Origin of the sequence: Octadecabacter sp. B2R22, assembly GCF_018861045.1 — a bacterium.
In the GTDB taxonomy this organism is placed as follows: Bacteria; Pseudomonadota; Alphaproteobacteria; order Rhodobacterales; family Rhodobacteraceae; genus Octadecabacter.
Genome location: NZ_JAHKQJ010000010.1, coordinates 566,115 through 679,081 on the forward strand (window position 1 = coordinate 566,115; position 112,967 = coordinate 679,081).

The 112,967-nt window shown below is 56.4% G+C and carries 115 protein-coding genes (2 of these 115 cut by a window edge); 65 read left to right on the plus strand and 50 right to left on the minus strand.

Translation table 11 applies throughout. The annotated features are described in order from the left end of the window. Positions 1-2,577, minus strand: the 5' portion of a protein-coding gene (carB, locus tag KO486_RS15665) for a carbamoyl-phosphate synthase large subunit (protein WP_216038206.1). Its footprint begins 849 nt before the window's first position; the window shows 2,577 of its 3,426 coding nt (coding positions 1-2,577); it begins with the start codon at positions 2,575-2,577; its stop codon lies off the left edge, out of view. A 247-nt stretch (positions 2,578-2,824) separates the two neighbouring features. On the opposite strand from carB, the gene KO486_RS15670 reads away from it, so the two are divergent. From KO486_RS15670 to KO486_RS15685, 4 genes are all read left to right on the plus strand, one after another. Then, positions 2,825-3,805: a phosphatase PAP2 family protein gene (locus KO486_RS15670; RefSeq protein ID WP_216038207.1), complete on the plus strand. Its 981-nt coding sequence runs from the start codon at positions 2,825-2,827 to the stop codon at positions 3,803-3,805. A gap of 88 nt (positions 3,806-3,893) precedes the next feature. Further along, positions 3,894-5,747, plus strand: coding sequence for an aspartate--tRNA ligase (gene aspS / locus KO486_RS15675; protein ID WP_216038208.1), 1,854 nt, complete (start codon positions 3,894-3,896; stop codon positions 5,745-5,747). A 124-nt stretch (positions 5,748-5,871) separates the two neighbouring features. After that, positions 5,872-7,251, plus strand: a complete 1,380-nt coding sequence (locus KO486_RS15680) for a DUF1800 domain-containing protein (RefSeq protein ID WP_216038209.1) — start codon at positions 5,872-5,874, stop codon at positions 7,249-7,251. A 3-nt stretch (positions 7,252-7,254) separates the two neighbouring features. Beyond that, positions 7,255-8,472, plus strand: a complete 1,218-nt coding sequence (locus KO486_RS15685; protein WP_216038210.1) for a DUF1501 domain-containing protein — start codon at positions 7,255-7,257, stop codon at positions 8,470-8,472. A gap of 38 nt (positions 8,473-8,510) precedes the next feature. Here KO486_RS15685 and KO486_RS16565 read toward each other — a convergent pair whose 3' ends face one another. Next, positions 8,511-8,633, minus strand: coding sequence for a hypothetical protein (locus tag KO486_RS16565; protein WP_289847974.1), 123 nt, complete (start codon positions 8,631-8,633; stop codon positions 8,511-8,513). A gap of 110 nt (positions 8,634-8,743) precedes the next feature. Between KO486_RS16565 and KO486_RS15690 the strand changes: the two genes are divergently transcribed. Beyond that, positions 8,744-9,466: a GNAT family protein gene (locus tag KO486_RS15690; protein WP_216038211.1), complete on the plus strand. Its 723-nt coding sequence runs from the start codon at positions 8,744-8,746 to the stop codon at positions 9,464-9,466. A 1-nt stretch (position 9,467) separates the two neighbouring features. On the opposite strand, the gene KO486_RS15695 is transcribed toward KO486_RS15690, so the two are convergent. After that, entirely contained in the window at positions 9,468-10,184 is a 717-nt protein-coding gene (locus KO486_RS15695) for a response regulator (RefSeq protein WP_216038212.1), read from the minus strand. 159 nt (positions 10,185-10,343) lie between these two features. On the opposite strand from KO486_RS15695, the gene mce reads away from it, so the two are divergent. Then, positions 10,344-10,748 (plus strand): methylmalonyl-CoA epimerase, encoded by a 405-nt coding sequence (gene mce / locus KO486_RS15700; RefSeq protein WP_216038213.1) that lies wholly within the window; start codon positions 10,344-10,346, stop codon positions 10,746-10,748. After that, complete coding sequence (locus KO486_RS15705; protein ID WP_216038214.1) at positions 10,748-11,038, plus strand: DUF1467 family protein; 291 nt, start codon at positions 10,748-10,750, stop codon at positions 11,036-11,038. The genes mce and KO486_RS15705 overlap by 1 nt, the downstream gene beginning before the upstream one ends. Here KO486_RS15705 and KO486_RS15710 read toward each other — a convergent pair. Then, positions 11,022-11,732 (minus strand): EI24 domain-containing protein, encoded by a 711-nt coding sequence (locus KO486_RS15710; protein ID WP_216038215.1) that lies wholly within the window; start codon positions 11,730-11,732, stop codon positions 11,022-11,024. The genes KO486_RS15705 and KO486_RS15710 overlap by 17 nt on opposite strands. Continuing rightward, the gene (locus KO486_RS15715) at positions 11,729-12,307 is read right to left on the minus strand and encodes a nitroreductase (protein WP_216038216.1); all 579 of its coding nucleotides are present in this window, start codon (positions 12,305-12,307) and stop codon (positions 11,729-11,731) included. Before KO486_RS15715 ends, KO486_RS15710 begins: the two co-directional genes overlap by 4 nt. A 306-nt stretch (positions 12,308-12,613) precedes the next feature. On the opposite strand from KO486_RS15715, the gene KO486_RS15720 reads away from it, so the two are divergent. After that, the gene (locus KO486_RS15720; RefSeq protein WP_216038217.1) at positions 12,614-13,372 is read left to right on the plus strand and encodes a hypothetical protein; all 759 of its coding nucleotides are present in this window, start codon (positions 12,614-12,616) and stop codon (positions 13,370-13,372) included. Here KO486_RS15720 and KO486_RS15725 read toward each other — a convergent pair. Then, positions 13,369-14,469 (minus strand): class II histone deacetylase, encoded by a 1,101-nt coding sequence (locus KO486_RS15725; RefSeq protein ID WP_216038218.1) that lies wholly within the window; start codon positions 14,467-14,469, stop codon positions 13,369-13,371. The two genes, KO486_RS15720 and KO486_RS15725, sit on opposite strands and share 4 nt — an antisense overlap. Then, positions 14,466-14,711 carry a hypothetical protein gene (locus KO486_RS15730; RefSeq protein WP_216038219.1) on the minus strand — a complete coding sequence of 82 codons (246 nt, stop codon included), beginning with the start codon at positions 14,709-14,711 and terminating at the stop codon, positions 14,466-14,468. Before KO486_RS15730 ends, KO486_RS15725 begins: the two co-directional genes overlap by 4 nt. A gap of 162 nt (positions 14,712-14,873) precedes the next feature. Here KO486_RS15730 and KO486_RS15735 point away from each other — a divergent pair, with 162 nt between their 5' ends. Then, complete coding sequence (locus tag KO486_RS15735) at positions 14,874-15,623, plus strand: M48 family metallopeptidase (protein WP_216038220.1); 750 nt, start codon at positions 14,874-14,876, stop codon at positions 15,621-15,623. Here the strand turns inward: KO486_RS15735 and KO486_RS15740 are convergent. Beyond that, complete coding sequence (locus KO486_RS15740) at positions 15,620-15,910, minus strand: hypothetical protein (RefSeq protein WP_216038221.1); 291 nt, start codon at positions 15,908-15,910, stop codon at positions 15,620-15,622. The genes KO486_RS15735 and KO486_RS15740 overlap by 4 nt on opposite strands. A 180-nt stretch (positions 15,911-16,090) precedes the next feature. Further along, on the minus strand, positions 16,091-16,741 hold the full coding sequence (locus KO486_RS15745) for a hemolysin III family protein (RefSeq protein WP_216038222.1): 651 nt from the start codon (positions 16,739-16,741) through the stop codon (positions 16,091-16,093). 124 nt (positions 16,742-16,865) lie between these two features. Here KO486_RS15745 and KO486_RS15750 point away from each other — a divergent pair, with 124 nt between their 5' ends. From KO486_RS15750 to KO486_RS15760, 3 genes are all read left to right on the plus strand, one after another. After that, the gene (locus KO486_RS15750; RefSeq protein WP_216038377.1) at positions 16,866-17,216 is read left to right on the plus strand and encodes a YigZ family protein; all 351 of its coding nucleotides are present in this window, start codon (positions 16,866-16,868) and stop codon (positions 17,214-17,216) included. Further along, positions 17,217-17,573 carry a diacylglycerol kinase gene (locus KO486_RS15755; RefSeq protein ID WP_216038223.1) on the plus strand — a complete coding sequence of 119 codons (357 nt, stop codon included), beginning with the start codon at positions 17,217-17,219 and terminating at the stop codon, positions 17,571-17,573. An 81-nt stretch (positions 17,574-17,654) separates the two neighbouring features. After that, complete coding sequence (locus tag KO486_RS15760) at positions 17,655-17,864, plus strand: hypothetical protein (protein WP_216038224.1); 210 nt, start codon at positions 17,655-17,657, stop codon at positions 17,862-17,864. 271 nt (positions 17,865-18,135) lie between these two features. Here the strand turns inward: KO486_RS15760 and KO486_RS15765 are convergent, their stop codons facing one another. Together KO486_RS15765 and rimO are read right to left on the minus strand one after the other, a co-directional pair. Beyond that, entirely contained in the window at positions 18,136-18,756 is a 621-nt protein-coding gene (locus KO486_RS15765; RefSeq protein ID WP_216038225.1) for a hypothetical protein, read from the minus strand. Between the two features lie 69 nt (positions 18,757-18,825). Next, positions 18,826-20,205, minus strand: a complete 1,380-nt coding sequence (gene rimO / locus KO486_RS15770; RefSeq protein ID WP_216038226.1) for a 30S ribosomal protein S12 methylthiotransferase RimO — start codon at positions 20,203-20,205, stop codon at positions 18,826-18,828. 171 nt (positions 20,206-20,376) lie between these two features. Here rimO and KO486_RS15775 point away from each other — a divergent pair, with 171 nt between their 5' ends. Genes KO486_RS15775 through KO486_RS15785 form a run of 3 tightly spaced genes read left to right on the plus strand, consistent with a single transcriptional unit; the run spans position 20,377 to position 22,779 of the window. After that, a complete protein-coding gene (locus KO486_RS15775; RefSeq protein WP_216038227.1) occupies positions 20,377-21,078 on the plus strand; it encodes an acylneuraminate cytidylyltransferase family protein in 702 nt (233 codons plus the stop codon). Continuing rightward, positions 21,065-21,853, plus strand: a complete 789-nt coding sequence (locus KO486_RS15780; protein WP_216038228.1) for an SDR family oxidoreductase — start codon at positions 21,065-21,067, stop codon at positions 21,851-21,853. Before KO486_RS15775 ends, KO486_RS15780 begins: the two co-directional genes overlap by 14 nt. Further along, the gene (locus KO486_RS15785; protein WP_216038229.1) at positions 21,847-22,779 is read left to right on the plus strand and encodes a hypothetical protein; all 933 of its coding nucleotides are present in this window, start codon (positions 21,847-21,849) and stop codon (positions 22,777-22,779) included. Before KO486_RS15780 ends, KO486_RS15785 begins: the two co-directional genes overlap by 7 nt. Here KO486_RS15785 and KO486_RS15790 read toward each other — a convergent pair. Both KO486_RS15790 and neuC read right to left on the minus strand, forming a co-directional pair. After that, a complete protein-coding gene (locus KO486_RS15790; RefSeq protein ID WP_216038230.1) occupies positions 22,776-24,044 on the minus strand; it encodes a glycosyltransferase N-terminal domain-containing protein in 1,269 nt (422 codons plus the stop codon). The two genes, KO486_RS15785 and KO486_RS15790, sit on opposite strands and share 4 nt — an antisense overlap. After that, positions 24,034-25,152: a UDP-N-acetylglucosamine 2-epimerase gene (neuC, locus tag KO486_RS15795; protein ID WP_216038231.1), complete on the minus strand. Its 1,119-nt coding sequence runs from the start codon at positions 25,150-25,152 to the stop codon at positions 24,034-24,036. Before neuC ends, KO486_RS15790 begins: the two co-directional genes overlap by 11 nt. A 139-nt stretch (positions 25,153-25,291) precedes the next feature. On the opposite strand from neuC, the gene KO486_RS15800 reads away from it, so the two are divergent. Beyond that, the gene (locus tag KO486_RS15800) at positions 25,292-25,699 is read left to right on the plus strand and encodes an adenylyltransferase/cytidyltransferase family protein (protein WP_216038232.1); all 408 of its coding nucleotides are present in this window, start codon (positions 25,292-25,294) and stop codon (positions 25,697-25,699) included. 88 nt (positions 25,700-25,787) lie between these two features. Then, positions 25,788-26,684 carry a CDP-glycerol glycerophosphotransferase family protein gene (locus KO486_RS15805; protein ID WP_216038233.1) on the plus strand — a complete coding sequence of 299 codons (897 nt, stop codon included), beginning with the start codon at positions 25,788-25,790 and terminating at the stop codon, positions 26,682-26,684. On the opposite strand, the gene KO486_RS15810 is transcribed toward KO486_RS15805, so the two are convergent. Continuing rightward, positions 26,681-27,712, minus strand: a complete 1,032-nt coding sequence (locus KO486_RS15810) for an N-acetylneuraminate synthase family protein (protein ID WP_216038234.1) — start codon at positions 27,710-27,712, stop codon at positions 26,681-26,683. The two genes, KO486_RS15805 and KO486_RS15810, sit on opposite strands and share 4 nt — an antisense overlap. 269 nt (positions 27,713-27,981) lie before the next feature. Here KO486_RS15810 and gcvA point away from each other — a divergent pair, with 269 nt between their 5' ends. From gcvA to KO486_RS15825, 3 genes are all read left to right on the plus strand, one after another. After that, a complete protein-coding gene (gcvA, locus tag KO486_RS15815) occupies positions 27,982-28,893 on the plus strand; it encodes a transcriptional regulator GcvA (protein ID WP_216038235.1) in 912 nt (303 codons plus the stop codon). Between the two features lie 102 nt (positions 28,894-28,995). Then, positions 28,996-30,546 carry a trimethylamine methyltransferase family protein gene (locus KO486_RS15820; protein ID WP_216038236.1) on the plus strand — a complete coding sequence of 517 codons (1,551 nt, stop codon included), beginning with the start codon at positions 28,996-28,998 and terminating at the stop codon, positions 30,544-30,546. A gap of 23 nt (positions 30,547-30,569) precedes the next feature. After that, the gene (locus tag KO486_RS15825) at positions 30,570-32,981 is read left to right on the plus strand and encodes an FAD-dependent oxidoreductase (protein ID WP_216038237.1); all 2,412 of its coding nucleotides are present in this window, start codon (positions 30,570-30,572) and stop codon (positions 32,979-32,981) included. A 149-nt stretch (positions 32,982-33,130) separates the two neighbouring features. Here the strand turns inward: KO486_RS15825 and KO486_RS15830 are convergent, their stop codons facing one another. Continuing rightward, on the minus strand, positions 33,131-34,000 hold the full coding sequence (locus KO486_RS15830; protein WP_216038238.1) for a lauroyl acyltransferase: 870 nt from the start codon (positions 33,998-34,000) through the stop codon (positions 33,131-33,133). Between the two features lie 132 nt (positions 34,001-34,132). Here KO486_RS15830 and KO486_RS15835 point away from each other — a divergent pair, with 132 nt between their 5' ends. Then, positions 34,133-35,044, plus strand: coding sequence for a pirin family protein (locus KO486_RS15835; protein WP_216038239.1), 912 nt, complete (start codon positions 34,133-34,135; stop codon positions 35,042-35,044). Here KO486_RS15835 and KO486_RS15840 read toward each other — a convergent pair. Both KO486_RS15840 and KO486_RS15845 read right to left on the minus strand, forming a co-directional pair. After that, complete coding sequence (locus tag KO486_RS15840; RefSeq protein WP_216038240.1) at positions 35,041-36,336, minus strand: glycosyltransferase N-terminal domain-containing protein; 1,296 nt, start codon at positions 36,334-36,336, stop codon at positions 35,041-35,043. The two genes, KO486_RS15835 and KO486_RS15840, sit on opposite strands and share 4 nt — an antisense overlap. A 37-nt stretch (positions 36,337-36,373) precedes the next feature. Then, the gene (locus KO486_RS15845; RefSeq protein ID WP_216038241.1) at positions 36,374-36,976 is read right to left on the minus strand and encodes a GcrA family cell cycle regulator; all 603 of its coding nucleotides are present in this window, start codon (positions 36,974-36,976) and stop codon (positions 36,374-36,376) included. Between the two features lie 130 nt (positions 36,977-37,106). Here KO486_RS15845 and KO486_RS15850 point away from each other — a divergent pair, with 130 nt between their 5' ends. Further along, complete coding sequence (locus tag KO486_RS15850) at positions 37,107-37,913, plus strand: ABC transporter permease (protein WP_252734841.1); 807 nt, start codon at positions 37,107-37,109, stop codon at positions 37,911-37,913. Between the two features lie 2 nt (positions 37,914-37,915). Here the strand turns inward: KO486_RS15850 and KO486_RS15855 are convergent, their stop codons facing one another. Further along, positions 37,916-38,347 (minus strand): hypothetical protein, encoded by a 432-nt coding sequence (locus tag KO486_RS15855; protein WP_216038242.1) that lies wholly within the window; start codon positions 38,345-38,347, stop codon positions 37,916-37,918. Then, entirely contained in the window at positions 38,344-39,258 is a 915-nt protein-coding gene (locus KO486_RS15860) for a DMT family transporter (RefSeq protein ID WP_216038243.1), read from the minus strand. The genes KO486_RS15855 and KO486_RS15860 overlap by 4 nt, the downstream gene beginning before the upstream one ends. An 80-nt stretch (positions 39,259-39,338) precedes the next feature. Between KO486_RS15860 and KO486_RS15865 the strand changes: the two genes are divergently transcribed. The 4 genes from KO486_RS15865 to gndA all read left to right on the plus strand — a co-directional run bounded on the left by KO486_RS15865 (position 39,339) and on the right by gndA (position 43,732). Further along, positions 39,339-39,845: a ClbS/DfsB family four-helix bundle protein gene (locus KO486_RS15865; protein WP_216038244.1), complete on the plus strand. Its 507-nt coding sequence runs from the start codon at positions 39,339-39,341 to the stop codon at positions 39,843-39,845. A gap of 211 nt (positions 39,846-40,056) precedes the next feature. Then, positions 40,057-41,238 carry an aspartate aminotransferase family protein gene (locus KO486_RS15870; RefSeq protein WP_216038245.1) on the plus strand — a complete coding sequence of 394 codons (1,182 nt, stop codon included), beginning with the start codon at positions 40,057-40,059 and terminating at the stop codon, positions 41,236-41,238. Positions 41,239-41,346: 108 nt separating this feature from the next. After that, a complete protein-coding gene (gene argF, locus KO486_RS15875; RefSeq protein ID WP_216038246.1) occupies positions 41,347-42,252 on the plus strand; it encodes an ornithine carbamoyltransferase in 906 nt (301 codons plus the stop codon). Positions 42,253-42,322: 70 nt separating this feature from the next. Then, positions 42,323-43,732 (plus strand): NADP-dependent phosphogluconate dehydrogenase, encoded by a 1,410-nt coding sequence (gene gndA / locus KO486_RS15880; RefSeq protein ID WP_216038247.1) that lies wholly within the window; start codon positions 42,323-42,325, stop codon positions 43,730-43,732. Positions 43,733-43,858: 126 nt separating this feature from the next. Here the strand turns inward: gndA and hrpB are convergent, their stop codons facing one another. Next, complete coding sequence (hrpB, locus tag KO486_RS15885) at positions 43,859-46,273, minus strand: ATP-dependent helicase HrpB (protein WP_216038248.1); 2,415 nt, start codon at positions 46,271-46,273, stop codon at positions 43,859-43,861. 80 nt (positions 46,274-46,353) lie between these two features. Here hrpB and meaB point away from each other — a divergent pair, with 80 nt between their 5' ends. The 6 genes from meaB (at position 46,354) to KO486_RS15915 (ending at position 49,725) form a co-directional block, all read left to right on the plus strand. Then, the gene (gene meaB, locus KO486_RS15890; protein ID WP_216038249.1) at positions 46,354-47,349 is read left to right on the plus strand and encodes a methylmalonyl Co-A mutase-associated GTPase MeaB; all 996 of its coding nucleotides are present in this window, start codon (positions 46,354-46,356) and stop codon (positions 47,347-47,349) included. 168 nt (positions 47,350-47,517) lie between these two features. Then, positions 47,518-47,805, plus strand: coding sequence for a 50S ribosomal protein L28 (rpmB, locus tag KO486_RS15895; RefSeq protein WP_216038250.1), 288 nt, complete (start codon positions 47,518-47,520; stop codon positions 47,803-47,805). A gap of 119 nt (positions 47,806-47,924) precedes the next feature. Beyond that, on the plus strand, positions 47,925-48,245 hold the full coding sequence (locus KO486_RS15900) for a hypothetical protein (protein ID WP_216038251.1): 321 nt from the start codon (positions 47,925-47,927) through the stop codon (positions 48,243-48,245). Between the two features lie 55 nt (positions 48,246-48,300). Then, the gene (locus KO486_RS15905) at positions 48,301-48,651 is read left to right on the plus strand and encodes a hypothetical protein (protein ID WP_216038252.1); all 351 of its coding nucleotides are present in this window, start codon (positions 48,301-48,303) and stop codon (positions 48,649-48,651) included. Positions 48,652-48,702: 51 nt separating this feature from the next. Then, entirely contained in the window at positions 48,703-49,206 is a 504-nt protein-coding gene (locus KO486_RS15910; RefSeq protein ID WP_216038253.1) for a copper chaperone PCu(A)C, read from the plus strand. Between the two features lie 81 nt (positions 49,207-49,287). After that, positions 49,288-49,725 carry a low molecular weight protein-tyrosine-phosphatase gene (locus tag KO486_RS15915; protein WP_216038254.1) on the plus strand — a complete coding sequence of 146 codons (438 nt, stop codon included), beginning with the start codon at positions 49,288-49,290 and terminating at the stop codon, positions 49,723-49,725. Here the strand turns inward: KO486_RS15915 and KO486_RS15920 are convergent. Then, positions 49,722-50,048 (minus strand): arginine transporter, encoded by a 327-nt coding sequence (locus tag KO486_RS15920; protein WP_216038255.1) that lies wholly within the window; start codon positions 50,046-50,048, stop codon positions 49,722-49,724. The two genes, KO486_RS15915 and KO486_RS15920, sit on opposite strands and share 4 nt — an antisense overlap. A gap of 219 nt (positions 50,049-50,267) precedes the next feature. Here KO486_RS15920 and KO486_RS15925 point away from each other — a divergent pair, with 219 nt between their 5' ends. Then, on the plus strand, positions 50,268-50,633 hold the full coding sequence (locus tag KO486_RS15925; RefSeq protein WP_216038256.1) for a hypothetical protein: 366 nt from the start codon (positions 50,268-50,270) through the stop codon (positions 50,631-50,633). Positions 50,634-50,791: 158 nt separating this feature from the next. Then, entirely contained in the window at positions 50,792-52,588 is a 1,797-nt protein-coding gene (lepA, locus tag KO486_RS15930) for a translation elongation factor 4 (RefSeq protein WP_216038257.1), read from the plus strand. 136 nt (positions 52,589-52,724) lie between these two features. Here lepA and KO486_RS15935 read toward each other — a convergent pair whose 3' ends face one another. Next, positions 52,725-53,765: a YaaC family protein gene (locus tag KO486_RS15935; RefSeq protein WP_216038258.1), complete on the minus strand. Its 1,041-nt coding sequence runs from the start codon at positions 53,763-53,765 to the stop codon at positions 52,725-52,727. A gap of 293 nt (positions 53,766-54,058) precedes the next feature. On the opposite strand from KO486_RS15935, the gene KO486_RS15940 reads away from it, so the two are divergent. The 3 genes from KO486_RS15940 to KO486_RS15950 all read left to right on the plus strand — a co-directional run bounded on the left by KO486_RS15940 (position 54,059) and on the right by KO486_RS15950 (position 54,818). Continuing rightward, complete coding sequence (locus KO486_RS15940; protein WP_216038259.1) at positions 54,059-54,373, plus strand: TraR/DksA family transcriptional regulator; 315 nt, start codon at positions 54,059-54,061, stop codon at positions 54,371-54,373. An 83-nt stretch (positions 54,374-54,456) separates the two neighbouring features. Continuing rightward, entirely contained in the window at positions 54,457-54,642 is a 186-nt protein-coding gene (locus KO486_RS15945) for a CTP synthetase (protein WP_216038260.1), read from the plus strand. Next, complete coding sequence (locus KO486_RS15950; RefSeq protein ID WP_216038261.1) at positions 54,639-54,818, plus strand: CTP synthetase; 180 nt, start codon at positions 54,639-54,641, stop codon at positions 54,816-54,818. The genes KO486_RS15945 and KO486_RS15950 overlap by 4 nt, the downstream gene beginning before the upstream one ends. A gap of 158 nt (positions 54,819-54,976) precedes the next feature. Here KO486_RS15950 and KO486_RS15955 read toward each other — a convergent pair whose 3' ends face one another. Then, on the minus strand, positions 54,977-55,705 hold the full coding sequence (locus KO486_RS15955; protein WP_216038262.1) for an alpha/beta fold hydrolase: 729 nt from the start codon (positions 55,703-55,705) through the stop codon (positions 54,977-54,979). A gap of 65 nt (positions 55,706-55,770) precedes the next feature. Here KO486_RS15955 and KO486_RS15960 point away from each other — a divergent pair, with 65 nt between their 5' ends. Continuing rightward, complete coding sequence (locus tag KO486_RS15960) at positions 55,771-56,142, plus strand: hypothetical protein (protein WP_216038263.1); 372 nt, start codon at positions 55,771-55,773, stop codon at positions 56,140-56,142. On the opposite strand, the gene KO486_RS15965 is transcribed toward KO486_RS15960, so the two are convergent. Beyond that, positions 56,108-56,956 (minus strand): DUF817 domain-containing protein, encoded by an 849-nt coding sequence (locus KO486_RS15965; protein WP_216038264.1) that lies wholly within the window; start codon positions 56,954-56,956, stop codon positions 56,108-56,110. The genes KO486_RS15960 and KO486_RS15965 overlap by 35 nt on opposite strands. Before the next feature lie 114 nt (positions 56,957-57,070). Then, entirely contained in the window at positions 57,071-58,366 is a 1,296-nt protein-coding gene (gene glyA / locus KO486_RS15970; RefSeq protein WP_216038265.1) for a serine hydroxymethyltransferase, read from the minus strand. Positions 58,367-58,539: 173 nt separating this feature from the next. Between glyA and KO486_RS15975 the strand changes: the two genes are divergently transcribed. Beyond that, positions 58,540-59,307, plus strand: coding sequence for an NAD kinase (locus tag KO486_RS15975; RefSeq protein WP_216038266.1), 768 nt, complete (start codon positions 58,540-58,542; stop codon positions 59,305-59,307). Here KO486_RS15975 and KO486_RS15980 read toward each other — a convergent pair. The 3 genes from KO486_RS15980 to KO486_RS15990 form a co-directional block, all read right to left on the minus strand. Beyond that, positions 59,304-59,981: a hypothetical protein gene (locus KO486_RS15980; protein WP_216038267.1), complete on the minus strand. Its 678-nt coding sequence runs from the start codon at positions 59,979-59,981 to the stop codon at positions 59,304-59,306. The genes KO486_RS15975 and KO486_RS15980 overlap by 4 nt on opposite strands. Further along, positions 59,971-61,860 (minus strand): propionate-CoA ligase PrpE, encoded by a 1,890-nt coding sequence (prpE, locus tag KO486_RS15985; protein WP_216038268.1) that lies wholly within the window; start codon positions 61,858-61,860, stop codon positions 59,971-59,973. The genes KO486_RS15980 and prpE overlap by 11 nt, the downstream gene beginning before the upstream one ends. 213 nt (positions 61,861-62,073) lie before the next feature. Further along, positions 62,074-62,469, minus strand: a complete 396-nt coding sequence (locus KO486_RS15990) for a hypothetical protein (RefSeq protein ID WP_216038269.1) — start codon at positions 62,467-62,469, stop codon at positions 62,074-62,076. Positions 62,470-62,626: 157 nt separating this feature from the next. Here KO486_RS15990 and KO486_RS15995 point away from each other — a divergent pair, with 157 nt between their 5' ends. After that, entirely contained in the window at positions 62,627-62,980 is a 354-nt protein-coding gene (locus KO486_RS15995) for a hypothetical protein (protein WP_216038270.1), read from the plus strand. 3 nt (positions 62,981-62,983) lie between these two features. Here KO486_RS15995 and KO486_RS16000 read toward each other — a convergent pair whose 3' ends face one another. Next, positions 62,984-65,278 carry an NADP-dependent malic enzyme gene (locus KO486_RS16000; protein WP_216038271.1) on the minus strand — a complete coding sequence of 765 codons (2,295 nt, stop codon included), beginning with the start codon at positions 65,276-65,278 and terminating at the stop codon, positions 62,984-62,986. A gap of 141 nt (positions 65,279-65,419) precedes the next feature. On the opposite strand from KO486_RS16000, the gene KO486_RS16005 reads away from it, so the two are divergent. The 7 genes from KO486_RS16005 (at position 65,420) to KO486_RS16035 (ending at position 72,782) form a co-directional block, all read left to right on the plus strand. Continuing rightward, a complete protein-coding gene (locus KO486_RS16005; RefSeq protein ID WP_216038272.1) occupies positions 65,420-66,508 on the plus strand; it encodes a cupin domain-containing protein in 1,089 nt (362 codons plus the stop codon). A 2-nt stretch (positions 66,509-66,510) separates the two neighbouring features. Further along, entirely contained in the window at positions 66,511-66,948 is a 438-nt protein-coding gene (locus tag KO486_RS16010) for a cytidine deaminase (protein WP_354667500.1), read from the plus strand. 1 nt (position 66,949) lies between these two features. After that, positions 66,950-68,254, plus strand: a complete 1,305-nt coding sequence (locus KO486_RS16015) for a thymidine phosphorylase (RefSeq protein WP_216038274.1) — start codon at positions 66,950-66,952, stop codon at positions 68,252-68,254. Then, positions 68,251-69,453 (plus strand): phosphopentomutase, encoded by a 1,203-nt coding sequence (locus tag KO486_RS16020; protein ID WP_216038275.1) that lies wholly within the window; start codon positions 68,251-68,253, stop codon positions 69,451-69,453. The genes KO486_RS16015 and KO486_RS16020 overlap by 4 nt, the downstream gene beginning before the upstream one ends. Further along, positions 69,450-70,436 carry an adenosine deaminase gene (locus KO486_RS16025; RefSeq protein ID WP_216038276.1) on the plus strand — a complete coding sequence of 329 codons (987 nt, stop codon included), beginning with the start codon at positions 69,450-69,452 and terminating at the stop codon, positions 70,434-70,436. Before KO486_RS16020 ends, KO486_RS16025 begins: the two co-directional genes overlap by 4 nt. Next, positions 70,433-71,071 (plus strand): uracil phosphoribosyltransferase, encoded by a 639-nt coding sequence (gene upp, locus KO486_RS16030; RefSeq protein ID WP_216038277.1) that lies wholly within the window; start codon positions 70,433-70,435, stop codon positions 71,069-71,071. Before KO486_RS16025 ends, upp begins: the two co-directional genes overlap by 4 nt. 67 nt (positions 71,072-71,138) lie before the next feature. Further along, positions 71,139-72,782, plus strand: a complete 1,644-nt coding sequence (locus tag KO486_RS16035) for an SPOR domain-containing protein (RefSeq protein ID WP_252734843.1) — start codon at positions 71,139-71,141, stop codon at positions 72,780-72,782. A 64-nt stretch (positions 72,783-72,846) separates the two neighbouring features. On the opposite strand, the gene KO486_RS16040 is transcribed toward KO486_RS16035, so the two are convergent. After that, positions 72,847-73,866: a hypothetical protein gene (locus KO486_RS16040; RefSeq protein WP_216038278.1), complete on the minus strand. Its 1,020-nt coding sequence runs from the start codon at positions 73,864-73,866 to the stop codon at positions 72,847-72,849. A gap of 189 nt (positions 73,867-74,055) precedes the next feature. Between KO486_RS16040 and KO486_RS16045 the strand changes: the two genes are divergently transcribed. Continuing rightward, positions 74,056-75,870, plus strand: a complete 1,815-nt coding sequence (locus KO486_RS16045; protein ID WP_216038279.1) for a BCCT family transporter — start codon at positions 74,056-74,058, stop codon at positions 75,868-75,870. Between the two features lie 103 nt (positions 75,871-75,973). After that, entirely contained in the window at positions 75,974-76,750 is a 777-nt protein-coding gene (locus KO486_RS16050; RefSeq protein ID WP_216038280.1) for a 2OG-Fe(II) oxygenase, read from the plus strand. Between the two features lie 5 nt (positions 76,751-76,755). Here the strand turns inward: KO486_RS16050 and KO486_RS16055 are convergent, their stop codons facing one another. Next, the gene (locus KO486_RS16055) at positions 76,756-78,375 is read right to left on the minus strand and encodes an AMP-binding protein (RefSeq protein WP_216038281.1); all 1,620 of its coding nucleotides are present in this window, start codon (positions 78,373-78,375) and stop codon (positions 76,756-76,758) included. Between the two features lie 140 nt (positions 78,376-78,515). Between KO486_RS16055 and KO486_RS16060 the strand changes: the two genes are divergently transcribed. The 4 genes from KO486_RS16060 (at position 78,516) to KO486_RS16075 (ending at position 83,099) form a co-directional block, all read left to right on the plus strand. Then, positions 78,516-79,415 (plus strand): DMT family transporter, encoded by a 900-nt coding sequence (locus KO486_RS16060; RefSeq protein WP_216038282.1) that lies wholly within the window; start codon positions 78,516-78,518, stop codon positions 79,413-79,415. Further along, positions 79,412-80,077, plus strand: a complete 666-nt coding sequence (locus tag KO486_RS16065; RefSeq protein WP_216038283.1) for a sulfotransferase family 2 domain-containing protein — start codon at positions 79,412-79,414, stop codon at positions 80,075-80,077. Before KO486_RS16060 ends, KO486_RS16065 begins: the two co-directional genes overlap by 4 nt. Before the next feature lie 188 nt (positions 80,078-80,265). Then, complete coding sequence (locus KO486_RS16070) at positions 80,266-80,919, plus strand: Hint domain-containing protein (RefSeq protein WP_216038284.1); 654 nt, start codon at positions 80,266-80,268, stop codon at positions 80,917-80,919. A 254-nt stretch (positions 80,920-81,173) separates the two neighbouring features. Then, positions 81,174-83,099 carry a PhoX family phosphatase gene (locus tag KO486_RS16075; RefSeq protein ID WP_216038285.1) on the plus strand — a complete coding sequence of 642 codons (1,926 nt, stop codon included), beginning with the start codon at positions 81,174-81,176 and terminating at the stop codon, positions 83,097-83,099. A 68-nt stretch (positions 83,100-83,167) separates the two neighbouring features. Here the strand turns inward: KO486_RS16075 and KO486_RS16080 are convergent, their stop codons facing one another. From KO486_RS16080 to KO486_RS16120, 9 genes are all read right to left on the minus strand, one after another. Beyond that, entirely contained in the window at positions 83,168-85,369 is a 2,202-nt protein-coding gene (locus KO486_RS16080; RefSeq protein WP_216038286.1) for a 3-hydroxyacyl-CoA dehydrogenase NAD-binding domain-containing protein, read from the minus strand. Next, a complete protein-coding gene (locus KO486_RS16085) occupies positions 85,366-85,818 on the minus strand; it encodes a hypothetical protein (protein ID WP_216038287.1) in 453 nt (150 codons plus the stop codon). The genes KO486_RS16080 and KO486_RS16085 overlap by 4 nt, the downstream gene beginning before the upstream one ends. A 5-nt stretch (positions 85,819-85,823) precedes the next feature. Next, positions 85,824-87,035, minus strand: a complete 1,212-nt coding sequence (locus tag KO486_RS16090; protein ID WP_216038288.1) for an acetyl-CoA C-acetyltransferase — start codon at positions 87,033-87,035, stop codon at positions 85,824-85,826. Positions 87,036-87,044: 9 nt separating this feature from the next. Beyond that, complete coding sequence (locus KO486_RS16095) at positions 87,045-87,677, minus strand: glutathione S-transferase family protein (protein WP_216038289.1); 633 nt, start codon at positions 87,675-87,677, stop codon at positions 87,045-87,047. Between the two features lie 35 nt (positions 87,678-87,712). Next, positions 87,713-88,222 (minus strand): hypothetical protein, encoded by a 510-nt coding sequence (locus KO486_RS16100; protein WP_216038290.1) that lies wholly within the window; start codon positions 88,220-88,222, stop codon positions 87,713-87,715. Continuing rightward, positions 88,219-88,431 (minus strand): hypothetical protein, encoded by a 213-nt coding sequence (locus KO486_RS16105; protein WP_216038291.1) that lies wholly within the window; start codon positions 88,429-88,431, stop codon positions 88,219-88,221. Before KO486_RS16105 ends, KO486_RS16100 begins: the two co-directional genes overlap by 4 nt. 55 nt (positions 88,432-88,486) lie before the next feature. Continuing rightward, positions 88,487-90,265: an acyl-CoA dehydrogenase C-terminal domain-containing protein gene (locus KO486_RS16110; protein ID WP_216038292.1), complete on the minus strand. Its 1,779-nt coding sequence runs from the start codon at positions 90,263-90,265 to the stop codon at positions 88,487-88,489. Between the two features lie 40 nt (positions 90,266-90,305). After that, complete coding sequence (locus tag KO486_RS16115) at positions 90,306-90,707, minus strand: MerR family DNA-binding transcriptional regulator (RefSeq protein ID WP_216038293.1); 402 nt, start codon at positions 90,705-90,707, stop codon at positions 90,306-90,308. A gap of 466 nt (positions 90,708-91,173) precedes the next feature. Continuing rightward, the gene (locus KO486_RS16120) at positions 91,174-91,542 is read right to left on the minus strand and encodes a MerR family DNA-binding transcriptional regulator (protein WP_216038294.1); all 369 of its coding nucleotides are present in this window, start codon (positions 91,540-91,542) and stop codon (positions 91,174-91,176) included. A 136-nt stretch (positions 91,543-91,678) separates the two neighbouring features. On the opposite strand from KO486_RS16120, the gene KO486_RS16125 reads away from it, so the two are divergent. From KO486_RS16125 to KO486_RS16135, 3 genes are read left to right on the plus strand one after another with little or no spacing between them, the layout of a single operon-like run. Further along, a complete protein-coding gene (locus tag KO486_RS16125) occupies positions 91,679-92,116 on the plus strand; it encodes a PaaI family thioesterase (RefSeq protein ID WP_216038295.1) in 438 nt (145 codons plus the stop codon). Next, on the plus strand, positions 92,116-92,598 hold the full coding sequence (locus KO486_RS16130; RefSeq protein WP_216038296.1) for a PaaI family thioesterase: 483 nt from the start codon (positions 92,116-92,118) through the stop codon (positions 92,596-92,598). The genes KO486_RS16125 and KO486_RS16130 overlap by 1 nt, the downstream gene beginning before the upstream one ends. Then, positions 92,591-93,913, plus strand: a complete 1,323-nt coding sequence (locus KO486_RS16135) for an MATE family efflux transporter (RefSeq protein ID WP_216038297.1) — start codon at positions 92,591-92,593, stop codon at positions 93,911-93,913. Before KO486_RS16130 ends, KO486_RS16135 begins: the two co-directional genes overlap by 8 nt. On the opposite strand, the gene arsC is transcribed toward KO486_RS16135, so the two are convergent. Genes arsC through KO486_RS16150 form a run of 3 tightly spaced genes read right to left on the minus strand, consistent with a single transcriptional unit; the run spans position 93,910 to position 95,620 of the window. Next, positions 93,910-94,245, minus strand: a complete 336-nt coding sequence (gene arsC, locus KO486_RS16140; protein ID WP_216038298.1) for an arsenate reductase (glutaredoxin) — start codon at positions 94,243-94,245, stop codon at positions 93,910-93,912. The two genes, KO486_RS16135 and arsC, sit on opposite strands and share 4 nt — an antisense overlap. Next, a complete protein-coding gene (locus KO486_RS16145; protein WP_216038299.1) occupies positions 94,242-95,288 on the minus strand; it encodes a quinone-dependent dihydroorotate dehydrogenase in 1,047 nt (348 codons plus the stop codon). Before KO486_RS16145 ends, arsC begins: the two co-directional genes overlap by 4 nt. Then, the gene (locus KO486_RS16150) at positions 95,285-95,620 is read right to left on the minus strand and encodes a DUF952 domain-containing protein (RefSeq protein ID WP_216038300.1); all 336 of its coding nucleotides are present in this window, start codon (positions 95,618-95,620) and stop codon (positions 95,285-95,287) included. Before KO486_RS16150 ends, KO486_RS16145 begins: the two co-directional genes overlap by 4 nt. 147 nt (positions 95,621-95,767) lie before the next feature. Between KO486_RS16150 and KO486_RS16155 the strand changes: the two genes are divergently transcribed. The 4 genes from KO486_RS16155 (at position 95,768) to KO486_RS16170 (ending at position 99,335) form a co-directional block, all read left to right on the plus strand. Then, the gene (locus KO486_RS16155; protein ID WP_216038301.1) at positions 95,768-97,339 is read left to right on the plus strand and encodes a 5'-nucleotidase C-terminal domain-containing protein; all 1,572 of its coding nucleotides are present in this window, start codon (positions 95,768-95,770) and stop codon (positions 97,337-97,339) included. Positions 97,340-97,493: 154 nt separating this feature from the next. Continuing rightward, a complete protein-coding gene (locus tag KO486_RS16160; protein WP_216038302.1) occupies positions 97,494-98,348 on the plus strand; it encodes a TPM domain-containing protein in 855 nt (284 codons plus the stop codon). 1 nt (position 98,349) lies between these two features. Continuing rightward, positions 98,350-98,658: a DUF1992 domain-containing protein gene (locus KO486_RS16165; RefSeq protein ID WP_216038303.1), complete on the plus strand. Its 309-nt coding sequence runs from the start codon at positions 98,350-98,352 to the stop codon at positions 98,656-98,658. 20 nt (positions 98,659-98,678) lie between these two features. Then, complete coding sequence (locus KO486_RS16170; protein WP_216038304.1) at positions 98,679-99,335, plus strand: SOS response-associated peptidase; 657 nt, start codon at positions 98,679-98,681, stop codon at positions 99,333-99,335. Here the strand turns inward: KO486_RS16170 and KO486_RS16175 are convergent. Continuing rightward, the gene (locus KO486_RS16175; RefSeq protein WP_216038305.1) at positions 99,332-101,128 is read right to left on the minus strand and encodes an IlvD/Edd family dehydratase; all 1,797 of its coding nucleotides are present in this window, start codon (positions 101,126-101,128) and stop codon (positions 99,332-99,334) included. The genes KO486_RS16170 and KO486_RS16175 overlap by 4 nt on opposite strands. Positions 101,129-101,295: 167 nt before the next feature. Between KO486_RS16175 and KO486_RS16180 the strand changes: the two genes are divergently transcribed. The 3 genes from KO486_RS16180 to KO486_RS16190 all read left to right on the plus strand — a co-directional run bounded on the left by KO486_RS16180 (position 101,296) and on the right by KO486_RS16190 (position 104,164). Beyond that, positions 101,296-102,057 (plus strand): SDR family oxidoreductase, encoded by a 762-nt coding sequence (locus KO486_RS16180; RefSeq protein WP_216038306.1) that lies wholly within the window; start codon positions 101,296-101,298, stop codon positions 102,055-102,057. 238 nt (positions 102,058-102,295) lie between these two features. Continuing rightward, on the plus strand, positions 102,296-103,183 hold the full coding sequence (locus KO486_RS16185) for an NAD(P)-dependent oxidoreductase (RefSeq protein ID WP_216038307.1): 888 nt from the start codon (positions 102,296-102,298) through the stop codon (positions 103,181-103,183). 51 nt (positions 103,184-103,234) lie between these two features. Then, positions 103,235-104,164, plus strand: coding sequence for an MYG1 family protein (locus KO486_RS16190; protein ID WP_216038308.1), 930 nt, complete (start codon positions 103,235-103,237; stop codon positions 104,162-104,164). Positions 104,165-104,190: 26 nt separating this feature from the next. Here KO486_RS16190 and KO486_RS16195 read toward each other — a convergent pair whose 3' ends face one another. The 6 genes from KO486_RS16195 to KO486_RS16220 form a co-directional block, all read right to left on the minus strand. Further along, positions 104,191-105,117, minus strand: coding sequence for an ABC transporter permease (locus tag KO486_RS16195; protein ID WP_216038309.1), 927 nt, complete (start codon positions 105,115-105,117; stop codon positions 104,191-104,193). Further along, complete coding sequence (locus tag KO486_RS16200) at positions 105,110-106,132, minus strand: ABC transporter permease (protein WP_216038310.1); 1,023 nt, start codon at positions 106,130-106,132, stop codon at positions 105,110-105,112. Before KO486_RS16200 ends, KO486_RS16195 begins: the two co-directional genes overlap by 8 nt. A gap of 34 nt (positions 106,133-106,166) precedes the next feature. Next, complete coding sequence (locus tag KO486_RS16205; protein ID WP_216038311.1) at positions 106,167-106,640, minus strand: hypothetical protein; 474 nt, start codon at positions 106,638-106,640, stop codon at positions 106,167-106,169. Positions 106,641-106,706: 66 nt separating this feature from the next. Beyond that, a complete protein-coding gene (locus tag KO486_RS16210) occupies positions 106,707-108,428 on the minus strand; it encodes a peptide ABC transporter substrate-binding protein (protein WP_216038312.1) in 1,722 nt (573 codons plus the stop codon). Between the two features lie 10 nt (positions 108,429-108,438). Then, positions 108,439-109,515 (minus strand): dipeptide ABC transporter ATP-binding protein, encoded by a 1,077-nt coding sequence (locus tag KO486_RS16215; protein ID WP_216038313.1) that lies wholly within the window; start codon positions 109,513-109,515, stop codon positions 108,439-108,441. Next, positions 109,508-110,512: an ABC transporter ATP-binding protein gene (locus KO486_RS16220; RefSeq protein WP_216038314.1), complete on the minus strand. Its 1,005-nt coding sequence runs from the start codon at positions 110,510-110,512 to the stop codon at positions 109,508-109,510. The genes KO486_RS16215 and KO486_RS16220 overlap by 8 nt, the downstream gene beginning before the upstream one ends. A 225-nt stretch (positions 110,513-110,737) precedes the next feature. Between KO486_RS16220 and argE the strand changes: the two genes are divergently transcribed. Both argE and KO486_RS16230 read left to right on the plus strand, forming a co-directional pair. Further along, positions 110,738-111,901: an acetylornithine deacetylase gene (gene argE / locus KO486_RS16225; RefSeq protein WP_216038315.1), complete on the plus strand. Its 1,164-nt coding sequence runs from the start codon at positions 110,738-110,740 to the stop codon at positions 111,899-111,901. An 87-nt stretch (positions 111,902-111,988) separates the two neighbouring features. Next, positions 111,989-112,967 carry the 5' portion of a M20 aminoacylase family protein gene (locus KO486_RS16230; protein WP_216038316.1) on the plus strand. The gene runs 185 nt beyond the window's last position, so only the first 979 of its 1,164 coding nucleotides appear in the window; its start codon is at positions 111,989-111,991; its stop codon lies beyond the right edge, outside the window.

The window sequence follows — 112,967 nt, forward strand, 5'->3', positions numbered from 1 at the left end:
GATCTCTGTGATGATTTCGGCAGACAGAGTGTGGGGGGGCAGGCAGCAGGCGCTGTCGCCAGAGTGAACGCCGGCTTCTTCGATGTGTTGCATGATGCCCGCAACATGGGTGTCTGTGCCATCGGACAGGCAGTCAACGTCGACTTCTACAGCGCCAGAGAGGTAGCTGTCGAGCAGCACAGGGCTGTCACCGGAAACAACCACGGCCGTAGAGATGTAGCGTTCAAGCTGGCCCATATCGCGCACGATTTCCATGGCGCGACCGCCCAGAACGTAGGACGGGCGGATGACCAGTGGGAAGCCGATGCTTTCAGCGATTTCAAGGGCTTGCGCATCAGTCGATGCGATGCCGTTCTTTGGCTGAAGCAGGTTCAGATCATTGACCAATGCTTGGAACCGTTCACGGTCTTCGGCCCAGTCAATGCTGTCGGGTGATGTGCCAAGGATCGGGATGCCTTCGTTTTCGAGGGCTTGTGCGATCTTCAATGGTGTTTGGCCGCCGAACTGAACGATGACGCCGTGCAGCGTGCCGTTTTCCTGTTCAACGCGCAGGATTTCCATGACGGATTCGAACGTCAGCGGTTCAAAGTACAAGCGATCCGATGTGTCGTAGTCGGTGGACACGGTTTCAGGGTTGCAGTTGACCATGATGGTCTCGTAGCCTTGATCTGTCAGCGCATAACAGGCGTGACAGCAGCAGTAATCGAATTCGATCCCTTGGCCGATCCGGTTTGGACCGCCGCCCAAGATGACGACCTTTTTGCGATCAGACGGGCGGGCTTCGCATTCTACTTCGCCCATCATCGGGGCTTCGTAGGTGGAATACATGTACGGGGTTTGGGCCTCAAATTCGGCGGCACATGTGTCGATGCGTTTGAAGGAGGCTTTGACGCCAAGGTTGTGGCGGGCACGGCGCACGTTGTCTTCGTCACGGCCACTGAGGATGGCAAGGCGGGCATCCGAGAAGCCGAGCATTTTGAGCGCGCGCAGATCGGCTTCGTTTTTCGGAAGGCCGTTCTTCTTAACGTCGTTCTCGGCGTCGATGATTTCGCGGAACCGGTCAAGGAACCAGGGGTCAAACGCGGTCACGGCGCGGATGTCTTCGTTGCTGAGACCATGGCGCATGGCCTGTGCAATCACGCGAACGCGGTCCGGTGTTTGCTTCGCAAGGGCCTTGGTGATGGCGGCTTTGTCTGGTGCGCCTTCGATTTCAATCTCGTCAAACCCTGTCAGATCGTTTTCCATCGACGCCAGTGCTTTTTGCATGGATTCGTGGAACGTCCGGCCAATTGCCATGACTTCGCCAACGGATTTCATCGCCGTTGTGAGGTAAGGTTCGGAGCCTGGGAATTTCTCGAATGCGAAACGCGGGATTTTGGTGACGACATAGTCGATGGAAGGTTCGAACGACGCTGGCGTGACGCCGGTGATGTCGTTGTCCAGTTCATCAAGCGTGAAACCCACGGCAAGTTTCGCTGCGATCTTTGCAATCGGGAAACCTGTGGCTTTGGATGCCAATGCGGAAGACCGCGACACGCGCGGGTTCATTTCAATTACAACCATGCGGCCGTCTGCGGGATTCACGGCCCACTGAACGTTGGAGCCACCTGTTTCAACGCCGATTTCACGCAGGACGTTGATCGAATGCGTCCGCATCAATTGGTATTCTTTGTCCGTCAACGTCAGGGCGGGGGCCACGGTGATAGAATCACCTGTGTGCACGCCCATTGGGTCTACGTTTTCGATGGAACAAACGATGATGGCGTTGTCAGCGGTGTCGCGCACGACTTCCATCTCGTATTCTTTCCAACCCAACAAGGACTGATCGACAAGGATTTGCGCGACTGGGGAGGCTTCCATCCCTGTGCGGCAGAAGTGTTCGTATTCTTCGCGGTTGTACGCCACGCCGCCGCCTGTACCGCCCATTGTAAAGGCTGGGCGGATGATTGCCGGCAGGCCGATTTCTTCGAGGGCGTCTAGCGCGATGGCGATGCCCGCTGGAATGTCGAACTTGTCGGTCACGCGTGGTGCGGTTTTGTCTTTGGTCGGGGCGGTAACAATCGTCGCCTTCGGGTTTTCGATCCCAAGGCGATCCATGGCTTCGCGAAAGAGCTGGCGATCTTCAGCCATTTCAATGGCTTCGCGCTTTGCGCCGATCATTTCAACGCCAGCAACTTCGAGGATGGATTTGTCAGCAGCATCTGCCCCGAACTCTTCCAGAACCGCGTCGAGCTCTGCGCCCTCGAACAATTGGGAGATCGTCATCTCGTCAGCAGCAAGTGCTGTGTTCAAACCTGTTTGGCCACCCATAGTTGGCAGCAAGGCGTCGGGGCGTTCTTTCAGGATGATTTTTGCGACGACGGATGGTGTGATCGGCTCGATGTAGGTCGCGTCGGCCATGTTCGGGTCAGTCATGATCGTCGCTGGGTTCGAGTTAACCAGAACGACGCGGTAGCCTTCTTCGCGCAACGCTTTACAGGCTTGAGCACCAGAATAATCGAACTCGCAGGCTTGGCCGATAACAATAGGGCCCGCTCCAATAATCATGATCGATTGGATGTCGGTTCTTTTTGGCATGACGGCCCCCTATGTTCAAATCTTCGCGGGTTATAGGGCGAGTCCAGACAGGTGCAAGGGGGCAAGCGGCTGTTTTGCAGTTTAGTTAGGAAACCGCGGCGATCGGGCGGGGTTTGGAGCGAGGGAAGAGCCATGTCCGCGAATTGGCCCGTTGCTTTCTAAATTGCGCCATATTCTTCTGGGATAGTGTCGCAAAGTTCTCGAAGAAAACGAGGCGAATGCAGTACAAGAAATCGAAGGCCGGCCCATGAAGACCTATGCCATATTATCAGTTGTGTACTTTTGTGTCGCCGTTGCAGTGGTTTTACTGACGCGCGACAATGGCCTTCTGGCGCTATATTCCGCGTGGCAAAAGGCGTCCAACATCGTTGAAGCCTTCTGGGTCGCCGTTGGATTTTTGATTTGCGGCGGGATTGTCCTGCGGGTGGTGTCAAAAACGGATACCCATTGGACATTCGTAAAGACCGTTTTAGTGGCCTTTGGCGGGACGATATTCTTACAAGCGGGCTTTACGCTGATGAAAACGTCCTTGCCGTTTATCGCCCCGTTTTACGCAGATGTGGCACTGGCTGAATGGGACAAGGCGCTTCATGGCGGCGTTGACCCCTATGTCATCGTGCACGCCCTAGCCGAGCAGCTGCCAATGGATCTATTGATTCCGTTCTATCTGCACGTTTGGGTTTGGCCTGCGATTTGTCTGCCGATCCTTATCGCAGCGTTTGATCGCGACAAGGACCGCGTTGCGCGCACATTGATCCTTTACGGGGCGGCTTGGGTGTTGATTGGCAATGTGATGGCTTTGGCGGGGATGTCTGCAGGGCCGGTGTTCTATGACCGGATCTATGAAACAGACCGCTTTGCCGAACTCACGGCGGCCATCGCGCAAACACCCCAGATCCGCGACTATTTTGGCCCTATTCAGGATTTCTTGTGGTCGGCCTACACGACGCAGGACCAATCCATCGGCTTTGGCATTTCGGCTTTTCCAAGCGTGCATTTGTCCATGGCGATGGTCACGGCGGTTTACCTTTGGGATCGTTCGCGTCTGTTGGGGCTCATCGGTGTGGGCTTTGTGGCCGTGATCCTGTTTCTGTCGGTCTATTCGGGGTATCACTACGCGTTGGACGGCTATGTCTCTATTGCGGTGATCGGCGGACTTTGGGTGTTTCTGCGTCGCCGCGCCGCTGCGCCTCGCCAAATAATGGACCAAGCTGCACAACTTGCGTGACAGATACGCTAAATGGGGGCTGTTGGACTTGACTTTGATCGCGTGGCGCGGTTGATCAGCCCGAACCGTATTTAGCAGGAATTGACCCATGCACGCCTATCGCAGCCACACTTGCGCCGATCTCACCAAAGCAAATGTAGGCGATACTGTTCGCCTGTCCGGTTGGGTGCATCGCGTTCGCGATCACGGCGGCGTTTTGTTTATTGACCTGCGCGACCATTATGGCGTGACGCAGGTCATCGCCGACACAGACAGCCCAGTATTCGCTGAACTGGAAAAAGTGCGTTCTGAATGGTGTATCCGCATTGATGGTAACGTTCTGGCCCGCGACGAAAGTCTGGTGAACCCGAACTTGCCGACAGGCGAGATCGAAGTGTTCGTACGTGACATCGAAGTGCTGGGCGCGTCTGAGGAACTACCTTTGATGGTGTTTGGCGATCAGGAATACCCTGAAGAGACGCGCCTGAAGTATCGCTACCTCGATTTGCGTCGCGAAAAGATGCAAGACAACATGAAGCTGCGTTCAGACGTTGTGGCGTCCATGCGCAAACGCATGTGGGATGGTGGTTTCCGCGAATTCCAGACTCCAATCATCACGGCCTCCAGCCCTGAAGGCGCGCGTGACTTCCTTGTGCCGTCACGTTTGCACCCTGGTAAGTTCTACGCGCTTCCACAGGCGCCGCAGCAGTTCAAGCAGCTGATTATGGTGTCTGGTTACGACAAGTATTTCCAGATTGCGCCGTGCTTCCGCGACGAAGACCCGCGCGCTGACCGCTCACCAACTGACTTCTACCAGCTCGACCTTGAGATGTCCTTTGTTGAGCAGCAGGACGTGTTCGACACGATCCAGCCAGTGATCACGGGCATCTTTGAAGAATTCGGCAAAGGCCGCAAAGTTGACCAGACGTGGGAACAGATCTCTTACCGCGACGCCGCTCTTTGGTACGGTTCTGACAAGCCCGACTTGCGCAACCCGATCAAGATGCAGGTTGTGTCTGAGCACTTCAAAGGCTCCGGTTTTGCGATCTTCGCCAAACTGCTTGAAAATGAAGGCACCGAAGTGCGCGCTATTCCAGCGCCGACAGGCGGCAGCCGTAAGTTCTGTGACCGTATGAATGCCTTCGCACAAAAAGAAGGTTTGCCCGGCATGGGCTACATCTTCTGGCGCAAGGAAAGCGCCGACAGCATCGCGCAGGCGCGCGGCATCACCGTCAAAGAAGTGAACGCACTGATCAAATCCGGTGAGATCACTCTGGGCGAAGAAGCCGCAGGTCCACTGGCAAAGAACATCGGACCAGAGCGCACAGAAGCGATCCGCCAACAGCTGGGCCTGAACGTCGGCGATGCTGCGTTCTTCCTTGGCGGCAAGCCGAAAGCGTTTGAAACCGTTGCTGGCAAGGCGCGTCAGGTTATCGGCGATGAGTTGGGCCTGACTGACACGAACCGTTTTGCGTTTGCTTGGATCGTTGATTTCCCAATCTACGAACGCGACGAAGAAACCGGTAAGATCGACTTTGAACACAACCCGTTCTCTATGCCACAAGGCGGGATGGCGGCGCTTGAAGGCAATCCAGAGGACGTTCTGGGCTACCAATATGACCTGGCGTGTAACGGCTATGAGCTGGTGTCCGGCGCGATCCGGAACCACCGCCCAGAAATCATGTTCAAGGCATTCGAAATTGCGGGTTACGGCAAAGACGAAGTCGAAAAACGTTTTGGCGGTATGGTTAACGCGTTCCAATATGGTGCCCCGCCACACGGTGGTTGTGCCGCCGGTGTGGACCGTATCGTGATGTTGCTGGCAGATGCCGACAACCTGCGCGATGTGATCATGTTCCCAATGAACCAACGTGCCGAAGATTTGATGATGGACGCGCCAAGCGATCCGACAAACGAACAATTGCGCGAATTGGGTCTTCGGGTTTTACCACCAGAAGCATAAGATTTTACGAAATTATAAGAGATGGGCGGGGCAATTCCCCGCCCATTTTCTTTTGAAACGCCTGTTTTGGCTTGTTTGTCTCTCGATATGGCCCACATAAGGTCTATGAAACCGGAGCAATCACGTGTCATTTGATCCAACCCTTGCTGCAATCCGTTTCGGTGTAGGCTTGTCGCCAAACATCGCGCCGCCTTCGTCTGTTGACGCAATGATGGACCGATTGCGCGGGCCTGATCAGATTGGGTCCCGGATCGAAATCCCGACCAGTTCAGCTGTTTACCCCTCTGCAAATGACCACCGTCTTGCTTCTATTGCTCTGAACGAGGTGCGCGGGACAGACGGTGAGGCCGCCGCCGAAGAGCATCGTTTGACGATGCGCGCAGCAGGGCGCGAGGCCGTCGGGACATATTTGCGGGCTGAGCTGGCACGCGCGGCACATACCACTGACGGGTTTCGTGAACGGCTTGCTCGGTTTTGGGGCGATCATTTCACAGTTCGAGCGTCCAACGCGATCAGCCGTAATTTGATCTCGCCCTATGTCGAGACAGTGATCCGTCCCCATCTGGCGGGCAATTTTGCGAACATGCTTGTGGCTGCCGTGAGCAGCCCGATGATGATCCTGTATCTGGACCAACACCGATCAATGGGCCCGAACAGCCGTGCGGCGCAATCGAACGGACTTGGGTTGAACGAAAACCTCGCGCGGGAAATTCTGGAGCTACATACCCTCGGTGTGGGCGGGCGCTATTCACAAAACGATGTGCGAGAGTTTGCCGAGCTTTTGACTGGATTGACCGCATCCGCCCGCCGAGGTGCCTACTATCGCTCACAAATGGCAGAGCCCGGCAGCGAAACGGTTTTGGGTATCACTTACGGTGGCCGCGAAGAATCCATGGCTCATGTCGTCGAAGCCCTGCGGGATTTGGCGGTGCATCCAGACACCGCGCGTCACTTGGCCCGCAAGTTGGCGGTGCATTTCATTGCACCAGAACCAGACGTCACCATGATCGACGAGATGGCTGCCGCCTATCTGGCAGCGGACGGCGGGTTGACGGCTTTGTATGACGTGATGTTGCGTTCGGACGCGGCGTGGGGTCCACAGTTGGAAAAAGTCAAAAAACCGTTCGATTTTATCAGCTCTGCCGTTCGCGCATTGGGGGTCCCCTTGGAGGTGATTCAAGGCGCAACGTTGCAGCAAACCCGCCGATTGATCCAACGTCCTTTGTCGGTCATGGGGCAGGACTGGCAGAGCCCTGTCGGCCCTGACGGCTGGCCCGAAGAAGAAGACAACTGGATCACGCCGCAAGGGATGGCTGGGCGGATCACTTGGTCAATGCAAGCGCCCCGAGACATGTTGCAGGACTTACCTGACCCGCGCGCGTTCGTGTTTGATGCCTTGGGGCCAACGCCGCCTGACGAGGTGGTTTTCGCTGCCGGAGCTGCCGAAACCGTATCCGATGGCGTCGGCATCGTTCTCGCCTCTGCCGCGTTTCAAAGGAGATAGAGGATGGATCGCAGAAATTTCCTGATTGGTGGAACGGCGTTGGGCTGTTCGGCTGCGGCCTCTCCGTTTGTGACACCCGTTGCCATGGCGGCAGCGCCTTGGGATACCCGTTTGGTCGTGGTGATCTTGCGCGGGGCAATGGATGGTTTGGATGTCATCCAACCCTACGGTGATCCTGCGTTGGCCGGATTGCGGCCTAGCCTCCTCACCGGTGAAGCTGGAGATGCAATTGATTTAGATGGGTTTTACGCGCTTAATCCGCTTTTCTCGTCGTTGATGCCATTGTGGCGGGCTGGGCAGTTTGGCGCGGCACATGCAGTGTCTACACCATATCGCGACAAGCGCAGTCACTTTGATGGACAAGACATTTTAGAGGCCGGTATCCCTGATCTGGACAACGGTGGTCTGCGCGATGGTTGGTTAAATCGGATGCTGCAGGTGGTTCCGGGGCTCGAGGCCGAGGTCGCCTTTGCGATTGGCCGCGAACAGATGTTGGTATTGTCAGGTCAGGCGCCTGCGTCGCGTTGGTCGCCCGATGCACGTTTGCAGATTTCTCCGAATGCCCGTGCATTGTTGAATGTGGTGCATCACGATGATCCGCTGTTCCGTGAGGCCTCAGAGGACGCAATTGAGATCGCAGAGCAGATTTCACTGCAAGGCGAGCTTGCGGAAGAAACCGAAATGATGATGGCGAACAGCCCGATGATGGAGGCTGTGCAAGGGTCTGGCGAACACATAGAAATCGCTGAATTTGCGGCGTCACGCCTTCGCGGTGACACCCGTATTGCGTCGTTTTCGATCAATGGTTGGGACACCCATGCGCGGCAACGGAACACCATGCGTCGCGGTGCGGCGGCTTTGACGGATACGATTCTGACATTACAGGCGGGCTTGGGGCCGGTCTGGGACAAGACTGCGGTGCTGTGTCTGACAGAATTCGGGCGTACGGCACATGAGAACGGCAGTTCGGGCACGGACCATGGCACGGGCGGCGCAATGTTGTTTGCGGGCGGCGCGTTGCGTGGCGGACAGGTCTTGGGACAATGGCCGGGCTTGGGAGAGGGTGATTTATACGCAGGGCGCGATCTGTTGCCGACACGAGATGTGCGGGCCTACGCGGCTTGGGTCATGCATGATTTGATGGGGTTGCAGCGTGATGTGCTGGAACAAGCGGTCTTCCCGGGGCTGGAGCTCGGATCGAACCCCGGTCTGGTGCTGTAAAGCGACGTGCTGGGCGTGTTTTTAAGACTGGGGTGAGGTTAGGAGCCAACGGTCGCAATGATCGCGGCGCCAAATAGAACCAGCCCAGCCGTTAGAACCATCCAATCAAGGGTGGCGTTGCCGTCTTCTTCGGTCCAGAATTTCTTAACGAAACGTTCCATGATGTTTTTCCTCTTGCCGCGGGGCTAACCCGTGCCAATGGTATGGCCAGCAATTGGGGCAACTTTTTGCCGGACCTGTGTTCGGTTTGGGTGGATTTGGGGGAATGTTGATGAATAACGAAGCGCGGCCCGTGGGTCCTGTGGTTGATTTTGTTGAGGCGAAACAGGTTGGCGATGTCGTGTTGCATGGGCGTAGTTTGCGATTGGAACCGATAGAACCTGCGCGGCATGGCCCTGCCATTTGGGCCCATATGGTTGGCCATGACCACATTTGGGACTACCTCTATGAAGAGCCGCCCATAGACGAAGCGGGCCTTGTTTCAATCCTTGAGACCGCAAAGGCCAAACCTGATTGGCAAGGCTACGCGATTTGCCTGCCGGATTTGGGCCCTGTCGGATATGCGTTTTACCTCAACATTGTCCCGGGGGTTGGGAGCATTGAGGTCGGCAACATTAACTTCGCACCTGTTTTACAAAGGACGGTCGCTGCAACCGAGGCAATGTTCTTGATGATGCAGGCCGCCTTTGAGGCTGGCTATCGGCGTTATGAGTGGAAATGCAATGCGTTGAATATGCCGTCTCGGCGGGCTGCACAGCGGTTTGGGTTCTCATGGGAAGGCATTTTTCGCCAACATCTGATTGTGAAAGGCCGCAATCGCGACACCGCATGGCTTGCGATCACGGATAGGGATTGGCCGGACCTGCGGGCTGCGTTCGAAGCATGGCTTGCGCCGGAAAATTTTGATATCGCAGGCGCACAACGTCAGGCGTTGCGCGATCTTACGGACCCTTTATTGGTTAACCGCGACCCCGCTCAAGATCCGTCGGTGTAAATTAGATCGACGCCGTGTTGGAAATACGTTCCTGAACCATTCCAGCTATGCGGGCCACTTGGCTGTGGACGGCGTCGCCTTTGGATTGGAGCGATGCGAGCACATGTGTTTCCCGCTCAAGGTGATCGTCATCGATACTACGTGCTAGCCCGCCCAAAAACTGGGTGAGATAGCGCAGGGTGCGTTGATCGCTTGTGTCCTCAAGGGCGATGGCTGCGGCTGACAGGTCGTCACGCAGCGCAACGACGTCTGGCACAATGATTTCATCCGTCACGGGTCGGATGCCTTTGGGCTGCCGATCGCTCGGCAGGTGTTTGAGGATCGCGGCCTGAAATTCAGCCAGGCTGGCCAGAGGCTTGGCCAAGAACCCGTCTGCGCCCGCTTTGATGGCCTTCGTTTCACCGTCAGGGTCGCCCGACGTGCCTAGAACAACGTCAACGCGCGGGCGAACGCTGGTGAGGTCACGGATCAGGTCAACACCGGATCCATCCGGCAACCCGATGTCAACAATCACGGCTGACGGACGATAAACCGCAAGGTGTTTTTTGGCATGAAACAGGCTGTCAGCCCGTCTAATGCGGGCACCGGAGCGCAGGCACAACAGGCGCATAGCCTCAGACGCGAAACGGCTGTCTTCTACGACAAGCACTGTCAGGCCCAGCAAGGGCCGCGCCGAGGTTGGTGGGCGGGTTTGCATAAAGTCGTCTAGGCTATCCATCGTTGTCCCCTTCGTTAATGTGTTGCGACTCAGTAAACGGCTTCGTCGTGAATCTTTGGTTAACAAAAAAGGTTTCTTCGCCATGCCGCGACAAAGGGGGGCATTGCACCGCCTGCAGGCCTGCTTGATAAGACGCACAACGAATTGGAAGGGTAGACAATGATCGGTCGATTGAATCACGTAGCGATTGCGGTTCCGGATTTGGACGCAGCATGTGCGCAGTATCGCGGTGCTTTGGGCGCCAAGGTAGGGGAACCACAAGATGAACCGGACCACGGTGTCACGGTTGTCTTTATCGAGTTGCCAAACACCAAGATCGAGTTCCTGTATCCTTTGGGTGACAACAGCCCGATTAACGGGTTTCTCGAGAAGAACCCATCCGGCGGCATCCATCACATTTGCTATGAAGTCGATGACATCCTTGCCGCACGCGACAAACTACAAGCTGAAGGTGCACGGGTTCTTGGTACGGGAGATCCAAAAATCGGCGCACATGGCAAACCTGTCCTGTTTCTGCACCCGAAAGATTTCAACGGCTGCTTGATCGAACTGGAAGAAGTCTGATGGGCATTACATCCGCTATCGTCTTGTTTGCGGTCGTCTGGTTCATGACGTTCTTCATCGTGCTGCCGCTTCGGATGACCACGCAAGAAGAAGCGGGTGAAGTCGTTCCGGGCACTCATAAATCCGCTCCTGCGGATGCTCAGGTTGGACGCAAAGCGCGGATCACGACTTATTTCGCAATTCCGATTTGGGCGGCAATCACGGTCATAATATTGTCAGGCTGGATTTCCGTGCGTGATCTGGATTGGTTTGGCCGGATGGATCCAATCGAGGCTACCGCGTCCCAATAGCCCCGTTTCGCGCAGAAATGCGATGATACAAGTGGGTGAACGTCGCGGCACCCAGGATCGGGACAAACAAGTTCAGGAGCGGGATCGTAAGCGGGACCGCCATCAACAGTCCGGCCATCCATATTTCAGCAGTATTCTTACGATACATCGCACGCGCCCCTGCGCGACCTTCTCGGCGCATGGCCGCGATGGTAAAATATTCGCGACCCAGCAGATATCCGTTCAAAGCAAAGAAGATTGGGACTGCTAGAAACGGCACCATCGCGTAGGCGAAAAACGCCAAAAGGTTCGCCCCGACCAACACGCCAAAGAACATAATGGTGTCGCGAACGGCATCCACGAAGGGCACTTTGGGCGCGGGCATCAAAAGTGGGTAGTGTTTTGCCTCAACCGCGTCGGCCACATCCTCGAGGAAAAACGAAGTGATTGCTGATGCGACGGGGATCATTAGGAAGACTGACATCAAAAGGATCAATGCAAGTCCACCCCAGCCCGCTAGATTGCCGATCCAAGTGATTTCCCCAACAAAGGGAAGGACAAAGGGGCCATCCGCGAACGTCTCAATAAGCCAGAGCCAGCCTGCGTAGATGCCGACCAGTAACGCGACCGTCAGACCAAGGCCGAGGAACAACACGCGCTTAAATGCGCTGTCGTTTATTTGCGCGAGCGCTTTGAAAAAGTCGTTAAGGATCACGCGCTAATCCAAGTGGTTTTGGCCGTAAGATCGGGGCGGGGGCGCTCTGGTGGAGCGTTGGTTTCGGTGCCGATATGAATCAAGCCTGCGACACGTTCATGAGGAGCGAGCCCCAAGCCTTCGCGGCAAAAGGTTGCATCATGTGAGGCCCATCCCGATAGCCAGTTTGCCCCCCAGCCAGACGCCAACGCTGCGTTAAGCAAAGACAGGCAGACGGCACCGGCTGAATAGGTTTGTTCGATCTCAGGTACTTTGTCAGAGATCACGGGGCATTCGACCACACCAATCGCGAGGTCCGCATTTGCGTATTGCGCGACGGCTTTGACCAGCTTGTCATCGGGGATGTCTAGGGCGGCGGCACGGTCTGGGATCATTGCCGCGAGCCGGGCAAGCGCAGGTTTTTCCAATACGATAAACCGCCAAGGTTCCAATTTTCCGTGGTCGGGCGTGCGGGCTGCGGCGGTCAGGATGTCACCCAGTTCATCCCGGCTCGGAACCGGCGTCGTCAATGTCTTGGCGGGGCGGGACCGACGGGTCAGCAGAAAGTCTAGGGCGGCTTGATTGCGGGTAGTCATAACGGTGTCCTTTTGTTGTGAAAGACATAAGGGTTCGCGGGGGCGGGTTCCAGTAGAGACCACGCAATGGTTGTTGGGTGAAGCGATGCGTCGGGGTGGCATGGGGCAGTGTTACTTGCAAAGCGCACCACAATCCTAGGGTGTTTGATCGGTGCTGTGGCGCCTTGAACGTTGGATTGCTTTGACCCATTTTGCCGAAGAATTTGAATGTTTTTCTATTCAGGAACAATAAATTAGATGGACCAAGCGCCGATATTCTTGGGGGATGTGATAACTTCACCCAACGCCACCTCCCAACGGCCCCGATTGGCCAGAGAACCGCGTGGTACTGCGCCGCTTTCTTATCGATTGGCGAATGTCATTGTTTTGACTGCGCTGACCGCTGGGCCGATTGTTTGGCTGACACATGATCCGGCGCGGTTCGCCGGCGTCGGGTTAATGTTTGTGTTTCTCTTGTTGATCTGGATGGTTGGTGCGTTGCTATGGTCATGGCGAATTGCTGTGCCCGACGTAGGGCCAAAACCACATAAAATCACGCCGCACTTCTTGCTGAAGAATGACAAACAAGGTTTCATGGAGAGGTTGCGGCTGGACACCAAGACGGCAGTGTTTGATGGCAGCAATATCTTTCACTTTGGTCTCGATAATGACGTATCGGTTTTACCATTGCGTATGGTTGCAAGACAATTGCGATTTGAAGGCTACAGAATTGTATGCTTTTTTGACAATAACATCTTTTATAGATTAGAAGAGAACGGGCTGTTTGCGCAGGGACACGTGCATTCCTTGCATGTGATCATGGACCTGTTTGGACTGGACCGCGATGAAATCTATATTGTCCCCAGTGGCGTACAAGCAGACGGGTATGTACTGAGTTGTCTAAAGCATTTGCCGACCTCGTTTGCTGTGACCAATGATCTGTTTCGCGATTACGCAAGACGCTATCCGAGTGTCATGAAAGGTGATTTGTGGCGCAAGGGCGTTTATATTCAGGGCAACGAGGTGAAGTTGCGCCAGTTCAAGTTTGAAAAGCCAGTGCAGCTGACAGGTGTCGCGGTGCCCTAAAGCGCCGCGACTATGTCATCCAGCACCCCATCGACGAACCGATCAAAGGCAGCGTTGGGTTGGCGCAGCGGGAAGACTTCGGCGAATGGATCGGGCGCGGTGATTGAGCTGCCAGACATTTCTTGGATAACATGGTGACCGCAGAAGGGGACGTAGACCTCCGAATACCCGCCTTCGTGTGCCATCATCAGGCGGCCTTCGCATAACTCCCGTGCGAGCGCCTTCACCTGCTGCGTCATCATTCGGAACGTTTCGGCGGTGGCCAGCATGCGGCCCAAAGGGTCGTTCGCGGCGGCATCATACCCACAGGCAATGACGATCACGTCTGGCCTAAAAGCTTGGATCTGCGGGATCACGATGCGCTCCATCGTGGCAAGGTAGCCGGTGTGCCCAACGCCCGGTGGCAGCGGGATGTTGAGGTTAAACCCAGTGCCCTTACCTGTGCCACGGTCGCTAAGATCGCCTGTGTCCATTGGGTAATTTCGTTCTTGGTGGATCGAAATCGTGAGCACATCAGGGTCGTCATAGAAAATCGCTTCTGTGCCGTTGCCGTGGTGAACGTCCCAGTCCAGCACAACGACCCGTTCCGCCAGCCCTTTTGCGCGGGCGGTCTGAATCGCGATCGCAAGATTAGCTAACAGGCAAAAACCGTTGGGAAAGTCGGGCAAGCAGTGATGACCGGGTGGGCGAGACAGGGCGTATGCGTTCGTAAGGTCTCCTTTCAACACCGCCTCGAGCGCGGCGATGCTGAGGCCTGCCGACAGAGCCGCCAATTCATAGCCACCGGGTCCAAACGGGGTGCGCCGCCCCAGTTCCCCGCCGCCCGCGTCGGATGTTTCTTTGAACGCGTTTAGATAAGACTGCGGGTGCACGCGCAACAGGTCCTCGGTACTGGCCTCATCGGCGCTGCGCAGGTCCAACTCGGACGACAACCCCGTAATGTCCATCAGGTTCTTAAGGCGGCGTTTGCTTTCGGGGCTTTCTGGCAGGCCGCCGCTTGCCATAGGTTGCACTAATCCACCCACGGGCAGAGTGCCTGCATAATTGCCACCGCCATGCCAGAAGGTGCGTTCATCCCAAAAGAAACCAGTTCTCATGTCGGATCCTTTTCCGGCCGTAGCCGATAGGATCCCTCGGGCAGGTCCAAGGCCATGGACAGGTCGCGCAGCTGGGACATCGACAATTGAACCGTGACCGGCATGTCCGTGCGGGGATCTATCTGGGTGACGGTCACGCAGTCCTCAAACCCCGAGATTACCACGTCCTCGCCCAGAGGGGCGCGGCCTTCGTCGATCAGTGTCACCACCGTTGCGTCGAATTCATGTTCGATTGTAAACATTTGACCCCCTTGGTTGAGTTTATCCTGCCTGCCGCGCCTCGGGGTCGTCAAGGGAGTGCTGAATAGCGAAATAGCGCCCACAATCGCGTGAGCGGGCTGGCCCGTGGGCCGTTCCCTGATAGATTGGGCGAAAGATCACGCTGGTGATGCAAGGAATACTCGATGCAAGATTTCAAATTTCGCGTTCTGACGGGGCTGACCTTAGTTGTGTTGGGGCTTGCGGGGTGTGACGCACCGACTTTGCTGCCGAGTGACAAAGTCGCGACGCCATCGCAAGCTTCAGCCCCTGTGGCAGGCCCGACAGTGCAGTTATCAAGGGAACAAAGGGCAATGGCGCGGTCCTTCGTACAGGTCGTTAACCAGCTCGAACCTGTCGCTGAACGGGAATGCCGTCGTCAGACATTCAACTTGAACTGCGATTTCCTAATTGTAGTCGATGATCGCCCGAACCAGCCGGCTAATGCGTTTCAAACCGTCGACGACAATGGCCGCCCGATCATTGCCTTCACACTCGCATTGATCGCCGAGGCGCAAAACGAAGATGAAATTGCCTTTGTCATGGCCCATGAGGCCGCGCATCACATCGAAAACCACCTTGCACAACAGCAGCGCAATGCATCGCTGGTCGCCGTTGTTTTCGGGGAATGGGCCGGAGAAGCGGGCGGTGGTGTTGAGACCGTGCAGACAGCGCAAGAGATTGGCGCAGCCATTGGTGCGCGCAGCTATTCCAAGAACTTCGAGCTGGAGGCAGATCGCCTTGGCACGATTATCGCCGCGCAAGCGGGCTATGACCCCGTGCGCGGCGCGGAGTTCTTCTTCCGGATCCCCGATCCCGGCGATGTGTTCCTAGGGACCCATCCGCCCAATGCAGAGCGTGTTCAAATGGTGCTTCAGACCGCCGCGAGCCTTTAGGCCAACTGGCCGTCTAACCCTTTGGCGAACCGATGCCGTCTGATGATCGCTGTGATCGACATGACGATCCAGAAGGCTTGTATTAGGGCGGAGGCCAAGTTGAAGGAATAGGTGAGCCCGATGAGAACGAAGGTGGCTGCGAACATGTTGATGACAAAGTAAATTTTTGAACTTGATGTCACACGGTGAAACGTCAAAAGCGCATAGTTCATGACGTAAAGGGCGAAGCCGAGAACGCCGACAATATCGAACATTACGGGCGGGATTGAGAGATTAACTGGGGGCATTAAAGTGATCCTGAAATGAAGTGACGGCCGGTTTGATTAGGCGGAAATTGCCTATCGGGCCGTCGGTTCTGAAAATAGTCGAGTGGTATGATCGTTTGAATATGATCACCCTAAGCGACTGCGATTAAACCGTCAGGTCAGAGTTTCCATACTTAGGGGCGTGCGGGCCATTTAGGCGGATCAGGCGCTGGTGACGCCCAAGGCAATAGCCGCAAAGAAACAGATCGACGCCGCCAGCACGAACCCGTGCCACACCGCATTCTGGAATCGCCATTCTTCAAAGCTGAACAGTACGGCACCAATAGAATAAACCAGTCCGCCAACCACGATCAGCACGAGGGTTATTGTTGGAACAACGGCAATCAGCGAGGTCAGGAGGGCGATGCTCATCCAACCGAGCCCAAGGTAAAGCCCTGCGCCAAACCGTCCGGGGCGCGACCAAAAGAACAGTTTAGCAACCGCGCCCAGCGTCGCTAAGCCCCAGACGATCGCTAGCACACCGTAAGCAAAAGCTGACCCGATCATCACGACCAAAGGCGTGTAAGTGCCCGCAATCTTGAAGTAAATCGCGGCGTGATCGATACGCCGCAAGGCATGTCGCGGGGCTTCCCATGGGGTAAAGTGATAGCACGCAGATGCAATGAACGACGCGATAAGCGCCGCACCGTAGATCGACAAACTGGCGATGGTGCCGCCATTCGTTTGGCCTGCGGCCCAAATGACCAACGCAACCGTACCAGCAATCGCGAGACAAACGCCTGCAATGTGCATCACGGCATCTGCAATCCGCTCGCCTTTGGTGAAGGTGGGGTAGGGGTCCTCGTTGCTCATGAAACGAGGATAGAACAGAAACGTTTCAGAAAAATGATGCCGTTACGTCAGTATCACCAACGGGGCGGGGCCCAAGGGCGTGGATGCAATTGTCTTTACCCTCGCTCTGCGCCACGGTGCCCCCATGCAAGTGCTTGAGGGGATTTTCACCGACCGCGGGTCGAAGTATGCGGTGTCGGGTGGACCCTGTGCGTCACCCGCAGAGGCTAAGGCGTTCATCAAGGCGCTGTGTCGCCGCAAGAAATTCGCCAAGGCCACGCACAATACGTGGGCGGTGGTGTTGCCTGATGGTACCCCGTTGAAAAACGACGACGGAGAGGCGGGGGCCGGCATGGTGATCCTGCGGATGCTCGAACGCGAGGGCCGTGTGGGAGAGATCATCGTGGTCACGCGGTGGTTTGGCGGCGTGCATTTGGGCGGAGACCGGTTTCGCCGTGTGCAAGATGCGGTACGGTTTTATTTAGAGGAGAGTTGAATGGGTTTTTTCGAGCGTTTGAAATTGCGTTGCATTTGGTCATGGGCTGGCGTGCGCGACACGTGGGTGTCAGAGCGTTCTTTTCGGCAATGGGTCTGGGCGAACATGGTGTCGGGCGGTTTGGCTTTGTGGCTGGTGGAGGGCGCAGAACTCGCGTTGATCTTGGTATTGGGCGTGCTCGTGCTGGCCGCCGAACTGATGAACACCGCGATTGAAAGAACCGTGGATTTGGTGAGCTTGGAAAAGAGCGAGCTGGCACGTTTGGCCAAGGACGCGAGCAGCGGCGGCGTTGCGGTAACGGCGGGGGCCGTGGGCGTAGCTTGGGTCGTGGCATTGGCGGGATTGATCAGCGGGTGATTGGGTAGGCGGGCCTTACCTTTTGGATACGCTGACGTAGGGTCGGGCTGGCTGTGACGCGTCTTTGGGTGTTTTCCCCTGATGAGAATACCGAAAACCTGTGATGTAACCCTTGTGAAACATGTACCCCACATAGATGGCACTGCGCCAAAAACTGACGCAGACCGCGTCAGCACGGATGATGTGCCAACGCAGGTGTCCAGCGACAGCGTGACAGGCAAGCTCGCTAAATACCTCGACCTTTTGGATACCGAAATGGCCGAGCACTGGGCGCAGAACTCTGCGGTTTAAGCGGATTTGGGTTCGTCGCAATTACTTTGATTTGAAGCGGAGCATTTGGACCACGGGGGTGTAGGCCGTCTTGCAAACGTTCCAGTGGACCGATTGAGGCCGGAACGCGCGCAAGCGCAGGGGGTGCGACGCGCTCTCCCGTCAAACCAAAGGTTTGCCTTCAGCATAGTGGGGAGGGTTTGCGGCGTCTTGGAATTGATCCAGTGGATCAATTCAGGTGAAAACGGGCGAAGCCCCGAACGGGCGCTGCCCAATCAGAGATTGGGCAGGGTTATAGATTAGCAGTTAGAGCGTCTAAGACAAAGTCCGAAAGCTCTCGTCTGCTCGTAACTACTTTATCATTTATCTTTGATGGGTAGCCTTGGTTTTTCCAACCTACGGACCCACCATCTTTCTCAAACATCATTTGACTATGGAAATTGGAATCCTTGTAATCATTGCAGCCCGCGGGTTCATGTTTCGCGAGTGGAATTCTAAAACTGCTTAGTTCTTGCTTCACTCGTAAGACATTGCATCGAGGACACTTCTTTGACTTGGGTTGACAGAATTGCGTTCCTGTCGTCCCTTCTAAGCAAGTGGATTTTTCAACTGTTGTGCGAAAGAGCTCATAAGTTGAGAATAGCCATTGCTTGGAAAGACTAATCTGCAGCCAGAGCGCTCCGCCTTTGCGAATATCTCCTTGATCACTGATAAAACCGGACTGTTCGTCTTCGATACACCGAAGAATGACATCCAAATGAGCATCAAGGCGAAAACTGCTGGGCCGTTCCCGATCTCGTCGAAGTTCAGTTAACTGAGTGTCTAGTTCCATCCATCGTTCGAAAACTTGCTGTTGTTGAACACGCGCTACGGATGTAAGGCTTTCTAGCGCATCTGTGAAGTAGTAGCTCATTTAGAAATCGAACTCCGTTCAAAGTGGTGCAGCGTTACCTTCGCTGAGTTGCCCAATAGGTTAGACGCTCTATTTCGCAACCGTCCCCCACAGATCATACTCTCCAGCCTCATCAACCTCGACACGCACGATCTCGCCGACGGTCAACCCGTCCGTTCCTTCATCAATAAACAAATTTCCGTCGATTTCCGGCGCATCCGCCTTCGTGCGGCAGGTCGCAATTCCGTCCTCATCAATGTCGTCGATGATGACGTCCATCACCTGACCGACCTTCGCAGCGAGTTTGGCTTCGGAAATTGCCTGTGCCTTTTCCATGAAGCGGTCCCAGCGGTCTTGTTTGACCTCGGCTGGCACATGGTCGGGCAAAGCGTTTGAGCGCGCGCCGTCGACGTTTTCGTATTGAAAGCAGCCGACGCGGTCGAGTTGGGCTTCGTCCATCCAGTCGAGCAGGGTTTGGAACTCGTCCTCGGTCTCACCCGGGTAGCCGACGATAAAGGTTGATCGCAGGGTGATGTCAGGGCAACCCGCCCGCCATTCGTTGATGCGGTCCAGCGTGCGTTCGGCATGCGCTGGGCGGGCCATGCGGCGCAGAGTTTCGGGGTGGGCGTGTTGGAACGGGATATCCAGATAGGGCAGGATCAGACTGTCTGCCATCAGCGGGATTAGTTCGCGCACGTTGGGGTAGGGGTAGACGTAGTGCAGGCGCACCCATGCGCCAAGGCTGCCCAGATCGCGGGCCAATGTGGTGATCGGCTGTTCGGTCAACCCGCGCCGCTGGTCTGACGGCCAATCGGTGCCATAGGCAGAGGTGTCCTGTGAGATCACCAGCAGTTCTTTTACGCCGTTTTCCACCAGCTTTTCGGCTTCGCGCAGCACGGCTTTGGCGGGGCGTGACGTCAGGCGGCCGCGCATGTCGGGGATGATGCAGAACTTGCATTTGTGGTTACAGCCCTCGGAAATCTTCAGGTAGCTGTAGTGGCGCGGCGTAAGCGACACACCGCTGGCAGGCAGCAGGTCGATAAACGGATCAGGGCTGGGCGGCACATTGGCGTGCACGGCATCCAGCACCTGTTCGTATTGGTGCGGCCCCGTCACGGCGAGGATTTTCGGGTGATGTTCGCGGATATAGTCAGGCTCGGCCCCCAAACAGCCAGTGACAATAACCTTGCCGTTTTCTTGCAACGCCTCACCGATTGCATCAAGGCTTTCGGCCTTGGCTGAATCGAGGAACCCACACGTGTTCACGATCACTGCTTCCGCACCCGTGTAATCGGGGCTGATCGCATAGCCCTCGGCGCGCAGGCGGGTCAGAATGCGTTCGCTGTCCACCAAGGCCTTTGGACACCCAAGCGAGACCATGCCGATGGTCGGCTGGCCGCTGCGTTTGGGTTCTTGGATTTTGACCTTAGGGGCCAAGTCGGGGCGGAGATTAGGTGGGTTCTGAGACATGAGGGGCGTGTAACGGGATTCTGCGGCGGCGGGAAGTGGGGCCGCGCGCTGAACCACAATGAGGTTTAACGTGGAATTGGCTTTCGGGATTGGCTAGACGCAGGCTATAATCGCTTAAGCGGTGAAAATAATTAACAACACGGACGCGCTGGCGTTAAGAGGTGGGCATAAGTGATCATTGGGCATATCGGGGCACGTAAGGGCAGCAAGGGCGTGCCGAACAAGAATTTTCGCGACATGTGCGGCAAGCCGTTGATTGACTGGTCGCTGGATCAGCTTCTTGAGAGCAGCCGGATTGATGCGGTGGTCGTGAGCACTGACAGCCAAGATATTTACGATCATGCGGTCGCCAAGGGTGCGCTTGCGATTGGGCTGCGGCCTGCGCATTTGGCCACGGATGACGCGCCCAAGTGGGGTGTGTGGCAGCATGCGTTAGAGGCCGCCGAGGCTTTGGCGGGTAAGGCCACAGCTTTTGTTGATTTGGATTGCACATCGCCGCTGCGTTTGATGGAAGATATCGACGGCGCGGTTGATTTGTTTCAAGCGGAAACTCCGGACATGGTGATGTCGTGCTGTCATGCCAACAAGAATCCGTATTTCAACATGGTCGAGCTGAACGATGAGGGTTCTTTGCGGGTATCCAAGCCGCTGCCTGGTGGGGTCTGGGCACGCCAGAACGCGCCTGTCGTCTATGAACACGCGGCGTCCACTTATGTGCTGGCGCCGGAGTATCTGCGCAAAGCGTCGACCATCTATGAGGGTCATGTGATCCCGTTTGTGATGCCTGCTGATCGCTGCATGGATGTGGATGACCCGTTGGATTGGAAGATTGTAGAATTTTTGATGAAGGATCGCTTGAATGAAACAGCTTGAAGGACGGACCGTTTTTATCACTGGATCGGGCGGCGTGTTGGGCAGCACCTATGTGCGGCGCATGTTGGATCAAGGCGCTAAGGTGGTCGCGACCGATTTACCGGGACATCGTTTTGACGGGTTGAAAGACGCGCATGGTGATAATCCTGACTTTGCGATCTATCCGCTGAACGTGTCCGAGGAAGACGAGATCGTTGAGATTTTCAAGACCGTGCACGCGGATGGTTGGGAACCCGATGTGGTGCTCAACAACGCCGCCATCACAGGTGAGATGTTGATGGGCGCGGGCGGAACGTTTCCCGATTTCGCAGACACGACCCTTGAAGACTGGGAAAAGACCATGAAGACCAACCTGACGGGCGCCTTTTTGGTGGCACGTCAAATGGATCGTGACATCGTTGGGAAACGCAAGGCGACGTTGATTAATGTGGCGTCTATGTATGCTTTGAACGGGGCGCACCATCCGATTTATGATGGCATGCCGTTCAAGAATTTCAGCGCCTATGGTGTGACCAAAGCGGGTATTCACGGGCTGACAGTTTGGCTTGCGGGGTATTGGGCAAAGCGGGATGCGACGGTGAATACCATTGCACCGGGGGCTGTGTTTAACGGCCATTCTGATGAGTTTCAGAAGCGTGTGGGAGAGCTGATCATGGCGGGCCGCATGTGTGAGCCAGATGAAATTGCGGATGCGATGTTGTTCCTTGCGTCTAAGCAATCAGGTTACATGACGGGCCAGATGATCAACGTCGACGGGGGCTTTAGCGCGTGGTGATCCTTGTCATCGGGGCGGGGTCTATCGGGCGCCGCCATGTGGCGAATTTACAAGCGCTGGGCGAGGACGCAGAGCTGATCGCGTGGCGCGAGTACGACCGCGCAACCTTGGAAAAGCGCAACGACGTTAAAGGTTTGGTCATCGCGACGGCGACGCAGGTGCGGTTAGAACTGGTGCAATTGTGTGCAGCAAAGAACTGGCCGTTCTACGTTGAAAAACCGCTACATTGGACTACCGAAGGGGTCGCTGAAATTTACGACGCCGCTGGGGATTTGGCGCGACGATCTATGTTGGGGTTCATGGCACGCTATCATCCGGTGGTGCAGGCGTTGGCCGAGCAAGACCTTTCGGATGTCTACGGGTTTTCGTTTGAGATTGGTCATGATGTGCGCCAGTGGCGGCAAAACTGGTCCTTCCCCGAAAGTTACGCCGCCAAGGCGGATGGCGGAGGAGTCTTGCTGGACCTGTGTCATGAACTTGACCTTGCTAAGGCGTTGTTCCCTGATCTTGCAGTGCAATCGGTGGCAAGCGTTGGGCATGCGGATTTTGCGGGCGTCGATTTTGCCAGCCGTATCGCGTTGACGGACAGGGCTGGGCGCATGGGGACCGTGGCGATGGATTATTTGTCCCCCGTCAGTTTGCGCCGCTCTGATCTGGCGGGAACACGCGCCGCACGTAGCCTTGATATGTTGGCGGCGGTCATCACGACGGACAGTGGTGATGGGCCGAAGGCGCAGACCTTTGCATATGATCGAAACGACATGTTCCAAGCGATTACGCGCGATTGGCTGGCGCTGATCGAGGACGAAAACGCGGCATTGTCCCCGCTTGCACCGCGCCTCAGCGATATACGTGGATCGAGCGATCTGATTGCACAGGCTTGGGGTGAACGGGTGTTCACGGGCTCCGCTGAGATGACGTTTTAGACGGTTAGCAAGCCCAACAAGGTCGTGGTGATGTGAGACAGCCCTTGGGTCGCCTCTTTGCGGACCTGACTGGCACGGTCTGCTTGATCGGCCAGATCACTACGTTGCAGAGCTATGGCAAGGTCAGACGCGGACTTAATATACGTGCTGCCCTCAGCGAGGATTAGACGTTCATAGTCCGCCGCAAAGTTAGCGACTTTTGTGCCATGCAAGACCGCGCAGTCCAGCGCAACGGCCTCCCAAGGGTTGTGGCCTTGGGTGGCATCGAAAGACCCGCCGATCAACGCGGCAAAACTCGCGCGGAACCAGATGCCCAATTCACCAAAGCTATCGGCGATGAATACGTCTGTGCCAAGGTCGGGCATGTGTTGTGAGCTGCGCGAGACATGCGTCAGCCCGAGGGCGTCACATTCCGTTGCAATCGCGTCCGTATCCGCCAAGTTGCGCGGGGCGATAATCAACAAGGGAGGCTTGGCGTTTTCTTTACGCAAAGCTTTCTGTGCTGCCAAAGCCACCGTCACGTCTGCTGGGTGGGCGGATGCAGCCACCCAAGTTGGTCGATCGGGCAGGGCGGCCCGCACCGCTGGATCGTCAGCCAAAGCAGCAGCTGCCACCTTGAGGGAGCCTGTCACCTCAACAAGTGTGTCATCGCCCATGAGTGCCGTTATATGCGCGGCCGTTCCAGCGTCCTGTGCGTGGCGGGCATCGAGCAGGCGGAACAGGTCGCCGTAGGCTCCGCCAAACCGCGTCTTCGCTTTGGCGCTGGCCCTGGTGATGCGGGCGGCGACATAGGCTTGGGGAATACCGCGGCGTGCACAGGTGACAGCCATGCGGGGCCAGATTTCCTGATCCGACCATATAGCGAGATCGGGTTTCCAATGATCCAAGAAGGCGTTCACGGGGGTCGGCAGGTCGAGCGGTAAATACTGATGACATGTGTTCGCGGGCAGGTTTTTGGCAAAGACTTCGCCAGAAGACCGCGCTGACGACGTGACAAGGAAATGCAGATCAGGCCAGGCTGCGGTCAGTTTGTCGATCAACCCACGTAGGGCCATGACCTCACCAACGCCGACACCGTGCATCCAGACCAGCGGCCCGTCTGGGCGCGGCAACGTCGCCTCTCCGAGCTTTTCGCCCCAGCGTTTTGGATCTTCTTTGCCTTTTGCCAACCGCCGTTTCAACAGCGGGCGCGCCAAGGGCGCGAGGCCCCAACCCATCGCGAGAACCAGCCGAAGCATCGGCCCGATGCGCGGCTTAGTGGTCATGGAACCGTTTCTGCAAATTGCCCTGCCAGAGCGCGTCATCACTGACGATATCGGCAAAGCGCTTTGCTGCGTCGCCCTGCCCAAATGCATTATGACGTTCGTAGCGTTTGCCCCATTCTTCAGTCAGGAACGCCGAAATTGCAGCCCCATCAGAGGCCGCAACAGAGCGCAAGGACGGTGCTTGTGCGCGGTTGGTTTGGCGCGTGCCGACGTCAAGCGACGGTGTGCCAAGGAACGGAGCCTCGCGAACACCCGCGCTGGAATTGCCGATCATGCAGGCTGCGTTTTTCATCAGTTCGGAAAAGTGCGCGAACCGCATGGACGGCAGGATACGGAATTGGTCTTTGGGCAACCGGTCGAGAACCGTGAAGATGTCAGCCGAGCCGGGATCATTGTTGGGTGCGATCACGACGAACGGCTTGCCTGATGTTTCAAGTTCTGCAAACAAATCCTGTGCTTGCTGACCCATTGTGTCGGCCTCGGATGTCACTGGGTGGAACACGACGATCCCATAATCACCTTGTGGTAGATCATAATGCGCGCGGACGTCAGCAATGGTCACGCCAGATGGGCCGGAATGGAAATCCAGCTCAGGTGAGCCGATCACAAAGATTTCGTCGGCGGGCTCGCCCATGGCCATGACCCGTTTTTTGGCGTCAACGGAGCTGACAAAATGGTGGCTGGCGAGTTTGGAGTTACAGTGGCGGAAAATCTCATCGATGGTGCCGCTGACTTCGCCGCCCTCAATGTGGGCGCTGCGAATGTAGTTCGTTGCGGCCACGAGGGCACAAGCCAATGCTTCGATGCGGTCGCCATGAACCACCACAAGGTCGGGCTTCATTTCGGCGACAAATTCCGAGAACCCCATGACCGTTTTGGCCAATATGCGATCCTGTGGATCGCCTTCTTCTTGATTGACGAATTCATGCACGCCGACGCCCTCGGTTCGCGCGACCTCAACCTTGGTGAGGCCATAGCGTTCCATCATATGCATGCCGGTGACCCAGAAATGCACGTTGTGTCCTGCGTCACGGGCGGCAATTGCCAGCGGTTCCATTTTGCCGAAATCTGCACGGGTGCCGGTTACGAAAAGGAGGGTTCTGGTCATCAAAGTGCCTGCATTTTTCATGAGTCTAACTGCAACCCGTCTACGCCACAATGAATACCTTGGCGGTTTATAGCGTTGCAATTTATGCGCGTATTGCTTAGCACGCCGCAAGCAAAGCGTAACTAGGATGGTACAAAAAATGACCGGCAGTAACAGGATTGTAGTCACGTTTGGGACATTCGACGTCTTTCACATCGGGCACCTCAACATCCTGAAACGCGCGCGACTTCACGGCGATACTTTGATTGTCGGGGTTTCATCAGATCGTTTGAACATCGAGAAAAAAGACCGCGCGCCCGTTTACCCAGAGACAGAACGGATGGAAATTGTCCGACAGATCAAGGCCGTCAGTGATGTATTCCTTGAGGACTCGCTGGAACTTAAAGGCGAGTATCTGCGGCAGTTCAATGCGGATGCTTTGGTGATGGGGGATGATTGGGAAGGCAAATTCGATCATTTCAAAGAAATTTGCGATGTGATCTATCTTCCGCGGACCGAAGGCATCTCAACCACGCAAACGATTACCAAAATCAAGAAGTATGACTAGTACGCCAAACGTTGCTTTCTATGTCCGCAACCGATTTCAGGTTAGCCACCTACGGCCCCTATTTCGAGTGACATCAGGGGCGACTTGGTTGCTGAAAAAAGCCAAAGATGCTGACGCCTTCGGGGTTGATGGCAGTGAACGCATTTCATCTGCGCCCGTGTTTATGCGGCGTAAGATGGAACAGTACGACATCATCGTATCACATGCGAAACCACCCGGTAAAACGCCCCTGCGACACGCTAAGTTTGTGATGGTTCAGTACGGCTACGCGAAAGAACCTTACAACTTTGGCGACTGGCGAAAACAAGCACAGGCAATCTTGGCTTACGGCGATTATGCGGTTGATAGGTTCAAGGCCCACGCTCCTTCATTCGCGATCGGGAACCCTCGTCTAGACGACTGGAATAGCGACGGCTTTGTTGATGCGGCTCGTGTTGAGGTCGGGCCGTTGCCGACGGACAAACCCGTGTTGCTTTATGCACCTACATGGGGTGATCTCAGCAGCCTTCCGCAGTGGTCTGAACAGGTTGCGGAGCTGTCTCAGTCGTTCACGGTTCTACTTAAGGCGCACCACAATTCGGTCCGTGACGGCCAGCTTCAGCGTCTCAGTGTCTCACATGGTGTGATTGACGTAAGTCATATTGATTTGATGCGTGTCTTAGCGGTTTCGGACGTCGTGATGTCGGACTATTCTGGCGCAATATTTGACGGAATAATGTGCGATAGACCGGTGGTTTTGTTGGACGTCACCGGGATCGACGCCAAATTCGGAAACAAGCTTGATGGATCCAGCCTTGAGATGGCAAGGCGTGATGAGTTGGGAACACGCGTGTGCACTCCAGACGAGTTAAGGCCCGCAATCGCAAAGGCGCTGCGCGATGGATCAAGCATTACTCCCGAGCTAAAGGCCTCTTTGTTTTCCTCTAACTCGGGTAGTGTTGGCCAGGCATATCTGGACGCGCTTGAGAAGATCGCCGCGCTTTAGCTGGAAAAATCATCCCACGTCAGTTGCTGGTTTTTCGTGACCGCAACCTTCAACGTCTTGCCGACAACCTTATCGAAATCATAGCCTGCAATTGCACCTGACCCCGGGCGGCGGGCCCAAATGTCGGCTTCGGTGATGGTGTGGCCTGCTGGCAGGTCGGCGTCCGCAACAACGGAGGCACGCGCGAACCGGTAGACGTCTTCTTCGGCAGCGGTGCGTTGTTTGGGGTTGTGCAATGCTGTGTGAATTTCGGCAGAGCGGTCGATCAGGTGGCGCAATTCGGAGGGGTCCATGGAGCAAATGATATCCGGCCCTTTGCGGTAGCGCGTGTCGGTGTAATGACGTTCCAGAATGCACGCGCCAAGCGCCACAGAGGCCAGCGCCATTTCCGGCCCGATGCTGTGGTCTGAAAAGCCGACAACGGCGTTCGGGAAGGCGTCTTTCAGGTCGGTTACGCCTTGCAACGATACGATTTCAGGCGGCGACGGATAGAGGTTGGTGCATTCCAACAACGCATACTCCACGCCCGCGTCTTCAAGGATTTGCACTGACGCGCGAACCGTTTCGATCGTCTGCATGCCCGTGGACATGATCACCGGTTTGCCCTTGGCTGCGATGTGGCGGATCAGAGGCAGGTTGTCTGCCTCACCGGACCCGATTTTGTAGGCGGGCACGTCCAACGTTTCGAGGAAGTCACAGGCCGCACGGCTGAATGGTGTCGAGATGAAAATCATCCCCAGCTCTTCGACATAGGTCTTCAGTTGCGCTTCGTCTTCTAGGCTCAGGGCGCATTGTGCCATCACATCCCAAATTGACACATCCGCGTTTGGCGGGAAGATTTGCTTGGCCTCGTCGGTCATTTCATCTTCGACGATATGCGTCTGATGTTTAACCATTTCACAACCGGAAAGCGCGGCCAGCCGTGCCATTTCTTTGGCGACATTCAAATCCCCGCCATGGTTGATGCCAATTTCGGCAATCACAAGCGGCGGATGTTCAGGGCCGATTTCACGGTTGGCGATTTTCATAGGAAGCCTCCAGTTAGTTGCCGTCCTTTTGCCACGCACCGAATGGAAACGCTAGATGTCGGTTCTGCGGACATCGCCTAACTTCTCCGTATGTGCTCGCGTGGCGGAACGAGGATGACGTGCGCGGACTGGGCTCACAGGGATCGCGGGGCGCAGAAGCAAACACTTCGGGCTGTAGCTGATTGTCAAAACCGGACCGAAAATTCTATGGTCATGCATCTATCAGTCGCCGATCTGATTCCGCTACCTCTGCCGAGAAGGACCTATAATTGAGAAAGTACGCGTTGCCAGCGCTGTCGCAGCTGCACACCTTTGAAGCCGTGTCTCGGCGGATGAGTTTCACGGCGGCAGCCGATGAACTGTGCCTGACCCAAAGCGCGGTCAGTCGGCAGGTCAAGTCATTGGAACGTGATCTGGGGAGGCCGCTTTTCGTGCGCAAACACCGCGCAATCGAACATACCCCTGATGGGCTGCGCCTGTTCGAAGCTGTCACGCGGGGATTGGACGAGATTGCACATTGCGTGAGGGATCTGCGCGCCACGACCCAGATGCCCCAGATCACCGTGGCCGCATCGGTTGCGTTTTCATACTATTGGTTGATGCCGCGGCTCGAACACTTTGCAGAACGCCACCCTGAAATAGACTTGCGCGTTTTGGCATCGGATCAAAAAGTTGATCTAAGCAAACAGGATGCAGATGTTGCCGTGCTTTATGGACGAGGCGGCTGGGACGGCGTCGATGCCCGCCGCTTGTTTGGCGAAAAGGTCTATCCTGTGTGTAGTCCCGCGTATTTGCAGGCGCATCAAGAGCTACAACGCCCAAGTGATTTGCTTGATCAGACACTGCTACATCTTGAGGGGGGCGGCACGATTTGGGGCGCCGTCGATTGGCAGGCGTGGCTTGTGCAGCAAGGTGTCACGGGACAACCCGTCCGGCGTGGCATCCGCCTGAACAGCTATCCGATGGTGTTGCAAGGGGCCGAAGCGGGGCGCGGTGTTGCCCTCGGTTGGAGCTATATTACAGATGAAATGTTGGCCAGCGGGCAACTGGTTTGCCCTTTTGACAGCCCGATTGAAACGCAAAACAGCTATTACATCGGAGCATTGAGCGAGAAGGCACTCACCCCAAGCGTTTCCGAGTTCATCCAATGGATTATAGAAGAATGTGAGGCTTTGGGTTGATCTTCGCATGACTTGAGGGAATGCAAGGCATTCGAAAAGATCGTTTGATGTAGGGGGCGTTTGCGGAATTACTGATATGTAGAAAACGCCGCGAGGTCCTTTATGTCAGCTCCGTCCCGCACGCCAAACCGCCGTGGCCGCAACAAGCAGATCGCCACGCCAATCCTGCCGCCGATTGGCCCGGGCATGACGGGTGGCCATTACCAGCCACTAACCCCCGTGGAAATCGAACGCATTCACGAGCTGGTGCTGCAATTGCTGGCAGATCTCGGGTTGTCGCAAGTCACGCCCAGCCTGCAAGCCCGTGCGGTTGACGCGGGATGCGAGGTTGACGGCGATGGCCGCCTGCGGTTCCCACGCGCCTTGGTTGAAGACGTAATCGCGAAAACGCGGCGTAAATTCACCCTGCACGGCATCGACCCTGCTCATGACATCGAAATTGGTGGGCAGCGCGTTCACACCGGCACTGGTGGGGCGGCCCCCACTATTCTGGACTTCCACAGCGGCAAATACCGCGAGAGTACGGTCGCTGATCTTTTCGATATCGCCCGCTTGGTGGACAAAATGGACAATATCCATTGGTATCACCGCTCGGTTGTGGCGCGGGATACGAAGACGATCCTCGATCTGGATATCAACACCACCTATGCCTGCCTGTCCGGCACAACGAAATCCATCGCCGTCAGCTATACTGACAGCGCCAGCGTCAAGGCGGTTATGCCGATGCTGGATGCGGTCGCGGGCGGCGAAGGAAAGTTCCGCGAGCGCCCGTTTTGTACCGCCGTTTGCTGCCATGTCGTCCCGCCAATGCGGTTTGCCACTGAAAGCTGTGAAGCCCTAGAAGCGGCGGTGGAAGCCGGAATGCCGATCCTGCTGGTGGCCGCGGGCCAAGCTGGGGCCACTGCCCCAGCGGCGTTGGCTGGAGCTGTGGCGCAGGCCTGTGCCGAGGTGCTGGCGGGGCTTATCCTGTGTAACATCATAGACCCCAACTGCCGGGGCATCTTTGCCACCTGGCCTTTTGTCAGCGATCTGCGCACTGGGGCAATGTCGGGGGGATCAGGCGAACAGGCACTGCTTTCGGCAGCCTGCGCCCAGATGGCCGCGTTTTATGATCTGCCCAATTCCGTGCCCGCCGGCATGACAGACAGCAAACTGCCCGATATGCAGGCGGGGGGCGAAAAGGGATATACCGTGTCACTTGCGGCCCATGCGGGCGCGTCGATGATCCATGAAAGCGCGGGCATGCATGGCAGCCTGATGGGCACCAGCTTTGAAAGCTATGTGCTGGACAATGATCTGTTGGGGGCCATCCTGCGCACGGTCAAAGGGGTCGATGTAAGCGAAGACTCGGTGAATTTCGATGTGATCCGCGATGTAGTGATGGGAGAAGGCCATTATCTGGGCCACCCGCAAACATTTGCCCGCATGAAGACCGATTACCTTTATCCAAACATCGCCGACCGCCGCAGCGTCAGCGAATGGGAAGATGCAGGTGGGCGCGATGCCCGTGACGTGGCCCGTGATCAAGTGAGTCAAATCCTGACAGAGCACTACCCGAGCCATATTCCCGAAGCGGTCGACTTGCAGCTGCGCGATAATTTCAACATCATTTTGCCCAGAGCCCGGATGTTTGCCGGAAACGGCGACTGGTAAACGTAGAGAAAAGGAAACCCATTATGCAATCTCATGCAAAAGTCGTGATCGTCGGTGGCGGTATGATGGGGGTGGGCCTTGCCTATCACTTGGCCGAAGAGGGCTGGAAAGACGTCGTGTTGATCGAAAAGGGCGAGCTGACCAGTGGTTCGACGTGGCACGCGGCAGGCCAATGCCCGAGTTTCATCAGCAACTACAACATGGCCAAGATTCACCACTACTCCAACATGCTGTATCCGAAACTAGAAGAAATCACTGGCCAGCCCGCAGGATGGCACGGCTGTGGCGGAATACGGTTGGCAACGACGCAGGAAGAGGTCGATTGGTTCAACCATGTCGCTGGTTTCTCGGCCAATGTCGGCTTTCACATGGAAGTCATCGGGCCCGATCGTATCAAAGAGCTGAACCCTTGGATTGAAACGGACGGCATTCTGGCAGGCGCCTACACCAATATGGACGGCCACGTGGACCCCTCAAGCGCCTGTAATGCCATGGCCGCTGGCGCGCGCCAGTTCGGGGCCACAATCATTCGCAAAACCCGCGTGACGGATATCAATGTGCTGGCCTCTGGCGAGTTCGAAGTCGTGACCGATGCGGGTACCATCACCTGCGAACATGTGGTCAACGCTGCTGGCTGCTATGCGCGTGAGGTCGGCAAATGGGTGGGTGTCGAAACCCCCATCACCAATATGGAACACCAATATCTTGTGACCGAACCTTTGGAAGAATTCAAAGGTCTGGATGCAGAATTGCCCGTGATGCGTGATCCGGCCACGGCGGGGTATTACCGCCAAGAACAAAACGCAGGGCTTGTCGGCATTTATGAGCATTACGGCAGCCGCGAGGCGTGGGCCGGACGCGGTGGTTTCCCCGAATGGGACAGCGAGAATGAGCTGTTTGATGGAGATATTGATCGCATCGCTCCGTGGCTGGAAAAGGCACTGGAACGCATGCCGATCTTTGCGAACGCGGGCATCAAGCGCATCATCAACGGCGCGATACCTCATACGCCCGACGGCAATCCGCTGGTTGGCCCCGCGCCCGGGTTGCGCAATTTTTGGCAATGTTGCGGGGCCGCCATTGGCATCGCGCAGGGCGCGGGCACAGGTAAATACCTGGCGCAATGGATGATCCACGGGGATGCCGAAATAAACATGCACAGCGTCGATCCGCGTCGTTTCGGGGCCTATGCGGACCCAGACTATACCCGCGCCAAAAGCTTTGATGATTATGAAAACATGTTCGAAACGCCGTTGCCAGGGCGTGAAATCCACGCTGGTCGCCCCAACCGCGTGACGCCGCTCTATGAGCCGCTGAAAGCCAAAGGCGCGATCTATACCGAAGTGTATGGCTGGGAGCGGCCCAAATATTTCGCCCCCGACGAATTCGAAGAAAAGCTCCAATACCGCCGCAACAACGTGTTCGAAATCGTGGCCGAAGAGTGCCGCGCCGTGCGCGAGCGCGTTGGCATCATGGACCTGTCGAGCTTTGCCAAGTTTGACGTGTCTGGCCCAGGGGCCGAGGCGCTGCTGGACCGCCTGACCGCCAACAAGCTGCCCAAGAAGACAGGCGGCATCAACCTGACACATGTTTTGTCAGACGGTGGGCGGATCGAGGGCGAGTGGACCATCACCCGTTTGGGCGATGATCGGTTCTACGTTTTGTCCGGTGCAGGCACTGAACGGATGGCGCAGGATCAGTTGTGCATGGCGGCTGGTGATGGTGTGGCGATTGCCAATGTCACCGACGATTACGGCATGTTGGTCGTTGCAGGCCCGAAAGCCCGGGACGTACTGGCCCCGCTGACCGATGCCGATCTGACCAACGCAGGGTTTCGCTGGCTTTCGGGTCAAGAAATCACCATCGCGGGTGTCCCCGTGCGCGCTTTGCGGGTGAACTACGTGGGTGAACTTGGCTGGGAATTGCACGCGCCGATGGGCGACCTCGCGCCCCTCTACGATGCGATCTGGGCGTCTGGGCAAAACCACGGCATCGCTGATTTTGGTGTTCAGGCCGTGAACAGCTTGCGGATGGAAAAGGCCTATCGTGGCTACGCTGCCGAACTAACCAACGAAATTACCTTGATCGAAGCCGATTGCGAGCGTTTCTATGCCCCTGATAAAGGTGACTTTAACGGCCGCGCCGCAACCGAAAACGTGCGTCAGCAAGGCATCGTCACCAAGCTGGTTTACGGCGAAGTCGCCGCAACCGACTGTGACATCTACGGCGGCGAAGCTGTCATGCAAGGGGACAAGGTCGTCGGCGTCTGCACTTCAGGTGGGTACGGCCATGCGACGGGCAAAAGCCTCGCCTTTGCCTATGTGGACCCGGGCGCCAGTGACGGGCTGGAGGTGGTCATCTTGGGGGAACGCCGCGCGCTGACGTTACTGGATGCTCCGGCTTGGGATTCCGGCAACGCACGGCAAAAGGCATAGCAGAGGGGAGCACTTTGGTTGGGGGACGTGGGCGTTCATCCGGGCTGACGATTTCATCATCCAAAATCGATGTTTCTGCGACCCTTTATCGAGAGATCGAAGTACTGCCAAACCTGTCAGAAAACTGGCTGCTTCCAATCGCGCAGAGCCTAACCCCAGCGGCGATGTATCCAAAACCATTGTTCAGGGTTGGCCTTGATGCGAGCTTCAAGGCGGGCTGTAATTTCGGCCATCATTTGGGCAGGATCCGTCAGAGCAATAGGCGCTTGGACGGTAACCTCAAAGGACAGCCCGTCGGGTTGTCTGATGCCGAAATAGGGGATGACCAGCGCATTTATTTTTAGCGCAATGTCAGCGACCGATGTGGCTGTGTGGGCCGGTTGGCCCATGAATGGAATTTGCGGATGGCGCGTTGCGCGGACGTCAAACAGAAGTGTGCCCATGCCGCCCTGTTTGAGCATTTTTACAAAGCCGATCGTGCCCTTACGCCCCTGCGGGAACACCGCGCCAGACATCTCAAGCATGTTTTTTTCGTAGTGGGCGTTGAAATAGGGGTTGGCGATTGGGCGATACAGACCGCCGATCGTGTATCCGCGTTGCACCAAAGCCTGACGGGGCGCTTCGTGGTTTCCGAAATGCCCTGTGACGAACAAAACGGGGCGGCCTTCTTCTTTGGCCTGCGCCAAGGCCGCAAGCCCTTCACCGCTGACTTTGGCGGTTTCAATCTGCTTGGCAAAACCCGCGCCGGAATAGTTTTCGATCATCGTGCGGCCGAAGTTGTTGCACACGGCTTTGGCCATGGTGCGGCGTTCGGCTTCTGGCATGTCAGGCCAGATGAACGCCAGCTGGTCTTCGGCCCGTTTGCGATAGCCCGCTAGCGGTGCCACGACTTTTTCGATGACGGCACCGAACCAGCGCACGCGGGTGGCGTAGGGCAGGGCAAGGGCGGACCTGATGATGCCACGCAAGGCGCGATCAACGATCCAATCAGTTTTTGTGGCGGTTTCAAACGTGCGCATAGGGGCGGTTTAGGCGGGCAAGAGCGCCCCTGCAAGTGCTGTGCGTTTCTGCACATAAAGGGTGATGTGGCGAAGATTGCCTGCATGCCTGCATCGCCCTAGGATGAAGGCACCTATTCACAGGAGCCCGCTATGTCGATCCGACCTGTTCTAGAAACCCGCAGCGCGCAAGCCACTATGGAAGGCGCGGGCGTGCACTTGCATCGCGCATTCGGGTTCCAAGACCCGACCGAACTTGATCCGTTTTTGTTATTCGACGACTTTCGCAACGATGATCCTGCGCATTTCGAAAAGGGGTTTCCATGGCATCCGCATCGCGGCATCGAAACCATTACTTATGTGCTGAACGGGACCGTTGAACATGGCGATAGCCTTGGCAATCGTGGCACGCTTGGTGCTGGGGATGTGCAATGGATGACCGCCGGATCAGGCATCATGCACCAAGAGATGCCCGCCGGAAACGCACAAGGACAGATGCACGGGTTCCAACTGTGGGGGAATTTGCCCGCCGCTCAAAAGATGACGGACCCGCGCTATCAAGACGTCGAAGCCAAGGAGATTCCCGAAATCACGGATGACGACGGTACAGTTGTGCGCGTCATCACGGGCGAATTCTGGGGCAAACGTGGCCCGGTGGATGGGATCGCCGCCGATCCGCAGTACCTTGATGTATCGATGCCTGCTGGCGTGAAAAAGACCTTCAAGATCGACACCTATCGCCGTGCCTTTGCCTATGTGTTTGACGGTCAGGCCGCCTTTGCCGATGCCAGCGCCCCGACAGGTGTGTTGCTTGAAAAGGAGGTCATGGGCGAAGAGGTCAACATTCGCGACATGTCAGGCGATCGCACCTTGATCCGCTTTGGCACAGGTGACGAGGTCACGGTGCAGGCAGGTGAGCTGGGCGTGCGGTTCTTGCTGATCTCAGGTGCCCCGATTGAGGAACCTGTCGCGTGGCACGGCCCCATCGTGATGAACACGAAAGAAGAACTGCAAACCGCGATCCGCGATCTTCGCAATGGTACGTTTATCAAACCGGCCCACTAAGGGCGTTCGATCTCCGCCTTAATCGCAGCACAGGTGCGCGCACTTGCGCCGGAATGTGCCGCAATGAACGCATCAATGTCTGTCACGGTCGTCCACGTCGGGCCGGACAGGAGTTCGACCATCTGAGCGCCAGTTTCAACCGATTTCGCGACGCCAGCAGCCTCGGCCTCAACGAAGGGGTATTCGATTGTATAGGTGGTCGGGCCTGTGACCACGGGCTTTGCCAAGGCCAAGGGTTCAATAATGTTATGTGCGCCGTGGCTGTTAAAGCCGCCACCGACGATCACACGATCCGCGAGGGCGAGGTAGAAATACATCTCGCCCAAACTGTCCCCAAGAAGCACCTGCACGCCGTCGATCCAGTCGTGACCCGGGATCGCCATGTCGAGTGTTTCGCTAAACATCTCAGAGCGACGCGCAGGGGGCAGGTCTGCCGAGATGAGCATCTTTGCCACATCATCAAACCGTTCCGGTGCGCGAGGTACATAGATGAACAGGGTGCGCGGATCATGGGCCAGCACGTCTTTGATCGCTTGGATGTAAATATCGTCCTCGCCCTCGACCGCGCTGGCGATGGTCACAACAGGACGGCCTTTTAACAGGGGCTTCGTTGCTGCGGCAGCCGCCAGAAGGGCGGGGGCGATAGGTTGGTCAAAGCGTAGCTCACCAGTGATATGGATGTTTGGCACGCCAATACTGGCAAACCGATCCGCCTGTAATTGCGATTTCACGAAGGCGCCTGCAAACCCTGTCATGATCTTTTGGCGCAATCGCAGCCCGCCTGAATCGCGGGTCAGCGATTTGCTGGGGTATTGCGCGTTGCACATATAAAACGGCACGCCATATTTCTTGGCGGCAAACACCATGGCGGGCCAGATTTCGATCTCCATGCTTAGCCCGATCTTGGGGCGGCACGCGCGAAAGAACCGGCTGAACGTCCAGAACATATCCAAAGGCACCCAAACGCTTGCGACGCGGCCGTCTGCGATTTCAGTGCCGAAGGCGCGATGTGCTTCTTTGCGTCCTGCGGGGGTGAAATGGGTGAAGACAATCGTCTCGCCTGCGGCCAACAGATCGCGCGCCATTGGCACGGCGGATCGTGTTTCTCCAAGGCTAACGGCGTGGATCCAGATCGGGTTTTGGGGCAGGGGGGCGTAGCTGCCAAAGCGTTCGTGAAGATGCGCTTTGTAGACAGGGTCGCGGCGGCCACGGTGCCAAAGGTAAACCAGCACCAATGGCGTCAGCAGAACCCAGGCCAAACGATAAAGGGCTAGAAACGCGTTTAAGATCATGCGTTTCCAGCCCTTTTTCTAAGTCGTTAAAGCCGGATTACCGGCGGCGATCGCGGCGCGATGACATTGGCTGGAACGCCACGCCAACGTGTGCTTCGCAATATGGTTTACCTGGTTTGACTTCCAAACCACAGAACCAGAACTGGTCTGTCGCAGGGTCGCCGACAGGCCACTTGCAGGTTTTTTCAGTCAGCTCCATCAAGCTGATTTTCTTGGCGGTTTTCTCAACTTCGTTGACCTTGGCCAAAGCCTCTGGGCTGATCTCATTGGCCGATGGCTGCGGTGGCAACGGTTGGCCAGCCGGAATGATCTGGCGGCGTGCGTGCGGTACCTTTGGCTGTGGTGGAGGGGATGCAGATTCAGTGCGCGGTTCTTGCACTTCCTCTTCGACCTTTTTGGCCACGGCCTTTTTGGGCGGCGCCTTGGGCTTTGCGGGTGCCTTAGGCTTCGCGTTTGCCTTTGGTGCAGCAGCTTTGCTACCGCCACCAGAGCCCGCACGATTGCTGAGCCCCAAGCGGTGCACTTTGCCGATAACGGCGTTGCGGGTGACGCCGCCAAGCTCTTTGGCGATCTGGCTGGCGGATTGACCTTCGCCCCACATCTTCTTCAACACTTCGACGCGTTCGTCGGTCCAAGACATATTTGTTCCACTTATCTGGCTAAGGGTCAGACCCCATTTGAGGTATGGGGTTGAGAATTCATTCAATCCCCTATTCTAAGCACCCACGCGGCGGATACAACCACTGCACCGATAAAAAGGAATCACTGCGATGCACGGCAACAAGACAGATATGGGCGTTCGCCGTTTTGGCGCGGTGAATTGGCTGGGAACGTATACGCTGATCCGCCGCGAAATCCTGCGGTTTATGAATGTCTGGAGCCAGACCATCATGGGGCCGTTGGTGAACGCTGGCCTGTTTTTGTTGATCTTCACGATTGCGATTGGCCCGAACCGTGGTGATGTGATGGGGGTGCCGTTCATGCAGTTCCTTGCGCCGGGTATTCTGACGATGACCGTGATCCAGAACGCTTTTGCCAATACATCAAGTTCTTTGGCGTCTGCCAAGGTCGGTGGCAATATTGTCGATACGCTGATGCCGCCACTTTCTGCGCTTGAGTTATTGATCGGGTATATTGGCGGGGCTGTTGCGCGTGGGATGATTGTTGCGGTGGTTATTGCCATCGGGGCCGTCTGGTTGATCGGTATGCCCATTCACCATCCCGTTTGGGCGGTGACGTTCGTGTTGCTTGGGTCTGTCTTTATGGGAGGTCTGGGGATGATCGCGGGTGTGTTCGCCAATAAGTTCGACCAACTTTCGGCGATGACGAACTTTATCATCACACCGCTCGCGTTCTTGTCGGGCACGTTTTATTCGATCGAAGCCCTGCCGCCCGTCTTGCAAACCCTGTCCCACTGGAACCCGTTCTTTTACATCATCGACGGCGTGCGCTTTGGCACACTCGGCGTCAGTGACAGCAGCCCTTGGTTGGGCTTGGGTGTCGTTTCCCTCTGTGCGGCAGGTGTGCTTGGCTTGGTCTGGTACTGGCTGCGCATCGGCTATCGCCTTAAGGCGTAATGTCAGGAAAAGAGGGCGCTTCTGACGTCTATACCGAGGGACCTAAACTCTTTTCGCAGAGTATGAGCGGCGGGCAAATTGGGTCCGCGTGCCTTAACCGTTTCGCCGTTTTTAAGGTGCGCCTTTAAAGTAATCCCGCCGCCCCCTATGCCGGCCACCTTGACGTATTTGATGTCCTCAAGTGCAAATTCTTTGATTTCACCTTCAACGCCAATGGTTACCACGTCATCGCTGATCGCCATCCCGTAAATGGGGTTTCGGATCAATGGCCACAGGTGCTGCGCGATAAAACCAACCAGCACGACAAGGATCAACCAATGAAAGTTGGATTGGGTGTCGAAAACAATCCAGCCCGCTAAACGTAACGTGAAGATCAGTCCGCTCACATTGCGCTTCGATCGTCCCTTAGTTTGATATTCAAACTTCTTACTCATACCCGCCCTCCAGTACTCACCGGCACTCTTCGCAATCGGCTTCGGTTCACCGCTTCGCGCCACGCCAGCAGCGCCGCGCCCGACACGATGATAGCGGCCCCCAATACGCTAATCCAGTCGGGAACGGCGCTAAATATTGCCCAGTCATAGAGGGCGGCAAATATCAGTGTCAGATAGCTGAATGGTGTCACAAAGGATGCGTCCGCCCGTGCCATCGCGTTTACAAAACAAGTTTGTGCGGCCGCCATCATCAAACCCAAGGCCGCCAGTGCGCCCCATTGTGCCAGTGTGGGCTGGGCCCAGGCCGCGACCGTTGCTATGGAAATAAGGATACAGCCGATCAGGTTGTTGATCAGCAGGATTTGCATCGGCGGTTCCCGATTGGCGAGCTTTTTGATGAGAATAAGTTCTAATCCCAGCATCACGGCAGCGCCAAGCGCGAGCAGCGCCGTGATTTGAAATGTCTCGGGACTTGGTCTTAATAAGATCACCGCGCCGACGAACGCGAGCCCAGCGGCCAACCATCGCCACGGCCCGACCTTTTCGCCCAAAAACGGGATCGCAAAGATCATCCCAAAGACGGGGTTCAAGAAGCTGATCGCCGTTGCGTCTGCCAAGGGAATGAAAGCCACCGCAGAAAACATCAACGTCACGCCGATTGCACCACAAAATGTACGCGCACCGTGCAGTTTGAAATTCGGGTTTGATATTTTTGGTCGCATGAAGGCCGAGACAACAAGCAGCCCTAGAAAGGCAAAGATGAACCGCCCTTGCGTGACCTGAAGCGGATGTAGCTTTGGTCCCAGCGTGTCCGTGCCCAAAGCCTTGGCAGCCAAAGTCGTGCCAGCAATGAACAAAGTCGCGGTGACCATCAGAAAAACGGCGGTTAGGGGGGCTTCTCTGTGGGACATACCTCGCAATGCCACGGCTCTTGTCTTGGATCAAGGCGCGAGACTTGTGGGCGTGATAACGGAAGCCGAAGGAGTTCCAAATGCCCGCAGCAACAAACAAAGCCGAGCTCATCGATGTGACCGAAAAGGACTATGCCAAGCTGTGCGTCGTCATGGGCAAGGTTACGCCCGATCAGGCGATGCGAAAACGCGAGGATGACACCTCTATTAAGGACGTCATCGGCCATCGCGCCCATTGGATTGCGTTGTTTCTGAGGTGGTATCAGGAGGGGCAAGCGGGCGTCGACGTTCATATTCCGGCCAAAGGATATAAGTGGAACCAAATCAAAGCCTACAATGCGGCACTGCGTGACGTCCAAAGCGGCATCACTTGGACACAAGCTTGCGATCAACTTGGGGCAAACCACCTCAAACTTGTTTACTTCATAAATTCCCTTCCCAGTGGCGAACTTTATGGAGCCCCAATGAAGGGCGGAAACAATGCTTGGACAACAGGTCGCTGGGCCGAGGCCGCAGGGCCGTCACACTATCGTTCCGCAGCCAAATGGATTCGCGCATGCTTACGCGCTGATGGCTTAACCAATTAGGCCGGCATCTGCTCTTGCCAAGCCTGCACCTTTTCTCCTAGAACGCTCCCATGAAAATGAATTTGACACAGATAGAAAACCGACGCCGACGCTGATCTATTGATCCGCTTCGCGACCTCTGTTGTCTAAATTCCTTCTATATTCCTCACATCGTTGACTTTTGGCCCGCGCTCACGCACCTAAGGGCCTTCATTTTTAAAAGGGTGATCCCATGATCAATTCTGTCCTTGCGACCTATAACCGCGCCCCTCTGACCTTTGTCAGTGGTGAAGGCTCTTGGCTGGTCGAGGCAGATGGCCGACGCTTCTTGGATTTTGGCGCGGGTATCGCTGTGAATTCGCTGGGCCATGCGAACCCTGAACTGGTCGCGGCTTTGACGGAACAGGCGGGTAAGCTTTGGCATACATCCAACTTGTATCACATCGAACCCCAGCAAAAGCTGGCGGATATGCTGGTTGAACATACGTTTGCGGATACGGTTTTCTTTACCAACTCTGGGACGGAAGCCTGCGAATTGGCCGTGAAAATGGCGCGGAAATTTCACTTTGACAAAGGCGCGCCAGAACGCACCGACATCATCACCTTTGACGGCTCGTTTCATGGCCGCTCGGCGGCGGGGATTGCGGCCGCTGGGTCCGAAAAGATGACCAAAGGGTTTGGACCCCTATTGCCGGGTTTCATTCACCTGCCGTTCGGCGATCACGACGCCCTGACTGAGGCTGCAAAATCGCCCACTGTTGGTGCGATTTTGGTTGAACCGATCTTGGGCGAGGGTGGCATCATCCCGTTGCCGGATGCTTGCCTCAAGGGGTTGCGCGATCTGTGCGATGAACACGGGATCCTGATGATCTTGGACGAGGTCCAGTGTGGCGTTGGTCGCACTGGTAAACTCTTCGCCCATGAATGGGCAGGAGTGACGCCAGATATCATGATGGTTGCCAAGGGTATTGGCGGCGGCTTTCCTCTTGGTGCGGTTCTTGCGACTGAGGACGCAAGCTCAGGCATGACTGCTGGCACGCATGGGTCCACCTATGGTGGTAACCCGTTGGCCTGTGCCGTTGGATGTAAAGTGGTGGAGATCGTGTCCGACCCCGCCTTCCTTGCTGAGGTAAACCGCAAGGCCGGTTTGCTGCGCCAAAAACTTGAAGGGCTGGTTGCAGGTCATCCGACAGTGTTTGAACAGGTGCGTGGCGCGGGCCTTATGCTTGGGATTAAGTGCAATGCGACTAACATGGACGTGGTTACCGCTGCTTATGGCCAAGAATTGCTTACTGTGCCTGCCGCAGACAATGCGATCCGCCTTTTGCCCCCGCTCAACCTAACAGACGCTGAAATCGACACCGCCATCGAGCGGCTCGAAAAGGCCGCCACAGAGGTTGCATCGATACTCTGACAGCGATTTTTTAACCCTATTTTGCCCCTGCCTTTGTTTCACAAATACCTCGGGGGAGTCCGCAGGACGGGGGCAGCGCCCCCTCCGCACCTATCAAAAGCGAAACTTATGACCCACTTTCTCGATATTCACAAAACAGACGCCGACGACTTGCGCGGCATCATCGACAACGCCGCCGCGATGAAATCCGCCCGGGAAGGCCTGCCCAAAGGCACGCCAGACGCTGACCAGCCGCTCGCGGGCCATATGGTTGCGCTGATCTTTGAAAAGCCGTCCACGCGGACGCGTATTTCTTTTGACGTCGGTGTGCGCCAAATGGGTGGCGAAACCATGGTTCTGTCCGGTTCTGACATGCAGTTGGGCCACGGTGAGACCATTGCCGACACGGCACGTGTCTTGTCGCGCTACGTTGACCTCATCATGATCCGCACATTCGAAGAGCAAACCCTGCTGGAAATGGCGGAATATGCGTCTGTGCCTGTGATTAATGGTCTGACAGACCGCACGCACCCCTGCCAGATCATGGCTGACATCATGACGTTCGAAGAACACAACGGACCGATCAAAGGTAAGAAAGTCGTCTGGTCTGGTGATGGCAACAACGTCTTCGCCAGCTTTGCCCACGCGGCCAAACAGTTCGATTTTGATCTCGTGTTCACGGGCCCTGAAACGCTGCAGCCGGAAGCCGCGCTGGACGGTCTCTACACAACCGTGCGTGACCCGAACGAAGCGGTGCATGGTGCCGACCTTGTGGTCACAGACACTTGGGTTTCCATGCATGATCCGCAATCAGCCCGCGAACGCCGCCACAACCAGCTGCGCGGCTATCAGGTGAATGCAGACTTGATGAGCCATGCCAAATCGGATGCACTGTTCATGCATTGCTTGCCTGCCCACCGCGACGACGAAGCTACGTCCGAAGTGATGGATGGCCCCAACTCTGTGATCTGGGACGAGGCTGAGAACCGTCTGCACGCGCAAAAGGCAGTCATGCGTTTCTGTCTTAATAAATAGTCTTCGAGGTTATATGGCGGCCTTGACCCGTTCGTTCTAGCAAGTAGTCATCCCCGGGGAAGGATCCGTCATGTCAGACACCGCAACGCTTGGCCTTTTTGGCCTTGGGACAATGGGCAGCGCGCTGTCGCTGAACATCCTTGAGAAGGGCTTTACGCTGCACGTCTCAAATCGAGAGATCGAGATGACGCAGGACTTTGAGGCCGAGGCTGCCGCCGAAAACCTAAGCGGGACCTTGATCGCGAGTGATACCCTTGTTGAGATGGTCGCGGCGATGCCTGCACCCCGCGCCATTATCATGATGATCCCAGCGGGTGCGCCCGTGGATGATACAATCACAACCCTGACGCCGCTTTTGGCGCAGGGGGATACGATCATAGATGCCGGCAATTCCGATTACCGCGAAACCCGACGCCGTACTCTGGCGGCCGAAAAGGCGGGCCTGACCTATATCGGCATGGGCGTTTCTGGCGGCGAGAACGGTGCGCGCCATGGGCCATCCATGATGGTTGGCGGAACGCCCGCCGCATGGGGTGCTATCCGGCCAGTGATTGAGGCGATTGCCGCCAAGTTTCAAGGCGAGCCTTGCGCCGATCACCTTGGGCCAGACGGGGCGGGGCATTTCGTCAAGACAGTGCACAACGGGATCGAATACGCAGATATGCAGCTCATCGCTGAGGTCTATGGTCTGATGCGGTATGGGTGCGGTCAGTCACCCAATGAGATTGGTCAGGTCTTTGATCGTTGGAATGAGGGCCGCCTGAAAAGCTATCTGGTCGAGATTTCGGGCAAAGTGCTGCAAGCGAAGGATGCTGAAACGGGTGAGCCCGCTGTGGATGTCATTCTCGATTCCGCCGGCCAAAAAGGAACAGGCCGCTGGACGGCGATTGAAGCGATCCAATTGGGCCGGTCTGCTAATGTTATCGAAGCCGCGGTCGCAGCGCGCGCTTGGTCAACACAGGTGCAAAAACGCAGTGTGGGGGCGGGGCTTTTTGAAGCTCAGAATGACGGGTTTGGAGTTGCCGAAGAAGATTTGGAAGCTGCGCTCTTGTGTGGCCGGATCATGTCTTACGCGCAGGGGTTTTCTATTCTGGATGCGGCCAGTCAGGAGTTCGAGTGGTCTGTCGATCACGCGAGGGTTGCTGAAGTTTGGCGGGCAGGATGTATCATTCGCTCTGCCTTGCTCGACGACATCGCAGCCGCGTTCCGTAGTGATCTGCCCGAAGGTGAATTGATCTTTGCGCCCGCGTTTGTGGAGATACTGAAGGACGCCGTGCCAAGCCTGCGGCGGATCGTGGCGGCTGCGCTTATGGCGGGCCACGCAGTGCCTGCGCTAACGTCTGCACTGACGTTCTTTGACACAATGCGCACCAAGCGCGGGACAACGGATTTGGTTCAGGCGCAACGTGATTTCTTTGGGCGCCACGGGTTTGAACGCCTGGATGGGCGTGTCGGCCAACATGGGCCTTGGTGGGATTGAAGTAGGTCGGATGATCTGACGATCAGCGCTTGCAGCGGGCGGCGGGCGCCCCTGAGGGGCGCAAAGGGGCGCTGCCCCGTCCTTCGGACTCCCCGAGGTATTTTTGAAACAAAGGCAAAGACTGCGCTATTTGCGTGGTTTCGATCGCGGCTTTGCGCGCAGTGTCGGGTCTTCTTGAGTGGGGTCTTCTGGCCACGGGTGGCGCGGGTAGCGACCACGCATGTCTTTGCGAACGTCTGAGTAACTTGAGGCCCAGAAACCTGGTACGTCCATCGTAGTTTGAATAGGTTTTTGCCCCGGGGACAGGAAGGTCACGCGCAATGGGCGGCCTGCGACCACGGGATGACGTGTGGTGCCAAACATTTCTTGCAAACGCAGTGTGATTTCGGGGGCTTCACCGCTGTAATCAATCGGAGTCTGACGTCCTAAAGGGGTGGTGAATTGTGCCGGGGCTTGGGCGTCAACGGATTGTATCTGGTCCCACGTCAGGATCGCGCGCAGAGCAGGCAGGGCGTCAAAGGCTTTCCATTGCGCAGTTGTTTGTACTTTGGTCAGGTGCGGGAGAAGCCAGTCTTCGAGAGTGTCCAGTAGGGCTTTGTCGTTTAGGTTAGGCAGGTCCGGTTGCACGGCGCGTACGAGTGCGACGCGCGCGCGGAATCTCTCGGTCGCGGCGTTGAATTTCAGGCCGACTTCGCGGATGCCGGTTAGCATCGCCGTGGCTATGGCCTCATCAGGGGCCTCGGTCCAGCGCTCGTCGGACAGGATAACCGAGCCGATGCGGTCTTGGGTTCGGGCTAGAATACGGCCATCGCGTTTGGACCAATGGCAGGTGTTTACGGCTTCAATCCGGTCGGCTGCCACGCGGCGCACGTCGCTTTCCGAGATCGGAAGGGCCGCGCGAATTTTGGCCTCGCGTGGGTTTCCGTCTGTGTCTGTTACCACCAGATAGGGCTGCCCTGCCAAGGGATCAGCGGCGTCCATTACGGCCCCTTTGCCGCCGGATAGAACGAACCTTGGGGCTTCGCCCTTGCGGCGCTGGGCGATGCGGTCAGGGTAGGCAAGGGCAGCGTAAACCTCGGGTGGTTCAGAGGGCAGTTGTGGCACTGATTTGGCAAGGCGCTTTGCCTCTTGGCGAACCCGCGCGAGAGCGCCTGGATGTAGCGTGTAGGGGGTGCGTTCGCCGTTTAGCGTTTTAATCCGCCATGTTAAATCAGCGGGAGCGCCTTTCAGGATGTCCCGTTCTGACAGCAATGCGGCGAGGGGGGCGGCGGATTTGCCACCCGTCACCACCATATGGCCCAAGCGCGGATGCACGGGTAGTTTTGCCAAGGCGCGGCCGTGTTTTGTGATGCGCTCGTCTTTGAGCGCGCCTAATTCGTTCAGCAACTGTTGTGCCTCTCGAAGTGTGCCTTCGGGCGGGGGCGTCAGGAAGGGGAGGCTTTCACTGCCCCACACGGCCAGTTCAAGCGCGAGCCCCGTGAGGTCGGCCGCCTCGATTTCAGCAGGCGCAAACCCCATCAGCGCGCCATCTTCGCCTTTGGACCAAAGTTTATAGGCGACGCCTTCGGCGACACGACCTGCGCGGCCTGCGCGTTGGGTCGCTTCGGCGCGGGTGACGCGTTCTGTTACCAATCTGGACATACCCGAACCTGCATCAAACCTTGCCCGCCGTGCGCGGCCCCCGTCGACAACGACACGGATGTCTTCGATCGTTAGCGACGTCTCCGCGATCGAAGTGGACAAGACCACTTTGCGGCTAGACGACACAGGCGCAATTGCCGCGCGCTGATCTTTGAACGGCAGTGCCCCGAACAGGGGGCGTACGGTGCAATCCGCTGGCAGCCGGCCATCTAGCAAACCCTGTACACGGCGAATTTCGCCTTCTCCGGGGAGGAAGACCAACACACCGCCGCTCGTTTCGCCGACTGCCTCAGTGACCAAATCCGCCACGGCGGTTTCATACCGCACGTCTTTGCGCAGCGGTCTGTCCAACCATTTTACGTCTACGGGAAACGCCCGACCTTGAGACGTGACGACGTCGGCGTTGATCAGTTCCGCTACCGGGCCAGCATCTAGTGTGGCAGACATGACAATCAACGCCAGATCAGGGCGTAGGGCCTCGCGGATTTCAAGGGTGAGGGCCAAGCCAAGATCGGCGTTCAGTGATCTTTCGTGAAATTCGTCAAAGATCACCGCCCCGATGCCCGTCAGCTCGGGGTCGCTTTGGATCATGCGGGTTAGGATGCCTTCGGTGACAACCTCAATCTTGGTGCCTGCGACGCTATCGCCGCGCATCCGGTAACCGACGGTCTGACCTATCGGTTCGCCCAATTGTTGGGCCAGCCTCTCGGCGGCGGCACGGGCTGCCAGTCGGCGCGGTTCCAACATGACGATCTTGCCTTTGATGTCCCCCTGGATAGCCAAAGGAACGCGGCTGGTCTTACCGGCACCGGGTGGCGCTTGCAGGACGACACAGCCACGCCCCCGCAGGGCCGCGAGCAGGTCATCAATGACGTCATCAATGGGCAAAGCATCACTCATCCGCCCTTCATCTGGCCAAATAAACCCAAACACAACCGCCCTATCTGGACGAGAGCCAACAGTCTGCGCATAAAGCGGTCATGAATATTGCCGAAACAGCCCAGAAAATCCGCGCCGGAGATCGCCGTGCGCTGGCCCGTGCCATCACTTTGGTCGAGAGCACCCGTGCGCAAGATCGCGCTGCCGCCGCTGAATTGCTTGCGGAATTGGGAAGCGAAACCCAAGCCCTGCGCATCGGGCTATCCGGCACGCCGGGCGTTGGTAAATCCACATTTATCGAATCCTTTGGCAGAATGCTGACAGGGCAGGGGTTACGGGTGGCGGTTCTGGCCGTTGACCCAAGTTCAACCCGATCAGGGGGGTCGATTTTGGGGGACAAGACTCGCATGGATTTGCTGTCGCGCGACCCGAATGCGTTTATCCGACCCTCACCCAGCCAATCGCAATTGGGCGGCGTGGCGCGGCGCACCCGTGAAGCGATTGCGCTCTGCGAAGCGGCGAAATTTGATGTGGTCCTGATTGAAACCGTTGGCGTCGGGCAGTCTGAAACGGCTGTGGCGGAAATGTCTGATGTTTTCTTGCTTTTGCTTGCGCCCGCGGGTGGGGACGAACTGCAAGGTGTCAAACGCGGGATCATGGAAACATGCGATATGATCCTTGTGAATAAGGCCGACGGCGATTTGAAATCACAAGCGACGCGCACCTGTGCAGATTACGCCGGTGCCTTGCGCCTGATGCGCAAACGCCCGCAAGACCCCGATGATTTCCCCAAAGCGGTGGCGGTTTCCGCGCTCGAAGAGAACGGAATCACGGCCGCTTGGGAAGAAATGCAAACGCTCGCCAAATGGCGCAAAGACAATGGCATCTGGGACGCGCGCCGCACGCAGCAAGCGCGGTTTTGGTTCCAAGAAGAAGTCCGCGCTGGGCTGCTATCCCGCCTGACATCCGATGCCAGCGTGAAACAGCAACTTTCGTCATTGGAAGAAGATGTCTCCAATGGTAAAATTGGTCCTGCGCAGGCTGCCGACACCCTGATTGCCCAGCTATTTGCGCAAACCACCCCCAAGTCACGCTGAAAACGCCACGGCATAGGTATCATTTTGGGGGAAACGGGTTGACGGGGGCAAGGAATCCTCCTAATTCCCGCCAAATGAATTCAGGCCTTGCTGTGTGCGAGGCCCAACAGGTTTGATAGAACGGGTCGCGCACGATGTAGCTGGCCCTTGATAAACAAGGAAAACGCCATGTCTCGCCGTTGCGAACTGACCGGAAAAGGCCCAATGACGGGCAACAACGTGAGCCACGCTAAAAACCGTACACGCCGTCGGTTTTTGCCAAACCTTCAGGACGTCTCTTTGGCGTCTGAAACTTTGGGCCGTAGCTTCAAATTCCGCATCTCTAACGCTGCTTTGCGCACCGTTGATCACCGTGGTGGTCTGGATGCGTTCTTCGCAAAATCCAAAGACGCTGAGCTGTCCCCAGCCGCGTTGAAGGTCAAGAAAGACATCGCCAAGGCAACAGCCGAAGCATAAGTCGTTCTACCTGACTGATTTAGAAAAGCCCGAGCCTTTGCGCTCGGGTTTTTTGTTTTTTTATGGTTGGGCTGTGGTCTAAGCTGGCGATGTGTTTCGATTTAACGAAGGTTTGGTCTGTGAAATTTCTTTTTGCAACGTTTCTGGGGCTGATCAGCCAATCTGCTTGGGCAGGCTGCGCGGATTTCACGCGAAGTTTTTCAGGCGAACTGTCCCCTCCCGTTTATCGGATTTGTTATGACGGTGTCTGCGATGTCACGACGCAAGACTACGTGTGTTCCAACGTATCCAGCTATCAAGACGGATACGCAATTGGATGGACACGTGATTGCCAAATCCTAAGCGAAACCGAAACACAGTGTCAGATCAGATGGCAAGGACGCCCGATCGACCCCGCCAAGCATTACCGCCTGACCTTTGAAGAGGTTTCAACCGAGTAAGGCTGCGACCATTCTGCTCTTTTTGCCCCGCGCGGGTACTGGTATCCTTCCCGTGATGACAGGAATGACTCGCCTTTTGACCCTAACGCTTGCGATGCTGATTGCGATGACCTCGCTTCAGATGGCGCAGGCGCGTGGCATCATGGCGTCGGCGGTGGGGCAATACGTTTTGTGCTCCGGCCAAGACAGCGAAACCATCACGTTGGACATCAACGGCAACCCAATAGAAGTTGCACATACCTGTGTTGACTGTGCCCTCACGTTCGCTGAGACATCTACGCGTGCCACGTTTGTTGATCCGCAGCTTATCCACATGCAGACTCTCGTGCAGGCCCCTGTAACGGCTGCATTTACGCTCACTCTCCCCAAAGGACATCCTGCGCGCGCACCTCCATTAACAGCCTGAATACCAACTTTCACTTATCCAACATTCAGACTTTTATTCGGGAGAGACATCATGTCCTTCAAATCCATCCTTCTTGGTGCCGCGCTGGCACTGCCCCTCGCAACAACAGCTTTCGCTGAGGTTGAAGTCCACGATCAATACGCGCGTTCATCCAATGCCATGGCGGGTGCCGCGTTTATGATGATCCAGAACAGTGGCGATACGGACGACCGCCTGATCGCTGTCACCTCTGACGTGGCTGCACGCACCGAACTGCACACGCACATCGAGAACGCGGACGGCGTGATGCAGATGATACATGTGGAAGAGGGGTTCGAGCTTCCTGCGGGCGGTGACATCTCTATGGAGCGCGGCGGCAAGCACGTGATGTTCATGGGGCTCAACGCACCCTTTACGGACGATCAGACCGTCACCATCACCTTGACCTTCGAACACGCTGGCGACGTTGTCGTTGAAATCCCTGTCGATCAAGAGCGCATGGATCACGGCGCGATGGGGCATGGCGACATGAACCAGAACATGGACCAAAACATGGACCACGGTTCAGGTAACTAAGACACAGGTTTGGCGGGCGCATACGGCTGTGCCCGCCAAATTCACCGTGGGGTTTCTGGTGAGCCCCGCTATACTCCCCCCATGCATCGTATTCTTTTCGTCTGTCTCGGTAATATCTGCCGATCCCCCACTGCCGAGGCCGTGACCCGCGCCAAGGCCCCGCATCTTCATTTGGATAGCGCTGGAACCGCTGGTTACCACGTGGGCGATCCGCCCTATGGCCCGATGCAGCAGGCTGCGAGGGGGCGTGGATACGATCTTTCGCCGCTGCGCGCGCGCCAGTTCACGGCGGATGATTTCGACACTTTTGACGTGATTATCGCCATGGATGGTGAAAATTTCGACAACATCGAAGCCCTGCGCCCCACGCATTCATCTACGCCAGTTGTGCTTTTCACTGATCACATCGGTCAAGACTGCACAGCTGTTCCGGACCCGTATTACACGCGAGATTTCAATGGGTGCTTGGATCTGATCGAAGCTTGCGCAGACGGGCTTATCGCGGGGTTAACGCGTTAGCCGCACTGGCTGCGCGCTTTGCTCACGTAGGACTGATAGCGGCGCCAAAACGCATCATTCGCCGTGGTGTCCGAAATGCGGATCGAATGGGCGAATTCAGGATCCCCAAAGAAACGCGCAACACGACTGCGATCGCTGGAGCTTAGCTCTGCATTGGCGACACGCTGCACGCAAGAACACAAAGATGTCGTCGCGGCTGAACGGTCAGCGGCAAGGCAGGCACGGCTGATGTCACCCGTCGCCCCACGGGTCGACCCCGTATTGCGGGTCCCACCACAGGCTGTCAGAGCCAAAATACACGTCATCGCAAGAATTACCCGCATCACTACCACCTCATATCGCCCGCCGATTTTGGCTTGGGCTGTTTATCTGCTGGTGTAATTATGACGGAAAGGGAGGGGCTGGGGAAGGGGGAAGCTGATCACGTTTTAGGCTGTTTGCTGATTGGCAATGAATGACGGCTTGGAGCCCAGAGTTACCCTCTTCGGGTGCTATTTTGAATGGCTGGACAAAAACCTAGGGTAGCGCCAAGCTCTTTAAACATGAGCGTCAACCTAGACTTTCTTGAAGAGTGCGAGATAGTTCGGCCGAGCTGGTCGCCCGAATATGGAGTGGCGTCTTCTTTTTCTGAATTTTTTGTCACGCTCAATGAACCGCTTGGCTTAGTGTGGTTGGCAGTATTGGCCCTGTTTTTATGGAAAAGAAATGTGTTGTTTAGCGTTCTTCTTTCACTGCTGTCGGTGTCGCTTTTGGCTTATTGGAATTGGGAGAAATACGCATACGATGGACTATATTTCGGCCAACTAGGCGGCTGCGTAGGGTCTCTTTTCGTCACGAATATTGTGCTCTGGGCGGCTTTCCTGTTTGGCATAGCTGGGGTATTCTGGCGACGGTTCAAGCGAACATGAAATGTCGGCCTTGTCCCGCGATGCGGACAATCGCTCCGAGTTAAATAACCAGTAACAGGGCTTGAAGTGCCGCGCTGCCGAGCCGCTGTAGCGGTTGCCTTTCCATCACGTTCAAGACAGCTTGCAAAACCCTGCAAAACCTGCGCATTTCCAGAACCATGACCGACCTGAACAAAATCCGCAATTTCTCCATCGTCGCGCACATTGACCATGGCAAATCCACTCTGGCTGACCGCTTGATCCAGTCCACCAACACGGTGGCCGAACGGGACATGAAGGCGCAGATGCTGGACTCCATGGATATCGAGCGCGAGCGCGGGATTACCATCAAGGCCAACACGGTGCGCATCGATTACACCGCCAAAGACGGTGAGACCTATGTTCTCAACCTGATCGACACCCCCGGGCACGTCGATTTCGCTTATGAGGTCTCCCGCTCCATGCGTGCGGTTGAAGGGTCTTTGTTGGTCGTGGACAGTACCCAAGGGGTTGAGGCGCAAACGCTCGCCAACGTCTATCACGCCATTGAGGCGGATCACGATTTGGTCCCTGTTTTCAATAAGATCGACCTTCCGGCCTCTGACATTGACCGCGTTGCCGAACAGGTCGAGGACGTTATCGGTATCGATGCCTCTGGTGCCATCGCGGTGTCTGCCAAAACGGGGCAGGGCATTGAAGAAACGCTCGAAGCTATCGTCACCCAACTCCCCGCACCAAAAGGGGATATCAACGCGCCGCTTAAGGCGATGTTGGTGGATTCTTGGTATGACAGCTACCTTGGCGTGATCGTTCTGGTCCGCATCATCGACGGCAAGCTGAAGAAGGGTGAAAAGGTCAAATTCATCTCCAACGGCACGATCCACCACGTGGACCGGATTGGCGTCTTCCGCCCAGAAATGACCCCCGTGGATGAGCTTGGCCCTGGTGAGATCGGCTTCCTCACGGCCTCCATCAAACAGGTGCGTGACACGCGGGTGGGCGACACGATCACCCATCAACGTAGCGAAGTCACACCGCTGCCGGGCTTCAAACCCGCACAACCCGTGGTCTTCTGTGGCTTGTTCCCCGTCGACTCTGCCCTGTTTGAAGACCTGCGCGAAGCCATCGACAAACTCGCCCTCAACGACGCCTCCTTCTCCTTTGAAATGGAAAGCTCCGCCGCACTTGGCTTTGGCTTCCGCTGCGGCTTCCTTGGCTTGCTCCACCTCGAAGTGATCCGCGACCGGATCGAGCGTGAGTATGACATCGACCTCATCACCACCGCGCCGTCCGTGATCTACGACATCCACATGAAGGACGGCACCGTCGTGCAATTGCACAACCCCGCCGACATGCCTGACGTCACCACCGTCGATCACATCGCCGAGCCGCGCATCAAAGCGACGATCCTTGTGCCGGATGAATACTTGGGCGAAGTCCTCAAACTCTGTCAGGACCGCCGCGGCATCCAAGAAGACCTGACCTACGCAGGGTCCCGCGCCATGGCCGTTTACGACCTGCCGCTCAACGAAGTGGTGTTCGATTTTTACGACCGCCTGAAATCCGTCACCAAGGGCTATGCGTCGTTTGACTACCAACTGATGGGCTACCGCGAGGACAATCTGGTCAAGATGTCCGTGCTGGTGAACGAAGAACCGGTCGACGCGCTGTCCATGATGGTGCACCGCGACCGCGCCGAGGCCCGTGGCCGCGCTATGGTTGAGAAATTGAAAGAGCTGATCCCGCGACACATGTTCAAAATCCCGATCCAAGCGGCGATTGGCGGCAAGGTGATTGCCCGTGAGACATTGTCTGCCATGCGTAAGGATGTGACGGCGAAGTGTTACGGCGGCGACGCATCGCGGAAACGCAAACTGTTGGATAAGCAGAAGGCGGGTAAGAAGAAGATGCGCCAGTTTGGGAAAGTGGATATTCCTCAGGAAGCATTTATTTCCGCACTTAAAATGGACGATTAATCGTCCATTTTAAGTGCGCGTGCGTGGCAGCGAACTTGCGAAGCATTTCGCGTACGCACTCAGTTGCTACGGCGCGAAGGTTTTTGCGAACTAATTGAGAGCATCTTACGAGATTCAAACGTAAGATCTTAAGGCATTATCGCACTTTAGGTGGCCAGAACTGACGACCAGTAATTTCTGTCGCGATCTGATCGACAAACTGGTCAGTTACGTTCTCGATGAATTCCGTAAGTAACCAGTTCCCTTGACCAGAAAGGTGGCGGTCAAAACCTGCAGGGTCGTACCTCGCCAATTCACTAAGCCGATGCATGGCCGCGAACATTAAGATCAGAGTGTGTCGATGACCGACTGAGTTTTTAGGAATTGTGCGCTTGAGGTACCAGAGGTCCCGATTGCCTGAGATGCTTACAACAGCTCTGCGGGTGGTCTTATGGTAGCTTTGCAGTCGCACGACCGCTTGCTCTTTTTGCTTCGCGTTAGTTCTACCATTGTACCAACTAAAGCACTTCTTCCTTCGAACAAATTTCTTGCCTTCATAATCAATGGACTCAAAGGAACTAGGAATATTTGCGAGGCTCCTGTTGTCGGCGAAACGAGGAAGAATTTCAGCCTCAAAATATGCCTCTGAACTACCATTTTTCTTAACGTACCGCGCTGCTTCAAGAGGAATGAACAAGTCAGTGGAAGAGGTGAAGGTTAACCTAAATGCACGATGGATGAATGGGATATTCCACAGAATATCTTTCAAGCTATAATTTGCATTTTCTTCATACTCTCCAAAATGGCGGCAAAGCGCCGGAAGTACGCCGCCCGAATAGAAGTTAACCTGTTCGTTCGCTAATACGCTTTTTGCATTTTCGGGTCGAACACCTGCGACGCCGTGCGCGTCAGCTGCAGCAAGGCTTTTTGTGCTTAAAAGGGTTTTTGTCGCATTGAGAAATGAATAATATAAAGTAAGAGGCGCAGCTTCGGGGGCAAGATTATGGGATGCATCGGAGAACCTCTTTGCCTGCCTCCAGTAAGACAAAGCCTCTTCCTTGCCGCTACGTTTCAACCATAGTTCGACGTATTGCCAAGGGTTGTTTGACAAGACGTGTTCACTGTCGAAATCTGGCATTAGCACACCTTTATGCATCCAAACGCGACGGTTCTTGATTTTTAATTGTTTGTTTCTCATTAGTTGGTAAGAGCAGCTTTTTGAAATCACCTCAAGGTTGTATTTTGGGCTTGCTAGCCAAATCCCCGATTTGGCAGCGCCCGTGTCCGGCGCTTCGCGCGTTCGAACCTGAATTGATCCACTGGATCACTTCCAAGACGGGTCTCACCCTCCCCCAAGGGGAGGGCACTTCGAACCATCCCCTCGGCTCGGGCGCAACCTAGCCTGAAACGCCGCATAAAGTTCCTTGACCCAAATCAAGGCACTCCTCCCGCCCTTGTTCCATCCTCCCTAAAAACCAAGGGAGACCGCCCATGAACATCGACACACAAAAACAAACTCTGCTGGCGCGCCGCACGGAGATCACGCAGCATCTGGTTGAGGTTGAAGATCAGCTTGATGACACGCCGCCCGCCGATTGGGAGGACCGTGCGTCCGAGCGGCAGGGGGATGAGGTTCTGGAGGCTTTGGGCAATACCGAGGCCGCCGAGATCAAACAGATCGATGCGGCGCTGGCGCGGATTGAGGCGGGGACATATGGCATTTGCGCCAAGTGTGGGGACCCGATCTCGGATGAACGGCTTACGCTGCTGCCCGCTGCTCCGCTGTGTAAGAACTGTATGGCCTGAACGCGCTTTGGTTTGACCCAAATCAACGCGACGGCGTTCGACTCATGCCAGTTTGCGCGCATTAACACTTTCCGGAGGCCCCAATGGCACGACTCGCAGGCATTCTTTTCTTCGTTATCGGCACTACACTTGCCGGCACATTCATGATCGCAGCGCTGGTCATGGGCTACGACACCGCGCAGCCTATCGTTATCGCAGTGACCCTTGGGTTCCTCGTGTCCATTCCGGCGTCGTGGTTCATCGCCAAGGCCATCGTGGAACAAGGGTGAACCCCGTTGCTTTGGCGCTGTTCGGCGTCATTGCGTCTACGCTTGCTGGCACCTTCGTGGTCGTCGCCCTTGTGAGCGGCGTTTCTGGCCTTTGGCCGCTTTTGGGGGTTGCGGCGCTCGGGGCGGTGTTGGCGCTGCCCGCCGTCTGGTTCATCAGCCGCGCGATGGGGCGTTAGGCTAAATGATTTCTTGTGAGAGCGACGGAACGTCCATGCTCGCACGTATCACCCTTAGAAACCCATTCTAAGGACTGTGACATGGCCTACCTTCCACATATCTTCTTGTTCTGCGTCGGTGGCGCGAGCTTGTTGGTATTTCTCACGTCTTCAATGAACTAGACGCAGAATGCCCGAACAGCGGCCTCGAACTCGCGCGGTTTTTGGGCGTGCAGCCAGTGCCCTGCGTCGCGCAGTTTGGCGAAATGGGCGTTCGGGAACAGGTTTTTGATGGCGGGGCGGTGTTCAGGCTGGACGTAGTCGCTGTCAGCCCCGGACAGGAAGAGGGCCGGACCGTCATAGGTGCCGCTTACGTCTGGAATACTCAGGATCTTGGGCATCTCGGCCTCAAGAGTGTCCAAGTTCAACAGCCAGCGTTTTTCTTTGACATCAAGGGATTGCAACAGGAAATCCCGCACCTCTGGGTCTAGGTTTTTGCCAGCGTCAGAGCGGCGTTCAATCGCGTTCAGGTCCACGCCGCGCATCGCGTTGATGTGTTGGGTTTGGGTGTGTGTGTAGGTCACGGGCGCGATATCGGCTACGATCAGGCGTTTCACCAGTTCTGGGTGGCGCAGTGCCAAGACCATCGCCGCCTTGCCGCCCATGGAATGGCCTACGACATAGGTTGGTCCGTCCAACAGTTCAGCCAGATCATCTGCCATATCGAAATAGCTGTGGGTGTCGAACCGTGGGCTGGACCCGTGGTTGCGCATGTCCGGGCAGACCACAAAGTATTGATCCGACAGTCTTTTGGCGATCACGTTCCAGTTGCGGCCAGAGCCAAAAAGCCCATGAGCAATGAGAAGTTTCGGCGCCGCAGGGTCACCATGAGTGAGGATATTCAGCATCGTTTTTGACTAGACCACCTAAAGGAGAATTGAAAGGCAGATCGGCTCGCGCTACTACATGTAGTATGACGAGTGCCCTGATACATAGACAAAGCGATGAGATTCGAAATCTGATCGAGGAACGCCTGAAGGTTAAGGGGCGCACGCTGGAAAAGGCATTGGCTAAGGCAGGGCGGTTGTTGCCGAAATGGGCGCAGCGAGAAGGCAGCTATCTGGTCCATGCGGAACACTATCTGGGCCACCCAAAGCTGCGTCTGATGATTGATGAGGCGAAGGTTGCCAAAGCCCATAAGACATTAGTGGCGCATTTGAAATCGATCGACCCCAAGGAACGCCGCAAAACGCGGCTTCTTCAATTGATTGGCGCAGTGAGCTTTAATCTGATTGTCGTGCTCGGCGCGTTCATTTTTTATATGTGGTATCGTGGTTACCTTTGATGTCCAGCGGCGCGCGGATGACCAATGTCACCGTCACGAAGGCCACGTAGATCAGTAGATACCAGCTTCCCATTTTTGAAATCGGCGTCCAGTCGAACTCGGCCCCGCCCGCGTAGACCCATGTGCCCGTCAGGGTGCCGATGTTTTCCGCGATCCAAAGCGCGAAGCTGGCGCAAAGTGCCGCCAACGGCAGGCGCACGGACAATCTGCGCCCCACGGTAAATCGAACCTGCGTGCGCCAGAACAAGACCAGTGTGGCTGCGAAAAGCACCAATCGGATATCGTACCAGTAATGGTGCAGAAAGAAGTTCACATAGATCGCCACGGCCAGTGCAACGGTGCTCCAGTAGGGCGGGTAGGGGGTGAAGCGCAGATCAAACAGCCGGATCACCCGCGCGATATAACTGCCCACAGAGGCATACATGAACCCGCTGAACAGTGGAACATTGAAGACCATGAAAATAGCGTGCTCAGGGTAGCCCCAAGACCCCGCGTTGACCTTGAACCATTCCATGCAAGTACCGGTGAGGTGAAACAGCAAGATGACCTTAGCCTCGTCCCATGTTTCCAACTTAAACAACAGCATGGCGACCTGCGTTAACACGGCGATCGCAAACAGGGCGTCATAGCGGGCCACGGGCCACGCATCGTTCCAGATGGCATTTGTGAAAATCACGGAACCGAGGATCAGAACTGCAAACAAGGCTGCCCAAATGTGTTTGAGGATAAACAGCACCACGCCTGACAGCGGCGCGGGCAAGGCGCGGCGCACCAAGGGGGCAAAGGATGTCTCGAAACTCGGCGTGCTGGTCATAGGGCTAAATGCGCCAAATGGGGCGGCAAAGTCCACTGCAGGTTTGCGCAGCTCTCGTGCAAATGCAAAAGGGCGCACCTGATGGCGCGCCCCTCGCAATTGGTTCGATCTGTCTTACAGGTTTGGATACATCGGGAACTTGTCACAGAAGGCTTCGATTTCGCCGCGCACCTTGGCTTCGACTTCGTCGTTGCCGTCTGGGCCATTGGCCGCAAGGCCATCGACGACCTCAACGATCCAATCCGCGATCTGGCGGAAGTCATCCTCTTTGAAGCCACGTGTCGTGCCTGCTGGCGTCCCAAGGCGGATACCAGATGTCACAGTCGGCTTTTCTGGGTCAAACGGGATGCCGTTTTTGTTGGTGGTGATATGTGCGCGGCCAAGGGCTGCGTCGGTGATGTTGCCTGTTACGCCTTTGGGGCGCAGATCAACCAGCATCACGTGCGTATCAGTCCCGCCCGTTACGATGTCCAGGCCGCCTTTGATCAACTGATCGGCCAGCGCATCCGCATTGGCGCGAACCTGACGCATGTATGTTTTGAACTCGGGACGCAGAGCCTCGCCAAAGGCCACAGCCTTACCAGCGATCACATGCATCAGCGGACCACCCTGAATACCCGGGAAGATGGCCGAGTTGACCTTCTTGGCGATGGCTTCGTCGTTGGTCAGGATCATGCCGCCACGTGGGCCGCGCAACGTCTTGTGTGTTGTCGTTGTCGCAACATGGGCATGTGGGAACGGTGAAGGGTGTTCACCCGCAGCAACCAGACCCGCAAAGTGGGCCATGTCAACGTGCAGATATGCACCAACGCTGTCCGCGATTTCGCGCATTTTCGCAAAATCGATCTGGCGCGGAATGGCGGACCCGCCTGCGATGATCATTTTTGGCTTATGTTCGGTCGCCAGTGCCTGCACTTCGTCGTAATCAAGCAGGTTGTCCTGACGGCGCACGCCGTATTGAACCGCGTTGAACCACTTACCTGATTGGTTTGGCGGGGCACCGTGTGTCAGGTGACCACCGGACGCAAGGTTCATGCCCAAGATCGTATCACCGGGCTGCAACAGCGCCTGAAACACACCTTGGTTGGCCTGAGAGCCGGAATTTGGCTGCACGTTGGCAAAGCCGCAATCAAACAGCTGTTTTGCGCGATCAATGGCCAGGTTTTCTGCAACATCAACGTGTTGGCACCCGCCGTAGTAGCGGCGACCTGGGTAGCCTTCGGCGTATTTGTTTGTCATGACGCTGCCTTGCGCTTCCATGACGGCGGCGCTGACAATGTTTTCGGACGCGATCAGTTCGATCTCTTTGCGTTGGCGACCCAATTCAGCATCAATCGCGGCAGCAATTTCAGGGTCACGCGTGGACAGGCTTTCGGTGAAGAAACCTGTGTCTTTGGTTGCATCAGTCATGGGTCTTCCTTTGGTCGCAGACGTTAGGCGATACATAGGCCTTCGTTTGCTGCTCATAAAGCCCAAAAGCGTCATGTTCTTTATGTGCTGCGGCTCATCGGGGGCGTGACGCGTTCTGCTTGCCTTTTGTTGGGGCGCAGGGGACATTGGGGTGATTGAATAGAGGATGCGCTATGGCCGCCGAAACCAAGCTAGCTTTTGTGGCCAGTGATGCGCCAATTGCACAAGATGCCAAGACAGCGCTGGTGGCGCAATATGGCGGCGTAGACGTTGATGATGCCGATATTATCGTGGCCTTGGGCGGTGACGGTTTCATGTTGCAAACGTTGCATGGCACGCAGCACTTGCCCGCACCTGTCTACGGGATGAACCGTGGCACGGTCGGCTTCTTGATGAACGAGTACTCCGAGGACGGATTGCGGGATCGTTTGGCCGCCGCCGAAGAGGAAACCATCAACCCGCTGCATATGTTGGCGACCTGCGTAGATGGGACCGAACACAAAGCGCTGGCCATCAACGAGGTGTCTTTGCTGCGTGCGGGGCCACAAGCGGCCAAGCTCCGTATCCATGTTGATGGCCGTTTGCGGATGGAAGAACTCGTCTGTGATGGTGCGTTGCTGTCAACGCCTGCGGGCTCCACCGCCTATAACTATTCCGCCCATGGGCCGATCGTGCCGATTGGGTCTGAGGTTTTGGCGCTGACAGCTGTGGCCCCGTTTCGGCCCCGTCGCTGGCGCGGTGCGCTGCTGCCCAAAGCCGCGCGGGTGACGTTTGAAGTCACCAACCCCGAAAAGCGCCCCGTGCATGCGGATGCGGATGGGGTGTCGGTCAAGAACGTGGCCTCGGTTGATGTCTGGTCTGCTCCCGAAATCGAACACCGCATCCTCTTTGACCCCGGTCATGGCCTCGAAGAGCGACTGATCCGCGAACAGTTCGCCTAAGCGCGGCGCAGATCGTCCGGCCCCAGTGACGCTGCATGATTTGGGCTGCCCACCCGCAACTGAAGCCGAAACGCGCCTGTTTCATCTCGTTCTAAGAAATCGAGCACGCTGTTAAACTCCGCCACCTGATCCGCCACCGCTTGGTTGTGCGGTGCGAAGTCCTGATCGGCCACCACGGCAGGCGTTTCGGACTGATAGATCACGATCGTGGTTGTTTCCCCCGCCTCCAGTAGCGGCGCATTGGGGGAGGGATCAAGAAGCACCCCATCCAGATGGTTTCCGCCCAAGGCAGGGCGGCCAGAATGGTTGGTGTAGATCAGCGACAGTTCCGTGTGCAAGGGCCCCAGCGGCTGGCGTCCCGCATTGGAAAGATCGGCAAGGATTGTGACCTCGCCCAGCCTGTCCCGTTCGATGCGAAGGGCAGGGGCCACGCGCAGCCCGTCAATCGTTGCGGCTGGGTTGTAAAGCCCACTGCGAAACTGTTTGGGCCTGTCGCGCCCCACCGACGGGCGGCGCGGTCTGAGCTTGTCATAGGCTATAGCAACAACGACCACCGCAGCGCAGGCAAGGAGGACGTAACTCATCCCATTCTCCATCTTGGATACGGACAGGCCGATGGCAAACAGGACGCCGAACCCAACAAAGAACCGCCACCGTTTGGTACTATTTTGCATAACCCATCGGGATCAGCGCCTCTTTAATCTCGTCCAGAATGGCAGGATCATCGATTGTGGCTGGCATCTTGTACTCTGCGCTGTCGGCGATTTTCACCATGATCCCACGCAGGATTTTGCCTGACCGCGTTTTGGGCAAACGATCAACGACCGTACACAGTTTGAACGCCGCCACAGGGCCAATCTTTTCGCGAACGAGCTTAACACAGCCTTTGATGACATCCTCATGGCTGGTTGTCGTGCCGTTGTTGAGGCAGACAAACCCCATGGGCAATTGCCCCTTGAGTTGATCCGTCACGCCGATCACAGCGCATTCGGCAACGTCAGGGTGCGCGGCGAGGACTTCTTCCATGGCGCCGGTGCTCAACCGGTGGCCTGCGACGTTAATCACGTCATCGGTACGTGCCATGATGTAAAGATAACCGTCATCATCGATCATGCCCGCATCGCCGGTCTCATAATAGCCAGGGAAAGTGTTCAGATAGCTTGATCTGTACCGATCTTCGGCGTTCCACAACGTCGGCAGCGTACCCGGAGGCAGTGGCAGTTTGATCGCAATCGCGCCCAGCTCACCTGCGGGCATCTTGTGACCTTCATCGTCCAGAATATCGATCTCGAAACCAGGCAGTGGCACAGACGGGCTGCCAAGTTTGACGTCCATCAGCTCGATGCCGACAGGGTTACAGACACCGGGGTAGCCCAGTTCTGTTTGCCACCAGTGGTCGATGATCGGCTTTTTCAAATGATCCTGCGCCCAGATGATCGTGTCAGGGTCAGCGCGCTCACCGGCCAAGAATACCTGCCCAAGGCAGCTGAGGTCATATTTTTTAACGAACTCACCAGTCGGGTCTTCACGTTTTACCGCGCGGAAGGCCGTTGGGGCGGTGAAGAAGCTTTTGACGTTGTGCTCTTCGATGACGCGCCAGAATGTGCCGGCGTCGGGCGTGCCGACGGGCTTGCCTTCAAAAACAATCGTCGTGTTGCCGTGGATCAAAGGCCCGTAGCAGATATAGCTGTGGCCCACGACCCAACCAACATCGGACGCGGCCCACCACACGTCACCGGGTTCGACGTTGTAGATGTTTTTCATGGTCCAATTCAGCGCGACCAGATGGCCCGCTGTGTGGCGCACAACGCCCTTTGGCGCGCCAGTGGTGCCAGATGTGTAAAGGATATAGGCAGGGTGGTTGCCTTCGACCGGAACACATTCCGCAGGCTCAACCCCGTATTGGAAACCGTGCCAGTTAAAGTCACGCCCTTCGATCAGTTCCGCGACTTCTTGTTCGCGCTGCAAGATAACGCAGAAGTCTGGCTTATGGGTCGCCAGCTCGATAGCGCCGTCCAGCAGTGGCTTGTAGTGCACCACGCGGCCCGGCTCCAAGCCGCAAGACGCGGCGATGATTGCTTTTGGTGTGGCGTCATCAATCCGCACGGCCAATTCGTTGGCTGCAAATCCACCAAACACGACTGAGTGCACAGCACCGAGACGCGCACAGGCCAACATGGCCTCAAGCGCTTCCGGAACCATCGGCATATAGATGATAACGCGGTCACCCTTTTCGACACCCTTGGCGCGCAACGCCCCCGCAAGGTTTGCAACGCGATTGCGCAGCTCAACGTATGAGATTTCCCGTTTGGTGTGGGTGATCGGGCTGTCAAAGATAATGGCCGTCTGCTCTCCCCGACCGTTTTCAACGTGACGGTCCACGGCGTTGTAGCAGCCGTTCACTTTGGCATCGGCATACCATTCATAAAGGGGGGCATCGGCATCGAACAAAGCCTTGCTCGGGGGCTTAACCCAGTCAATTGCCTCAGCGGCATTCATCCAAAATGCTTCCGGATCATCCTGCCAGTTTTTGTAAACTTCTTCGTATGACATAGTGTGCCTCCCCTTGCTTTGCATAGGGATAGGCTGCTGGGGGGGCTTGGGGCAAGCCTGTTAGCGCCGCGAGTGAGGGCGGGTTAGCAAAATGTCGCAGCTAGGTGCCGCAAAGTTTGCAAAGTCATTTATTTGACGGGATGTTGCTAAGCTGCGCGTGACAGCTTGCAAAGTTGCGAAGTTTTTTGGCCGCCGTAGCGACTCGGTTCGCGCCTAGAGAGGCGCGAGCGTTCCCGTCGCGAGCCGTTGCGTGCCGCCACGCGTGTCATAGATTGTAAAATGGTTTCCCGTTGTCACAACGATATTGCGGCACGAGAATCGGTTCGGGTCTGAGCGGAATGGGAAACACAGCCCTTGGGTTTCGACTTTCCAGCGCAGGTGCGCGACTTCGCCGTCCTCATAAGAGAGCACCACAGTTCCATCAGGGTTCAATTCTGCGCGGGTCGGCATGCCCATCGACGCATCAATGGGGCGTATCGCCATGACCTGACCACTTAATCGAGCCTCAAGCGCGTCCCCTGTCAAAGGATCGCCCCCGCTTACAGGTTCCATACAGGCTGTGAGCGACATCGTTGTGACGGCAGCAAGTGCAAGTGCGATACGGGGCATAAATTATCCAACTGGTTGTGCGGCAACTTTAGCGGCACATCCCCAGCCTGCAAGCGCAACCACATAATGGCGGTTAAGAAAGAGGCGGCAAGGGCTTGCTGTGGCGGCATTATTTCGTCACGCTCAGGAAAGCATCAAACCCGAAAAGGCCGTTGTTATGTTTCGTTTCCCTCTGTGCGCCGCTCTTGCTTTAGGTCTTGCGGGGTGCATGGCGCCCAGCTCAAAAGAGGTTGGAACTGATCTGGTAAACACGCGCGCTGTTTTCCCGCCGATTGATCCTGATAGCGGCCCGTTGGTGTTCGAATTCTATCCTGACGGCAAAGGCTTGTTCGCACTGAACGAAGAGGCAAATCGTGGGCAGGAGCCGTTTACATGGCACATCGACGCCGGCGAACTTTGCATCGAGATCGAGGGCCTCTCGGACGACTGCACCCCGATGACGCTGCAGGGCAACAGGATCTCCCTGCAACCCGGACCGAGACCACTACGAGGAACGATAACCCCGCTCTAAACCCTAGCCATAGTGCTTTACGGGAGTGCCGGCGATGGCCGCCATGTTCAGCAATCCGCGTGCGGTGATGGACGGCGTCACAATATGCGCGCGGTTGCCCATGCCCATCAAGATCGGGCCAACCTCTAACCCGCCTCCCTTCATTTTCAGGATGTTACGCACACCGCTGGCCGCATCTGCATGGCCAAAGATCAGCACATTGGCAGGGCCCTTCATGCGCCCGTTGGGCAGCAAGCGATCCCGCAGTTCCGGATCGAGGGCGGCGTCAACGTTCATCTCGCCCTCATAGGTGAAATCCACCTTTTGGGCGTCCAGGATCTCCATCGCAGCGCGGATACGCTGCCCCGTATCGCAGTCCAGATTGCCGAATTGCGACTGCGCACAAAAAGCAACTTTTGGCTGCAATCCGAACCGTTTGACGTGGCGGGCCGCACCGATGGCCGTCTGGGCGATCTGTTCGCCTGTGGGTTCGGAATGCACGTGTGTGTCGGCGATAAACAGGGGGCCATCCTCAAGGATCATCATGCTGAGCGCGCCCTGAACCTTATGGTTCTCGCCCAAAACCTGTTTCACGTAATCAAGATGCCAACGGAATTGACCGAACGTGCCGCAAATCAGGCTATCTGCCTCTCCGCGTTGAACCATCACAGCGCCAATGGCGGTGGTATTGGTACGCATCACCGCACGGGCAATATCAGGCGTAACCCCGTTGCGCGCCCGCAGGCTGTGATAGGTTTCCCAGTAATCACGATAACGCGGGTCGTTTTCCGGGTTCACGATGTCGAGGTTGTTAATATCAATCTCAAGCCCCGCACGTTCCGCGCGGGCCGCGATCACATCAGGACGGCCAATTAAGATCGGCGTCTCTGTGGTCTCTTCCAAGATCGCTTGGCTTGCCCGCAGAACACGTTCGTCTTCGCCTTCAGAAAAGACAATCCGGCGGGTCTCTTTGGCGGCGGCTTCAAACACGGGGCGCATCAACAGTGCGGATTTGAACACCGAGGCATCCAACGTCGCTTTGTAGTCATCCAAATCAACAGGCCGCGTCGCCACGCCGGTTTCCATCGCCGCCTTGGCCACCGCAGAGGCGACAACCCCCATGAGGCGCGGATCAAACGGTTTCGGGATCAGGTACTCTGGGCCAAATGTCATCTGTTCGCCCTGATACGCTGCCGCCGCTTCAGCAGAGGTCGTGGCACGGGCCAGTGCGGCAATCCCTTCGACGCAGCCGATCTGCATGGCGTCGTTAATCTCGGTCGCGCCGACATCCAATGCGCCGCGGAAGATAAACGGGAAACACAGCACGTTGTTGACTTGGTTGGGGAAATCGCTGCGCCCTGTGGCCATGATCGCGTCGGGCGCGACGCTGCGCGCATCATCGGGCGTGATTTCGGGGTTCGGATTGGCCAGCGCAAAAACGATCGGGGCCTTGGTCATCTTGGCGACCATTTCGGGTTTCAATACGCCGGGGCCAGACAGACCAAGGAACATGTCCGCGCCCTCAATCACATCGTCCAGCGTCGCGGGGGTAGTGCCTTGGGCGTACTCCGCTTTTTGCGGTGTCATGTCCTTTTCGCGGCCCTCGTAGACCAGCCCTTCGATGTCGCACAGCCAGACGTTTTCGCGCCTTACGCCCAGTTTCAGCAGCATGTTGAGGCATGCAATTCCCGCAGCCCCACCACCTGTGCTGACGATCTTGATGTCTTCAAACTTCTTACCCGACACTTGCAACGCATTGGTCGCGGCAGCGCCGACAACAATCGCTGTTCCGTGCTGATCGTCATGAAAAACTGGGATGTTCATCCGTTCACGGCAAAGCTTTTCAACGATAAAACAGTCAGGTGCTTTGATGTCTTCAAGATTGATCGCGCCAAACGTAGGTTCTAGCGCGCAAACGATATCTGCCAGTTTTTCGGGGTCGGGTTCGTTCACCTCAATGTCAAAGCAGTCGATGTTGGCGAACTTCTTGAACAGGACCGCCTTGCCCTCCATCACGGGCTTACTTGCCAGAGCCCCAATGTTGCCAAGCCCCAGAACGGCCGTGCCATTGGTGACAACCGCCACCAGATTGCCGCGCGCGGTGTAATCGCCTGCTGTGGCGGCGTCCTCTTTGATCTCAAGGCAGGCCTCAGCCACGCCCGGCGAATAGGCCCGCGCCAAGTCCCGGCCATTGGCCATCGGTTTGGTCGCACGGATCTCCAGCTTCCCGGGTTTTGGATACTTGTGATACTGCAGTGCCGCTTGGCGCAAGGCTTCTTTATGGGCGTCTTTAGGCGGAGTTTTGGGTGTATCAGTCATCGGTTTCCCGTTCGATTGAGAGGTATTCAGAAATTAGTTTAACGTTAAACTATCTTGCTGACGTTAAGGAAGTTCTATTTCCCCTATAGTCCGAAGGCGCACTCTCTTGCAAATCGGAAAGCGGGGCCGCAAATTGACCAAATGATAAATAATCCTGACATCCGCGCTGAGGTTTGCCTGCCAACGAAAGCATTGACTGCTGACATTGGTTTTTTCACCAAGACCTTAAAGATGCGTATGGATAGCATTTATCCCGCCGATGATCCGTCTGTCGCTGTGTTTTCCGGCCATGGATTGCGCGTGCGTTTGGATGGATCACAGGAGGGAGCTTCGGGCCATCTGCGGATTCTGACGGATGATGCGACGTTCGCAGATCGCCGGACCCTGACATCGCCAGGGGGAACGACCGTTGAAATTGACGAACTCAACCCGCCGCTGCATTTGCCGCAAACAGACCACGCCTTTGTGGTGCGACGTTTGGCAGATCAGGCACCTTGGGTTATCGGCCGTGCAGGCATGCATTACCGCGATTTGATCCCGTCCCGTTTGGGTGGGTCCATCATCGCCAGCCACATCCGTATTCCAGACGGCGGCCCTGTGCCCGACATGGTGCACTATCATAAGGTCGGGTTTCAGCTGATCTTTTGTTATCGTGGCTGGGTTGATGTGGTCTACGAGGATCAGGGCGGTCCAATCCGCCTGCATGCGGGCGATTGCTTTATCCAGCCACCAGAAATTCGCCACCGCGTCCTTGAGGCATCAGACGGGATCGAGGTGATTGAAGTTGGCGTGCCTGCAGAACATGTCACTGAAATCGAACATGAAATGACCCTGCCGACCCCGCATCTGCGCCCCGATCGCGAATGGCAGGGGCAAAAATTCGTGCACAACATTGGCAAAGATGCACAGTGGCAGCCCTTTCGACTGCCCGGGTTTGTCGCGCGGGATACTACGATCAATAAGGCTACGAAATCCGTTGCGGGCGTACAGGTCGTGCGCCGCGGGGACGGGCCCCCTCAGTGGGCCACCCACGATGCGGACATCCATTTCACCTTTGTCATGGAGGGCGCGATGACCTTAGAAGGCGAAGGCAAAGACCCTTACCGTCTTGAAGCTGGCGATGCTTTCGTTATCCCGCCTCAGATGGCGACCCGATACAGTGATCCGACCGATGACCTTGAACTGCTTGAAGTTTCGCTGGCCGGAGAATTCACAACGACTTTGGCTTGAAACTGGATCGCAACAGGCTCACGCTGCATAAAAAAGGAGCTGCCAAAATGTCCCTTATAGATGATGCCCGTAAGGTGCGTGAAAACGCCTATGCGCCCTATTCGAACTTTGCCGTCGGGGCGGCGATCAAAACAGTAGATGGCACTATTTACAAAGGCATAAACGTTGAAAATGTCGCCTATCCAGAAGGCACCTGTGCCGAAGCGGGGGCCATTGCCGCCATGTGTGCAGCGGGTGAGCGCCAGATTGCAGAAGTAGCCGTGATCGCCGATGCGCCCGCGCCTGTGCCGCCTTGCGGCGGGTGCCGACAGAAAATCGCTGAATTTGCAGGGCCTGATGTGGTTGTGACTATGGCGACGATGGATGGCAAAACTTTGCAGATGACTGTGGCCGATCTATTGCCGGGACGCTTTACCGCAGATCACATGGCAAATTCCTAAGATGGATGCGCGCGCAATCATTGCCAAAGTGCGGCGGGGCATCGCCCCCAGCACCGAAGAAATTAAATGGTTCGCCAATGGTCTTGCCACGCGGGCCGTTTCTGATGCTCAGGCGGGGGCATTTGCGATGGCCGTTTGTCTAAAAGGGCTGAGCGAAGAAGGTCGCGTTGCGCTGACCTGCGGGATGCGAGACAGCGGCGACGTGATGAAATGGGATTTGCCGGGGCCAGTGCTGGATAAACATTCCACAGGCGGGGTCGGGGACCCTGTTTCGCTCATCCTCGCACCAGCTCTAGCGGCCTGTGATGTCTTTGTTCCAATGGTTTCGGGGCGCGGCCTCGGCCACACAGGTGGTACGCTGGATAAGCTCGAAAGCATTCTCGGTCTCAACACGGCACTCACGCCTGCGGAGTTTCGCCAGGTGACCCGTGATGTGGGCTGTGCCATCGTCAGTGCGACCCGCACGATCGCACCGGCCGATAAACGTTTATATGCCATTCGGGACGTTACTGCGACAGTAGAGAGTGTTGATTTGATCTGCGCGTCGATCTTGTCCAAAAAACTGGCGGCGGGGCTCGACGGGCTTGTGCTGGATGTCAAAGCGGGCAGCGGCGCCTTTATGAAGACGCCTGATGAGGCCGCGGTTCTTGCTCGGGCGTTGGTTTCAACGGCGAATGGTGCGGGCACACCGACGGCGGCGTTCATCACTGACATGTCACAGCCCCTCGCGCCCAGTCTTGGTAACGCACTTGAGGTTGCCACCTGTCTTGAGGTCCTTTCGGGCAATCGCGCCGCGGCACCGCGGCTGCATGATCTGACGGTTGCACTCTGCGCGCGCGTCTTGGCGCTGTCGGGTCATTCCGAGGGTGAGGCCGAAGAACGTGTGACGGCGGCCATTTCGTCGGGCCACGCGATGGTGTGTTTCGCTGCTATGATACGCGCTATGGGCGGCCCACCAGATATCGCCGAAGACTGGCACACACATTTGCCCAAAGCCCCTGTTGTCGGGGATGTGCCTGCGCCAAGTTCGGGGATGATCACGGCCATTGATGGTGAAGCGCTTGGTCTTGCCGTCGTGCAAATGGGTGGTGGACGGCAGGTCGAAAGTGATCGTATTGATCCGCGCGTCGGGCTTTCCGATGTGTTGCCCTTGGGCACTAAGGTGAGCCGTGGCGACCCCCTCGTAACGATCCACGCCGCCGACGAAGAGAGTGCCGAGGCCGCCGCGCGGACTGTTCAGAACGCCATTACTATCGGGCAAGCTGTTGAAGCGCCCGACCTTATCCTTGAAAGGATCGAACAATGACGCGCGCCTTTTTGATCGTAATTGACAGCGTTGGCATTGGCGGCGCGCCAGATGCTGCACAGTTCTTTAACGGCGATGTTCCCGATACGGGTGCAAACACTCTTGGCCACATCGCGCAGGCGTGTGCCGCAGGGCAGGCCGAAGACAGCCGCAGCGGACCTCTCCAAATTCCAAACCTCAACGCACTTGGCGCGGGGGCGGCAATCAAGAATGCCTCAGGGTTGGATCTTGGATGGCCCGCACCCACTGGAGCCCATGCCAACGCGGTGGAAATCAGCATGGGCAAGGACACGCCGTCAGGTCATTGGGAATTGGCGGGTGTGCCAGTGCCATGGGACTGGCACACCTTCCCGAACCAGACGCCCGCTTTTCCGCAGGCCGTATCGGATCGCATCAATGAACTGGCCGGAACCGACGGCATCCTTGCCAATTGCCACGCCTCTGGCACTCAAGTGATCGAAGACTTTGGCGATGAACACGTCCGAACAGGCAAGCCGATTTGCTATACGTCTGTGGACAGTGTTCTTCAGATCGCAGCCCACGAAGACCACTTCGGGCTAGATCGCCTTTTGCAGCTGTGCGAGGATTTGTCGCCCATGCTGCACGACATGAAAGTCGGTCGCGTGATCGCGCGTCCGTTTGTGGGTGAAAGCGGCAATTATCAACGCACTTTAAATCGGCATGACTATGCCATTGCCCCGCCATCGCCGACCTTGTGTGATTGGGTTCATGCGGCAGGAAAATCCGTGCAAGCGATTGGTAAAATTGGCGATATCTTCTCCATGCGCGGCATTGACGAGGTCCGAAAGGGCGCTGACGCGACATTGATGGATCACTTGTCTGATCTCGCCGACGACGCACCAGATGGCGGGTTTGTCTTTGCCAACCTCGTCGAATTCGACAGCCTTTATGGTCATCGCCGTGATGTGTCTGGCTATGCGCGCCACCTTGAATGGTTTGATGCCGAACTCGGGAAACTGCTCCCTAAATTGCGAGACGGAGACCTGCTTTGTGTCACAGCCGATCATGGCAATGATCCGACATGGGTTGGCACCGATCACACCCGCGAACAGGTGCCCGTTCTTATTCACGGGGCAGGGTCCCGCGACCTTGGCCAGATCGCATTCGTTGATGTCGCCGCGAGCATTGCCGCCCACCTTGGTGTGCCGCCTCAAGGCACCGGAAAGAGTTTCTTATGACTTACAAATCTATGCCGAAAGTAGAACTACATACGCACATTGAAGGCTGCGCGCCGCCTGCGTTTATTCGTGGGCTCGCCAAGGAAAAATCGCTTGATATCAGCGGGATATTCAACCCAGATGGCACCTATGCCTATCGTGATTTCAATCACTTCCTTGAGGTCTACGAGGCCGCATGCACGACTTTGCAAGGCCCACAGGACTTCTACCGTTTGACCAAGGCCATTCTTGAGGAAAGCGCATCGCACGGTGTCGTCTATCAAGAGACGTTCATCTCGCCGGACTTCTGCGGCGGTGGTGATGTGTCCGCATGGCGCGAATATCTTGGTGCCATCCAGATGGCTGCGGATGAGGCTGACCGCGATTTGGGGATCACATTGAAATGTGTGGCGACCTGTGTGCGACACTTTGGGGCCGAGAAAGCCAAAGCCGCCGCCAAATGTGCGGCCGAAACCAAGGGTGATTTTGTGACGGGGTTCGGGATGGGCGGCGCTGAAACTTTCGGGACGCCAGCTGATTTTGCCTATGCTTATGATATGGCGCGCGAAGCGGGGTTGGAATTGACATGCCATGCTGGCGAATGGGGCGGCCCAGAGATGATCGCAGCCACACTTCGCGACCTTAAGGTCACGCGCATTGGTCACGGTGTAGACGCCATCAAAGACCCTGCCTTGATGCAGCAGATCATCGACACCGATGTCGTGCTAGAGGTCTGCCCCGGATCAAACGTGTTCTTGCAGGCCACGGGCGGTTGGTCTGAACATCCGATCCAACGCCTGCGCGATGCAGGTGTTAAGGTCACTGTTTCGACAGATGATCCGCCTTTCTTCGGGACAACGATGACCCGCGAATTCGACATGCTTTCCCAGACTTTTGGTTGGGATGAGGATGATTTCAAAGCCGTCAACGAAACCGCCCTCGCGGCGGCATTCTGTGACGATGCCACCCGCTCTAAAATTGCCAAACGATTGGAAACCGCATGACTGACCTGCCGCACCTTACCCATGTCAAACACCCGCTGGTGCAGCACAAGCTGACCCTGATGCGGGACAAAGACACATCGACTGCCGTGTTCCGCCAGCTGTTGCGTGAGATTAGCCAACTGCTCGCCTATGAGGTGACACGCGAACTGCCGATGACAACCAAGCGCATCGATACCCCGATGGAGCCGATGGATGCGCCAACCCTTGAGGGTCGCAAGCTCGCGCTTATTTCGATTTTGCGAGCAGGCAATGGGTTGTTGGACGGAATGCTGGAACTTATCCCGTCAGCGCGTGTCGGCTTTGTTGGGCTTTACCGCGACGAAGAGACACTGCAGCCCGTGCAGTACTACTTCAAGGTGCCAGAGAAAATGGACGAGCGTATGGTTATTGCCGTCGACCCTATGTTGGCGACTGGAAATTCCTCTATCGCTGCGATTGATTTGCTGAAGAAATCAGGCGCAAAAAACATCCGGTTCTTGTGTTTGTTGGCCTCCCCTGAAGGGATTGCAGCAATGAAGGCCGCACATCCGGACGTGCCGATTGTGACTGCGTCGGTAGATAGTCACTTGAATGACAATGGATATATTGTGCCGGGACTAGGGGATGCGGGTGACCGCATGTTTGGCACAAAATAAAGGGGACAATCTCTTTACAAATTAGCGATTGTTGGGCATTCTTCTACAATATCTTGTGGGGGCACCAATGTCTAATACTCGCCAGCGGTTTGGTTTACTTTCGACAGTCGCGGTTACCGCGACACTTTTGATGGGAACGGCGAGCGCGCAGTCATTGCGCAGTGCGCAGCCTCCAGCAGAGTTGCCGCCATCGTCGTTTACGGCCAATCAATTCGTCGACAGCCGAGGCTGTGTTTTTGTACGCGCTGGCATTGGCGGCACGACGCAGTGGGTTCCGCGTGTGTCCCGTACGCGCGATCAACTTTGTGGGTTCCAGCCGTCGCTCTCTGGCGGAACAACAGTTGCCGCCGCGCCGGAACCAGTGCCCGCACCAACGCCAGAGCCAACGCAAGTTGCCAGCGCACCGGCACCGGCACCTGCGCCGATCCCAACATCAGAACCTGCGCCTGTTGTGCAGGCTGCTGCTCCGGCGCCCGCGCCTGTCACACGTGTTACGCCAACCGTGACGAGCACACCGCCGCGACCTGCCGTAATCGCAAGCCCGTCACCCCGCGTGATTACGGCTCCGGCTCCAACGCCGCAGCCACGTATCCTGACCAAAGCCGAGGCTTGCGCCGGCCTGACTGGCATCCAGCAAAACATGATCAGCCAGCGCACGGGTGAACCAATCGATTGCGGCGGCGCGCCTGCTGCTGCGCAGGTCGCATCTGTGGCGCCGAGTGTTCAGCAACCGGCAGCTCCAACACCTGCAACCCAAACGTCACGCCTTACGCGCCAGCAGGCCTGTGCGGACATGGCGGCCACGGGGCGCAGTTATGTCAGTGCGGTAACTGGTTTGCCAATCACCTGCGCCCAAACGAGGACACCTGGTCAAGGTTTGACGCAATTGCGTGCTGATTTGGCCTTGCCACAGCAACCCTATTCAAACCCGTTGGACGCAGCCCCGGGGTCGACGTTCGTGGGGATGACCCGTCCCGTTGCGACAGCGCGTGCAAACACACGGCCTTATTCTAACCCACTCGATTCAGCACCGGGCTCGACCTTTGTCCCCGGTGTAAACACCCAGCTTTCATCGACTTGCGGGACAGAACTTGGCGGTCTTACGCCAGGCTGTAGTTCTGCGGTGCAAACGCCAACTGGTTCATCTCGTGCCACGACAACGCGTGCGGCGACGGTTACGCGGGCGCAGTCTTCGCAAGGGTTCCTGAATGGCATTTTGGGCCGTACCCCGCCGCCATATTCCAACCCGACCACCGCTTACGCGCTTCCAAGCCCGACTGTTCCTGATGGCTATGAGCGTGTTTGGAGTGACGGTCGCTTGAACACCCAGCGTGGCATTCCAGTCAACCAGATGACGCGCAGCCCGTCCGATTACACCAACTATGCGCGCTACGCGCAGGCCCCTGTTGTGCAGCCGACGGCATCGGCCGCGACCACGACACGCGCCGTTGCACCACAACCGCAGCGCGCCGAGCAGATCAGCGGACACCGCTATGTGCAGGTCGGCACTTATGGCACACGCAACGAAGCACAGGCGATCGCACGGTCTTTGCGCTCACGCGGATTGCCAATGCGGGTTGGCGTGTTCAATCAGAATGGCCGCGAAATGCGCATCGTTCTGGCAGGTCCGTTCGCCAATGACAGCCAACTGCAAAACGCCCTAGGCACAACGCGCGGCGCGGGGTTCTCCAGCGCTTTCACTCGCCGCTAATTCCCAGTTCTCCCGAGGAGGGGCCCCGCAATCGAGCGCGGGGTCTCTTCTTGTTCGGGGTGGGTTAGCCGCAAATCCCTTGCAAGCTAATCCACTCGGCATCGCTAAGGAGCGTCTCATCGCTGCGCCCTTGCATCGGGTCTGCTTCGATAAGGCCAAGAGTGCTTTCGCCAGTTACATCGAGACTATAGGCAAAGGGCGTGCTTGGGATCTGGGCAGCTTGGAACAAGGTCAACAATTCCGCGTCGTCCGCACGCGACGGAGGGTTGGTGAACAAGGTTTCCGCATACGTCTTTAGGGTTTCGCCATCGATCTCGCCTGTGGTCAGCAAGGTGAATGTCGTGCCGATGCCGCTTTCTTTCAAAAGCGCCGCAAGCGGGTCGACCGCGCGAGCTTGTGCCGTCGCTGCAAAAATATGTCCCGCCACGACCGCAGGGTCTTCTGTGTCTTCCACCAGATCGCGGTTCATCACGATCAGTCCGCCCGGCAGGTAGATCGCTGAGTCTGGACCAGAGGGCACCACAAGGGCTTGCCCACCGGCATCTTGCCCCAAAGCACGGGTATAAAGTTTCCCCATCGCCTGCGTGCCCAATGTACTGCGGCAGGTTTGCCCCGTGACGCGTTGAATATGGCCCAACAAGGTCGCGCCAATTTGGCTGCGCTGCACGGGTGGGACAACGCTTTGTGCTTGTCGGATCAATGCATCTGGCAACCAAAATATCGCCAACGCCCCAAGTCCACAGGCGGTCATCAGCAGGCCGACGCTGCGCACCCGCCCCGGTCTGCTGCGGCGTTTCTTGACAGTGGTGCGGACCTTTTCCATGGCGTCGATCATAAAATCGTCACTGATTTCCAAGGTTTCTGTCGCGTCAATTGCTGGTGTGAACAATGCGGGTCGTTCACCTGCATTCAGCCGTTCAACTGCGGGAAGGGACCAATGGGTCAGAGCGCGACCGGCATTGTCAGAAATAATGACTGTGGCCTTGCCGAAGGACACAGTCACCTCGCGGCGTTGCGCATCGGGGTCAGGACGCCAAAGTCCGCCGCTTTCTAGCCGTTCAAAATCCGTTAATGCCGTTGTCATCTTGGGGCCTGCTCTGCCTCCGCTTTGCGCAATTCTAACGCGAAGCTGGATAAATTAATAGCCGTTTATGGACCATCAAGTGACGTTGATTGTTTCTGAGATCGGTCGAACCTGTGCTAAAGTGTCGCAGGCGCACGAGGAGGTGCGCTTGCAATGAACGGGCGAAATCGCCCGAAAGAGAGGGACAAAATGGCACCTAAGGCACCATTCACGGATCTTGAGATCCCCAAACAGGACGGGGGATTTTATCATGGATACAGTCTTCCGATCGCACTGATATCAAAAGGCCTTATGGTCGCGCTTGTGCTCTGGGCGTTGTTCTGGCCAGTGACAGCTGGCAATACGCTCGACAGTTGGAACTGGTCGCTGCTGCTCGGATTTAACACATTCTACATCATTTCAGTTGGTGCGTTTGCCTTCTTTCTAATCATTTTGGCGATATTGCCGATTGGTAAAAAGAAACTCGGGGCACCGGGCGAAGCCCCCGAGTTCTCCAACTTCTCGTGGTTTTCGATGATGTTTGGCGCTGGTTTGGGTGTCGGTTTGATGGTCTTCGCGACCGCCGAACCCTTGGGCCTGTGGGGGTCAAATCCACTGACAGTATCGGGAGAGGTTACTGCTAATTCACCGGAAGCAGTGCAAAGTGCGTATCGTTACACCTTTTTGCATTACGGTTTGCACGCATGGGCGATCTACGTGGTGACTGGACTGTCGTTGGCCTACTACGCTTATACGCGTGACATGCCGCTAACGATCCGATCTGCGCTGACGCCGCTCTTGGGCCGTGCAGCGAATGGGTTCATCGGCCATGTCGTTGATGTGCTTGGGGTTGTTGCAACGATCCTTGGTGTTTCTGTCACCATTGGGTTTGGCGTTAGCCAATTTATCGACGGGGTTTACGCGGTCACCGGAATGGAATGGCTGATGGGGCCCGCTGAAGGTGATACGCCGCCAGCGCCATCTACCGTTGGCCTTTTGGCAGGTCTTCTTGTCATCATGTTTCTGTCGATCTTGTCGGCGGTTTCAGGTGTTGGACGAGGCATCAAATACCTGTCCAACCTCAACCTTGTGTTGTCTGTCATCCTGCTTTTGACATTTGTGATCTTCGGGTCGTTCATGTTTGCGATGACGACGTATGGAACGGCGCTGGTGGACTATATCCTGAACTTCTTCAGTTTGTCGTTTGGCGCGGCGGGAGCCTTGTCGGCCGATGCATACGCAGCAGCACTTCCAGCCGAGGCCGCAGGCCAAGCCGAAGCGTTATTTGGTGGCGCAACCAATGCATGGGGATCGTTCGACGGGTTCGTTGGCGGCCTCGAAGGAGAGGCCGCAGCGCTTCCACCTGAAACCTTGGCCGCTGCCTATGACGCGGGCAATCAGGGTCGTCAGTTCGGGTGGCAGTCTGGTTGGACAACGTTCTACTGGGCGTGGTGGATTGCGTTTTCGCCATTCGTCGGCTTGTTCCTTGCGCGGATTTCACGCGGTCGCACTGTGCGTGAATTCATCCTTGGCTGTGTGATTGCACCGTCTTTGGTGTGTTTCGCTTGGATGACCATATTGGGTGGCACGGCCATCGATCTGGAACTGGCAGGTGCCGCAGAAGGTGCGATCATCGGGGCGTCCAACACGAACAAATTGTTTGTTACGCTTAGCTACATGATCTCTGGCGGGTTCCTGACGGCTATCACCATCATGTGTGTGGTTCTGATTATGACCTTCCTCGTGACCTCGGCGGACTCGGGCATCCTCGTGATGAACACGATCATGTCTGGTGGCGAACAAGAGACGGGCATCAAGCACCGTATCATCTGGGGCATCATCCTGACCTTGGTGATTGGTTCACTGTTGGTCGCGGGTGGGCTCAGTACCACAGGCAATCCGTTCGATGCGCTTCAAGATGCGATGATCATCGGGGCGCTGCCCTTTACGATTGTCATGGTCTTGATGGTGATCGCTCTGATTAAGGCGATGTACAACGATACGCGCCGTGCCAAAGCCGACTAACGGCTAAGAGACGAAGTTGGGCGCCGCATTTTCTATGCGCCGCCCAACTTGCATCCACCGCACTGCGGAGTCATGGTCCGAAGACACAGCCTAAGGACCTCCCATGCAGCTTTCAGATATCGTCGACCTTGCGCGCTACCCATTGGACGAGGCTTTTGGCGCAAGCTGTACAGCCACTCTGGACCGCGATGGTGTGTTGGTCTTGCCTGACTTTATTCAAGCCGACGCTTTGAAACTGCTGCAGGACGAAAGCCGCGCAGGACAAAAGGACGCCTATTTCTGTGCGCAAGATCACTCGGTCTACCTGACCCCACCCAATAGCGACTTTGCGCCCGATCACCCTGCGAACCTGCAGGTCGTGTCGTCAAAAGGCTGTATTTGCGACGATAGGGTTGCCGCGCAGTCCCCGCTGCGGTTGCTTTACGATCACGACAGCTTTCGCGATTTTGTGAAACGCACGACCGGCCAGCCGGAACTTCACGCCTACGCCGACCCGTTGTCCTCGATCAACATTCACTACGCCAAACGCGGCCAAGAACTCGGCTGGCATTTCGACAACTCGTCGTTCGCCATCACCCTGCTGATTGAAAAGCCCGACGCCGGAAGCCGCTTTGAATACATTAAAGATCTGCGCGATGCGGATGCAGGTGATATGAACTACGACGCTGTGGGCGATCTTCTCGCTGGCCGCACGCAGCCAGACGTGCTGGAGATGGACCCCGGTGCGCTTGTGCTGTTTCGCGGCCGCAACTCCATCCACCGTGTGTCACCAAACGAAAGCGACAAAACCCGCATGCTGGCCGTATTGGCTTACAACGACACCGCAGGTGTCGAGCTGTCAGAAAGTGCGCGCATGACGTTTTACGGGCGCTTGGCCTAACCGCGTTACTTGAACGTTTTCCGCAGCTCGAACTTCTGAATTTTGCCGGTCGATGTCTTGGGCAACTCGCCAAACACCACCTTCTTGGGGCATTTGAACCCTGCCAAACGTTCGCGGGTAAAGGCAATTAGGGTCGCCTCGTCGCTTGCGTGGCCTTCTTTGAGTTCCACAAAGGCACAAGGCACTTCGCCCCATTTGTCATCCGGCATAGCGACCACAGCGCAAAGCATCACGTCAGGATGCCCCATCAAAGCGCCCTCAACCTCAACAGAGGAGATGTTCTCGCCGCCCGAGATGATGATATCCTTAGCGCGATCCGAGATTTGCATCCAACCGTCGGGGTGCTGCACGGCAATATCCTCAGAGTGAAAATAACCACCCTTAAACGCTTTGGCCGTGGCTTTGGGGTTTTTGAGGTATCCCTTCATCACCGAATTACCACGGATCATGATCTGGCCTTGGGTCGCCCCGTCCATCGGCACTTGCTGCATGTCGTCATCCAGAACGGTGATGTCTTCCATTTGGGGCAGGGCGACGCCTTGGCGCGCTTTGATTGCCGCCTGTTCGTCCTCAGGCAAAGCATCCCAGTCTTCGTTCCAAAGGCATTCGGTGACGTGGCCGTAGGTTTCGGTAAGCCCGTACACCTGCTGCACGTTGAAGCCGAGCTTCCCAATGGCATCCAGTGTCGACGGGGCAGGTGGGGCGCCAGCGGTGAAGACCTCGACCGTGTGGTCGAACGGGCGCACGTCTTCGGGTTTGGCGTTCACCAAAAGGTTCAACACAATGGGCGCGCCGCCGAAATGAGTGATCCCTTCATCCGCAATCGCATCATAGATCGCGGCAGCCGTAACATCGCGGCAACACACAACAGTGCCGCCGATCATCGGCATCATCCACGTGTGGTTCCAGCCGTTGCAGTGAAACAACGGCACGATGGTCAAATAACGCGGATGCAAGGTCATGCGCCACGTGATCGGCGTCCCCGTTGTCATCAAGTACGCGCCACGGTGATGGCACACCACGCCCTTTGGGCGACCCGTCGTGCCGCTGGTGTAGTTCAGTGAAATGCTTTCCCACTCATCCTCTGGCATCATCCATTGGAAATTCGGGTCACCAGCATCAAGGAATGTCTCGTAATCGATCTGCTCACCGATCTCTGGCACGCCAGCGACGGGGTCGGGGACTTCGACGACCAAGGGTGCTTCGCCCTCCATCTGCTCAATCGCCTGCATGCAGACCGGAAGGAACTGGCTGTCACACAGAACCACCTTGGCTTCGCCGTGATCAAAAATGTAGGCGATGGTGTCGACGTCCAGCCGGATGTTGATGGTGTTTAGAACCGCGCCGCAGGCAGGCACACCAAAATGCGCTTCGGCTTGGGCGGGGATATTGGGGAGCAGAGTCGCTACCACATCACCGGGTTGAACGCCGGCCATCGAGAGGGCGGATGCCAGCTGGCTAACACGGGCATGATATTGGGCGTAAGTCCGGCGGATGTCGCCGTAGACCAATGCCTCATGGTCTGTGAAAACCTTAGCCGCACGTGCCAAATGGCTTAGCGGTGTTAGCGGCACATAATTGGCGGCACATTTGTCCAGCCCTGTTTCGTCTCTCATCCATCCCATTCGCTGTTCCTCCCAGACGCGATAGACCACCAGAATGTCGCAGTTTTTTGGAATGATAAACTCCCAATGCGGCGTATTGGTCGTTTTTAGACGGGCAGGGGGCAACCGTTTTCGGGACAAGGCCCCAAAGGACCCCTTTGATGCAAACCATCCAACCGAAATTGTCGATGATCTGCACGTTGTGCGGAATGTTTGTGTTGGGGGTTACGGACAACCTTGTACCATTGATCTCGCAGATCAGCAGCCTGTGGCTATTTCAACTCGCGCGGTCGGCTGCCGTCGTGCCGATGTTGATCGTTCTGACACTGCTGGGCCTTGGGACACTGCGCGCAAACCGACCGCGCTGGGTGCTGGCGCGTAATTTTTTCACGGGCAGTGCGTTGCTCATCTATTTCGGCTGTCTTGCTATACTTCCGATTGGCGTTGTTGTGGCGGGGATGTTCACGGCTCCGATCTTTGTTTTGCTTCTGTCAGTTCTATTTCGTGGCGAGAAAGTTGGCATTTGGCGTTGGGCATCGGTTGCCGTCGGCTTTGTTGGGGCTGTTATGGTCGTTTGGCCAGAGGATGGGGCACTCACGGCGCTGTCCTTCGTGCCCATCATTGCAGGGGTGTTCTACGCCATTGGCGCAGTCGGCACGCGGGACTGGTGCGAAGGCGAAAGCGTGTTGGTCATGACTCTGGCCTATTTCGCAATTCTAGGCATCTACGGAGCGATTGGAATGATCGCGCTGACCCTTTGGCCTTTGGACCTACCACAAGACGGTGTTGGCTGGTTGTATCTGGGCTGGGTGCCCATGACACCCACGGTGGTCTGGGTTACAGTGGCGCAAGCAGTGGGCAGCTTGATTGGTGTTGGCCTGCTGACCCGTGGCTATCAACTGGGCGAGGCCTCTTACGTGGCGATCAATGAATATTCTCTGATTGTTTTTTCAGCGTCGTTTGCCTGGCTCATCTGGGATCAAACGGTTGGTGTGGTTGCGCTGTTTGGGATGGCGTTGATTATTCTCTCCGGTTCGATCATCGCCGTGAGGTCGAAATGATAATCTCTCGCGGTCGCGGATATATCTTTGTGCACATTCCAAAGACAGGCGGCACGGCAATGGCACTGGCGTTGGAAGGCCGAGCCAAAGCCGACGACATTATGATCGGCGATACGCCAAAAGCCGTGAAGCGTCGCGGAAAGGTAAAGGGTGTTCAAACTGCAGGGCGGCTTTGGAAACATTCCACGCTCGCGGATGCCGAGGGCCTGATCAGTCGTGACGATATGAAAGACCTGTTTACCTTTACGCTGGTGCGCAACCCGTGGGACCGCATGGTCAGTTATTACCACTGGCTGCAAACCCAGACCTTCGACCATCCCGCCGTGACTTTGGCTAAAGCCAAAGGGTTTTCGGGCTTTCTAAATGCGCCACTGACACAGGCCACATTCCGCAAGTCGCCCTATGCGTCCTATATGACGGATGGCGCCGGGGTCGAACATGCGGATCTTTATATCCGGCTGGAAAACCTGAAACAGGACAGTGCGCCACTGATCGACCTTCTGGGGTTTGATCTTGAGATTCCAATCGCCAATGCCAGCGCACGTCCACGCGATTGGCGCGGTTTCTATACAGAATCAGATGCGGAACGTCTGGCGGACCTGTGTTCTCAGGACATCAAACTTCACGGCTATTCCTTCGATCCTGAGGGAACCTGCGGCTAATTGTTTCCGGTTTTCTGGTTAATCAATCGTTAACCAGAACATTTCCCGCAGATCTTATTCAATGCCCCAAACATGCCCTTTTCTGAGCCAAGGTCCGCCTTGGGAATCAACCCAAATGGTTTTGTTGCTACGGACCAAGTCGCTGCCGACTGGTTCGAAAAATAAGAACAAGACATGGGGATGTCACAATGTTTGCTTGGAAAACTACGACTTGGGAAAAAGCTGCTCGTTCAAATGGGGGGACATCTGCCGCACTTCCAAAATTGGACACTCACACAACTGGAATGGTGTCTGGCACCAAGGTTGCGACGAACACTGGATGGGCCAAGGTCGAAACTATTCGCGAGGGTCAGCAGGTTCTGACGTTTGATGGTGGGCTGCAAACAGTCATCGCGGTTACCCGCCACGTCTTGATGGCAGACACAGACACCATCGCAAGCTGGCCAATGGCCGTTCCTGCTGGTGCCCTTGGCAACCACGAAGAGATGACACTGCTGCCACATCAATCCGTCATGATCGAAAGCGACGCTGCTGAAAACATGACAGGCGATCCCTTTGCGGTGATCCCTGCTGCTGCGCTCGAAGGTTACCGTGGCATCACACAGACACGTCCATCTGAATGGGTTGAAGTTATCCAGCTGCATTTTGCTCAAGACGAAATCGTATTCGCCAACATCGGCGCTTTGTTCCTGTGCCACGCACAGACAGACCTGATCTCGGACGCTGCACCATCCGACTATGCCGTTCTGCCAATGGATGTTGCGGAAGACCTCGTTGATTGCCTGATGTTTGAAGACGACGCACGCGCTCCTGTCCGTGCCGTTCAGTACGCTGTCGCCTAATTGGCTGCACCCAGTTACAAACGGGGGCTGACCTCGCTTGTGACCGGTTGGTTCGGGACATCCCCCAGATTGAACGGATCAATCGGGCCCCGTCGTTGGTAACAGCGGCGGGGCGTTTAATTGGCGGGGGCAGGCACCCAGCCGAACACTGAAAATTTCATTAAACCGCAATATCACTATTACAAAACTGTGAACTTCATCTCTCAGAAATGCGCCAGTCAGGACCCGCGTCGGGTCCCAGCAGGAGCACGACAATGTCCCAGATCAATTACGATGAACTGTCTTTTGATGACGAAGATGAACTGAAATTCCCGCGCCCGACCACGCAAGGCTTTGACGATGTGGTTGAAAAGGCGATCTCGCGTCGCGGTTTCCTTGGCGGCGCACTTGCATTCGGCTCTGGCGCAGCGGTGATGGGCACCGGCCTGTTGTCGAGCACGTCAGCGCAGGCGCAACAAACGTCTCGCTTTGCCTTCAACCAGCTTGCGCCGCAAACAGACGGAACCGTGCATGTGCCAGAAGGCTACACATGGGACATCCTCGCACGCTGGGGCGACCCGCTGTTTTCAGATGCGCCTGAATTTGATTCATCCACGGGCATCCCGACCGAAGGATCTGACCGCGTGTTTGGTGAAAACACTGACGGGATGGAATTGTTCCTTGTAGGCGACACAGAGCTTCTCGTTGTGAACTCTGAATATGTGAATGGCGGCATCAACTTGCCAGCTGAACAAGAAGGCAAACCTGTTTCCAGTGATGACGTCATCCGCCTGCAGAACTTCCAAGGCGTGACCGTAATGGAAGTCGCTGAAACAGATGCAGGTTGGGATGTTGTGATCGACAGCCCCTACAACCGCCGCATCCACCACCGCACGCCAATGCAGCTCGACGGTCCGGCTGCGGGTCATGATCTTCTGAAAACCAGCGCCGACCCAACTGGAACCACCTCGCTGGGGACGTTCAACAACTGCGGTTCTGGCCGCACACCGTGGGGCACTTACCTGACATGCGAAGAAAACTTTAACGGCTACTTTGGCACAACCGAAGAGCTGACCCTTGAGGATGCAACCGCCGCTGGATTTGCCCGCTACGGGGTGAATACCGATGTTGATGCGGGCCGTTACAACTACCACGGCTTTGATGCGCGGTTCGACCTCTCAAAAGAACCGAACGAGCCACACCGCGCAGGTTACATCGTCGAAATCGACCCTGCAGACCCAACGTCTACCCCTGTGAAACGCACAGCACTTGGCCGTTTCAAGCACGAAAACGCAGCTTCGGTTGTCGCACCGGATGGCCGCGTGGTTGTCTACATGGGCGACGATGAACGCGGCGAATACATGTACAAATGGGTTAGCCGTGACGTCTACACACCGGGCGGCGATACATCGACATTGCTCACCGAAGGTCAGCTTTATGTCGCCAAGTTCAATGACGACATGACAGGCACATGGATCGCGCTGACGCCAGAAGACACAGGAATGTCCGAGGCGGAGATCGCTATCTTCACGCGGATCGCAGCCACTGAGGTCAGCGCCACCACGATGGACCGCCCTGAATGGATCGCCGTGAACCCCACCGCGATTGAGGCCTACTGCTGCCTCACCAATAACTCTCGCCGTGGCGCAACCAACGACGACGGGTCCTTGCGCACAAACGCAGCGGGCGAACCTATGACGACAAACGCGCCAAACCCGCGTGAGCTGAACAAATACGGTCAAATCCTGCGCTGGCGTCCGCACAACAGCGACCACGCTGCGGCGACGTTTGAATGGGATCTGTATGTGATGGCTGGCAACCCAAGCGTCTACGACGACGGGCTTTATGCGGGCACGGCCAACATCAATGCGGGCAACATGTTCAACTCGCCAGATGGCATGCAAATCGACAGCACTGGTCTGATCTGGATCCAGACAGACGGGGATGACGATAACGAGGGCGATTTCCTTGGCATGGGGAACAACCAGATGCTTGCGGGTGATCCCGTCACTGGTGAGATTCGCCGCTTTCTGACGGGGCCGAATGGGTCCGAGGTAACTGGGCTGACGTGGTCGGCGGATCGTCGCACAATGTTCGTCGGCATCCAGCACCCCGCAGCGCCGTTCCCTGATGGCGAAGGCACATTGCCGCGCTCGTCCATTGTGACGGTTAAACGTGCGGACAATGCATTGGTCGGTTAATCCGATCTTACAAATGCAAACGGCCGCCCCAGATCGGGGCGGCCGTTTTTCGTTTGGTGTTGGGTTGTTTAGGCTGCTTTGCTGTCAACGCCTGTGCCGAACCGTCCGTAGAACGACTGGCCCTTGTCGGCCATTTCACGCAGCAGGGTCGGACAGGTGAAACGCGGACCGAACTTTTCGGTCATCTGGTCACAGCGATCCGCCGCATAAGGCGCGCCCAGAATGTCGAGCCAGCTGAACGGACCACCGGACCACGGCGCAAAGCCCCAGCCAAGGATCGCCCCAACATCGCCTTCGCGGATGTCCATCAACACGCCTTCTTCCAGCGCACGAACCGCTTCGAGAACTTGAGAGAACAATAAACGGTGCTGCACCTCGATAAGCTCTGGCTGCTCGTCGGCCAGCGCGTAGCGTTCGCCCAACCCGGACCATAGTCCTTCGCGGCGGCCCTTTTCGTTGTAGTCATAGAAACCTGCGTTGGACTTGCGACCCAAGCGGCCCTCATCGGCCATCCAGAAGATCAGCTCATCAGCACTGTCATCGTATGCATCACCCATGGCGGCCTTCGTTGCCTTGGCGATCTTTACGCCGAGATCGATTGAGGTTTCATCGGTCAATTGCAGCGGACCCAGCGGCATACCAACCAGTTTGGCGGCATTTTCGATCAAGGCAGGGGCGACGCCCTCTTGCAGCATGCGCACGCCCTCATTGACGTAGGGCAGGATGCAGCGGTTTGCGTAGAAGAAACGTTCGTCGTTTACAACAATCGGTGTCTTGCGGATCTGGCGCACGAAATCGAGGGATTTCGCAACAGCCACATCGCCGGTTTCTTTACCGCGGATGATTTCCACCAGCAGCATTTTGTCGACAGGGGAGAAGAAGTGGATACCGATGAACTGATCTGGACGCACGGATGCTTTGGCCAGTTCAGTGATCGGCAGGGTGGATGTGTTGGTCGCAAAGATCGCATCGTCACCGATGATCGCTTCAACCTTCTTGGTCATCTCCGCCTTAACACCAACGTCTTCAAACACCGCCTCAACGATTAGATCACAGTCTTTCAACGCGTTCAGATCGGTCGTGGCATTGATCAGGCTGAGAACCTTTTCTTTCTTCTCTTCGGTCGCTTTCTTACGGGAAATCCCTTTGTCCATATAGGCTGTGGTGTAGGATTTACCCTTGTCGGCCGCGTCTTGATCGCGGTCAATTAAAACGACCTCGATGCCTGCTAAAGCAGACACAAGGCTGATGCCAGCGCCCATCATGCCCGCGCCCAGCACACCGACTTTCTTAACGGTCTGGTCAGCAACATCAGGACGGTTCGCACCCTTTTCCAATGCTTCTTTGTTGATGAACAAGCTGCGGATCATCGCCTCGGAGCTTGGGTTCATGAGGACATTGGTAAACCAACGCGCTTCGATCTTGATGGCCGTGTCAAAAGGCACCATCGCTCCCTCATAAGCCGCCGAGAGCAGCGCCTTGGCGGCAGGGTAGACGCCCTGGGTCTTGCCGTTGATCATTGCGGATGCGCCAACATAGGTCATGAAACCTGCAGGGTGATACGGTTCACCGCCGGGCATTTTGTAGCCCTTTTCATCCCATGGCTTAACGATCTTTGGCTCGGAGAGAACCCATGCTTTGGCGGCTGCCAGCAGTTCATCAGCTGGCACGACCTCATCTACCAAGCCGGCAGATTTGGCTTTGCTCGGGTCCAGTAATTTGCCTTCGAGAAGGTAAGGCGACGCCGCCATCGCGCCCATCTTGCGCACAAGGCGCGTGGTGCCGCCCATGCCAGGGAAAATGCCAACCATAATTTCTGGCAGGCCGATCTTCGCCTTTGGATTGTCGGCCACAAAAATGCGGTGACACGACAGCGGGATTTCAAACCCGATGCCAAGACCTGTGCCCTGCATGGCGCAAGCAATCGGCTTACCGCCCTTGTTGGTTTTTGGGTCCATACCCGCGCGCTCAATCTTACGAAGGATCGCGTGGCTTGCCATCAGGCCTTCCATCAGACCCTGTGCTGGATTATCGCCCGCGCTTTCTTTCATCTTCGCGATGATGTTGAGGTCCATGCCCCCAGCAAAGGACCCTTCCTTGCCGGATGTGATGATCACGCCTTTAACGGCATCATCGGCCAGTGCCTGATCGATCAGGCCGTCAAGGTCCATGAACCCCTGCTGGTTCATCACGTTCATGGACTTACCAACGGTGTCCCATGTGATCGTGGCGACGCCGTCGGCGTCTGTTTTCATAATAAAGTCGGTCATGTGTCGTCTCCCAATTGAGGACCGTGAAGTACGGCCTCATTGTGTTTTTCTGAATCGGGGATAGTGATGAGCATGGAGCTACATTTCCAATCGCCACCGATTATTTTGAGATTGGTCAGGGTGTTGTAAGGCGCTTGCACCAAGATGTTTCCGGACATCAGTCGGCTTTGATACATCGTGTGAATGGTCTCTTCGTCGTGCCAGTCACACTCAATGATATTGCGTACGATTTGCGTCACACCAAGTGAGCGATGATGGGCACGTACGCTGGCAAACCGCGCAGCGAGGTCTTCGACCGTTTCAATCATGACCTCGCCTTCAAAGGTTCCGAATAACGCCGGAAGCGTGAAAGTCTTTTTAATAGCAGCAAATTCCCCTGACATGATGGCAGCGCCAGTCTCGTCGAGGGCTCTTTGAGCGATTGTTAAGGCTTCCGCGTGCAACTGCATGTCGCTTACACCCGCTCGATGATGGTTGCTGCACCCATGCCGGATGCTATGCACAACGTCGCAAGGCCGACTTCTTTGTCAGAGCGTTCCAGTTCGTCCAGCAGTGTGCCGATGATGATTGCGCCGGTCGCCCCGAGCGGGTGGCCCATCGCAATCGATCCACCGTTTACGTTGACCTTGGAGTGGTCCACGTTGAACGCTTGCATGAAGCGCAAAACAACAGATGAGAAGGCTTCGTTGACTTCGAACAAATCGATGTCACCAATGCTCATGCCGCTGTCAGCAAGGATCTTATGAGTGACAGGAACAGGCCCTGTCAGCATGATCGTTGGATCTGTCCCGATTTTGGCTGTCTGGCGGATACGCGCGCGGGGTTTCAGGCCCATCTTCTCGCCGTATTCTTTGGACCCGATCAGAACGCCAGCCGCACCATCCACGATGCCGGAACTGTTGCCCGCTGTGTGGATGTGGTTGATCGCCTCAAGGTGCGGGTATTTCATCAATGCGACCTTATCAAAGCCCGGCATCGTTGTGCCCATGGCCTCAAACGCGGCATTCAACGCGCCCAAAGACTGCATGTCCGTTTGTGGGCGCATGTATTCGTCGGTGTCCAGAATGGTCAGGCCGTTCTGGTCTTTGACGGGTACGATGGATCTGGCAAAACGGTTGTCTTTCCACGCCGCATCCGCACGCTGTTGGGACGCAACGGCCAGTTGGTCGGCGTCGTCACGAGAGAACCCGTATTCCGTCGCGATGATGTCGGCTGAGATGCCCTGTGGGACAAAATAAGTTTCCATGGCGATAGAGGGGTCAACGGCAATCGCAGCGCCATCGCTCCCCATCGGCACGCGGCCCATCATTTCAACACCACCAGCGATGTAGGCTTCGCCCGCGCCGCCGCGAACTTGGTTGGCGGCAAGGTTTACGGCTTCCATGCCCGAGGCACAGAACCGGTTGATCGCAAGACCGGGGATCGACTGGTCAAGCTCAGACGCCAGAACGGCAGTACGGGCCAAACAACCACCGGCCTCTTTGACTTGGGTCACGTTACCCCAAATCACGTCCTCAACAGCGTGGCCGGTCAGGTTGTTGCGCTCTTTCAAAGCGTTCAACACGCCTGCGGATAGCTTCGCAGATGTCACCTCATGCAAAGAACCGTCCTTGCGGCCTTTGCCGCGTGGTGTGCGGATTGCGTCGTAGATATATGCTTCGGTCATGGTCTCTCCTTAAGCGCGATCTGCCGGCGAACCCGGCATCAGATCGTAGGGGTGTTTCCAACCCTTGGTGCCCTCAATACGGGTCATCCAAGCGTCGATGTGTGGGAAATCGTTACGGTCGAACCCGAATGGTTCGGGGTAAAACAGGTAGCCCACACAAGCGATGTCAGCGATGGTGAGGCTATCGCCCGTCAGGTAGGGTGTCTCTTCCAATTGGGTTTCCATGATCTTGAGCGCACCAAGAAGCCGCGCGGTTTGGAACGCGATCACATCAGCGTTGCGCTTTTCTTCTGGCAGGAAATTCATCAGAAACCGCAGCGGTCCGGCAATTGCGCTGACCTTGCTGTTGTCAAAGAACATCCAGCGCAGGACATCACGACGTTCGGCGGCGGAACGGCCACCCAGTTTACCCGTTTTTGAGGAGATGTAATCCTGGATCACAGCGGACTGCGTTAGCACCAGATCACCGTCTTCCATCACGGGCGCTTCGCCCATGACGTTCAGTTCGCGAAACTCTGGTGTGCGGGTCTCACCATTGAAGAAATCGATATAGACGGGTTCCCATTCGCTTTCCGTCAGTTCAAGCGTTAGCGCGGCTTTGTAAGAATGCCCGCTTTCTCCGAAGCAATGTAGCTTAATCATGGTGTTATCCTTTGAAGGTCAGGGGCGTGGCGGTGTTACAGTAAAGAGACGGACGCAAAGTCTGGGTAAACGGCGTTGAGAATGTGGATCTGGGATGCGTTTTCGATCCTCAGAAGAAACCAGTTGCCTTGGTCCTCAAAAAAGAGGGTCTTTGTCATGGTCTCAAAACGTTGGCCGTTCATAGAAATGGTCGAGGTCGTTGGCACAAGCGCATAGGCCCGCCCCGTTGGAGTGACGGCGGTTTCCATCGCGTCCACATCCATGTTGAAATGTTCAACCTCGACGGTCTCCATCATCTCTTGTGTTTGCTGGACCAACATATGTCTTAGCGTCAAAGGCCGCAAACCACCCTGTTCGGCGATGTAAGCGATAATTGGCTCTGGCATAAAACCGATAACGGCGGCCATGTCGTTCGCTTCAAAAGCGGCGTCAAACATGGCTGCCAAACCTGCGATCTGGCGTTGGTCGCTATCCTCAAGGGATTGCGCGAAAAGCGCCGCAGTTGAGTGTGCGACAAAGATGAATGCTATCCATAACGTTCTCATTTTTTGCGCGCCTCCAGCTCGGAATTAAACAGACGCAAACGGTGGCCGAATGTGTCTTCGTCGATGACGGAATCAAAGTTCTCAAACAGAAACGATAAGGCCTCTCCCTCATCCAGTCCTGCTTCTTTGGCGAAGCGTTTCAGGCGGCGATAACCGTCTTCGGTCATGGCACAGGGAAAACGGCGGGTTAGGCGAAAGCGTTTGGGCATGAGACCTCTAATATAGGAATTGAAAGGGGCGGATTTAACCCGCCCCCCTCAAAGCTTAGAAGCTCGCGGCGTCCAATGCCATCACCGTTTCGGATCCAGTGTTGATCCGTGCAAGGTGCATAGCGGTCGCAAGCAGTTGGCGTGCCATGTAGTAGCGGCCCGTTGCGATCTTGGACTCGTGGAATTCTGTGTCCGTGTCGCCAGCAGCCAGTGCATCCATGGAGGCCTTCGCCATCCGTGCCCACATCAGACCAAAACAAACGTGACCCATCATGTGCATGAAGTCATAAGACCCAGCCAACGCGTCGTTCGGGTTCTTCATACCGTTCTGCATGAAATACATGCCTGCGGCTTGCAGATCCTTGGAGGCTGCTTTCAGCGGCTCAAGGAAGTCACGATCAAAGGCCTCATTGCCTTTGTTTTCGCTGATGTAGTCTTTGATCATGGCAAAGAAGGCCATTACGTGTTTGCCACCATCTTGCGCCAATTTACGGCCCACAAGGTCAAGCGCCTGAACGCCGTTAGCGCCTTCATAGATCATCGCGATACGGGCATCGCGGGCATATTGGGACATGCCGGATTCCTCAATATAGCCGTGGCCACCCCAAACTTGCTGGGCTGCGACTGCGTATTCGAACCCTTTGTCGGTCAGGAAGCCTTTGATGACAGGTGTCATCAGGGAAATCAGACCTTCGGCGGCTTCGTCATCTAGTTTGTTAGCCCGATCGATCAGGGTGGTTCCCCAATAGGTCAGCGCACGTGCGCCTTCGACGAAGGACTTTTGATCCATCAGGTTGCGGCGGATATCTGGGTGAACGATCAGCGGATCAGCAGGGCCGTCAGGATTCTCAACACCTGTCACGGCGCGCCCTTGAAGGCGGTCGTTCGCGTAGGAAACCGCGTTTTGATAGGCGATCTCGGCCTGTGCGTAGCCCTGAAGGCCAACGCCCATCCGTGCTTCGTTCATCATTACGAACATCGCGCGCATACCTTTGTGCATCTCACCGATGAGATACCCTTCGGCGTTGTCGTAGTTCATCACACAGGTCGCATTGCCGTGAATGCCCATTTTTTCTTCGATCTTGCCGACTTCAACGCCGTTGCGATCACCCAAAGAACCGTCGTCGTTGACGATGAACTTTGGCACGATGAACAGGCTGACGCCTTTGATGCCATCAGGGCCACCCGGGATTTTCGCCAGAACAAGGTGGATGATATTGTCGGCCATGTCGTGGTCGCCGGCCGAGATGAAAATCTTCGTGCCGGAAATCTTGTAGCTGCCATCCTCTTGGGGGTCAGCTTTGGTGCGCATCAGGCCCAGATCAGTCCCGCAGTGAGGTTCGGTCAGGTTCATGGTGCCCGTCCATTCACAGGTCACCATTTTCGGCAGGAATTTTGCTTTTTGTTCGTCCGAGCCATGCACATGGATGGCGCTATAGGCCCCATGTGTCAGACCTTGATACATCTGGAACGCCATATTGGCGCTGACCAGCATTTCTTGGGCCGCTGTGTGCATGATATAGGGCAGGCCTTGGCCGCCATATTCAGGATCACAGTCCATGGCGGTCCAGCCGCCGTCTTTCATCTGTTGGAACGCTTCAAGGAAACCTTTGGGTGTGCGAACAACGCCGTTTTCAAGAACACAGCCTGCTGTGTCGCCCACTTCGTTAAGAGGCAAGAGAACCTCTTTTGCCACTTTGCCGGCTTCTTCCAGAACAGCGCTGGTGAAATCGCGATCAAGATCCTCATAGCCTGGGATGTCTTGCTCTGACACATTCAGCACGTTGTGCAGAATGAATTGCATGTCCTTGGTAGGCGCATTGTAGATAGGCATAGTGGTGGTTTCCTCCCTTGGTGTCCTCAGAAGAGGGGCGTCAGCCCGTCAACTTCTGAGGTTGGTCTAGTTTAGCAAGCCGAGCGGCTCCCCAATCCATTTGTGTTTTCAGCTCTTCAATGGCCTCGACCAGTTCAGAGCGCTGTGCTTCCATGTCGGCGAGGTGTTTTTGGGCCAACAGATAGGTTTCGCGCAGCTGTGTTTCTTGTGTGTCGTCCATGTAGTACAGATCAAGAAGTTGACGAATTTCTTCGAGGCTGAACCCAAAACGCTTGCCGCGCATGATCAGCTTCAAACGTGCACGATCGCGTTTGGAATACAGTCGCTTCTGGCCTTCACGGACAGGAAACAACAATTCCTTGGCTTCGTAGAACCGAAGCGTTCGTGGCGTTACATCGAATTCATCACACATCTGACGAATGGTCATAGTATCTTCTAACATCTCGTTTCCCTTATTGCGGCGCGTCTGCCGCGACATGGGGGTATTCACCCCACCATACAATCAATATTGACGCGAACGTAAACGTAACGCCGCGTCATGAGTTCACCTGACGAAAGGTTAAGTACTTTTGTACAACCCAAAGAGGTTTCCTAAGAGGGAAGAAGGTGGGGGAATTCCCCCTAAGCCCCGTTAATATGTGGTTATGGACAAGAAAAACCGATCTTCAACCAGATGGAAATGCATTCTTCAGATGTAAGTGATTGTGCAACCTTGAGTTTAGCGCATTGCAAATACAGGAAAAAACCTGTGCCGTGGTGTGGCTCTATTTGTATTCTTGAGGTGCGCGCACCGCGGTCGGGGGCAAGTTTGTTACCCTACGTCACTTTCGTTAGCGCAAACAGCTAGCCAAGAGTAACGCAAGACATCTTTGTCATCCGAACTGGAGGAACATTGATTCTCGCTCGAGTTATACAAAAGTTTTGCTGGTTTCTTCGCGCAATTTCATCAGCTCGTTGATCGTGTCATCTAGTTGTTCGCGTTGCTCACGTAACTCTACCAATTGGCGGTCAGCCAGCTCACACCATGTTCGCATTTGCGCTTCGTTTCCTTCATGTTCGTAGATCATCAGCCATTGACGGATGTCTTCCAAAGGAAAGCCAAACTTTCGCCCCCGCATGATCAGCGTCATCCGCGCAAGCTCCTTAGCCCCGTAAAATCGTGACCGTCCCTCGCGTTCAGGCGACAGCAGTTCGATGTATTCATAATAGCGCAACGTGCGCGGGGTCACGTCAAACTTTGCACACATTTCTTTGAACGTCAGACGGGGCTCTGTCATCGGGTGCTCCTTTAGTACGTCAATCATACGACGACCTTGCTGGCAGGGCAACGATTTGCACGCGCTCTGCCGAAGAATGCATAGTGACATTGATTTCGCCCTTGTGTCGTAAGGCAAGGCGGGGTTCAAAAGGCTCATGAGCAATGAACGCCAAACAAAAATCGCGACCCAGTTCATTGGCGCGATTCCTTATTCCCGTACGCTAGGGATGACCCTGACCGAAATCGGAGACGGGCGCGCAACGATCACAATGCCCTACGATGACCGCCTTGTCGGTGACCCAGAAACGGGTGTTATCGCTGGCGGCGCGGTGTCTGCGTTAATGGATACCTGTGCCGGTGCGGCTGTCATGGTTCATGAAAGCCAACCCATCGGGACGGCGACACTGGATTTGCGAATTGATTACATGCGCCCAGCAAAACCGGGGGACATGATCTCGGCCATTGCCGAGTGCTATCACGTGACGCGCTCGGTGGCCTTTGTGCGGGTGACCGCAACAGACGCAGACGAGAGCCGCCCCGTGGCGACAGCAACAGGCGCTTTCACAATACAGACTGCAAAGGCGGCCGAGTGATGAAACGCCCAGAACCTGTTCAAGCCGTCAAGCAACGCCGCGATGCGGCCTTACAATCTTTGCTGGAGGGTGTTCCTTACATCCAATTCATGGGCTTTCGGTTTGATCGTCGGGGCGACGAGTTGACCGGTGTAATGCCCTATCAAGACATGCTGATCGGCAACCCGATGCTGCCTGCCTTGCATGGTGGCGCAACCGCGGCCTTCTTGGAAACCACCGCGATTGTCGAACTCAGTTGGGCGATGATGTGGAACAGGATGGAAGCAGGTGAAGACGTCACCGGTTTGCGCCTGCCAAAAACGATCGACTTTACCGTTGATTACCTCCGGACAGGATTGCCACGCGATGCTTATGCCCGCGCGACAGTAAACAGATCTGGTCGCCGCTACGCCAGCGTTCATGTCGAAGCTTGGCAAGACAACCGGACACGCCTTTTTGCTCAAGCGACGGGGCACTTCTTGATGCCCTCTATAGATGACTGAGCAGCCCCAATCTCTGACCCATCGCCGTATTCTCAATATTGCGGTGCCGGTCGTGCTGGCCAATGTGACGGTTCCGATCCTCGGGTTGGTGGATACGGGCGTCGTCGGCCAAATGGGCGAAGCCGCCCCAATCGCTGCCGTGGGGATTGGCGCGCTGATCCTGACGGGGTTTTATTGGATCTTCGGGTTCTTGCGCATGGGCACGACGGGGTTTGCCGCCCAAGCGATTGGGGCAGGGGATGCGGTTGAAAACGCGACCATTCTGATCCGCGCCCTAGCAATTGCGGCTTTGGGTGGTTTGGCGATTTTCGCGTTGCAATGGCCGTTGTTTTCGTTTGGATTTTGGCTGTCCCCCGCGAGTGGTGAGGTCGAGAACCTCGCGCGTATGTACATGAGTGTCCGTGTTTGGTCGGCTCCGTTCCTGATCGCGACCTATGCGATCACAGGCTGGTTGGTCGCCGCTGAACGCACCCGCGATGTGCTGGTCATTCAGCTAGTAATGAATGGTGTGAACATCGGCTTGGACCTGCTGTTCGTGCTGGGCTGGGGCTGGGGTGTAGAGGGGGTGGCCGTTGCCACCGTTATCGCCGAGATCGCAGGCTGCGGGTTGGGCCTGTGGTATTGTCGAGCGGCGTTTCAGGGTGCCCCGTGGCAGGACCGTGCGCGTCTGCTTGATCCAGCAAAGCTGCGCCGCTTTGCGTCCGTAAATGCGGATATCTTGATCCGATCCCTATTCTTGCAAGCGATCTTCATGTCGTTTCTGTTTTTCGCAGCCCGCTACGGGGATGTGCGATTGGCCGCGACGCATATTTTGCTCCAATTCCTGACGCTGACGGCCTACGCCATGGATGGCTTTGCCTTTGCGGCTGAAACCTTGGTCGGGCAGGCGATGGGGGCCGGTCGACGGGCGGTGTTTCGGCGCGCGTCTGTGATGGTGTCCATCTGGTGTTTTGGCACCGGCGTTGCCTTGGCCGCGATGTTCGGGATGTTTGGTGGGCAGATCATCGACTGGATGACAACGGCCCCTGACGTGCGTCTTGTTGCACGCGAATTTTTGTTTTTCATGGCGCTGACGCCGCTGATTTCAGCGGCACCGTTTATGATGGATGGTATTTTCATCGGCGCGACCCGCACCCGTGACATGCGTAATATGATGGCGCTGTCGACGGTGATCTATTTCGCGGCAGCGCTCGCCTTGATGCCATTGTTTGAAAGCCACGGGTTGTGGATTGCGTTGCTGATCAGCTTTGCGGCGCGCGGGGGGACGCTGGCGTGGAAATACCCTGCCTTGGAAAGCTCGATCGGAACGGATTAAATAATCCCCAGAACGGATTCGGGCGGGCGACCAATCGCAGCCTTGTCGTCGGTAATCAAAATGGGCCGTTCGATGAGGATCGGGTTGGCGACCATGGCGGCGATCAGGGCGTCCTCATCCGCTGCACCCAGGCCCAGTTCCTTAAACAGTTTTTCACCTTTGCGCATCATCGCGTCTGCCGTCACGCCAAGGGCGTTGCGCACGGCGATGATTTCAGCCGCGCTTGGCGCTTCTTTCAGATATAGGCGCACGGCAGGTTGATGACCTGCGTCTTGCAGCAGCTTCAATGTCTCGCGGGATTTGGTGCAGCGTGGGTTGTGCCAAAGGATCATGACAACCACTCCTCTTTTGCAGTGCCCACCGCGTCTGCGACATTGGCGAATCCATCACGCGCCAAAAGGTCATCCAGCCCTTGCGCGATGTCGCCCGCCAGTGAGATGCCGCCATAAACCAGAGCGGTGTAGAACTGCACAGCTGAGGCGCCGGCACGGATTTTGGCGTATGCCTGTTCGGCAGAACCGATGCCACCAACGCCGATCAAAGGAACGTCCGTTAGGGTGCTGAGCTTTGCCAATATACGCGTTGATTTCTCAAACAAAGGTTGACCAGACAGTCCGCCGCCTTCGCTTTTATGGGCGTTGATTAAACCGTCGCGGGACAGGGTCGTGTTTGTGGTGATGACGGCGGAAATACCTGAGGTGTTGGCCACCTCTGCAACGTCCGCCAAATCCGCGTCGGTCAAGTCCGGCGCGATTTTGAGGAAGATCGGGATGCCCGTTGTGTTGGCCGCCATGACCCCCGCCAGCAACGCCGCAAGCGCGTCTTTGCCTTGCAGGTCGCGCAGCTTTTCGGTGTTGGGGGAGGAGACGTTGACGGTCGCGAAATCCACATGCGGGCCGCAATGGGTCAGCACTTTGGCGAAATCCGCCGCGCGGTCTTCGCTGGTTTTGTTCGCCCCGAGGTTGAGGCCCACGATGCGCCCGGCCGGGCGAGCCGCCAAGCGTTTTGCAATCGGCTCCATCCCCTGATTGTTAAACCCGAACCGGTTGATCGCGGCTTCGTCTTCGGTCAGGCGGAACAGGCGCGGGCGCGGGTTGCCCTCTTGCGGCAGCGGCGTCGCGGCCCCGACCTCAAGAAAGCCAAAACCGGTGCGCCCAAGGGCGGCCAAAGCGGTGGCGTTTTTGTCAAAGCCAGCGGCCAGACCGACGGGGTTGGGCAGATCGAGCCCCGCGACCGTGCAGCGCAATCGATCAGCTGTCACAGCGCCGCCGTGTGGGCCAAGCCCCGTGTTAAGCGCCTTGAGCGCAAGGCCATGGGCGGTTTCAGGGTCAAAGGCACGAAGGGCGCGCAGCCCGATTTGTTCGAGTGCTTTCATGAGAAATCCAAGCTGTGTTTGCCATTCACAAGCGGCATCGGGCGGGCCCAGATAACCTCATGGCGCTGCATGGGGCGGTTGTAGATGTGGGGAAATTCAGCGCCGCCGCGCGACACTTCCCAGACCAGATCATCACCAAAGGTTGCGGCGTCCAGCGCGGCCAGCATCAGTCCTTGGGCGCCTGCGAAATGCTTGTCCGCGGTCTCTTGGGCCTGATCGGCGGCTGAGGTGTGGATGTAGCCATCGGCCAGATCAATCGGCGCACCTTGGAAGGTTCCAGATTGGTCCAGTTCGGCCCATTGCTCGGCGGTCAGTATTTTATAGATCAACATGGCTCCGAAGTGCCGCCCATTTAGGCAAACGTCAAGTGTCATGGCCCTGTCATCAGGCGACGCTACGCCAACTTGGTCGCTTGTGCTTTGACTCTTGGACCCGACTCAACCCAAGCTGGCGCCAGAAACTAACAGGGAGCTAATAATATGCTTACAAAACTTCTTTCAACAACGGCCGCGTTCACAGTGATCGCAGGGTCCGCAGCCGCAGATTACACGCTGCACATCATTCACATCAACGATCTGCACAGCCGGATTGAACCGATCAGCAAATACGATGGCACATGCAGCACCGAAGACAATGCTGCGGGCGAGTGCTTTGGTGGTGTTGCGCGTGTCGCGACAATGATCAACCAGCTGCGCGAAGAGCTTGCGGGCGAGAACGTGATCGTTCTGGATGCTGGCGATCAGTACCAAGGGTCCTTGATGTACACGACGTACAAAGGCGACGTCGAAATCGAAATGATGAACGAGATTGGCTTTGATGTCATGGCCGTGGGCAACCACGAATTTGACGACGGCGACGAAGGTCTCGCGAAATTGGCGAGCGGCGTCGATTTCCCTGTCATCTCTGGCAACATCGACGTGAGTCAATCCAACATCCTTGCTGGCCTTGTGGACAACCATGTTGTTCTTGAAGTTGGCGGTGAGCAGATCGGCATCGTATCCGCTTTGGCTGTTGATACGGTTGAGACGTCCTCACCGTCTGATGCCGTCATCTTTACGCCCGAGATCGAGAGCTTGTCCGCTGATGTTGCAATACTGACGGACGCCGGTGTGACGAAAATCATCGCGTTGAACCACGTTGGAGTAACGCATGATCTGGCAATTGCGGAAGCGGTTGAGGGTCTAGATGCTGTTGTGGGGGGTCACTCGCACACGTTGTTCTCCAACACGGAAGAGGGTGCATATGCCTATCCGACAATGGCTGGCGATGTGCCTGTTGTGCAGGCCTACGCCTATTCCAAATACGTCGGTCACCTGACGCTAACGTTTGATGATGACGGCAATGTCACCCAAGCGACCGGCGACACCATTTTGCTGGATGCCTCTGTTGCAGAAGACGAAGCCATTGTTGCGCGGGTTGCGGAACTGGCCGGTCCTGTTGAGGAAATGAAGAACGAAGTTGTCGCTGAAAGCACAGCGGTCATCGAAGGGACGCGAGAAGTCTGCCGTGCGATGGAATGCGCGATGGGTAACCTTGTTGCGGATGCGATGCTTGATCGTGTTGCTGATCAGGGCGCTGTTGCCGCGATCCAGAACGGTGGCGGCGTGCGTGCCTCTATCGATGATGGTGAAGTGACGATGGGCGAAGTCCTGACAGTGCTTCCGTTCCAGAACACTCTAGCGACATTCGAAACAACAGGTGCCAACCTGATTGCCGCTCTTGAGAACGGTGTTGGCCAAGTCGAAGAAGGCGCAGGCCGTTTCCCGCAGGTTGCTGGGATCACGTTCACCATCGATTTGGGTGCAGAACCAGGCAGCCGCGTTAGCGAAGTCATGATCGCGGGTGCGCCCGTGGACGAAGCCGCGACTTACCTGATGGTTACAAACAACTACGTGCGTAACGGTGGCGACGGCTATTCCATGTTCGAGGATGCGCCAAACGCCTACGATTTTGGCCCAGGTCTGGAACGCGTTGTTGCAGATTATCTGAGCGCGCAAGGCCCATACACGCCTTACACAGACGGCCGTATTACTGTGAAAGCTGCCGAATAAGGCACCGACTAAGTTGCGGGTTTATCCCATGACTTTGGCCCCGTCGCGCACATGTGCGGCGGGGTTTTCTTATACTGCGTTGGATCTGGCCGGTTTGTTCCACGATACCGTAAGGCGCCTTGTCAAACGCAGCGACCTTGGTAGGTTTATACTCATGCGAATTTTCCTAATGCTTCTTTGCCTCTGGGCGGGCGGGTCGATGGCCCAAACCTTTCCGTTGTATGAACAGATCACGGTGAACGATTATGCCGACCTTCTGCCCGTAGACGAGGAGGCCGCGCTCTCGGCGCAGCTCAAAACGTTGCGCGAGGAAACGGGTGTAGAAATGACGGTGCTGACGCTCGACAGCCAACGCCCATTTGCCCAAGGCCAAAGCCTTGAGGCCTTTTCGACGGCACTGTTCAACCATTGGGGCATTGGCGACGCGCAACGCAATGACGGGGTGCTTGTCATGGTGTTGCGGGCGGATCGGGCTATGCGCGTTGAATTGGGTGCAGGTTATGGGCAGGACTGGAACCGCGAGGCCCAATATATCGTAGATAATGATTTCCTACCGGCCTTTCGCAACGACGATTACGCTGGCGGGATCGCCCGCGGGGTTGATGCGGTTATCGAAGACATCGTGATGCCGTTTAACGCCGGTACTCTGCGCCCTGCGCGCCAAGCAGACAAAAGCCGTGGGACGAAAATTCTGTTCGGGATTTTCGGGGGCGTGATTGCAGCATTTGCCGCGTTGTTCGTTTTCGCCAAGCGCCTGATCAAGCGACTGCGCAAATGTCCCAAGTGCGGGCAAGGTGGGATGAACAAAGATCGGATTGTTGATTTCAAGGCGAGCTATTCCACGACAGGATCGGGTCGGCACCATTTCCATTGTGACCATTGCGGCCATACATACGATCAAAGCTTTATCATAGCGATGCGCAGCCAAAGCACATCGTCCAGTTCATCTTCGGGGTCCAGCTTTGGGGGCGGTAGCTCTGGCGGTGGCGGTGCGTCGGGGCGGTGGTAGCATGGCGCATCCGCTAGAAGACCTCGTCGATGCACGCATTCGGGCCGCCCAGCAGGACGGGGCGTTTGATGATCTGGCAGGGCAAGGCAAACCACTAGCGCCAGAAGACGACCCCGAGAATGCATTGCTGAACCGTTTGATGCGCGAGAATGGGGCGGTGCCCGAATTTGTGAGCCTTAGCCGAGAGCTGGAACGCTTACGGGCGGAATTGATCGACACGGATGATCGCACAAAGCGTGCGGATATCTTGAAAGAAATGTCGATGATGGATGCGAAGATCGATTTGGCGCGAAGGGCCTATAGGCGGTAACGATCTAGGAGGAACGCGCGATGTGTGGACGAATGGCGATGACGCTGCCTCATGATGCGATGGCGCAGATGTTTGATGCGGCCCCTGCTAATGATCTGCCGGAGGTTCCCAACTACAATGTTTGCCCGACGGTGCACGTGGCTGCGGTGACGTCAGACGGAGGGCAGCGGCGGTATAATTCGATGCGCTGGGGGTTCATCCCGCATTGGTACCAGAAGCCCAATGGCGGACCGTTGTTGATCAATGCCCGCGCTGAAACGATTGCCGAAAAACCAGCGTTCAAGGCGGCCTGTCGCGAACGGCGTTGTATTATTCCGGCGGCAGGGTTTTACGAATGGGAACGCCCAGAGAATGGGTCAAAGCTGCCATGGTTTGTGCAGCGCAGCGACGGCGCGCCACTGGCGATGGCCGCGATCTGGCAAGATTGGGGGGAGCTGGGCAGCACTGCTGCAATAGTTACCACATCGGCTAACAATGCGATGGGCAGGATCCACCACCGCATTCCAGTCATTCTAGAAGCCGATCAATGGGCTAAGTGGTTGGGTGAAGAGGGCAAGGGGGCTGCGACGTTGATGACAGCCACGGGCGAGGACACGCTGACGTTTCACCGTGTCGATACCGCCGTAAATTCCAATCGCGCCCATGGGCCAGAATTGATCGAGCCACTTGATGTTTAGTGACTGTCGCGCGGCATGCCTTTGCGGGCGGTGTCGCGATAGTTTGGGGCGTCGCGCAGGGTCATGCCCGTGTCCAACCCGCCTGTAAGTTCGCGGAAATACTGCTGCCACGGTGTCTGGCTTTCGGGGACCTGATACCCACCCGCTTCGGTGAGGGCGCGGGCGCGTTCAGCAAGCTCTTCCAGTGGAACGAGCATATCAGCCGTGCCCTTGCCTAGGTCGAACCGCACGGTGTCGCCCGTTTTCAACAATGCCAAACCGCCACCAGCTGCCGCCTCGGGGGAGGCGTTCAGGATCGACGGAGAACCCGAGGTGCCCGACTGGCGGCCATCGCCGATACAGGGCAACGCGTCGATGCCTTGTTTGAGCAAATAGGACGGCGCACGCATGTTCACGACCTCGGCGCCACCGGGGTAGCCTTTGGGGCCAGCGCCGCGCATGAACAGCACGCAGGAATCGTCAATGTTTTCTGCGGGGTCATCGATGCGCGCGTGGTAATCTTCGGGACCATCAAAGACGATAGCGCGGCCTTCAAAGGCCATCGGGTCGTCGGGGTTGGACAGATAACGGGCATGAAAAGCATCCGAGATGACGCTGGTTTTCATGATCGCGCTGTCAAACAGGTTACCTTTGAGGTTCAGGAAACCTGCTTCTTGCACAAGTGGATTTTCGAGAGTGCGAATGACGTCGGTGTTTGTGGCGGCGCAGGTCTTGCAGTTGTCGCCCATGCTGATGCCGTTGGCTGTGATCGCATCGGGATGGGGCAGTAAACCGCCGTTCATCAGTTCGGCCACGACGGCAGGGACGCCGCCGGCGCGGTGGTAATCTTCGCCTAGATATTTGCCCGCCGGTTGCAGGTTTACCAACAGCGGGACGTGGTGGCCAAGGGCCTGCCAGTCGTCGTTGTTTAGTGGCACGCCAAGGTGCGCGGCAATTGCATTCAGGTGGATCGGCGCGTTTGTTGATCCGCCAATCGCCGAATTGATTACAATCGCATTTTCAAAGGCTTCGCGGGTCATGATGTCGGATGGGCGCAGGTCGTCCCACACCATATCAACGATGCGTTTGCCGGTTTCATAACTGATCTGCCCGCGTTCGCGGTAAGGGGCTGGGATCGCGGCCGAACCAGGAAGCTGCATGCCCAAGGCTTCGGCCAGCGAATTCATCGTCGTCGCGGTGCCCATGGTATTGCAATAGCCCACGGAAGGGGCACTGGATGCGGCGATGTCCATGAATTCTTCGCCGTCAATTTCGCCCTTCGCCATCATTTCGCGGGCTTTCCAAATCACAGTGCCAGAGCCTGCGCGTTCGCCATTCCAGTAGCCGTTCAACATGGGGCCAACCGAAAGTGCGATTGCGGGGATGTTGACGGTGGCGGCGGCCATCAAAAGTGCGGGCGTAGTCTTGTCGCACCCAATGTTCAACACAACGCCGTCGATCGGGTAGCCGTTCAGCGTTTCCACCAAAGACAGGTAGGCGAGGTTGCGATCAAGGTTTGCGGTCGGGCGTTTGCCGGTTTCTTGGATCGGGTGAACAGGGACTTCGATACAGGTGCCGCCAGCCGCAATGATACCGTCGCGCACACGTTTGGTGAGCTCGATATGGTGGCGGTTACAGGGGCTCAGGTCGCTGCCCGTTTGCGCTATGGCGATAATCGGTTTCTCGCCCTGTAGTTCTTCGCGGGTGAGCCCGTAGTTCAGGTAGCGTTCCAGATAAAGCGCCGACATTTCCGGATCACCGGCGCGGTTAAACCAATCACGGGACCGCAGGTTTTCTTTGGTCATCTTTGTCATGCTCGGGCCTGTTCTTATTGGGTCTGGAATGTGGTGTTCGTTGCGGACTTTAGGCGGGTGGATCGGGATTTGAAAGCGCACATCGTGGGTGGGTCTTGGTATGGTTGCTGGTGCGCAGGTCGGGGGTGCCTTATGAATACCTGTCGCCCTCACTCTAAGGACCCTACATGACGCTCTTTGATCTAAGCGGGAAAACCGCCCTTGTGACCGGATGCAAACGTGGCATCGGGCGTGGCATGGCCGAAGCTTTGGCAGATGCGGGGGCAGATATCGTTGGTGTCAGCGCCAGTTTGGAACCGAGCGGCAGCGCGGTTGAGGCCGCCATCACCGCCAAGGGGCGCAGTTTCAAAAGCTATCAATGCGATTTTTCCGATCGCGGGGCCGTGCGCGCGTTTGCAGATCAGTTGGAACGTGACGGGGTTGCGCCAGATATTTTGGTGAACAACGCGGGCACCATCAAGCGCAAGCCAGCGGCAGAGCATGATGATGACCTGTGGGACGAAGTGATCGACGTAAATTTGTCGTCCCAGTTTATCCTATCTCGTGAAGTCGGGCGAGGGATGATCGAACGCGGGCACGGCAAGATCATCTTTACGGCCTCACTACTGACGTTTCAGGGCGGCATCACCGTGCCTGGTTATGCGGCGTCAAAGGGTGGGATTGGTCAATTGACCAAAGCCTTGGCCAATGAATGGGCCCCTTTGGGGCTGAACGTGAATGCCATCGCACCGGGGTATATCGCGACGGACAATACGCAGGCGCTGCAAGATGACGAAGGCCGCTCGGCGGGGATCCTCGGGCGTATCCCGCAGGGACGTTGGGGCACACCCACTGATTTCGCAGGGCCTGTGGTGTTCTTGGCGTCTGCCGCGTCGGATTATGTGAACGGTGAAATTTTGGTGGTTGATGGCGGCTGGATGGGACGCTGAGACAATGACATGGGTAGATCCGCATTTGGATTAACGTTTGCGCAAACAATCAAGTTTGCGACGACGCGGGAAATAGCTATACGCAAAGCAGAGGATATGGCCATCGATGCTGGCCGCATCATGTCGCGCCCTCGTAAAACAGACGCTTTAGGGCATCGCGACACACCCCAAGCAAAGAGCCTTGGACAAAATGAATTCGCGCCATCTCAAAGTGGCGCCGTGATATAGGAGACGACCAATGAGTAAACCAACGATTGGCTTTATGGGGCTTGGGCTCATGGGGGGGGCGATGGTGTCCCGTCTGCAGGATCAGGGTTATTCCGTGACCGTGCTGGGCAACCGGGACCGCACTGAACTGGACAAAGCGATTGCCCGCGGCGCGAGTGAGGCCAAGAGCGCCCGCGAAGTTGCACAAGCAAGCGATGTCGTGATGCTGTGCATGGGTACGTCCGAACATGTCGAAGGCCGGATGCTTGGTGATGACGGTGTGTTGGCTGGATTGAAGTCCGGCGCAGTTGTGATTGATTTCGGGACGTCCTTGCCGGCATCCACAAAGAAAATGGGCGAAGCAACAGCAGCGGCTGGCGGAACCTATTTGGACGCGCCGTTGGGCCGCACGCCAACCCACGCGCTTGTGGGTGAGTTGAACATCATGTGTTCTGGCGACGAAGCAGCATTCAAGACGGTCGAACCTGTCTTGAACGACCTTGCTGAAAACGTGTTCCATTTGGGCGCGCTGGGCAACGGTCACACGATCAAGCTGCTCAACAACTTCTTTGGTCAGACTGTGGCCAACGCATTGGCAGAAGTCTTTGCGCAAGCGGACATTGCGGGCATTGATCGCAAGCAGGTTTTTGACGTTATGCACTCAGGTCCGCTTGGATCTCCGTTCATGGCATTCATGGCCGAGTACGCGCTCAACGGTGATCCGAGCAAGCTGGCGTTTTCGATCAAGAACGCGACCAAGGATGTTGGTTACTATGACCAGATGACACGTGATGCAGGTGCGCCGTCCATTATGGCGGCTGCTCCTTTGCAGATCATGAAGGACGCGATTGAAGCCGGTTACGGTGAAAACCTCGTGCCTGAGTTCACCGACTACTATGTCGAACGCTTGAAGAAATAAAACTTATTGGCCCCTTGCGCATTGGTGCAGGGGGCATCGGAGCCCCCTCAAATGACTATCACACACCTCGTCACCCATTCCGGTGGCTTTCATGCGGATGAACTGCTGTCTTCCGTGATCCTGACACGACTTTTCCCCGAGGCGCAGTTGATGCGGACGCGGGATAAGCAAACGATCACGCCAGGTGCGGACAAGATTATCTATGATGTGGGCGGCGCATATGACGCGGATGCGCAGATTTTTGATCACCACCAGAAACCGGGCCCGTTGCGCGAAGATGAGCAACCTTATAGTTCGTTTGGGTTGGTCTGGAACCATTTCGGGCGGGCGTATCTGGCGGCGATGGACGTGCCGGAGGATCACATCGAATACATCCACGGCAAGTTTGATGCGAAGTTCGTCCTGCCGATCGATCTGCTGGACAACGGCGCGATGGAACCATCTGTCGCAGGACCTTTGTCCATTCTGACTTTGCCGTCTTTGTTAGGCAGCTTAAAGCCTGTCTTTGATGACCCATCACCGACAGCGGATGACGACGCGTTTATGTCTGCCTTGCCGATCGCGCGCCGTTTTGTCGAAGCGCAGATATTGAACCTTGCCGCAAAGAAACGCGCCGAGAGCCTTGTCGAAGATGCCGTTGATCAAGCGGGAACATCGCCCATTCTAGAACTGCCGATGGGGATGCCGTACCGTTCTGTTCTGGACAAAAAAGAAGCGGATCACATCCTGTTCGTTGTGATCCCGCGCGGGGATGATTGGACGCTCGGGGGCATTAAGCTGTCTGGTGATACGTTTGAGCAACGCGCTGATTTGCCTGCTGCATGGGCAGGGCTCACGGATGCAGCCTTAGAGGCGGCGAGCGGCGTAAAAGGGGCAAAGTTCTGCCACAACGCTCGCTTTATTGCCGTCGCCACTTCGCGTGATGCGATCTTGGAAATGGCCGAACTGGCCGTACAAGAGGCGCAACAGGCAGAAGCCTGAGTGCGCCTCGATTGGGAAAGGCGTCGCTAGAGCCCGCGGATACGTGGGTCTAGCGCGTCACGCAGCCCGTCACCCATGTAGTTCACCGCCAGAACCGTCAGGCTGATCGCAAGGCCGGGCCACATCACCCGTTGAGGGTGCTGTTGCATGAAGTCGGTCGCATCAAACAGCAAACGGCCCCACGTCGGAAAGTCCGGCGGAAAGCCAAGACCAAGGAAGCTAAGCGCGCTTTCAGTAATGATGGCTGTGGCAATCCCGAGGGTGGCAGACACCATGATCGGGGACATCACGTTTGGCAGCACGTGGCGCAGGATCATCCGGCCCGGACGCGTTCCGATAGAACGCGCAGCAAGGACAAATTCCCGTTCCTTCAAGGCCAATACGTCGCCGCGCACAATGCGGGCTGTGGGCATCCATGACGTAATACCAATGGCGATCACGATCAGGATGAAGATACCGGTTTCAGGCCCGAAGGACGCGGACAAAGGCTGGCGGAACAACATCACCATAACCAGCAGCAGTGGCAGCAACGGCAGGGCGAGGAACAGGTCCGTCGTGCGCATCAACAAACCGTCGATACGTTTGAAATATCCTGCCAGCACGCCAACAAGCGTGCCAAGAAACAACGCGAGGCCCATTGCCGTCAGCCCAACCGAGATTGAGGTCTGCCCACCGGCCATCATCCGCGCCAGCATGTCACGCCCCAATTGGTCCGTTCCAAACGGGTGCGCGAAAGACGATCCTTGGTTGCGGGCACGAATGTCGATGTAGGTCGGATCGATCGACCAAATCCATGGGCCCACATAAACGGCCAATACGATAAAGATAAAGAAACACGCGCCCATAACAGCGCCTTTGTGAGTCTTGAACTGGTCCCAAACGTCCCACCACTGGTTGCGGGCGGGGGCCTCTGTGCGGGTGTCGAGGGACGGGGTTGTCGCTGCTTCAGTCATAGCGAATCCTCGGGTCTAGGATGCCGTAGAGAATATCGGCGATCAAATTGAAGAACACGATCAGCACCGCAAAGATGAAGGTCAAGGTTTGCACCATTGGCACATCGCTGCCTTGGATCGAGACGATCAGAAGTTGGCCGATGCCGTTCACTTTGAAGATTTGCTCGGTGATGATGGCCCCGCCAAAGATCGCTGGAATGCCCAGTGCGATGACGGTGATCACGGGGATCATGGAATTGCGCAGCACGTGTTTCAGGACGACGACGCTTTCGGTCATGCCTTTGGCGCGGGCAGTGCGCACGTAGTCTTGGTTCAGGTTGTCCAGCATCGAGGCCCGCATAAAGCGGCTGATCTGCGCCGTGGTTTGCAGCGCAAGCACCATGACGGGCAGCACCATCTGGCGCACTTGTTTGCCGAAGTTTTCCCATGAATCGACAACCAGCGTGGTGTCGTAGATCGACGGGAACCACCAGAAACTGTCGTTGGGCATCATCACGGTGAACAGGATAATCATCAACACACCGCTAAAGAACGGCGGGATCGAGAACCCGATCATCGACACGAATGTCCCTGCCTGATCGAACACGGAATATTGACGGTACGCAGAGATGACGCCGATCGGTAGCGCGATGAGGACGCCGACAACATAGGCCAACCCGACCACCATAAGAGTCTGTGGAATACGTTCAAAGACGGTGTCCAGAACGGGCGCGCGGGTCTGCCATGAGATCAGGCGCGCGGCGTCTGGTGTGTCAATCCAAGAGACGGATTGGGACAGGTAGAACATGGGTTCCGACCAGACCATTTGTTTTAGCCACAGCAAATAGCGGATATGAACGGGTTCCCCCATACCGAGGGACTGGCGGATCTGTTCGCGGACTTCTGGCGGGATCGTCAACGGCAGGCTCGCCGTTGGATCACCTGGGGCCATGTCCAGCAACAGAAAGATGATCAACGAGATGAAGATCAACGTTGGAATAGCCGTAAAAAGGCGCCGGATTGTATAGGTCAGCATGGGCGTGCCCTTGGAAGATTATCGGTTTTGTTCATCAGAGAGCCTCACCGGTTGGGCAATCGGCTACGATTGTGACGGGGTTGCCGAAGTACTGTGCCGTCGCCGTAATCAGGGCGGATGGGCCGTCAGTTTGTGAAATCGCGAACTTGTCTTCGTCTATCGAATAGAACGATAGACCTTCCGAGGTTTCTTCAAAGACCATGGTGTATGTTTTTCCGTCGTCGAGCAATGTCGCGTTGCTTGGCGTGGGCGGGATAGTGACCTGAAAGTTAAAATCGATCGTTTCACAAATTCCGTTATCGTCGCAAGCTTCATCGGCGTGGCATTCGTAGGTGAATTGTTGCGAATAGGCGGGCACCGCGAAAAGCGTCAGCATAGCGACACAAAGGGCGCTCGATATTCGAGTAAACGTTGGCAGTTTGGAGTTCATTTTGATGCAGCCATGGGTTTCGTCCTCAGCAACAAGGTGCGGGTAGCGGCAAGTTACAAAGGCAAAGAAAGGCTGCATGAAAATCAAATCCGTAAGGGTGGGGAAAGGGTGGGCATTGCTGCCCACCCCGTTTTTAGGTCAGGCTCATTCGCCCATGCGGTACCAGCTGGCGATGTTCCACAGTTCGGAGTCCCAATCGGAAATCGCGATGCCGCCTAATGTGTTGGCATGTGCAGATACGCCGCCACGGTGAACGAGTGGGATGATGGAGTAAGATTCCATCAGCATGTCGTTCATCTGCTTAACGATCTCAGCGCGGGCTTCGATGCCTGCAGTGGATGCGAGTTCGTCGATCAGCGCGTCATAGGCTGGATCACAGAAACGCTGCATGTTGGAACCCTGCCACTGTGACTCTGGGCTTGGCCATTCTTTACAGGCCCAGTTCGCCATGTAGGCTTCTGGGTCAACGCCTGCGAAGTTGTTGGTGTACATTTCAACGTCGGCATAGAACTTCTGGAATGTATCAGGCGATGCTGGATCGCCGCCAAAGAACACAGATGCATCGATGTTACGCAGGTCGGCTTGAATGCCCAGTTCGCTCCACCACTGTTTGATCAGCGCTTGCGCATCCTGACGAACCGCGTTTGTGGATGTCTGGTAGGACACGATGAGTGGCATGCCGTCGAGTTCACGAACACCGTCACCATCCGTGTCAACGATGCCTGCTTCATCAAGCATTGCGATGGCACCAGCCATGTCTTGCGTCAGGCAAGCGTCATTTGCAGTGGATGCATAAACCGCAGGGGCAGGCAGCACGTTACATGTTGCTTGACCACCGGCGCCGTAGCCGATTTCAACCAACAGACCGCGGTCGATCGCCATGGACATGGCTTGTGCGATTGTCTGGTTGGTCAGGAACGGGTGCTCGCCGCCTTCAGCAGTGGCACGCAAATCGCCAAGATCAGCGGATGGGTTTGTCTGGTTCAGGTGCAGACGCTCAACGGATGTACCGAAGGCTGTTACAACTGTACCGATGCCGGCAGATTCCATGTCGGCCAGAACTGTCGGGTCGATCTGAAGGTTCCAAGCGTAGTCGAATTCGCCAGTTTCCAGAACCGAACGTGCAGCCGCAGCTGCATCGCCGCCACCTTTGAACAGTACAGTTTCAAACGCTGGCTGGCCGTCGATGCGGAAGTTTTCGTTGGCGGAGAACTGGATCACGTCGTTGGCTTTGAAGTCTGTTACAACGAACGGACCGGTGCCGATCGGGCCAAAGTTTGCGTCAACACATGTTGGTGCGGCCGCACCAAGACAGTCAGCAAACTGAGCTGCTTGAATGATCGGGCTCTCGGCACCGACAAGTGCTGTGTAAGGGAATGGTTTTGGCGCATCAAAAGTGATTTTGATGGTCATATCATCCACGGCTTCGACGCTTTCAACACCGTCAAAGTAGGATGCTTGTGCGCAACCGCCGCCTTCAGCGGTACAGTACTGCCACGTGAACACAGCGTCATTTGCTGTCAGTGGCGTGCCATCTGACCACATAACACCGTCTTGCAGTGTCCATGTGATGGTTGTCAGGTCTTCGGAGATGCCGCCGTTTTCAACAGTCGGGATTTCAGAAGCAAGCCACGGAACCAATTCACCTGTGTTGGTGAAACGGCCAAGGGATTCCAGCACGAGAGATGCGGATTCAACTTCTTTTGTGCCGCCCGACAGATACGGGTTCAACGTGGATGGCGCTTGCCAATAAATGATGTTGAGCTGGCCATCGCGTCCGCGTTCGCCTTCGTGACCGTCGGCAAAAGCCATTGGTGCGAAAGCCACCGCAGCGGTGGCGCCCATTAGGGCTGATCGTAGTTTCATGACGTCTCTCCTAGTTGGTTTTTTCGTTTTTGATATTGCTCAGGCTCTGTTGGTCTGATGCCTCGGATGCTGCCGTTGAATCGGCGGCTGTTTGGACGTCGTTGTAGTGGTGGCAGGCGACATAGCGGCCTGGCAGCACTTCGCGGTAGTCCGGTTCTTGTTGTTTGCAAATGTCCATCACCGCAGGGCACCGGGTGCAAAAATTGCATCCCTTCGGCGGGTTGGCGGGGGAGGGCACATCGCCCGTCAGGATCGTGCGCTCCATTGTGTCGTGCAGATCAGGGTCTGGCTCGGGAACCGCAGAAAGAAGTGCCTTGGTGTAAGGATGCAGTGGTTCAGCATAGAGCGCTTCGCGTGGGGCGAGTTCGACAATCTTACCCAGATACATCACCGCCACACGGGTCGCGATATGGCGCACCATGGACAGGTCGTGACTGATGAACAGGTAGGTCAGGCCGAATTCCTTTTGCAGGTCTTCGAGCAAGTTCACCACCTGCGCTTGGATCGATACATCAAGGGCAGCGATGGGTTCGTCACAGACAATGAATCTCGGGTTCAGCGCCAAGGCACGGGCAATGCCGATGCGCTGACGCTGACCGCCAGAAAACGCGTGTGGGTAGCGGCCCGCGAATTTGCGGTTCAGCCCGACCTGATCCATCAATTCAAGGACCTTGTCGCGCTTTTCTGATGCCGAAAGTGACGTGTGTTCATCCAGCGGTTCTTGAATGATCGCTTGCACGGTCATGCGCGGGTTAAGGCTGGCCTGTGGGTCCTGAAACACCATCTGCATGGTTGGGCGTTTGGTGCGCAGGTCTTTTTGGGACATGTCGCCGATTTGGTCGCCATCAATCAGGATGGATCCGTCAGTGATATCATAAAGCCGCAGTGCCGCCCGCCCGCAGGTGGATTTGCCGCAGCCGGATTCGCCGACCAGCCCCAGTGTTTCGCCCTCAAAGATATCAAAGGACACACCATCCACGGCTTTCACATCGCCCGTGTGGCGGCGGAACAGGCCCGTGTGGATCGGGAAGTGCATTTTGAGGTTGTCGATTTCAACCAGTTTTGTCGGCTTAGTATCATCAAGCATTACGTGGCCCCCCTGTGCGGGCGTCATAAAAACATGCGGCGTCGTGGCCGTTGCCCACATCAAATCGGGGCGGGTTCTGTTTCGCGCACATATCAAATGCCACATCGCAGCGGTCCCTGAACGGGCAGGCGGTGGGCTGTTCACCAAGGATCGGTGGTTGGCCTTCGATGATCGCAAGACGTTCTTCGCGACCGCCGGTGACCCGTGGTACGGTTTTTAGCAGCGCGCGTGTGTAGGGATGCTGTGGATCACGGAACAATTCGCGGGTCGGAGCCTGTTCGACGATTTGGCCGCCATACATCACAAGAACGCGGTCCGCGATTCCCGCCACAACACCAAGGTCGTGGGTGATCCAGATAACGGCCATTCCAAGCCGTTCCTGAAGGTCTTTCATCAGCTCAAGAATCTGCGCCTGAATGGTCACGTCCAGTGCGGTTGTCGGTTCATCCGCGATCAAGACTTGTGGATCACAGGCCAGCGCAATGGCGATCATCACACGCTGACGCATGCCGCCGGAAAACTGGTGTGGGTAATCTTTCAGACGGCGTTCAGCATCTGGAATTCCGACCAGTTCTAGAAGTTCCTTGGCCCGAACGGTCGCTTGCTTTTTGTTCATGCCCATATGCTTGCGCAGTGGTTCCATGATCTGCATGCCGACATTGTAAACAGGATTGAGCGAGGTCATCGGGTCCTGAAACACGAAGCCGATCTTCCCGCCGCGCACCCCGCGCAGGGTTTCTGCATCGACTTTCAAAAGGTCCTGTCCTTGAAACGTTACTGTGCCGTCGCGCACATCGGCGGGGGGCGTCGGCAGCAAGCCGAGCAGGGACATCATGGTGACAGATTTGCCTGATCCGCTCTCTCCGACAACGCCAAGGAGTTCACCTGCGCGGAGATCAAAGCTCACGTCGTTGACGGCGTGCACTTCGCCGCCGCGGATTTTAAATACAGTTTTCAGCCCCTGTACGTCGAGTACAGGCTGCGCCCCATTGGGCATAGGCGACCCCCCTGTGAAAGTGGTCCGAGATTTTTGTTGGTGCAGGTTCGTCTTCGCGCCCCTTGCGTCTTCATGGACGTTATCACCAAACTTTGATCCCGCAACCCCCGATAGCATTTTACCGTATGGTAAATTTTTAAAAGCTGCGATTTAAGGCTCTTGACGGGCCTCAATGCCCGTTTCACGCTCGGTGTATGGCTGAGACGGCCTTCTGAAAGGGATTCCATGACAACGACACTTGATGCGCGGGCATTGATGGAGCGCTTGATTTCGTTCCCGACAGTAAGCCGGGATAGCAATCTGGAACTTATTGATTTTGTTGAAGGTTATCTTGCGGATCACGGCATTGCGTCAACGCGCGTGCCTGACCCGACAGGCACGAAGGCGGCACTTTATGCCCATGTGGGCCCGCAGGTCGAAGGGGCTGTCGTGCTCTCGGGCCATACGGATGTTGTACCGGTTGATGGGCAGGCATGGGATTCGAATCCCTTCGACGTGATCGAAAAGGACGGCAAGCTGTATGGCCGCGGCACCTGTGACATGAAGGGGTTTGACGCACTCGCAATTTGGGCCTTGGTCGAGGCAAAGAAGCGTGGCGTGACCCGCCCTTTGCAACTTGCGCTGAGTTATGACGAAGAAATCGGCTGCACCGGCGCGCCGGTGATGATTGATGCCATGGTCGCCAGCGGAATGCCCCGTGGCGCCGCCGCAGTTATTGGTGAACCATCCATGATGAAGGTCGTTACAGGCCATAAGGGCGGCATCGGATTTGACGTGCATATGCGCGGGTTCGAGGTCCATTCATCGCTGATCCACGAAGGGGTCAACGCAATCATGTTCGGGGCCAAGCTGATTGATTGGTGCAACGAGATGAATGCCGAAAATGCAGCCAAGACGCCGTTGCCCATGGATGCAGAATTTGTACCGCCCTATACCACGCTGCATGTCGGCATGGTGACAGGCGGCACGGCCCACAACATCACCGCCAAGGACTGCAATTTCGTGCTGACGTTTCGCACTGTGCCGGGCGAAACGGGCCAGATGTGGGTTGATGCGTTCGAGGCCAAAGTTGCCGAGATCGAAGCGCAAATGCAGGCCATCCATCCTGATACGGGGATCGATTACAGCCGTAAATTCGATGTGCCTGGTTTGAAGCCAGAGGTCGAAGGCAGCGCCGAAGAACTGGTGCGCCTGATGACCGGTGATAACGCCGTGAACGTCGTCAGCTACGGAACCGAAGCGGGCCAATTTCAGGAGCGCGGGTATTCCGCTGTGATCTGCGGACCGGGCGACATCGCTCAGGCCCACCAACCGAACGAGTTCATCACGATTGAACAATTCCAAGCGGGTGAAAAATTTATGCAACAGCTGCTCGATAGCTTGAATTAAGGGCGGTCGTGTGGGGACGGGGCCGCAAGGGCTTGTCGTCCCCCCGCGCACGACCCAATCTAGACCAAACCCATCAGGAGAATCCAAATGCCAGTAAAGAACCGTTTTGCCGAGTTGCTGCCCGAGATCACGGAATGGCGGCGCGACCTCCATGAGAACCCCGAGATTTTGTTCGAGACACACCGCACCAGTGCCATCGTTGCAGAAAAGCTGAAGGCGTTTGGCTGTGATGAGATTGTGACGGGCATTGGCCGCACGGGGGTCGTGGGTGTCATCAAGGGTAAGGCCAGTGGATCAGGCAAGGTCATTGGGCTGCGCGCGGATATGGATGCATTGCCCATCCATGAACAGACGGGGCTGGACTATGCCTCCAAAACAGACGGCGCGATGCATGCCTGTGGTCATGACGGGCACACAGCGATGTTGCTTGGCGCGACAAAATACCTGTCCGAGACCCGCAATTTTGACGGCACAGTTGTCGTGATCTTTCAGCCCGCCGAAGAAGGCGGCGGCGGCGGCAAGGAAATGTGCGACGATGGTATGATGGACAAGTTCGGCATCCAAGAAGTCTACGGCATGCACAATTGGCCCGGCAAACCTGTTGGGTCTTTCGCAATCCGCCCCGGAGCGTTCTTTGCCGCCACGGATACATTTGACATCATTGTCGAAGGCAAAGGCGGCCACGCGGCAAAACCTCAGGAAGTGATCGATAGCACAGTTGTTGCCGCCCAATTGATCACAGCGGTGCAAACCATCGCCAGCCGCAATGCGGATCCCGTGGAACAGGTTGTGGTGTCGGTGACATCCATCGAAAGTTCATCCACGGCCTACAACGTCATTCCACAACGGGTTCATCTGAAAGGCACTGTGCGCACACTGGACAAAGACATCCGTGCTTTGGCGGAAAAACGCCTTGGCGAGATTGCAGCAGGGGTCGGCGCGACGTTCGGCGCGACAATCGATCTGCAGTACCACCACGGCTATCCGGTTATGGTGAATTCTGACGAGCAGACGGATTTCGCCGCCGAGGTTGCATCGTCTGTAGCAGGTGAGTGTGCAGACGCGC

Coding starts and splice junctions, on each gene's coding strand:
- KO486_RS16190 (WP_216038308.1), top strand. CDS start 103,235: ATGACTATCACACACCTCGTCACCCATTCCGGTGGCTTTCATGCGGAT.
- KO486_RS15730 (WP_216038219.1), bottom strand. CDS start 14,711: ATGTTTACAATCGAACATGAATTCGACGCAACGGTGGTGACACTGATC.
- KO486_RS16150 (WP_216038300.1), bottom strand. CDS start 95,620: ATGTTGATCTATAAAATACTGACCGCCGAGCAATGGGCCGAACTGGAC.
- KO486_RS15715 (WP_216038216.1), bottom strand. CDS start 12,307: ATGACTACCCGCAATCAAGCCGCCCTAGACTTTCTGCTGACCCGTCGG.
- KO486_RS15995 (WP_216038270.1), top strand. CDS start 62,627: ATGTTTCGTTTCCCTCTGTGCGCCGCTCTTGCTTTAGGTCTTGCGGGG.
- KO486_RS15735 (WP_216038220.1), top strand. CDS start 14,874: ATGCAAGATTTCAAATTTCGCGTTCTGACGGGGCTGACCTTAGTTGTG.
- KO486_RS16210 (WP_216038312.1), bottom strand. CDS start 108,428: ATGAAACTACGATCAGCCCTAATGGGCGCCACCGCTGCGGTGGCTTTC.
- KO486_RS15965 (WP_216038264.1), bottom strand. CDS start 56,956: ATGACCAGCACGCCGAGTTTCGAGACATCCTTTGCCCCCTTGGTGCGC.
- KO486_RS15870 (WP_216038245.1), top strand. CDS start 40,057: ATGATCAATTCTGTCCTTGCGACCTATAACCGCGCCCCTCTGACCTTT.
- KO486_RS16085 (WP_216038287.1), bottom strand. CDS start 85,818: ATGCAGTTGCACGCGGAAGCCTTAACAATCGCTCAAAGAGCCCTCGAC.
- KO486_RS15690 (WP_216038211.1), top strand. CDS start 8,744: ATGAATAACGAAGCGCGGCCCGTGGGTCCTGTGGTTGATTTTGTTGAG.
- KO486_RS15765 (WP_216038225.1), bottom strand. CDS start 18,756: ATGAGCTACTACTTCACAGATGCGCTAGAAAGCCTTACATCCGTAGCG.
- KO486_RS16125 (WP_216038295.1), top strand. CDS start 91,679: ATGAGCAATGAACGCCAAACAAAAATCGCGACCCAGTTCATTGGCGCG.
- KO486_RS15865 (WP_216038244.1), top strand. CDS start 39,339: ATGCCCGCAGCAACAAACAAAGCCGAGCTCATCGATGTGACCGAAAAG.
- KO486_RS15845 (WP_216038241.1), bottom strand. CDS start 36,976: ATGTCTTGGACCGACGAACGCGTCGAAGTGTTGAAGAAGATGTGGGGC.
- KO486_RS15855 (WP_216038242.1), bottom strand. CDS start 38,347: ATGAGTAAGAAGTTTGAATATCAAACTAAGGGACGATCGAAGCGCAAT.
- KO486_RS16155 (WP_216038301.1), top strand. CDS start 95,768: ATGCTTACAAAACTTCTTTCAACAACGGCCGCGTTCACAGTGATCGCA.
- glyA (WP_216038265.1), bottom strand. CDS start 58,366: ATGACTGATGCAACCAAAGACACAGGTTTCTTCACCGAAAGCCTGTCC.
- KO486_RS15705 (WP_216038214.1), top strand. CDS start 10,748: ATGGGCATTACATCCGCTATCGTCTTGTTTGCGGTCGTCTGGTTCATG.
- KO486_RS15960 (WP_216038263.1), top strand. CDS start 55,771: ATGACGAGTGCCCTGATACATAGACAAAGCGATGAGATTCGAAATCTG.
- KO486_RS15990 (WP_216038269.1), bottom strand. CDS start 62,469: ATGCCCCGTATCGCACTTGCACTTGCTGCCGTCACAACGATGTCGCTC.
- KO486_RS16090 (WP_216038288.1), bottom strand. CDS start 87,035: ATGACCGAAGCATATATCTACGACGCAATCCGCACACCACGCGGCAAA.
- KO486_RS15860 (WP_216038243.1), bottom strand. CDS start 39,258: ATGTCCCACAGAGAAGCCCCCCTAACCGCCGTTTTTCTGATGGTCACC.
- KO486_RS15740 (WP_216038221.1), bottom strand. CDS start 15,910: ATGCCCCCAGTTAATCTCTCAATCCCGCCCGTAATGTTCGATATTGTC.
- KO486_RS15750 (WP_216038377.1), top strand. CDS start 16,866: ATGCAAGTGCTTGAGGGGATTTTCACCGACCGCGGGTCGAAGTATGCG.
- KO486_RS16040 (WP_216038278.1), bottom strand. CDS start 73,866: ATGACAACGGCATTAACGGATTTTGAACGGCTAGAAAGCGGCGGACTT.
- neuC (WP_216038231.1), bottom strand. CDS start 25,152: ATGACCAGAACCCTCCTTTTCGTAACCGGCACCCGTGCAGATTTCGGC.
- KO486_RS15820 (WP_216038236.1), top strand. CDS start 28,996: ATGTCAGCTCCGTCCCGCACGCCAAACCGCCGTGGCCGCAACAAGCAG.
- KO486_RS16220 (WP_216038314.1), bottom strand. CDS start 110,512: ATGCCCAATGGGGCGCAGCCTGTACTCGACGTACAGGGGCTGAAAACT.
- KO486_RS15745 (WP_216038222.1), bottom strand. CDS start 16,741: ATGAGCAACGAGGACCCCTACCCCACCTTCACCAAAGGCGAGCGGATT.
- KO486_RS15695 (WP_216038212.1), bottom strand. CDS start 10,184: ATGGATAGCCTAGACGACTTTATGCAAACCCGCCCACCAACCTCGGCG.
- KO486_RS16050 (WP_216038280.1), top strand. CDS start 75,974: ATGCAGCTTTCAGATATCGTCGACCTTGCGCGCTACCCATTGGACGAG.
- KO486_RS16015 (WP_216038274.1), top strand. CDS start 66,950: ATGGATGCGCGCGCAATCATTGCCAAAGTGCGGCGGGGCATCGCCCCC.
- KO486_RS16005 (WP_216038272.1), top strand. CDS start 65,420: ATGATAAATAATCCTGACATCCGCGCTGAGGTTTGCCTGCCAACGAAA.
- KO486_RS16080 (WP_216038286.1), bottom strand. CDS start 85,369: ATGACCGACTTTATTATGAAAACAGACGCCGACGGCGTCGCCACGATC.
- KO486_RS15685 (WP_216038210.1), top strand. CDS start 7,255: ATGGATCGCAGAAATTTCCTGATTGGTGGAACGGCGTTGGGCTGTTCG.
- KO486_RS16185 (WP_216038307.1), top strand. CDS start 102,296: ATGAGTAAACCAACGATTGGCTTTATGGGGCTTGGGCTCATGGGGGGG.
- KO486_RS16130 (WP_216038296.1), top strand. CDS start 92,116: ATGAAACGCCCAGAACCTGTTCAAGCCGTCAAGCAACGCCGCGATGCG.
- KO486_RS16165 (WP_216038303.1), top strand. CDS start 98,350: ATGGCGCATCCGCTAGAAGACCTCGTCGATGCACGCATTCGGGCCGCC.
- prpE (WP_216038268.1), bottom strand. CDS start 61,860: ATGTCATACGAAGAAGTTTACAAAAACTGGCAGGATGATCCGGAAGCA.
- rpmB (WP_216038250.1), top strand. CDS start 47,518: ATGTCTCGCCGTTGCGAACTGACCGGAAAAGGCCCAATGACGGGCAAC.
- KO486_RS15905 (WP_216038252.1), top strand. CDS start 48,301: ATGACAGGAATGACTCGCCTTTTGACCCTAACGCTTGCGATGCTGATT.
- KO486_RS15840 (WP_216038240.1), bottom strand. CDS start 36,336: ATGATCTTAAACGCGTTTCTAGCCCTTTATCGTTTGGCCTGGGTTCTG.
- KO486_RS15980 (WP_216038267.1), bottom strand. CDS start 59,981: ATGCAAAATAGTACCAAACGGTGGCGGTTCTTTGTTGGGTTCGGCGTC.
- aspS (WP_216038208.1), top strand. CDS start 3,894: ATGCACGCCTATCGCAGCCACACTTGCGCCGATCTCACCAAAGCAAAT.
- lepA (WP_216038257.1), top strand. CDS start 50,792: ATGACCGACCTGAACAAAATCCGCAATTTCTCCATCGTCGCGCACATT.
- KO486_RS16075 (WP_216038285.1), top strand. CDS start 81,174: ATGTCCCAGATCAATTACGATGAACTGTCTTTTGATGACGAAGATGAA.
- KO486_RS15780 (WP_216038228.1), top strand. CDS start 21,065: ATGAAACAGCTTGAAGGACGGACCGTTTTTATCACTGGATCGGGCGGC.
- KO486_RS16105 (WP_216038291.1), bottom strand. CDS start 88,431: ATGCCCAAACGCTTTCGCCTAACCCGCCGTTTTCCCTGTGCCATGACC.
- KO486_RS16020 (WP_216038275.1), top strand. CDS start 68,251: ATGACGCGCGCCTTTTTGATCGTAATTGACAGCGTTGGCATTGGCGGC.
- KO486_RS15940 (WP_216038259.1), top strand. CDS start 54,059: ATGAACATCGACACACAAAAACAAACTCTGCTGGCGCGCCGCACGGAG.
- KO486_RS15945 (WP_216038260.1), top strand. CDS start 54,457: ATGGCACGACTCGCAGGCATTCTTTTCTTCGTTATCGGCACTACACTT.
- KO486_RS16100 (WP_216038290.1), bottom strand. CDS start 88,222: ATGAGAACGTTATGGATAGCATTCATCTTTGTCGCACACTCAACTGCG.
- KO486_RS15725 (WP_216038218.1), bottom strand. CDS start 14,469: ATGAGAACTGGTTTCTTTTGGGATGAACGCACCTTCTGGCATGGCGGT.
- KO486_RS15935 (WP_216038258.1), bottom strand. CDS start 53,765: ATGAGAAACAAACAATTAAAAATCAAGAACCGTCGCGTTTGGATGCAT.
- KO486_RS15920 (WP_216038255.1), bottom strand. CDS start 50,048: ATGCGGGTAATTCTTGCGATGACGTGTATTTTGGCTCTGACAGCCTGT.
- upp (WP_216038277.1), top strand. CDS start 70,433: ATGACTGACCTGCCGCACCTTACCCATGTCAAACACCCGCTGGTGCAG.
- KO486_RS16175 (WP_216038305.1), bottom strand. CDS start 101,128: ATGACAAAGATGACCAAAGAAAACCTGCGGTCCCGTGATTGGTTTAAC.
- KO486_RS16195 (WP_216038309.1), bottom strand. CDS start 105,117: ATGACTGAAGCAGCGACAACCCCGTCCCTCGACACCCGCACAGAGGCC.
- KO486_RS15810 (WP_216038234.1), bottom strand. CDS start 27,712: ATGAAAATCGCCAACCGTGAAATCGGCCCTGAACATCCGCCGCTTGTG.
- gndA (WP_216038247.1), top strand. CDS start 42,323: ATGTCAGACACCGCAACGCTTGGCCTTTTTGGCCTTGGGACAATGGGC.
- argF (WP_216038246.1), top strand. CDS start 41,347: ATGACCCACTTTCTCGATATTCACAAAACAGACGCCGACGACTTGCGC.
- KO486_RS15760 (WP_216038224.1), top strand. CDS start 17,655: ATGAGAATACCGAAAACCTGTGATGTAACCCTTGTGAAACATGTACCC.
- KO486_RS16115 (WP_216038293.1), bottom strand. CDS start 90,707: ATGTTAGAAGATACTATGACCATTCGTCAGATGTGTGATGAATTCGAT.
- KO486_RS16215 (WP_216038313.1), bottom strand. CDS start 109,515: ATGCTTGATGATACTAAGCCGACAAAACTGGTTGAAATCGACAACCTC.
- KO486_RS15975 (WP_216038266.1), top strand. CDS start 58,540: ATGGCCGCCGAAACCAAGCTAGCTTTTGTGGCCAGTGATGCGCCAATT.
- KO486_RS15670 (WP_216038207.1), top strand. CDS start 2,825: ATGAAGACCTATGCCATATTATCAGTTGTGTACTTTTGTGTCGCCGTT.
- KO486_RS15755 (WP_216038223.1), top strand. CDS start 17,217: ATGGGTTTTTTCGAGCGTTTGAAATTGCGTTGCATTTGGTCATGGGCT.
- KO486_RS16135 (WP_216038297.1), top strand. CDS start 92,591: ATGACTGAGCAGCCCCAATCTCTGACCCATCGCCGTATTCTCAATATT.
- KO486_RS16060 (WP_216038282.1), top strand. CDS start 78,516: ATGCAAACCATCCAACCGAAATTGTCGATGATCTGCACGTTGTGCGGA.
- KO486_RS16145 (WP_216038299.1), bottom strand. CDS start 95,288: ATGAAAGCACTCGAACAAATCGGGCTGCGCGCCCTTCGTGCCTTTGAC.
- KO486_RS15790 (WP_216038230.1), bottom strand. CDS start 24,044: ATGACCACTAAGCCGCGCATCGGGCCGATGCTTCGGCTGGTTCTCGCG.
- KO486_RS16200 (WP_216038310.1), bottom strand. CDS start 106,132: ATGCTGACCTATACAATCCGGCGCCTTTTTACGGCTATTCCAACGTTG.
- KO486_RS16120 (WP_216038294.1), bottom strand. CDS start 91,542: ATGACAGAGCCCCGTCTGACGTTCAAAGAAATGTGTGCAAAGTTTGAC.
- mce (WP_216038213.1), top strand. CDS start 10,344: ATGATCGGTCGATTGAATCACGTAGCGATTGCGGTTCCGGATTTGGAC.
- meaB (WP_216038249.1), top strand. CDS start 46,354: ATGAATATTGCCGAAACAGCCCAGAAAATCCGCGCCGGAGATCGCCGT.
- argE (WP_216038315.1), top strand. CDS start 110,738: ATGACAACGACACTTGATGCGCGGGCATTGATGGAGCGCTTGATTTCG.
- KO486_RS15910 (WP_216038253.1), top strand. CDS start 48,703: ATGTCCTTCAAATCCATCCTTCTTGGTGCCGCGCTGGCACTGCCCCTC.
- KO486_RS15850 (WP_252734841.1), top strand. CDS start 37,107: ATGCACGGCAACAAGACAGATATGGGCGTTCGCCGTTTTGGCGCGGTG.
- KO486_RS16070 (WP_216038284.1), top strand. CDS start 80,266: ATGTTTGCTTGGAAAACTACGACTTGGGAAAAAGCTGCTCGTTCAAAT.
- KO486_RS15825 (WP_216038237.1), top strand. CDS start 30,570: ATGCAATCTCATGCAAAAGTCGTGATCGTCGGTGGCGGTATGATGGGG.
- KO486_RS16180 (WP_216038306.1), top strand. CDS start 101,296: ATGACGCTCTTTGATCTAAGCGGGAAAACCGCCCTTGTGACCGGATGC.
- KO486_RS15915 (WP_216038254.1), top strand. CDS start 49,288: ATGCATCGTATTCTTTTCGTCTGTCTCGGTAATATCTGCCGATCCCCC.
- KO486_RS15955 (WP_216038262.1), bottom strand. CDS start 55,705: ATGCTGAATATCCTCACTCATGGTGACCCTGCGGCGCCGAAACTTCTC.
- KO486_RS16000 (WP_216038271.1), bottom strand. CDS start 65,278: ATGACTGATACACCCAAAACTCCGCCTAAAGACGCCCATAAAGAAGCC.
- KO486_RS16110 (WP_216038292.1), bottom strand. CDS start 90,265: ATGCCTATCTACAATGCGCCTACCAAGGACATGCAATTCATTCTGCAC.
- KO486_RS15800 (WP_216038232.1), top strand. CDS start 25,292: ATGACCGGCAGTAACAGGATTGTAGTCACGTTTGGGACATTCGACGTC.
- KO486_RS16095 (WP_216038289.1), bottom strand. CDS start 87,677: ATGATTAAGCTACATTGCTTCGGAGAAAGCGGGCATTCTTACAAAGCC.
- KO486_RS16170 (WP_216038304.1), top strand. CDS start 98,679: ATGTGTGGACGAATGGCGATGACGCTGCCTCATGATGCGATGGCGCAG.
- KO486_RS16045 (WP_216038279.1), top strand. CDS start 74,056: ATGGCACCTAAGGCACCATTCACGGATCTTGAGATCCCCAAACAGGAC.
- KO486_RS15925 (WP_216038256.1), top strand. CDS start 50,268: ATGAGCGTCAACCTAGACTTTCTTGAAGAGTGCGAGATAGTTCGGCCG.
- KO486_RS15830 (WP_216038238.1), bottom strand. CDS start 34,000: ATGCGCACGTTTGAAACCGCCACAAAAACTGATTGGATCGTTGATCGC.
- KO486_RS16055 (WP_216038281.1), bottom strand. CDS start 78,375: ATGGGATGGATGAGAGACGAAACAGGGCTGGACAAATGTGCCGCCAAT.
- KO486_RS16035 (WP_252734843.1), top strand. CDS start 71,139: ATGTCTAATACTCGCCAGCGGTTTGGTTTACTTTCGACAGTCGCGGTT.
- arsC (WP_216038298.1), bottom strand. CDS start 94,245: ATGATCCTTTGGCACAACCCACGCTGCACCAAATCCCGCGAGACATTG.
- KO486_RS16565 (WP_289847974.1), bottom strand. CDS start 8,633: ATGGAACGTTTCGTTAAGAAATTCTGGACCGAAGAAGACGGCAACGCC.
- KO486_RS16160 (WP_216038302.1), top strand. CDS start 97,494: ATGCGAATTTTCCTAATGCTTCTTTGCCTCTGGGCGGGCGGGTCGATG.
- hrpB (WP_216038248.1), bottom strand. CDS start 46,273: ATGAGTGATGCTTTGCCCATTGATGACGTCATTGATGACCTGCTCGCG.
- rimO (WP_216038226.1), bottom strand. CDS start 20,205: ATGTCTCAGAACCCACCTAATCTCCGCCCCGACTTGGCCCCTAAGGTC.
- KO486_RS16205 (WP_216038311.1), bottom strand. CDS start 106,640: ATGCAGCCTTTCTTTGCCTTTGTAACTTGCCGCTACCCGCACCTTGTT.
- KO486_RS16065 (WP_216038283.1), top strand. CDS start 79,412: ATGATAATCTCTCGCGGTCGCGGATATATCTTTGTGCACATTCCAAAG.
- KO486_RS15835 (WP_216038239.1), top strand. CDS start 34,133: ATGTCGATCCGACCTGTTCTAGAAACCCGCAGCGCGCAAGCCACTATG.
- KO486_RS16025 (WP_216038276.1), top strand. CDS start 69,450: ATGACTTACAAATCTATGCCGAAAGTAGAACTACATACGCACATTGAA.